General features: G+C 66.8%; 102 protein-coding genes, 12 tRNA genes and 3 rRNA genes (2 of these 117 only partly in view). 51 read left to right on the forward strand and 66 right to left on the reverse strand.

Translation table 11 applies throughout. The features are described from left to right. Both pepN and CGUA_RS10660 read left to right on the forward strand, forming a co-directional pair. On the forward strand, positions 1-1483 hold the 3' portion of the coding sequence (gene pepN, locus CGUA_RS10655; protein WP_290195518.1) for an aminopeptidase N. 1058 nt of this gene lie to the left of the window's left edge; only the last 1483 of its 2541 coding nucleotides appear in the window; the start codon falls outside the window, past its left edge; its stop codon occupies positions 1481-1483. 62 nt (positions 1484-1545) lie between these two features. Then, the gene (locus tag CGUA_RS10660; RefSeq protein ID WP_290195520.1) at positions 1546-2838 is read left to right on the forward strand and encodes an HNH endonuclease; all 1293 of its coding nucleotides are present in this window, start codon (positions 1546-1548) and stop codon (positions 2836-2838) included. 26 nt (positions 2839-2864) lie between these two features. Here CGUA_RS10660 and CGUA_RS10665 read toward each other — a convergent pair whose 3' ends face one another. Beyond that, positions 2865-4013: an acyl-CoA dehydrogenase family protein gene (locus CGUA_RS10665; protein ID WP_290195522.1), complete on the reverse strand. Its 1149-nt coding sequence runs from the start codon at positions 4011-4013 to the stop codon at positions 2865-2867. A gap of 104 nt (positions 4014-4117) precedes the next feature. Between CGUA_RS10665 and CGUA_RS10670 the strand changes: the two genes are divergently transcribed. The 4 genes from CGUA_RS10670 to CGUA_RS10685 are packed head-to-tail and all read left to right on the forward strand — an operon-like array spanning position 4118 to position 7606. Continuing rightward, positions 4118-4549 carry a hypothetical protein gene (locus CGUA_RS10670; protein WP_290195524.1) on the forward strand — a complete coding sequence of 144 codons (432 nt, stop codon included), beginning with the start codon at positions 4118-4120 and terminating at the stop codon, positions 4547-4549. Between the two features lie 11 nt (positions 4550-4560). Further along, positions 4561-6003, forward strand: coding sequence for a sensor histidine kinase (locus tag CGUA_RS10675; RefSeq protein WP_290195526.1), 1443 nt, complete (start codon positions 4561-4563; stop codon positions 6001-6003). After that, positions 6000-6671, forward strand: coding sequence for a response regulator transcription factor (locus tag CGUA_RS10680; RefSeq protein WP_290195528.1), 672 nt, complete (start codon positions 6000-6002; stop codon positions 6669-6671). The genes CGUA_RS10675 and CGUA_RS10680 overlap by 4 nt, the downstream gene beginning before the upstream one ends. 20 nt (positions 6672-6691) lie before the next feature. Then, positions 6692-7606 carry a DMT family transporter gene (locus CGUA_RS10685; protein WP_290195530.1) on the forward strand — a complete coding sequence of 305 codons (915 nt, stop codon included), beginning with the start codon at positions 6692-6694 and terminating at the stop codon, positions 7604-7606. A gap of 10 nt (positions 7607-7616) precedes the next feature. Here the strand turns inward: CGUA_RS10685 and CGUA_RS10690 are convergent, their stop codons facing one another. Together CGUA_RS10690 and CGUA_RS10695 are read right to left on the reverse strand one after the other, a co-directional pair. Then, on the reverse strand, positions 7617-8330 hold the full coding sequence (locus tag CGUA_RS10690) for a GntR family transcriptional regulator (RefSeq protein ID WP_290195532.1): 714 nt from the start codon (positions 8328-8330) through the stop codon (positions 7617-7619). A gap of 87 nt (positions 8331-8417) precedes the next feature. Next, entirely contained in the window at positions 8418-9572 is a 1155-nt protein-coding gene (locus CGUA_RS10695) for a cystathionine gamma-synthase (RefSeq protein ID WP_290195534.1), read from the reverse strand. A 128-nt stretch (positions 9573-9700) separates the two neighbouring features. Here CGUA_RS10695 and CGUA_RS10700 point away from each other — a divergent pair, with 128 nt between their 5' ends. The 4 genes from CGUA_RS10700 to CGUA_RS10715 are packed head-to-tail and all read left to right on the forward strand — an operon-like array spanning position 9701 to position 13545. Continuing rightward, complete coding sequence (locus tag CGUA_RS10700; RefSeq protein WP_290195535.1) at positions 9701-10735, forward strand: mechanosensitive ion channel family protein; 1035 nt, start codon at positions 9701-9703, stop codon at positions 10733-10735. 10 nt (positions 10736-10745) lie between these two features. Beyond that, positions 10746-11144 carry a globin gene (locus CGUA_RS10705; RefSeq protein ID WP_290195538.1) on the forward strand — a complete coding sequence of 133 codons (399 nt, stop codon included), beginning with the start codon at positions 10746-10748 and terminating at the stop codon, positions 11142-11144. 46 nt (positions 11145-11190) lie between these two features. Next, positions 11191-12384, forward strand: a complete 1194-nt coding sequence (gene chrA, locus CGUA_RS10710) for a chromate efflux transporter (RefSeq protein WP_290195540.1) — start codon at positions 11191-11193, stop codon at positions 12382-12384. Positions 12385-12411: 27 nt separating this feature from the next. Beyond that, a complete protein-coding gene (locus tag CGUA_RS10715; RefSeq protein WP_290195542.1) occupies positions 12412-13545 on the forward strand; it encodes an MFS transporter in 1134 nt (377 codons plus the stop codon). Here the strand turns inward: CGUA_RS10715 and CGUA_RS10720 are convergent. The 5 genes from CGUA_RS10720 to CGUA_RS10740 all read right to left on the reverse strand — a co-directional run bounded on the left by CGUA_RS10720 (position 13542) and on the right by CGUA_RS10740 (position 19417). Beyond that, positions 13542-14183 carry a DUF8185 domain-containing protein gene (locus CGUA_RS10720; protein WP_290195543.1) on the reverse strand — a complete coding sequence of 214 codons (642 nt, stop codon included), beginning with the start codon at positions 14181-14183 and terminating at the stop codon, positions 13542-13544. The genes CGUA_RS10715 and CGUA_RS10720 overlap by 4 nt on opposite strands. Then, positions 14183-14638 carry an acyl-CoA thioesterase gene (locus CGUA_RS10725; protein ID WP_290195545.1) on the reverse strand — a complete coding sequence of 152 codons (456 nt, stop codon included), beginning with the start codon at positions 14636-14638 and terminating at the stop codon, positions 14183-14185. Before CGUA_RS10725 ends, CGUA_RS10720 begins: the two co-directional genes overlap by 1 nt. A gap of 172 nt (positions 14639-14810) precedes the next feature. After that, positions 14811-16481, reverse strand: a complete 1671-nt coding sequence (gene ettA, locus CGUA_RS10730) for an energy-dependent translational throttle protein EttA (protein ID WP_290195547.1) — start codon at positions 16479-16481, stop codon at positions 14811-14813. 93 nt (positions 16482-16574) lie between these two features. Continuing rightward, positions 16575-17087 (reverse strand): single-stranded DNA-binding protein, encoded by a 513-nt coding sequence (locus CGUA_RS10735; RefSeq protein ID WP_290195549.1) that lies wholly within the window; start codon positions 17085-17087, stop codon positions 16575-16577. 140 nt (positions 17088-17227) lie between these two features. Further along, positions 17228-19417, reverse strand: coding sequence for a bifunctional copper resistance protein CopD/cytochrome c oxidase assembly protein (locus CGUA_RS10740; RefSeq protein WP_290195551.1), 2190 nt, complete (start codon positions 19415-19417; stop codon positions 17228-17230). A gap of 105 nt (positions 19418-19522) precedes the next feature. Between CGUA_RS10740 and CGUA_RS10745 the strand changes: the two genes are divergently transcribed. The 4 genes from CGUA_RS10745 (at position 19523) to larB (ending at position 23106) form a co-directional block, all read left to right on the forward strand. Further along, positions 19523-19596: transfer RNA gene (locus CGUA_RS10745), tRNA-Arg, on the forward strand. A 580-nt stretch (positions 19597-20176) separates the two neighbouring features. After that, complete coding sequence (locus CGUA_RS10750; RefSeq protein ID WP_290195553.1) at positions 20177-21493, forward strand: lactate racemase domain-containing protein; 1317 nt, start codon at positions 20177-20179, stop codon at positions 21491-21493. A gap of 82 nt (positions 21494-21575) precedes the next feature. Then, positions 21576-22466, forward strand: a complete 891-nt coding sequence (larE, locus tag CGUA_RS10755; RefSeq protein WP_290195555.1) for an ATP-dependent sacrificial sulfur transferase LarE — start codon at positions 21576-21578, stop codon at positions 22464-22466. Continuing rightward, positions 22432-23106 carry a nickel pincer cofactor biosynthesis protein LarB gene (larB, locus tag CGUA_RS10760; protein WP_290195557.1) on the forward strand — a complete coding sequence of 225 codons (675 nt, stop codon included), beginning with the start codon at positions 22432-22434 and terminating at the stop codon, positions 23104-23106. Before larE ends, larB begins: the two co-directional genes overlap by 35 nt. Here larB and CGUA_RS10765 read toward each other — a convergent pair. Next, a complete protein-coding gene (locus tag CGUA_RS10765; protein ID WP_290195559.1) occupies positions 23048-23920 on the reverse strand; it encodes a DUF1206 domain-containing protein in 873 nt (290 codons plus the stop codon). The genes larB and CGUA_RS10765 overlap by 59 nt on opposite strands. Further along, the gene (gene larC, locus CGUA_RS10770; RefSeq protein ID WP_290195561.1) at positions 23913-25076 is read right to left on the reverse strand and encodes a nickel pincer cofactor biosynthesis protein LarC; all 1164 of its coding nucleotides are present in this window, start codon (positions 25074-25076) and stop codon (positions 23913-23915) included. Before larC ends, CGUA_RS10765 begins: the two co-directional genes overlap by 8 nt. A gap of 116 nt (positions 25077-25192) precedes the next feature. On the opposite strand from larC, the gene cmrA reads away from it, so the two are divergent. The 3 genes from cmrA to CGUA_RS10785 all read left to right on the forward strand — a co-directional run bounded on the left by cmrA (position 25193) and on the right by CGUA_RS10785 (position 27343). Then, a complete protein-coding gene (cmrA, locus tag CGUA_RS10775) occupies positions 25193-25993 on the forward strand; it encodes a mycolate reductase (RefSeq protein WP_290195563.1) in 801 nt (266 codons plus the stop codon). A 60-nt stretch (positions 25994-26053) separates the two neighbouring features. Then, complete coding sequence (locus CGUA_RS10780; RefSeq protein WP_290195566.1) at positions 26054-26260, forward strand: hypothetical protein; 207 nt, start codon at positions 26054-26056, stop codon at positions 26258-26260. Positions 26261-26455: 195 nt separating this feature from the next. Continuing rightward, positions 26456-27343 carry a putative endonuclease domain-containing protein gene (locus tag CGUA_RS10785; protein ID WP_290195569.1) on the forward strand — a complete coding sequence of 296 codons (888 nt, stop codon included), beginning with the start codon at positions 26456-26458 and terminating at the stop codon, positions 27341-27343. Positions 27344-27348: 5 nt separating this feature from the next. Here CGUA_RS10785 and nrdG read toward each other — a convergent pair whose 3' ends face one another. Both nrdG and nrdD read right to left on the reverse strand, forming a co-directional pair. After that, positions 27349-27948, reverse strand: a complete 600-nt coding sequence (nrdG, locus tag CGUA_RS10790) for an anaerobic ribonucleoside-triphosphate reductase activating protein (protein WP_290195571.1) — start codon at positions 27946-27948, stop codon at positions 27349-27351. Continuing rightward, positions 27941-30118: an anaerobic ribonucleoside-triphosphate reductase gene (gene nrdD / locus CGUA_RS10795; protein WP_290195573.1), complete on the reverse strand. Its 2178-nt coding sequence runs from the start codon at positions 30116-30118 to the stop codon at positions 27941-27943. Before nrdD ends, nrdG begins: the two co-directional genes overlap by 8 nt. Before the next feature lie 262 nt (positions 30119-30380). On the opposite strand from nrdD, the gene orn reads away from it, so the two are divergent. Both orn and CGUA_RS10805 read left to right on the forward strand, forming a co-directional pair. Beyond that, on the forward strand, positions 30381-31016 hold the full coding sequence (gene orn / locus CGUA_RS10800) for an oligoribonuclease (protein WP_290195575.1): 636 nt from the start codon (positions 30381-30383) through the stop codon (positions 31014-31016). Positions 31017-31087: 71 nt separating this feature from the next. Continuing rightward, positions 31088-31160, forward strand: a tRNA-His gene (locus CGUA_RS10805). Between the two features lie 76 nt (positions 31161-31236). Here the strand turns inward: CGUA_RS10805 and CGUA_RS10810 are convergent. Beyond that, a complete protein-coding gene (locus CGUA_RS10810; RefSeq protein ID WP_290195577.1) occupies positions 31237-32220 on the reverse strand; it encodes an MsnO8 family LLM class oxidoreductase in 984 nt (327 codons plus the stop codon). Positions 32221-32348: 128 nt separating this feature from the next. Here CGUA_RS10810 and CGUA_RS10815 point away from each other — a divergent pair. Both CGUA_RS10815 and CGUA_RS10820 read left to right on the forward strand, forming a co-directional pair. After that, a tRNA-Lys gene (locus tag CGUA_RS10815) sits at positions 32349-32421 on the forward strand. A gap of 155 nt (positions 32422-32576) precedes the next feature. Next, a tRNA-Lys gene (locus tag CGUA_RS10820) sits at positions 32577-32649 on the forward strand. A gap of 59 nt (positions 32650-32708) precedes the next feature. On the opposite strand, the gene CGUA_RS10825 is transcribed toward CGUA_RS10820, so the two are convergent. Next, positions 32709-33371, reverse strand: coding sequence for a hypothetical protein (locus CGUA_RS10825; protein ID WP_290195579.1), 663 nt, complete (start codon positions 33369-33371; stop codon positions 32709-32711). A gap of 146 nt (positions 33372-33517) precedes the next feature. Between CGUA_RS10825 and CGUA_RS10830 the strand changes: the two genes are divergently transcribed. Beyond that, complete coding sequence (locus CGUA_RS10830; RefSeq protein ID WP_290195581.1) at positions 33518-34621, forward strand: LacI family DNA-binding transcriptional regulator; 1104 nt, start codon at positions 33518-33520, stop codon at positions 34619-34621. Positions 34622-34642: 21 nt separating this feature from the next. On the opposite strand, the gene CGUA_RS10835 is transcribed toward CGUA_RS10830, so the two are convergent. Continuing rightward, on the reverse strand, positions 34643-35896 hold the full coding sequence (locus tag CGUA_RS10835; protein ID WP_290195583.1) for a glutaminase: 1254 nt from the start codon (positions 35894-35896) through the stop codon (positions 34643-34645). Positions 35897-36040: 144 nt separating this feature from the next. On the opposite strand from CGUA_RS10835, the gene uxaC reads away from it, so the two are divergent. The 5 genes from uxaC to CGUA_RS10860 all read left to right on the forward strand — a co-directional run bounded on the left by uxaC (position 36041) and on the right by CGUA_RS10860 (position 42355). Beyond that, positions 36041-37447, forward strand: coding sequence for a glucuronate isomerase (gene uxaC / locus CGUA_RS10840; RefSeq protein WP_290195584.1), 1407 nt, complete (start codon positions 36041-36043; stop codon positions 37445-37447). Beyond that, the gene (locus CGUA_RS10845; protein ID WP_290195586.1) at positions 37444-38832 is read left to right on the forward strand and encodes a mannitol dehydrogenase family protein; all 1389 of its coding nucleotides are present in this window, start codon (positions 37444-37446) and stop codon (positions 38830-38832) included. The genes uxaC and CGUA_RS10845 overlap by 4 nt, the downstream gene beginning before the upstream one ends. 186 nt (positions 38833-39018) lie before the next feature. Beyond that, the gene (locus CGUA_RS10850; RefSeq protein ID WP_310169424.1) at positions 39019-41100 is read left to right on the forward strand and encodes a cytidylate kinase family protein; all 2082 of its coding nucleotides are present in this window, start codon (positions 39019-39021) and stop codon (positions 41098-41100) included. Between the two features lie 122 nt (positions 41101-41222). Beyond that, positions 41223-41729: a gluconokinase gene (locus CGUA_RS10855; protein WP_290195591.1), complete on the forward strand. Its 507-nt coding sequence runs from the start codon at positions 41223-41225 to the stop codon at positions 41727-41729. A gap of 68 nt (positions 41730-41797) precedes the next feature. After that, on the forward strand, positions 41798-42355 hold the full coding sequence (locus tag CGUA_RS10860; protein ID WP_290195593.1) for an isochorismatase family protein: 558 nt from the start codon (positions 41798-41800) through the stop codon (positions 42353-42355). A gap of 51 nt (positions 42356-42406) precedes the next feature. Here the strand turns inward: CGUA_RS10860 and CGUA_RS10865 are convergent, their stop codons facing one another. Beyond that, on the reverse strand, positions 42407-42763 hold the full coding sequence (locus tag CGUA_RS10865) for an ArsR/SmtB family transcription factor (protein WP_290195596.1): 357 nt from the start codon (positions 42761-42763) through the stop codon (positions 42407-42409). Positions 42764-42819: 56 nt separating this feature from the next. Here CGUA_RS10865 and CGUA_RS10870 point away from each other — a divergent pair, with 56 nt between their 5' ends. Next, positions 42820-43899 (forward strand): cation diffusion facilitator family transporter, encoded by a 1080-nt coding sequence (locus CGUA_RS10870; protein WP_290195598.1) that lies wholly within the window; start codon positions 42820-42822, stop codon positions 43897-43899. 1 nt (position 43900) lies between these two features. On the opposite strand, the gene CGUA_RS10875 is transcribed toward CGUA_RS10870, so the two are convergent. After that, positions 43901-44185 (reverse strand): DUF3618 domain-containing protein, encoded by a 285-nt coding sequence (locus CGUA_RS10875; protein WP_290195600.1) that lies wholly within the window; start codon positions 44183-44185, stop codon positions 43901-43903. A gap of 114 nt (positions 44186-44299) precedes the next feature. Here CGUA_RS10875 and bcp point away from each other — a divergent pair, with 114 nt between their 5' ends. Next, entirely contained in the window at positions 44300-44770 is a 471-nt protein-coding gene (gene bcp, locus CGUA_RS10880; protein WP_290195602.1) for a thioredoxin-dependent thiol peroxidase, read from the forward strand. A gap of 110 nt (positions 44771-44880) precedes the next feature. Here the strand turns inward: bcp and acpS are convergent, their stop codons facing one another. Together acpS and CGUA_RS10890 are read right to left on the reverse strand one after the other, a co-directional pair. Continuing rightward, positions 44881-45261 carry a holo-ACP synthase AcpS gene (gene acpS / locus CGUA_RS10885; protein WP_290195604.1) on the reverse strand — a complete coding sequence of 127 codons (381 nt, stop codon included), beginning with the start codon at positions 45259-45261 and terminating at the stop codon, positions 44881-44883. A gap of 1 nt (position 45262) precedes the next feature. Beyond that, a tRNA-Leu gene (locus tag CGUA_RS10890) sits at positions 45263-45344 on the reverse strand. Positions 45345-45494: 150 nt separating this feature from the next. Between CGUA_RS10890 and CGUA_RS10895 the strand changes: the two genes are divergently transcribed. Both CGUA_RS10895 and CGUA_RS10900 read left to right on the forward strand, forming a co-directional pair. Then, a complete protein-coding gene (locus CGUA_RS10895; protein ID WP_290198377.1) occupies positions 45495-45983 on the forward strand; it encodes a hypothetical protein in 489 nt (162 codons plus the stop codon). Then, positions 45980-46384, forward strand: coding sequence for a DUF3817 domain-containing protein (locus CGUA_RS10900; protein WP_290195605.1), 405 nt, complete (start codon positions 45980-45982; stop codon positions 46382-46384). The genes CGUA_RS10895 and CGUA_RS10900 overlap by 4 nt, the downstream gene beginning before the upstream one ends. Here CGUA_RS10900 and CGUA_RS10905 read toward each other — a convergent pair whose 3' ends face one another. Genes CGUA_RS10905 through CGUA_RS10920 form a run of 4 tightly spaced genes read right to left on the reverse strand, consistent with a single transcriptional unit; the run spans position 46385 to position 50144 of the window. After that, on the reverse strand, positions 46385-47017 hold the full coding sequence (locus tag CGUA_RS10905; protein ID WP_290195607.1) for a MusI family membrane protein: 633 nt from the start codon (positions 47015-47017) through the stop codon (positions 46385-46387). Between the two features lie 11 nt (positions 47018-47028). Further along, a complete protein-coding gene (locus CGUA_RS10910; protein ID WP_290195610.1) occupies positions 47029-47907 on the reverse strand; it encodes a carbohydrate ABC transporter permease in 879 nt (292 codons plus the stop codon). Next, positions 47904-48749 carry a carbohydrate ABC transporter permease gene (locus tag CGUA_RS10915; RefSeq protein ID WP_290195612.1) on the reverse strand — a complete coding sequence of 282 codons (846 nt, stop codon included), beginning with the start codon at positions 48747-48749 and terminating at the stop codon, positions 47904-47906. The genes CGUA_RS10910 and CGUA_RS10915 overlap by 4 nt, the downstream gene beginning before the upstream one ends. 54 nt (positions 48750-48803) lie before the next feature. Further along, positions 48804-50144, reverse strand: coding sequence for an ABC transporter substrate-binding protein (locus CGUA_RS10920; protein ID WP_290195614.1), 1341 nt, complete (start codon positions 50142-50144; stop codon positions 48804-48806). Positions 50145-50497: 353 nt separating this feature from the next. Here CGUA_RS10920 and CGUA_RS10925 point away from each other — a divergent pair, with 353 nt between their 5' ends. Further along, positions 50498-51640: an ABC transporter ATP-binding protein gene (locus CGUA_RS10925; RefSeq protein WP_290195616.1), complete on the forward strand. Its 1143-nt coding sequence runs from the start codon at positions 50498-50500 to the stop codon at positions 51638-51640. Here the strand turns inward: CGUA_RS10925 and rdgB are convergent. The 9 genes from rdgB to clpS form a co-directional block, all read right to left on the reverse strand. Continuing rightward, positions 51637-52245 (reverse strand): RdgB/HAM1 family non-canonical purine NTP pyrophosphatase, encoded by a 609-nt coding sequence (gene rdgB, locus CGUA_RS10930; RefSeq protein ID WP_290195618.1) that lies wholly within the window; start codon positions 52243-52245, stop codon positions 51637-51639. The two genes, CGUA_RS10925 and rdgB, sit on opposite strands and share 4 nt — an antisense overlap. Beyond that, positions 52242-52985 carry a ribonuclease PH gene (gene rph, locus CGUA_RS10935; RefSeq protein WP_290195620.1) on the reverse strand — a complete coding sequence of 248 codons (744 nt, stop codon included), beginning with the start codon at positions 52983-52985 and terminating at the stop codon, positions 52242-52244. Before rph ends, rdgB begins: the two co-directional genes overlap by 4 nt. A gap of 10 nt (positions 52986-52995) precedes the next feature. Beyond that, a complete protein-coding gene (locus CGUA_RS10940; RefSeq protein WP_290195623.1) occupies positions 52996-53763 on the reverse strand; it encodes an MBL fold metallo-hydrolase in 768 nt (255 codons plus the stop codon). 50 nt (positions 53764-53813) lie between these two features. Continuing rightward, complete coding sequence (murI, locus tag CGUA_RS10945; RefSeq protein ID WP_290195625.1) at positions 53814-54653, reverse strand: glutamate racemase; 840 nt, start codon at positions 54651-54653, stop codon at positions 53814-53816. A 29-nt stretch (positions 54654-54682) separates the two neighbouring features. Further along, complete coding sequence (locus CGUA_RS10950; protein ID WP_290195627.1) at positions 54683-55198, reverse strand: MarR family winged helix-turn-helix transcriptional regulator; 516 nt, start codon at positions 55196-55198, stop codon at positions 54683-54685. 92 nt (positions 55199-55290) lie between these two features. Beyond that, positions 55291-56037 carry a rhomboid family intramembrane serine protease gene (locus CGUA_RS10955; RefSeq protein ID WP_374725045.1) on the reverse strand — a complete coding sequence of 249 codons (747 nt, stop codon included), beginning with the start codon at positions 56035-56037 and terminating at the stop codon, positions 55291-55293. Positions 56038-56082: 45 nt separating this feature from the next. After that, entirely contained in the window at positions 56083-57033 is a 951-nt protein-coding gene (locus tag CGUA_RS10960; RefSeq protein ID WP_290195630.1) for a P1 family peptidase, read from the reverse strand. After that, positions 57033-57572, reverse strand: a complete 540-nt coding sequence (locus tag CGUA_RS10965) for a DUF2017 domain-containing protein (RefSeq protein ID WP_290195631.1) — start codon at positions 57570-57572, stop codon at positions 57033-57035. Before CGUA_RS10965 ends, CGUA_RS10960 begins: the two co-directional genes overlap by 1 nt. A gap of 49 nt (positions 57573-57621) precedes the next feature. Further along, positions 57622-57957, reverse strand: coding sequence for an ATP-dependent Clp protease adapter ClpS (gene clpS, locus CGUA_RS10970; RefSeq protein WP_290195634.1), 336 nt, complete (start codon positions 57955-57957; stop codon positions 57622-57624). A gap of 142 nt (positions 57958-58099) precedes the next feature. Here clpS and CGUA_RS10975 point away from each other — a divergent pair, with 142 nt between their 5' ends. Genes CGUA_RS10975 through CGUA_RS10990 form a run of 4 tightly spaced genes read left to right on the forward strand, consistent with a single transcriptional unit; the run spans position 58100 to position 62871 of the window. Further along, a complete protein-coding gene (locus CGUA_RS10975) occupies positions 58100-58699 on the forward strand; it encodes a CAP domain-containing protein (protein ID WP_290195636.1) in 600 nt (199 codons plus the stop codon). Between the two features lie 40 nt (positions 58700-58739). Continuing rightward, positions 58740-60095 carry a nicotinate phosphoribosyltransferase gene (locus CGUA_RS10980; protein ID WP_374725046.1) on the forward strand — a complete coding sequence of 452 codons (1356 nt, stop codon included), beginning with the start codon at positions 58740-58742 and terminating at the stop codon, positions 60093-60095. 19 nt (positions 60096-60114) lie between these two features. Then, the gene (locus tag CGUA_RS10985; protein ID WP_290195638.1) at positions 60115-62091 is read left to right on the forward strand and encodes an ATP-dependent DNA helicase; all 1977 of its coding nucleotides are present in this window, start codon (positions 60115-60117) and stop codon (positions 62089-62091) included. Between the two features lie 33 nt (positions 62092-62124). After that, entirely contained in the window at positions 62125-62871 is a 747-nt protein-coding gene (locus tag CGUA_RS10990) for a Crp/Fnr family transcriptional regulator (protein ID WP_290195641.1), read from the forward strand. Here the strand turns inward: CGUA_RS10990 and CGUA_RS10995 are convergent. The 4 genes from CGUA_RS10995 to ctaD all read right to left on the reverse strand — a co-directional run bounded on the left by CGUA_RS10995 (position 62868) and on the right by ctaD (position 68027). Next, on the reverse strand, positions 62868-63974 hold the full coding sequence (locus CGUA_RS10995; RefSeq protein ID WP_290195644.1) for an MBL fold metallo-hydrolase: 1107 nt from the start codon (positions 63972-63974) through the stop codon (positions 62868-62870). The two genes, CGUA_RS10990 and CGUA_RS10995, sit on opposite strands and share 4 nt — an antisense overlap. A gap of 167 nt (positions 63975-64141) precedes the next feature. After that, positions 64142-64891: a peptidyl-tRNA hydrolase gene (locus tag CGUA_RS11000; protein WP_290195646.1), complete on the reverse strand. Its 750-nt coding sequence runs from the start codon at positions 64889-64891 to the stop codon at positions 64142-64144. Then, positions 64891-66180, reverse strand: a complete 1290-nt coding sequence (gene serB, locus CGUA_RS11005) for a phosphoserine phosphatase SerB (protein ID WP_290195648.1) — start codon at positions 66178-66180, stop codon at positions 64891-64893. Before serB ends, CGUA_RS11000 begins: the two co-directional genes overlap by 1 nt. Positions 66181-66275: 95 nt before the next feature. After that, positions 66276-68027 (reverse strand): aa3-type cytochrome oxidase subunit I, encoded by a 1752-nt coding sequence (ctaD, locus tag CGUA_RS11010; protein ID WP_290195650.1) that lies wholly within the window; start codon positions 68025-68027, stop codon positions 66276-66278. A 1119-nt stretch (positions 68028-69146) separates the two neighbouring features. On the opposite strand from ctaD, the gene CGUA_RS11015 reads away from it, so the two are divergent. Beyond that, on the forward strand, positions 69147-69869 hold the full coding sequence (locus CGUA_RS11015; RefSeq protein ID WP_290195652.1) for a FadR/GntR family transcriptional regulator: 723 nt from the start codon (positions 69147-69149) through the stop codon (positions 69867-69869). Between the two features lie 18 nt (positions 69870-69887). Here CGUA_RS11015 and CGUA_RS11020 read toward each other — a convergent pair whose 3' ends face one another. The 6 genes from CGUA_RS11020 to CGUA_RS11045 form a co-directional block, all read right to left on the reverse strand. Continuing rightward, positions 69888-70133, reverse strand: coding sequence for a hypothetical protein (locus tag CGUA_RS11020; protein ID WP_290195654.1), 246 nt, complete (start codon positions 70131-70133; stop codon positions 69888-69890). A gap of 168 nt (positions 70134-70301) precedes the next feature. Further along, on the reverse strand, positions 70302-72476 hold the full coding sequence (gene nrdE, locus CGUA_RS11025; protein WP_374725047.1) for a class 1b ribonucleoside-diphosphate reductase subunit alpha: 2175 nt from the start codon (positions 72474-72476) through the stop codon (positions 70302-70304). A 113-nt stretch (positions 72477-72589) separates the two neighbouring features. Beyond that, positions 72590-73033: a class Ib ribonucleoside-diphosphate reductase assembly flavoprotein NrdI gene (gene nrdI / locus CGUA_RS11030; RefSeq protein WP_290195656.1), complete on the reverse strand. Its 444-nt coding sequence runs from the start codon at positions 73031-73033 to the stop codon at positions 72590-72592. Between the two features lie 189 nt (positions 73034-73222). Then, positions 73223-73456 (reverse strand): glutaredoxin-like protein NrdH, encoded by a 234-nt coding sequence (nrdH, locus tag CGUA_RS11035; protein WP_290195657.1) that lies wholly within the window; start codon positions 73454-73456, stop codon positions 73223-73225. A gap of 451 nt (positions 73457-73907) precedes the next feature. Further along, positions 73908-74030 carry a type B 50S ribosomal protein L36 gene (gene ykgO / locus CGUA_RS11040; RefSeq protein ID WP_005511141.1) on the reverse strand — a complete coding sequence of 41 codons (123 nt, stop codon included), beginning with the start codon at positions 74028-74030 and terminating at the stop codon, positions 73908-73910. 116 nt (positions 74031-74146) lie between these two features. Continuing rightward, on the reverse strand, positions 74147-75538 hold the full coding sequence (locus CGUA_RS11045) for a sugar porter family MFS transporter (RefSeq protein ID WP_290195658.1): 1392 nt from the start codon (positions 75536-75538) through the stop codon (positions 74147-74149). Between the two features lie 36 nt (positions 75539-75574). On the opposite strand from CGUA_RS11045, the gene nadE reads away from it, so the two are divergent. Next, entirely contained in the window at positions 75575-76411 is an 837-nt protein-coding gene (nadE, locus tag CGUA_RS11050) for an NAD(+) synthase (protein ID WP_290195659.1), read from the forward strand. Here nadE and CGUA_RS11055 read toward each other — a convergent pair. The 7 genes from CGUA_RS11055 to pgm form a co-directional block, all read right to left on the reverse strand. Then, a complete protein-coding gene (locus CGUA_RS11055; protein WP_290195660.1) occupies positions 76408-77163 on the reverse strand; it encodes a fructosamine kinase family protein in 756 nt (251 codons plus the stop codon). The two genes, nadE and CGUA_RS11055, sit on opposite strands and share 4 nt — an antisense overlap. A 65-nt stretch (positions 77164-77228) precedes the next feature. Beyond that, positions 77229-77304, reverse strand: a tRNA-Ala gene (locus CGUA_RS11060). A gap of 34 nt (positions 77305-77338) precedes the next feature. Continuing rightward, positions 77339-77411, reverse strand: a tRNA-Ala gene (locus tag CGUA_RS11065). Between the two features lie 151 nt (positions 77412-77562). Beyond that, positions 77563-78285 (reverse strand): DsbA family protein, encoded by a 723-nt coding sequence (locus tag CGUA_RS11070; RefSeq protein WP_290195661.1) that lies wholly within the window; start codon positions 78283-78285, stop codon positions 77563-77565. Between the two features lie 49 nt (positions 78286-78334). After that, positions 78335-78844: a DoxX family protein gene (locus CGUA_RS11075; protein WP_290195662.1), complete on the reverse strand. Its 510-nt coding sequence runs from the start codon at positions 78842-78844 to the stop codon at positions 78335-78337. Between the two features lie 102 nt (positions 78845-78946). Next, the gene (locus CGUA_RS11080) at positions 78947-80215 is read right to left on the reverse strand and encodes an MFS transporter (RefSeq protein ID WP_290195664.1); all 1269 of its coding nucleotides are present in this window, start codon (positions 80213-80215) and stop codon (positions 78947-78949) included. 396 nt (positions 80216-80611) lie between these two features. Then, complete coding sequence (gene pgm / locus CGUA_RS11085) at positions 80612-82270, reverse strand: phosphoglucomutase (alpha-D-glucose-1,6-bisphosphate-dependent) (RefSeq protein WP_290195666.1); 1659 nt, start codon at positions 82268-82270, stop codon at positions 80612-80614. Positions 82271-82443: 173 nt separating this feature from the next. Between pgm and CGUA_RS11090 the strand changes: the two genes are divergently transcribed. The 3 genes from CGUA_RS11090 to CGUA_RS11100 all read left to right on the forward strand — a co-directional run bounded on the left by CGUA_RS11090 (position 82444) and on the right by CGUA_RS11100 (position 84637). Continuing rightward, a complete protein-coding gene (locus CGUA_RS11090; RefSeq protein ID WP_290195668.1) occupies positions 82444-83883 on the forward strand; it encodes an alanine/glycine:cation symporter family protein in 1440 nt (479 codons plus the stop codon). Between the two features lie 62 nt (positions 83884-83945). After that, positions 83946-84275: a CrcB family protein gene (locus CGUA_RS11095; RefSeq protein WP_290195670.1), complete on the forward strand. Its 330-nt coding sequence runs from the start codon at positions 83946-83948 to the stop codon at positions 84273-84275. After that, the gene (locus CGUA_RS11100) at positions 84275-84637 is read left to right on the forward strand and encodes a fluoride efflux transporter FluC (RefSeq protein WP_290195672.1); all 363 of its coding nucleotides are present in this window, start codon (positions 84275-84277) and stop codon (positions 84635-84637) included. The genes CGUA_RS11095 and CGUA_RS11100 overlap by 1 nt, the downstream gene beginning before the upstream one ends. A gap of 70 nt (positions 84638-84707) precedes the next feature. Here CGUA_RS11100 and CGUA_RS11105 read toward each other — a convergent pair whose 3' ends face one another. Both CGUA_RS11105 and CGUA_RS11110 read right to left on the reverse strand, forming a co-directional pair. Continuing rightward, positions 84708-87263 (reverse strand): ABC transporter permease, encoded by a 2556-nt coding sequence (locus tag CGUA_RS11105; protein ID WP_290195675.1) that lies wholly within the window; start codon positions 87261-87263, stop codon positions 84708-84710. A gap of 20 nt (positions 87264-87283) precedes the next feature. Further along, positions 87284-88117 (reverse strand): ABC transporter ATP-binding protein, encoded by an 834-nt coding sequence (locus CGUA_RS11110; protein WP_290195676.1) that lies wholly within the window; start codon positions 88115-88117, stop codon positions 87284-87286. Positions 88118-88364: 247 nt separating this feature from the next. Between CGUA_RS11110 and ilvD the strand changes: the two genes are divergently transcribed. Then, entirely contained in the window at positions 88365-90065 is a 1701-nt protein-coding gene (gene ilvD / locus CGUA_RS11115; RefSeq protein WP_290195677.1) for a dihydroxy-acid dehydratase, read from the forward strand. Positions 90066-90145: 80 nt separating this feature from the next. On the opposite strand, the gene CGUA_RS11120 is transcribed toward ilvD, so the two are convergent. The 6 genes from CGUA_RS11120 to ramA form a co-directional block, all read right to left on the reverse strand. Beyond that, on the reverse strand, positions 90146-90967 hold the full coding sequence (locus tag CGUA_RS11120) for a hypothetical protein (RefSeq protein ID WP_290195678.1): 822 nt from the start codon (positions 90965-90967) through the stop codon (positions 90146-90148). A 199-nt stretch (positions 90968-91166) separates the two neighbouring features. Beyond that, positions 91167-91284: ribosomal RNA gene (gene rrf / locus CGUA_RS11125) — 5S ribosomal RNA — on the reverse strand. A 126-nt stretch (positions 91285-91410) separates the two neighbouring features. Beyond that, positions 91411-94474: ribosomal RNA gene (locus CGUA_RS11130) — 23S ribosomal RNA — on the reverse strand. Positions 94475-94917: 443 nt separating this feature from the next. After that, a 16S ribosomal RNA gene (locus CGUA_RS11135) occupies positions 94918-96438 on the reverse strand. The 16S, 23S and 5S rRNA genes sit together here, the layout of an rRNA operon. Before the next feature lie 672 nt (positions 96439-97110). Next, positions 97111-98370, reverse strand: coding sequence for a UDP-N-acetylglucosamine 1-carboxyvinyltransferase (gene murA / locus CGUA_RS11140; protein WP_290195679.1), 1260 nt, complete (start codon positions 98368-98370; stop codon positions 97111-97113). Positions 98371-98390: 20 nt separating this feature from the next. Then, on the reverse strand, positions 98391-99230 hold the full coding sequence (ramA, locus tag CGUA_RS11145; RefSeq protein WP_290195680.1) for an acetate metabolism transcriptional regulator RamA: 840 nt from the start codon (positions 99228-99230) through the stop codon (positions 98391-98393). Between the two features lie 412 nt (positions 99231-99642). Here ramA and cysK point away from each other — a divergent pair, with 412 nt between their 5' ends. Together cysK and epsC are read left to right on the forward strand one after the other, a co-directional pair. Beyond that, positions 99643-100578 (forward strand): cysteine synthase A, encoded by a 936-nt coding sequence (gene cysK / locus CGUA_RS11150; protein WP_290195681.1) that lies wholly within the window; start codon positions 99643-99645, stop codon positions 100576-100578. 178 nt (positions 100579-100756) lie between these two features. Continuing rightward, entirely contained in the window at positions 100757-101329 is a 573-nt protein-coding gene (gene epsC, locus CGUA_RS11155; RefSeq protein WP_290195682.1) for a serine O-acetyltransferase EpsC, read from the forward strand. A 78-nt stretch (positions 101330-101407) separates the two neighbouring features. On the opposite strand, the gene CGUA_RS11160 is transcribed toward epsC, so the two are convergent. From CGUA_RS11160 to CGUA_RS11180, 5 genes are all read right to left on the reverse strand, one after another. Next, the gene (locus CGUA_RS11160) at positions 101408-101698 is read right to left on the reverse strand and encodes a GNAT family N-acetyltransferase (protein WP_374725048.1); all 291 of its coding nucleotides are present in this window, start codon (positions 101696-101698) and stop codon (positions 101408-101410) included. A gap of 115 nt (positions 101699-101813) precedes the next feature. Then, positions 101814-101886 (reverse strand) — tRNA-Phe (locus tag CGUA_RS11165). 27 nt (positions 101887-101913) lie between these two features. Beyond that, a tRNA-Asp gene (locus tag CGUA_RS11170) sits at positions 101914-101987 on the reverse strand. Positions 101988-102195: 208 nt separating this feature from the next. Further along, positions 102196-102272: transfer RNA gene (locus CGUA_RS11175), tRNA-Asp, on the reverse strand. A gap of 41 nt (positions 102273-102313) precedes the next feature. After that, positions 102314-102386 (reverse strand) — tRNA-Glu (locus tag CGUA_RS11180). Positions 102387-102570: 184 nt separating this feature from the next. Here CGUA_RS11180 and CGUA_RS11185 point away from each other — a divergent pair. Further along, positions 102571-102900: a metal-sensitive transcriptional regulator gene (locus CGUA_RS11185; RefSeq protein WP_290198381.1), complete on the forward strand. Its 330-nt coding sequence runs from the start codon at positions 102571-102573 to the stop codon at positions 102898-102900. A gap of 83 nt (positions 102901-102983) precedes the next feature. On the opposite strand, the gene CGUA_RS11190 is transcribed toward CGUA_RS11185, so the two are convergent. Both CGUA_RS11190 and CGUA_RS11195 read right to left on the reverse strand, forming a co-directional pair. Next, a complete protein-coding gene (locus tag CGUA_RS11190; protein ID WP_290195684.1) occupies positions 102984-103235 on the reverse strand; it encodes a hypothetical protein in 252 nt (83 codons plus the stop codon). A 183-nt stretch (positions 103236-103418) separates the two neighbouring features. After that, a tRNA-Lys gene (locus tag CGUA_RS11195) sits at positions 103419-103491 on the reverse strand. A 247-nt stretch (positions 103492-103738) separates the two neighbouring features. On the opposite strand from CGUA_RS11195, the gene CGUA_RS11200 reads away from it, so the two are divergent. The 4 genes from CGUA_RS11200 to cydC all read left to right on the forward strand — a co-directional run bounded on the left by CGUA_RS11200 (position 103739) and on the right by cydC (position 109595). Then, entirely contained in the window at positions 103739-105283 is a 1545-nt protein-coding gene (locus CGUA_RS11200; protein WP_290195685.1) for a cytochrome ubiquinol oxidase subunit I, read from the forward strand. Then, the gene (gene cydB, locus CGUA_RS11205) at positions 105283-106314 is read left to right on the forward strand and encodes a cytochrome d ubiquinol oxidase subunit II (RefSeq protein ID WP_290195686.1); all 1032 of its coding nucleotides are present in this window, start codon (positions 105283-105285) and stop codon (positions 106312-106314) included. Before CGUA_RS11200 ends, cydB begins: the two co-directional genes overlap by 1 nt. Positions 106315-106377: 63 nt before the next feature. Next, positions 106378-107937: an ABC transporter ATP-binding protein/permease gene (locus CGUA_RS11210; protein ID WP_310169318.1), complete on the forward strand. Its 1560-nt coding sequence runs from the start codon at positions 106378-106380 to the stop codon at positions 107935-107937. Beyond that, positions 107934-109595 carry a thiol reductant ABC exporter subunit CydC gene (gene cydC, locus CGUA_RS11215; protein ID WP_290195688.1) on the forward strand — a complete coding sequence of 554 codons (1662 nt, stop codon included), beginning with the start codon at positions 107934-107936 and terminating at the stop codon, positions 109593-109595. Before CGUA_RS11210 ends, cydC begins: the two co-directional genes overlap by 4 nt. A gap of 54 nt (positions 109596-109649) precedes the next feature. On the opposite strand, the gene scpC is transcribed toward cydC, so the two are convergent. Continuing rightward, positions 109650-111173, reverse strand: a complete 1524-nt coding sequence (scpC, locus tag CGUA_RS11220; protein ID WP_290195689.1) for a succinyl-CoA:acetate CoA-transferase ScpC — start codon at positions 111171-111173, stop codon at positions 109650-109652. A 280-nt stretch (positions 111174-111453) separates the two neighbouring features. On the opposite strand from scpC, the gene dusB reads away from it, so the two are divergent. Together dusB and phoU are read left to right on the forward strand one after the other, a co-directional pair. Then, a complete protein-coding gene (dusB, locus tag CGUA_RS11225; protein WP_290198382.1) occupies positions 111454-112596 on the forward strand; it encodes a tRNA dihydrouridine synthase DusB in 1143 nt (380 codons plus the stop codon). A 109-nt stretch (positions 112597-112705) separates the two neighbouring features. Continuing rightward, the gene (phoU, locus tag CGUA_RS11230) at positions 112706-113428 is read left to right on the forward strand and encodes a phosphate signaling complex protein PhoU (protein ID WP_290195690.1); all 723 of its coding nucleotides are present in this window, start codon (positions 112706-112708) and stop codon (positions 113426-113428) included. Positions 113429-113445: 17 nt separating this feature from the next. Here phoU and CGUA_RS11235 read toward each other — a convergent pair whose 3' ends face one another. Beyond that, positions 113446-113928 carry the final stretch of a cytochrome P450 gene (locus CGUA_RS11235; RefSeq protein ID WP_290195691.1) on the reverse strand. Its footprint extends 669 nt past the window's final position, so 483 of the gene's 1152 nt are visible here — the last part of the coding sequence; the start codon falls outside the window, past its right edge — the gene reads right to left on this strand; its stop codon occupies positions 113446-113448.

A 113928-nucleotide genomic window follows, 5' to 3' on the forward strand; every position in this document is an offset into this window, starting at 1 on the left:
ACAGTACGACACCGCGTGGGTGACCTTCGCCAACGTCGAGAAGGCGTGGGCCTACGCGCAGGATCAGCTGCCGACCACCCACCCGATCTCGACCGATGCCTCCGACATCGAGACCGTCGAGCAGAATTTCGACGGCATCACCTACGCCAAAGGCGCCTCGGTGCTCAAGCAGCTGCAGGCCTACGTCGGCCGCGAGAACTTCTTCGCCGGTGTGCGCCGCCACTTCGCCGCCCACGCCTGGTCCAACGCCACTTTCGAGGATCTGCTCGCCTCCCTGGAGCAGGCCAGCGGCCGGGACCTCAGCTTCTGGGCGGACCAGTGGCTCAAGACCACCGGCGTCAACGTCCTCTCCCCCGCCTTCGAGATCACCGACGGCGCGTACAGCGAGTTCGCCGTCCGCCAGTCGGGCGAGACGCTGCGCACGCACCGCATCGCCGTGGGCGTCTACAAGCTGATTGACGACGTCGTGCGCCGCACCCACCGGGTCGAGATCGACGTCGACGGCGACACCACCGCCGTCCCCTCACTGGTGGGCGTCGAGGCCGGCGACTTCGTCCTGGTCAACGACGATGACCTCACCTACGCCCTGCTCGATCTGGACGACGCCTCCCTCGACTTCATCGTCGCCAACATCGACAAGATCACCGACCCGATGGCGCGGACCCTCTGCTGGTCCGCGGCCTGGGAGATGACCCGCGACAGCTTCATGCCCGCCCGCGAATTCATCGCGCTGGTCATCCGCGGCGCCCGCGCCGAAACCGAAATGGCCGTCCTCGAACGCATCCTCGGGCAGGCCGTCCAGGCCCTCGACTCCTTCGCCGATCCCGCCTGGGCGAAAGCCGACACCACGCTGGCCACGATGCTTCTCGACGGCGCCGAGAACGCCGCCCCCGAGCGCGCGCTCGTCTACCAGAAGGCCCTCGCCCAGATCCGCCTCACCGAGGAGGCCGCGGAGTACTTCTCCTCGCTCCTCGAATCCAGCGAGGACGCCGACACCCGCTGGCGAGCCCTGACCGCGCTGGTCGCCAGGGGCGACATGGACACCGCCGCCGTCGACAAGCAGCTCGAGCTCGACCCCTCCTCCTCCGGCGCCCTCTCGGCCAAGAAGGCGCTGGCCGCGCGGCCCTCCCCTGAGGTCAAGGCTGCGCTTGTCGACGCCCTCGTGGCCGGCGACATGTCCAACGTCGAGGCCCGCCACCAGCTGGCCGGCCTGACTTTCGGCGACGCCGCCGAGCTGCTCGCCCCCTTCAACTCCACCTACTTCGAGGTCGCGGTGGACGTGTGGGAGCGCCTGTCGACGGAGATGTCCTCCTCCATCCTCACGGGGATCTACCCGTCGTGGGATGTCACGGACGAGGGCATCGCCCGCGCCGATGAGTTCCTCGCCCGTCAGGACCTGACGCCGGGGCTGCGCCGCCAGACCATGGAGCTGCGTGACCGGCAGGCACGGGCACTCCGCAACCGGAAGGCGGACGCCGCTTAACCTGCGGTTTTCCCGGCCCGGGGGGCGTGTCGGGGCGGTGCGATAAGGTTCATGTCGAACGCATGATCGACTACCGGTTCGGGGGAACCACGCTCATGAACGAACCCTATTTCACCGTCTGCGCACCCGATGATCCGCTGGCCCAGGTGACCCGTCTCGCCCGCCAGGCCGACTACGACGCCTGGCAGGCGTGCTACCGCACCGCCGGGCCCATCGACGCCGCCGAGCGCGACTGGGACGAACACGCCGCCACCCTGGCGGTCTCCATCGGCTCGACGAAACGTCGCATTGAGCAGCACCTCATCGCCTTCGACTACCTCGAACGGCTTCCCCTCCTCAGGGCGCTGATCGAGGACATGATGCACCTGGATACCTACGTCCTGGTCCGGATGGCCGAGGTGCTTCTCAAACTCCACCCCTCACTCGACGCCAACCCTGAGGTCTGGGTGTTCATCGACGAGGAACTGACCGCCTATCTCACACCGACGGCGCCCGCCCAGATTCTGCCCGGCGCTAACAACATCGTCCGCAAGCTCCAGCGGGTCCTCCTCGTCCTGCAGGAGGAGCTGCCGAAGCCGCCGCCGGCGGACCCGGGGGACGACCCGGACGCGGGGTTCCAGAGCTATCCCGACGGGACCGACACCACCGCCCTGTCCTTCAGCCACGAGACCGGCCTCGCGGCCATTCTCGAACAGGCCATTCGCACGCACGCGACCGCCCAAGGGCTGTCGATGACGCAGGCCCACGCCGACATCCTCCTCAACAAGGTGCAGGTAAAGATGCACCTGAACCTTTACCAGGCGCACGACGTCGAGAATGCCCCGATGTTCCTCGCCGACAACACGATGATTTCGGGGGAAGGCCGGCGCCAGCTGGCCCCGTACATCACCGCCACCCGGGACATCGACGCCGTCGACGGGTTCGTGGCCGAGGGCTACCAGCCGACCGCGGCGCAACGCGCCTTCATCGAGGGCCGCGACGGGTACTGCCGCTGGGTCGGCTGCGGCAAGCTGGCCAAGGACTGCGACAAGGACCATCGGATCAACCACTCCGAGGGCGGTGAGACCAGCACCGACCAGATGGTCTCGGCGTGCCGGCCGCACCACAACCGCAAGACCGAGGGATTGGTCTACTACGCCTTCGACAAGCACACGGGCAACGTCTACTGGCTGTACCAGGACGGCACCTGGGCGGTCGACGAGCCCAAGGGGCCGCTGGCCCCGGTTAACCGGCGGTGGCTGGCCACGTTGGCGGAGCGCCTGAAGAAGCGTCGGCAGCGACTGTGGCAGGAGCACCCGGCCACGGAGGCGCCCGCCGCCGTCCCGGATGAGGAAGGGGGCGAGCCCCCGTTCTGATGACGGAAAAATCCGTCATCGGTGGATTATTCGACTGGGCCGAGCAGCGACTTGGTGTAGGCGGCGTGCAGCGACTCGTTGTCGCTGGGCTGGTACAGCCCAGCGAGGACGTCGCGGTAGAGGCGTTGCAGCTCCGACGATCGGTAGTACTGCGATCCTCCCGTCGTGCGGATGGCCAGTTCCACGGCCTCCTTCGCCGCCTCTGTGGCGCGTCCCTTGACTCCCGAGAAATGCAGGAACCACTTCGCCCCGTGGTCGACGATGGCGAGGTTGTCGACGTCGTCAGTGAGCTTCTCCAGCTGAAGAATGACGCCGTCCATGATGATGCCTGCCTCGGCGATCTGCCAGCGGATGTCCGGGTCCTGGGAATATGGGGCCTGCCTGACGTGGGACCTACGCTTCTTGGTCGACTCCACCGCGAAGTCCACGGCCCGCTCGCCGAGGCCGGTGTAGACGCTGGCCAGCAGCAGCTCGAAGGGTCCGAAAATGCCCCAGACCAGGGGATCAGGGTTCGGGCCAAGCGGGGTGTGGGTGGCGACGTGCTCAGGCGCCATCCGCACCCCGTGCAGCCTGGTGGTGTTGGACTGCGAGGCGCGCATGCCGAGGGTGTTCCAGTCGTCGAGGATTTCGATGCCTTCGGCGCCGCGCTCCAGGAAGCCGAAGACCAGCCGGTCATCCGGGGTCCGGGCGTGGACCAGCAGCTTCGTCCACACCGGGGACAGTGAGGTGAAGATCTTGGTGCCGGTGATCGAGTAACCGCCGTCCTCGAGCGGCTCAGCGGTGGTCAGGGAGTCAAAGAGGACGGCGTCGTTGCCCGCCTCCGAGATACCGAATGCGAAGATCTCCCCGTTGACGGCTGCGTCAAAGACCCAGTCGAGGCGGTCATCGCCGCGCAACCACAGGGTGTAGGCGACCGTGACGATGATCTGGTGCATGTTGATCCCCAGTGCGGTCGCCGGGGCGGCCTGGGCCAGCAGACGCTGGGCGCGCGACCCCTCCACCAGTGTGAAACCTTTTCCCCCGAACTCCTCCGGCACCATCATCGCCAGGTAACCGGCGGCGCGGAGATCGGCCAGGTCCTCGTGGAAGAAATCATTGCGATCGTCATAACCGGCGGCGCGATCGTGGATGCGGGCGCGCAGATCGGGAGCAAGCAGCTCGGAAACTCGTGTCATTGTTCATCCTCCAGTTGTCTCGGGCAGAAACCCCAGACTAATGATGAAGAAACCTTCATCGGCGGTTCACGCCCCTTTCATGGCCGCCACGGATACTCGGGGTCATGTCATCCGTGAAACGTTTCGCCCCGGTCATCGTGATTGCCGTGCTCCTGGCGCTCGTCGCACTTGGAGGCACCGCCCTGGCGAACAACAACAGACCCCCGCAAATCGGCCCGGCCAGCCTGACCATCACCGCCACGACCTCCACCCCGGACGCCGCGGACGCCGCAGACGCCACCGGCACCCCCGACGCCACCGGCACCCCCGACGCCACCGGCACCCCCGAGCCCGCCCCGTCGCCGGTCGCCGAAGCACCCGCACCGGCGCCCGCACCCGCACCGGCGCCCGCACCGGCTCAGGCTCCGGCTACGGCACCCGCCAGCATCCAGCCGCCCCTGCAGTACCAGCACTACGAGGGCTGGGGCGACGATGACGGGGACGATGGGGACGATGCGGATGACTGGGATGATGACGACGACTGGGACGACGACTAACTTCGAATCCCATGGCCGAGACTTCCCTGACGCTGCGCCGCAACTCGCTGCGCTGGCGCATCATGCTCTGGATCCTCGTGGTCACCGCGGTCGCGCTGGCCAGCGTCATTCTGCTGACCAGGGCGACGCTGGTGTCCCAGGTACGGGAGGACTCGAACTCGGACGTCGCGCAGGAACTCGAGGAGTTCCGTCAGTTCGCGACCACCGAACCCTACGACACCGCGGACGGGCTGATCCGGGAGTACATGCAGCGCCAGATTCCGGACGACGAGGAGCTCTTCGTCGGGAGAACCGATCACGGTCTGGTGCAGCACGACTTCGCCAGCATCGACAGTCGGTTCCGCGCGCCGCTGCCGGCCAACGATCCGCTCATCTTCGAGATCTTCCACTCAGAGCAGAACTCCGGGGTATTCCTGCACCCGGAGCAGGGTCGTTCCCACTGGGGCCGGATCGACGTCGTGCTGCCCTCAGGTGACGGCGCGGAATTTGCGGTCATCAATTTCGCCGCCGAGGACCTCGCCGAGGCGGAGGCCCAGGTGCGGTGGCTATCGCTCTTCGCGCTGGTCGGCCTCCTGACGGCGGGCCTGATCGCCTGGCTCATCGCCGGGCAGATCATCGCCCCCATCAGGAAGCTGAAGTCCGTGGCTCGCTCGATCTCCGATTCCGACCTCACCCGGCGCGTGCCGGTGGAGTCCGAGAACGAGATCGGCCAGCTGGCCAGAACCTTCAACGCCATGCTCGACCGCATCGAGACCGCCTACCGGAACCAGCGGCAGTTCATCGACGACGCCGGCCACGAGCTGCGCACCCCCATCACCGTCGTCCGGGGCCAGCTCGAGTTGCTGGAGGACTCCACCGACGAGCAGCGCCGGCGCTCCGTGGAGCTGTCGACCGCAGAGCTCGACCGCATGTCCCGGATGGTCAACGACATGCTCACCCTCGCCGTCGCCGATTCGGGCAACTTCATCACGAAGGAGCCCGTGGACGTGGCGGAGCTGGCCATTGACGTCGAGGACAAGGCGTCGACGATCTCCGACCGCGCCCAGCTGCTGGAGGTCGCGGAGGGCACCGTCGACCTCGACGAACAGCGGGTCACGGAGGCTGTCCTGGAGCTCTTCGGCAACGCCCTGCGCTACAGCGAGGACGTCGTGGAGATCGGGACGGATTTCCGTGGTTCGGGGCCCGAACGCACCTTCCGGGTCTGGGTCCGCGACCGCGGAATGGGCATCCCGGCGGACCAGGTCGACTCCGTCTTCAGCCGCTTCAGCCGCGGCGAGCAACACGGCACCTCCCGGCCCGGCGGCGCGGGGCTCGGTCTGTCCATCGTGCAGGCCATCGCCCATGCCCACGGAGGCCGTGCCTTCGTGGACTCCACCGTCGGATTAGGCTCGGTCTTCGGCATGGAACTGCCCGCCCCCGAACCCACCGAAGTAGAAGTGAAGGAACAACAGTGAGCAGGATCCTGATCGCGGAGGATGACCGCGGTATCGCGGACTTCATCGAACGCGGCCTCACCGCCGCCGGCTACGCCTGCGACGTCATTGATTCGGGCCCGGCGGCCTTCGCCATGGCCCGCTCCGGGGACTTCAACCTCATGATCCTCGACCTCGGCCTGCCGCACATGGACGGAGTCGACGTGCTCGAGCAGCTTCGCGCGTTGCGGGTCACCCTGCCGATCATCGTCCTCACCGCCCGCATCAAGGTCGCGGACCGGGTCCAGGCCCTCGAGGGCGGGGCCGACGACTACATGCCCAAACCCTTTCAATTCGCGGAGCTGCTCGCCCGCGTGCGCCTGAGGCTTGCCGACGCCACCACCTCCGAATCCGCCGCCGACTCGGCCTTCCGCCTCACCCGTCATGACCTGGTCCTGGACCTGCGCACCCAGCGGGTGCGCGTCGCGGAGAAGTGGAAGGACCTGTCGCGCCGCGAGATGGGGCTGCTGGAGACCTTCCTGCGCCACCCCGGCCAGATCCTCTCCCGGGTGCAGCTGTTGAGCATGGTGTGGGGCATGGACTTCGATCCCGGCTCCAACGTCGTCGACGTCTACATCCGGACCCTGCGCAAGAAGATCGGCGCCGAGCGCATCGAGACGGTCCGCGGCTCCGGTTACCGGCTGGTGTAGCCCCGGCTACCCTGGTCGGGGTGTTCGTATTCCTCGCCGTCTTCGCCGGTTTCCTCCTCCCGGTCCAGACTTCGGTCAACTCACGCCTGCGCGCCACGGTCGGCACGCCGCTCGCCGCCTCGACGATTTCTTTCGCGGTCGGCACCGCCTCGCTGGCCTCGCTGGCGCTGGCCGTCGACGGCACCCTTCGGCCCGACGTCGGCGGGCTGCCCTGGTGGATGTTCCTGGGCGGCGCGTTCGGCGTGGTCGTCCTGACGGCGAACATCATCCTGCTGCCGCGGCTCGGCGCCCTGGCCACGGCCATCCTGCCCATCGTCGGCCAGGTGACGATGGGCCTGCTCATCGACGCCTTCGGCTGGTTCCGCTCACCCGTGGTCGAATTGAGCGTCATCCGGGTCACCGGCGCGGTGCTGGTGCTCGCGGGTGCCCTGGCCGCGGCCGGGGTGCTCGACCGGGTCCGTTCGGGCGATCTCGGGGAGGCTGACGCGGGCGCCTCTCTGTGGTTCTGGCGGCTGTTCGCCGTGGCCTGCGGCATGCTCGCGTCCTCCCAGACCGCGGTCAACGGTCAGCTCGGCGTCAACGTCGGCTCGCCGGTGCTGGCCGCGTTCATTTCCTTCTCGGTGGGCTTGACGACGCTGATCGCGCTGCTGCTCATCACCCGCACCCCGATCCGGTGGAACGCCGAGGTCGGGGGCACCTGGTGGATGTGGGTCGGCGGTGTGCTCGGCGCGACGCTGGTATTCCTCAACGCGGCGCTGGCCCCGATTCTGGGGACCGGGCTGACGGTGATGGGCGTGCTGGTGGGCATGATGGCCGCCTCGCTGATGATCGATTCGCTGGGGTTGATGGGCACGCGGCGTCGACAAGCGAGCGCGCCGCAGATGGGCGGCGTACTCGTCATGCTCGCGGGCGTGGCGATGATCCGGCTGCTGTAGGCGGTCCCCGCTACTCCGCGCGGGAGACGATCTCGACCTTGACGACGTCGGTGCGCAGGATGTCGCGGGAGTACTCCACCACGCGGCCGGAAGCGTCGCTGGCGCGGCGTTCCAGGCGCAGCAGCGGGGTGGTCCGGGAGACCCCGAGCCGGCGCTGCTCCTCGGCGTCGGCGATGGCCGGCTGCAGGGTCTCGCGTTTGGTCACGGGGCGGTGGTCGAGCTCCGCCAACAAGTCATAAAGGCCGTGGGTGAGGTCACGCACCGTGAAATCCGGGAAGAGATCCGCCGGGAAGTAGGAGTCCTCGATGGCGAAGGGGACGTCGTCGATGCGGCGCAGACGCAGCACCCGATGGACCAGCCCGTCCCCCAGCACGCCGGCGACGACGGGATCCGGCGACTCGGTGGCCACGAGGAGGATCTCGGAGTCGACGGTCGTACCCGACTCCTGCAGCTGCCGGAAGAGGCCGTGCATGTCGGTGAGTTCGATCAGCGGCGGCTCGACCCGCACGAAAGTGCCGCCGGTGCGCCCACGGCGGCGGTCGATGAGTCCCTCCAGCTGCAGGATGTCGAGGGCGTGGCGCACGGTCATGCGGGCCACGCCGAACTCGTCGACGAGATCACGTTCCGTCGGCAGCCGGTCGCCGGGAAGCAGTTCCTGGGAATCGATGCGTTCCCGCAGCGACGCCGCGATCGACAGATACGCAGGTGTGCGATCCTCTTCCACGTCCTTGACCTCCGTCCCGTGGTCAATCTCGGGATAACACTACAAGTGCGGCGGGGAAAAACCCAGAGGTCGGTGACATGACAACAATTACAGGCGGGCGACGGCCTCGAGGGCGGCCTCGACGTCGGCGAGCAGGTCAGCCTCGTCCTCGATGCCGACGGAGATGCGGACCAGGTCCCGCGGGACCTCGATCTGGGACCCCTCGGCGGAGACGTGGGTCATGGTGGCCGGGTGCTCCACCAGGGACTCGACGCCACCCAGGGACTCCGCCAGACAGATCAGCCTGGTCGACAGGCAGAAGGTGCGGGCAGCCTCCTCGGAGGCGAAACGGACCGACACCATGCCGCCGAAACGCGTCATCTGCTTCTTGGCGACCTCGTGGTTCGGATGGGACTCCAGGCCCGGGTAGAGCACCTGGCTGACCAGGTTGGACTCCTCGAGCAGGCGGGCGACGGCCTCCGCGTTGTCGCAGTGGCGATCCATGCGCACGGCCAGGGTCTTGGCGCCACGGGCGGTGAGGTAGGCGTCGAAGGGGCTCGGGATCGGGCCGACCCAGCCGAAGAAGAAACGCAGTTCCTCCTCGAGCTCGTCGTCGTCGGTGACGACCAGGCCGCCGATGACGTCGGAGTGGCCGCCGATGTACTTGGTCGTCGAGTGCAGGACGACGTCGGCGCCCAGGGCCAGCGGGTTCTGCAGGTAAGGGGAGGCGAAGGTGTTGTCGACGATGAGCTTCGCGTCGCCCTTGACGGCGGCGACGGCGGCGATGTCGGACACCGACAGCAGCGGGTTGGTGGGGGTCTCCAGCCAGATCAGCCTGGTGTTGTCCTTGATGGCGGCGGCCAGCGCGTCCACGTCGGTGGTGTCGACGACGGAGTACTCCACGCCCCACCTGGTGAAGACCTTGTCGATCAGGCGCCAGGTGCCGCCGTAGGCGTCGTGGCCCATGACCAGGTGGTCACCCGGCTTGAGGTGGATGCGCAGCAGAACGTCGGTGGCGGCCATGCCGGACGCGTAGGCGACGCCGTGCTTGCCGCCCTCCAGGGCCGCGACGGTCTTCTCCAGCGCGGTGATGGTCGGGTTGGCGACACGGGTGTACTCGTAACCGCCGCGCAGCTTCGCCAGGCCGTCCTGGGCGAAGGTGGTGGAGGCGTAGATCGGGGTGTTGATCGGGCCGTACAGGGAGTCCGGCTCATAGCCGGCATGGATGGCGTCGGTAGTGAAGCCAGGCTTGTCGGTGGTCATGCGCGTGGTCTCTCCTTGGTCTGCTGCGATAGAAGTGGTACGTCCGGCCATGATAGACCAAGCTGTCCGCTTTCCCCCAACAATCAGTTCACGGAGGGGGGACGGACTTTGACTACCGTGTTGAGGTGATGACTTCGTACACTCATTCACTGACCCAAGCCAGCACAACCGAACAGCTCACCGAGAGCGCCGAGGAGGCCGCGGGCGCGGTCAACGACTTCTGGCGCAACGACCTGGTCCAGGAATGGCTGGTCCAGGCGCCGTTGAAAATCGCCGTCATCCTCATCGTCGCGAGCATCCTCCACTGGGCCCTGCGACGCACCGTCAACCGTCTGGCCAGGCGCAACATCGCCAGCGGCGGTCGAGGCACCCGCCGGCTCCTCCCCGGCCGCCTCGCCCGGCAGGACACCGAGGTCACCCGCCAGATGGAGTTGCTCTCCGTGACGCAGGAGAAACGCCGCCAGTCCCGCGTCAAGACCATCTCCGGCGTCTTCAACTCCGCCATCGCCATCGTCATCTGGACCTGGGCGGTCATGGCGATCCTCTCCGCCGTCGGCGTCAACGTCGCCCCGCTCATCGCCTCCGCAGGCGTGGTCGGCGTGGCCATCGGCTTCGGCGCGCAGTCCCTGGTCAAGGACTTCCTCTCCGGCATCTTCATGCTCATCGAGGACCAGTACGGCATCGGCGACACCATCGACGTGGGCGACGGCATCGTCGGCGACGTCGAGGAGATCTCCCTGCGCGTGACGACGCTGCGCGACATCGACGGCGGCCTCTGGTACGTGCGCAACGGGGAAATCCTGCGCATCGGCAACCTCTCCGACGGTTACGCCATCGCGCGTCTGCAGATCCCGGTCGGACTCGACAATGACACCGAGACGACCCTCCAGATCATCGGGGACGCCGCCCGGGAGGCCGTGCGCGATCCCCGCATCGCCGACCTCGTCATCGAGGAACCCGTCATCAACGGCGTCACCGACATCCAGCCCGACCACGTCTCCTACCGAGTGTCCGTCAAGACGCTGCCCGGTGACCAGTGGACCGTCCAGCGGCTGGCGCAGGCCAAGGTGGTCAACGCCCTGCGCGTCCACGGCGTGAGCATGCCCTACCTGGCCACCCTCAGCCGTCCGGGCGTCGAGAAGCCCGACGCGCTGGGCGACTAGGGTGAGGCCCATGGCAGATCCTCAGGAGAATTCGCTTTACGACGCCGTCGGCGGCGCGGAGACCTTCGCCCGCCTGGCCAAGGGTTTCTACGACCAGGTCAAAACCGACGACATCCTCGGGCCGATGTACCCCGACGATGACTGGGAGGGCGCCGAGAACCGCCTGCGCTGGTTCCTCGCCCAGTACTGGGGCGGGCCCCGTGACTACCAGGAGAACCGCGGCAACCCCATGCTGCGCCGCCGCCACTTCCCCTTCGAGATCGACCCGCCCGCCGCCGAGCGCTGGCTGGAACTGATGAAGGTCTCGCTCGACGACATCGACGGCGAGACCATCAACGAGGAACAGCGCGCCGCGATCTGGAACCACATGGAACGCGTCGCCTACATGATGATCAACAAGCCCTACTAGGGGCTTGCGCTGCGGATCCCGGCCGCCCGTCTTAGGGTCAGGTGTCATGCAGATCAAACCTGGCGAGGTCGCCCAGCGCTTCGGCGTGCTGGGGCTGACCTCCTTCGGCGGCCCCACCGCGCACCTGGGCTACTTTCGGGAGGAATTCGTCACCCGCCGCGCGTGGCTCACCGACCGCTCCTACGCCGACGTCGTCGCCGTGTCGCAGTTCCTCCCCGGCGCCGGCTCCTCCCAGGTCGGCATGGCGCTGGGCTACCACCGCGGCGGTTGGGCCGGGATGGCCGCCGCCTGGCTGACCTTCACGCTGCCCTCGGCCCTGGTGCTGGCGGTCTTCGGACTCTGGCTCGCCGACGCCGATCCCGCCACCGTCGCCGACGCCGGCTGGATCCGCGGTCTGCTGGCCACCGCCGTCGCCGTCGTCTTCCACGCCGTCGCGGGCATGGCCAAGAACCTCGCCGCCGGCCCCGTCCGCGCCAGCGTCGCGGTGGCGGCCGCGCTGACGGTGCTGCTGGCCCCGTCGACGTTCACGCACCTGCTCATCATCGCCGCCGCAGGTGTGCTCGGGACGGTGCTGCTTCGCGCCGCCGAGGACTCCCCCGCCGGCGGCGGCGACATCGATGACGACCCGGGCATCCGGCAGGTGTCCGCCCGCGCCGCGGGCGTCGCGTTGCTCCTCTTCTTCCTCCTCCTCATCGGCCTGTGGCTCGGCGCCCAGGTCGTCGGCGGGCGGTTCTTGACCCGCTCCTCAGCGTTCTTCGAGACCGGCGCACTGGTCTTCGGCGGCGGCCACGTCGTCATGCCGCTGCTGCAGGCCCACGCCGTCGACGGCGGCTGGATGAGCCAGGAGACCTTCCTCGCCGGCTACTCCGCCGCCCAGGCCGTCCCCGGCCCGCTGTTCACCTTCGCCACCTACGTCGGCGCCGTCGACGGGGGCGCCTGGGGAGCGGTCTGGGCCACCGTGATGATCTTCCTGCCCTCGGCGCTGCTCATGATCGCCGGCCTCCACTTCTGGGGACGCTGGCGCCACACCCCCTGGCTGCGCGCCGCGTTCACGGGCATCAACGCCGCCGTCGTCGGCCTGCTCCTGGCCGCGTTCTGGGATCCCGTGCTGACCCACGGCGTCACCGACGCCACGTCCCTGGCCGTCGCGGCGATCTGCTGGCTCATGCTCGCCCAATGGAAGCTGCCGCCCTGGTCGGTGGCGGCCTTCGGCGCCGTCGCGGGCCTGCTCATTCTCTAGCCCGTCCACGGTGTAGATTGACCACACATGTCCGAGTTCACTGCCAACCGCGCCCAGTACGTCGCCATCCTCGCCGGTGGATTCGTCGGTCCCTACACCGGCCAGGCGTTGACGGTCGTGCTCCCGGAGTTCGCCGACTCCTTCGACATCCCCCTGTCCCTGGCGGCCCTGACCGTCACCTCCTACCTGGTCCCCTTCGCCGCGGCGATGATCTTCTCCGGCCGCCTCGTCCGCGGCTTCCCACCGCGCCGGGTGATCACGGCCGCCTACGCCGTCATCGCCCCGCTGGCCCTGTGGCTGCTCTTCGCGCCCACCTGGTGGAGCTTCGTCATCGCCTTCGCGACGCTGGGCGTGGCCAACGCCTTCACCACCCCGGTGCTGCAGATGATCCTGCGCTCCATCAGCCCTCCGAACAGGCTCGGTCAGACGCTCGGCACCTACGCCGCGATGCAGTCGCTGGGCATGCTTTCCAGCCCCTTCGTCGCCGGCATGGTCGCCGGGGTGAACTGGCGCCTGACCTTCCTGGTCACCATGGCCATCGCGGTGTTCATCCTGCTGGTCCGGGTGCCGGACGTGCCGACCCCGGTCTCCACAGACTCGCGGACCGGGGAGCCCGTCCCGGTCCTGCGCACCCTCGTCTCCACCCTGACCAGCTTCGTCGCCGGTTTCGGCGTGGTCGGCGTCGGTGTCCTCACCGCGCTCTACGTCGGCGACGCCTTCGGCCTGGGGCCCGAAGGCCGCGGCCTCGTCGTGATGTGCGGCGGCCTGGCCGCCTTCCTGGTCACCCGGCTCATCGGCGCCATGGCGGACCGGCACGGCCCCTCGAAGGTCCTGGTGGCCAGCGCCGTCGTCGCGGCCGTCGCACTGCTGCTGCTCCCGCTGGTGCCGAAGGTCGCCCTGGTCGCTCTGTGCTGGGCCATCGCCATCGCCGCCGCCCAGGGCATGCAGGCCACGGTCAACCTGGTGGTGCTCCGCGGCCCGGCCGGCTCCTCGCTGCTGTCGACGGTCCAGGCCTTCCGCTTCGGCGGGGCCGGGGTCAGCCCCCTGGTGTACCTGCCCGTCTACACCGCCATCGGCGGACGCGCCTTCCTCCTGTCCACCGCCGCGCTGCTCGTCGTCGGCCTAGCCCAGTGGGCCATCCGCCCGCGGGCCGGCGCCTAAAAGACCAGGACGTTGCCCAGACCGGTCGAGCGGTAGACCGTGCCGAAGGGGGCGTCGAGGCGCACCCAACGCCCGGCCGCGGAGACGCGGATGTGGCGCGGGATGTCCATCGGCGCGGAGAAGCCCGGAATCAGCCCGAGCGAGGTGCAGGTGAAGATCATCCGCATCGGGATCTCCACCGTCGTGCCGGTCTGCTCGTGCTCGACGGTGATCACCGTCTGGTTGAGCAGGCTGGCGGGCGGGCCCATCGGTCCGGAGAACTGCCGGGCCAGGGCCTGGCCCTCGTCGGCGAGGGAACGCACGACCGACACCGGGAGCGTGTCCAGCTCCTCGTAGTTCTTCAGCGGGGGCAGCGAACCCGGCCAGTTCGGATCCCGGGCGGGCCCGGTCTCCGCGGCACCGGACTGGAGCGCGTCGAAAAGATCGGTCGCCGCCACCACGGCGCCGTCACGGGAGACCTCTCCCAGCACACGCCGGGACGCGACGACGTCGAAGGGAGTGGTGACGAAGACGTCGATGGACCCGTCCCCACGGTCACGGAAGCGTGCCGACGCCGACGCATCCAGATCGGCGGCCCGGCCGACCAGTGCCCGTAGGCCGGCGGCGCCGTCGGTGACGCGGAGCGACTCAACAGGCATTACTTGCCGGCCTCAAGCTCCCCGACCGGCTCGGTGCGGGTCAGAATCTTGATTTCCTTCTCCGTCAGCGAACGCGGCAGGGTCTTCTCCATGTCGATCGCCACCTGCACGCATTCGATGGCGCAGGCGATGCGCCCCTGACGGTCCTTGATCTCCTGGCGGGTGACGAAGGAGGTGTTGCCGGTCTCGACGACCTGGGATTCGACGGTCACCTCGGTGGTGTCGGGCAGGATCGGGCGCAGGTAGTCGGCCTCGATGCGGCGGACGAACACCTTGAAGTCCAGGCCCCGCGACGTGAAGTAGTCGTTGGCGAACTGGAAGCGTGCCTCCTGGGCCAGCTCAATGTAGTTCGCGTTCATGAGGTGGCCGTAACGGTCGAAGTCGGACCAGCGGACCGGAACCTTGTGGACATGCACCCCGCTGGTTCCCTGGGTGGAGTTCTGTGCATCAGACATTGAGCGGTAAATCCTCTTCTACAGTTTCTTAACCGTGCCCGGATGAAGGCGCAATCGACAATTCCATCCCAATCTATACGTCGACGTCCCCCGCCGCCCGCATCGGGATAGCTCTCTGGGCCACAATGACGAGGCACCCGACCCTGGCGGGATCGGGTGCTTCAGCGCCTGGCTAGCGGGTCAGGCGACGGTGGGTGGAGGCCTTGGGCTTGGCGGCCTCCTCGCCGTAACGGGCGATCTTGTTCTTCTCGTAGTCGCCGAAGTTACCCTCGAACCAGTACCACGTGGCCTCCTCCTGATCGCCCTCCCAGGCCAGGATGTGGGTGCAGACGCGATCCAGGAACCAGCGGTCGTGGGAAATGACCACGGCACAGCCCGGGAAGTTCTCCAGGGCGTTCTCCAGGGAACCGAGCGTCTCGACGTCGAGGTCGTTGGTCGGCTCGTCGAGCAGGATCAGGTTGCCGCCCTGCTTGAGCGTCAGCGCCAGGTTGAGGCGGTTGAGCTCGCCACCGGAGAGGACCTTGGCCGGCTTCTGCTGGTCAGCGCCCTTGAAACCGAAGGCGGAGAGGTAAGCACGCGACGGCATCTCGTTCTGGCCGACGACGATGTAGTCCAGTCCGTCCGAGACGACCTCCCAGACGGTGGCCTCCGGGTCGATGTTCTCACGGTTCTGATCGACATAGCTCAGCTTGACGGTATCGCCGACCTCGACGGTGCCGGCGTCCGGCTGCTCGAGACCGACGATGGTCTTGAACAGGGTGGACTTGCCGACGCCGTTCGGGCCGATGACGCCGACGATGCCGTTGCGCGGCAGGGTGAAAGACAGGTCCTTGATCAGGACGCGCCCGTCGAAGCCCTTCTCCAGGTCCTTGACCTCGACGACCTTGTTGCCCAGGCGCGGCGGGGTCGGGATCTGGATTTCCTCGAAGTCGAGCTTCTTGTACTTCTCGGCCTCGGCGGCCATCTCCTCGTAGCGCTCGAGGCGCGCCTTGTTCTTGGACTGGCGGGCCTTCGGCGAGGAGCGGACCCAGGCGAGCTCGTCCTTGAGACGCTTCTGCAGCTTCTGGTCCTTCTTGCCGGCGACCTCCAGGCGCTTGGCCTTGGTCTCCAGGTAGGTGGAGTAGTTGCCCTCGTAGGCGTGCAGCTGGCCGCGGTCGACCTCCGCGATCCACTCGGCCACGTTGTCCAGGAAGTAGCGGTCGTGGGTGACTGCCAGGACAGCGCCCTCGTAGTCCTTGAGGAACTTCTCCAGCCACAGGACGGACTCGGCGTCCAGGTGGTTGGTGGGCTCATCGAGCAGCAGCAGGTCCGGGGCGGTCAGCAGCAGCTTCGCCAGGGCGACGCGACGTCGCTCGCCACCGGAGAGGTGGGTGACCGGCTCGTCGGCCGGCGGGCACCGCAGCGCGTCCATGGCCTGGTCGATCTTGGAATCGACCTCCCAGGCGTCGGCGGCGTCAAGCTGTTCCTGGAGCTTGCCCATCTCGTCCATGAGCTCGTCGGTGTAGTTTGTCGCCATTTCCTCGGCGATCTCTTCGAAGCGCTTCTTCTTGTCCATGATGTCGCCGAGGCCCTCCTCGACGTTCTCGCGGACGGTCTTCTCCTCGTTCAGCGGCGGGTCCTGGAGCAGGATGCCGACGGTGGCACCCGGGTCCAGGAATGCCTCGCCGTTGTTCGGCTCGTCGATGCCGGCCATGATCTTCAGGATCGACGACTTGCCGGCGCCGTTCGGGCCGACGACGCCGATCTTGGCGCCGGGGTAGAAGGCCATGGTGACATTGTCGAGAATGACCTTGTCACCGATGGCCCTGCGTACGTTCTTCATCGTGTAGATGAACTCAGCCAATGTGTCCCCTTGGGTAATGAAAGGTGGTTTTCGTCTTTCCAAAGGGTACATCAGCGCCCCCTAGAACGGCGGTTCGGCTGGTTCCTCATCCCTTCATGCGTTGGCGTATTCGTCCTCCCTGGTCATGGGCTCCTCCGCGGTTGTGCCCATGGTGCCGTCGGCCAGGTCGGCGGCTTCGGCCGGCTCCGGGCTCTCCATCCCCTCCGGGGTGTGGGCGGCGACGTCGGTGCGCCGGCTCGAGATGATGTAGCGGTTGAGATCCAGCCCGATCTGGAAGACCCGGAGGCGGACCTGCTGACGCTGGAGGACGTTGCCCTCCACGTCGCGGAAGCGGTCGTCCGGCCACTCGTCGGTGACCAGGTATCCGGTCACGATGACCGGCATCCCCTTGCGCAAGGACTTCTTGACGTTCTTCGCCAGCTCGCCCCACATCTCGCCGTTGATGTAGAGCTGGTCAAAGTTCTGCCAGTTGTTGCTCTCCTTGTCGCGGACCGACCGCGAGGCGGCGATGCGGATCTTGGTGACCTGGTTGTCCTTGGTGACGTTGTGACGCATGAACGGGTCGTCGATGAGGTTGCCGGTAACGGTGACAGTCTGCTGGGCCATGTGATTCCCCCTGAAGTGTGGCCTGCTCCCCCGCCGGTTGGCGGTTGCCCCTGAGACTGCCACGGGGCGGCGGGGTCGGGCGTCGAGAAGCAGAAAACCTGTGGACAACTCGCGTTATCCACAGGCAGGTGCACGTCAGGCTACTTCCGCTTGAATTCGCGGCCGTAATAGTCTCCGAGGGCGTCCCCCTCACCGGAGCTGTACCGGCGCAGCATCTGGTTGTAGGCGTCGAGCTCGTCGACCGGCTCCTCCCCGGAGTCCTCCTCCGGCGCGGCCTGCCAGGGCGCGAGACCGACGTGCTTCTTCTCCACCGGGGCCGCCTGACGGGCTTCCCGACGCCTCGAGGCGGCGTCCAGCTCCGCGTCGACGCGCTCCTCGTCCTCCTTGTCCTTGGCCCGCCAGGCCAGGAACATGAGAATCATGACGTAGGTCAACGGGAAGGAGCCGAAGGCCCACGCCACGCCACCGCCGACCTTCTGGTCCGCGAGCAGATCCGGGCGCCAGGGCAACTCCAGCGAGTTGTAGAACTCCTCGCCCATGACGACGTTGAGCTGCATGAGGTAGACGCCCATGAACAGGTGCACCGGCATGGACACGACCAGCCAGGCCAGACGCACCTGGATCGGCCGGCGCCCCGGGATCGGATCCGGCCCGACCAGTTCCCAGAAGTAGAAGTAACCGGAGAGCAGGAAGACGGTGTTCATGATGACGTGGCCGGCGTGCTCGCTGATCGCCAGCTCATAGAGCGGGATGTGCACGTACAGCACGTAGAAGAAGAAGATGAACTGGAGCAGGTTCAGCCACGGGACGGTGATGACGCGCAGCCACCCGGCCCGGGTGAAGGCGTGGGCCCAGTCGTGGATGCTGGGCCGGCCCGGCGCACCCGAGTCCCAGGCGGTCATCAGCAGGCTGAGCGGGGCACCGAGCACGAGCAGCAGCGGAATCACCATGCTCAGCAGCATGTGGCCGACCATGTGCATGGAGTAGCTGGCCGGCATGTTCATGCCGATCCCCGAGCTCATCGTCAGCAGCAGTGAGGCACACCCCAGCAGCCAGTGGACGGTGCGCCTCGCCTCCCAGGATTTGCCGGCCCGGCGGATGCGGCGCACACCCCACAGGTAGACCACGGCAAGCAGGATGGCGAGGACGCCCCAGAGGATATCGAAGCGCCACATCGTCCAGACGTTGAAGAACGTCGGCGCCTGGGTCAGCTCATAGCCCATCTGGATGTCCATGGACGAGAGGTTCGGATCCGCCGGCGGGGGCGGCGGGGTGCGGCCCATCGTGATGGCCACGCCCACCACGCCGGCCATGACCATGACCTCGCCGACAGCCAGGCGCAGGAACGCCCTCGGCTTCTTCCCCAGGGAGGGGATGGTCGCCCGGCGGTGGGCGAAACCGAGCAGACCCAGGATGATCGTGCCGACGATCTTCGCGACGATGATCCACCCGTAGCGGGTGGTGAACAGGTGTTCCAGCTGGATGCGGATGAGCGCGCTGACGACGCCGGACAGGGCCACCGTGACGATCGCGACGAGGGCGACCGCACTGTAGCGACTGACCGCCAGCCGCATGTCCGGGCCGAGGCGACGCCCGTGCGCGATCAGCGCCATGAGGCCGCCGATCCAGATCGCCATGAAGATCAGGTGCCACAGGTAGGCGTTGGTGCCGTAGTCGTGCGCGCCGCCGGAGGCCGCGTGGCCCTCCATCCCCAGCGGGATGATCATGCCGATCGCGCCGAGCAGCAGAATGGGCTGGGAGGACCAGGAGCGCAGGAACAGCCCCGCGACGCCGACGACGAGGGCGATGCCCGCGGAGATCGCCCACACCTTGCTGGTGGCCACCTGCTCGACCGCCACCGAGAAGGAGGAGGGGTTGAGTACACCGTTCAGCGGGGTGCCCGACACGTCCGACAGCACCAGCGGAACCATGAGCAGGCCGACCATCCCGAAGAGGACCGCGGACACGGCCCCGGTCCGGCCGGCCAGATGACCGTCGACGGTGAGGCTGGCGTCGTTGAGCCGGGAGTTGTCGTTGTCCGGCACGTTCGGCGAAATGTAGAAGGCCGAGAACATGAAGGAGCCGATCGACAGCGCGGCGAGCATCCAGCCGACGGCCCGGAAGAAGGGCAGGCCGTAGGTCGTGGCCGGCCCCGGATCCGGGATGCCGAGTACAGCGAGCGAGTCCGCGATGAAGGAGTATGCGATGGTGCCACCGACCAGACCTGCGACGACGACCGCAAGCAGATAGATCGGCCAGGCGGATCTCGCCTTTCGACCGCCCGGGGAGGGTTCTGGCTCGGTGACCGCGACAGCTGAAGTGGTGGACATGGCCCTAAGACTAATGGTTGACGGCGATTGCGCCGGAATCCGTTTTCGCGCGGAGGTGCCGACCGGACTAGGATCATGACCCGCACCGGCTTCACGCCGGTGTATGCCTCCATAGCTCAGTGGATTAGAGCAACCGGCTTCTACCCGGTGGGTCGCGGGTTCGAATCCTGCTGGGGGCGCGTTTGCCCCACCGAACCCCGCGGCCTCGACGTCGCGGGGTCTTCGCATTTCCCGACTCCCACGCCCAATCCTGAGAAGACGGGCCCCGGCGCGCGGGGTTGTCGACGGGCGGCCCGGCCACCGTGGACACCCCTGACCGACTGACCGAATATGTCCGAATAGCAGGGGAATTGATCGAACGGATCAGTGCTGGGGGCAGACTTTCCGACGATTTCACCCCCACCACGTCAATAGAGGATAACTCGTGACTGTATGCCACCTGTGACGGCAAATTCTGTGCTTACACTTATGTACAGCTTCACTCTTTAACGAAGCACTTTAAATCGAAATCACCCCACTAAAGGAGAACCATCATGCGCGGAAGCGGCCTCATCTGGACCATCGTCGGAGTTCTGCTGATCATCGTTCTGGTGATCTGGCTCATGGGTGCCCTCTAACCGTCACCTTTAGCCACAACGTCGGGTGCCGTCGGCCTCCCCTGTGAGGGGAGGCCGACGGCGTTCCTCATTTTCCGGGACAGTTTCCGTGCCGGTGGCCCGGCTGCTTGAAAACACGGGGGCGGCGGGGAAAGCTGTAGGTATGACCACAGAGAACCTCACCCTCCCCGTCCCCGCCGGCCTGGCCGAGCGGGCCGCGCTGCTGGGCTCCCCCACCGACACGCTGACCGAGGAGCAGGCCCGCGAGTTCATCCTGGCGCAGCTCGCCGAGACCGACGTCGACGGCAAGAACGTCGTTATCGTCATCCCGGACGGCACCCGCTCGGGCCCGCACGGCCTGATGATCCAGGCCGCCTATGACGCCATCGCCGACCGCGTGGCCTCGCTGCACATTCTCATCGCACTGGGCACCCACGCCGCGATGGAGGGCCCGGCGATCGCGAAGCTGCTGGGCGTACCCGCCGGTGGCGTCGAGAAGCGTTTCCCGAAGGCCAAGGTCGTCAACCACGACTGGCACAACCCGGACGCCATCGTCTCCCTCGGCACCGTCCCGGCGGAGGAGATCGAGCGACTGACCTCCGGCCTGCTCACGGACCGGGCCATGGACGTGCAGATCAACAGGCTGGTCGCCGAGGCCGACGTCAACCTCGTCGTCGGCCCGATCTTCCCGCATGAGGTCGTCGGCATGTCCGGCGGCAACAAGTACTTCTTCCCGGGCTGTTCGGTACACGACGTCATCGACATCTCCCACTGGGTCGGCGCGCTGATCACCGCCTCCGACATCATCGGCACCCTGGGCATCACCCCGGTCCGACAGCTCGTGGACACCGCCTCCGACATGATTGCGGGCGAGAAGCTGGCGGTCACCTACGTCGCGACCACCGGGGACGACGACTCCGTCAACCTGCACTCCGTGGCCTTCGGCGACACCAAGGCGGCCTGGGCCGCCAACGCGGAGATCGCCCACCAGACCCACATCAAGTGGCTGGACGCCCCGTACCAGCGCATCGTCTCCAAGGTCCCGACCATGTACGAGGACCTGTGGACCGGCGCCAAGGGCGTCTACAAGATGGAGCCGGTCTGCGCCGACGGCGGCGAGATCATCGTCTACGCGCCGCACATCACCGAGATCTCCGAAATGCACCCCGGCATCGGCGACATCGGCTACCACTGCATCGACTACTTCATCAAGCAGTGGGACAAGTTCAAGGACCACCCCTGGGGCGAGATCGCGCACTCCACCCACGTCCGTGGCCTGGGCGAGTACGACGCGGAGACGGGCGTCGAGAAGCTGCGCATCTCCATCACGCTCGCCTCCCAGGTGCCGCGGGAGGTGTGCGAGGCCTACAACCTCGGCTACGCCGACCCGGACGCGCTGGACTGGGAGGAGTTCGCGAAGGATCCGGACACCCTCGTCGTCGAGCACGCCGGTGAGATCCTGCACCGCCTGAAGAAGTAACCCCTCCCTGCCCCGGCCGCCCCCGCTTAACTCCGGAAAAACCATTAGGTATTTCCGGGGTTCGGGGGTTTAAGGTAGGACCATGTCACTCCCCCAGCCCGACTCCGCCGCCCGGGTCCTCATCGACCGCGTGGCCGAGCACCTGCCGCGCGAGGGCCGCCTAGGCGTCGCGTACTCCGGCGGCGTCGACTCGGCGACGCTGCTGGCCATCGCCGAACACGTCCTGGGCCATGAGCGCGTCCTCGGTATCACGGCGATCTCCGCCTCCTTCGCCGCCCGCGAGCGCGCGATGGCCCGCGACACGGCCGCGCTGATCGGGGCCGCCGTCATCGAGGTCGAGACCCACGAGGAGGAGAACGAGGGCTACATCGCCAACGACGTCGACCGCTGCTACTTCTGCAAGGACGAGATGTTCGAGGTCATCGATTCCTCGGTCATCGAGGAGTACGGCCTGGCCGCCGTCGCCTACGGCGAAAACGCCGACGACGCCGAGCGCGTGGACCGGCCGGGGGCGCGCGCCGCCACCGAGCACGGGGTGCTGCGCCCGCTTGCCGACGCCGGCCTCACCAAGTCCGACGTCCGCCAGATCGCCCGCGCTTTCGGGCTGCCGGTGGCCGACAAGCCGGCCGCCCCGTGCCTGGCCTCCCGCGTCCCGCACGGCCTGGAGGTCAACCGCGAGAAACTCGCCCAGATTGAGGCGCTCGAGCTGACCCTCTACGAACTGGGTTTCTCCACCTCCCGCGTCCGTCACCACGAGCGCATCGCGCGCATCGAGCTGCCGGTCGAGGAGATGGCGCGTGCCATGGAACCGGAGATCGCGGCTAGGATTCTTGAGTCCGCACTCGCCGCGGGGTTCACCTACGCGACGATCGATCTCAAGGGAATCCAGTCGGGCGCGATGACGCTGGCCGCACTGAACGCAAAGGGGAAGCTGAACTATGTCGGAGCAGGAACGGACCAAGCAGGTCGGTGATTTCGCCCGCCTCGACCTCGACCGGGTCCGGCGGCGCGGCTACCCGGAGGCCATCTACTGCGAGTCCAAGACGCTCGAACAGATCAGCGCCATCGCCGCCGCGGTGAAGGACTCGGCGCAGACGACGCTGTTCACGAGGCTTCTCGACGGCCACGCGGAGGCGGCGCTCAAGGTCCTGCCCGGCGCCTTCCACGATCCGGGGGCCCGTTTCCTCGCCTGGCCGCCTGAGGCGCCGGAACCCAGCGGGGTCGACATCCTCGTCGTCTGCGCCGGCACCTCGGATCTGCCGGTGGCCCGGGAGGCGATGCACACCGCCCGCTACCTGGGCCGCAGCGTCGACCTGCTCGCCGACGTCGGCGTGGCCGGCATCCACCGGCTGCTCGCGCACGAGCAGCGGCTCAAGGCCGCCGGCGTCGTCGTGGTCGTGGCCGGCATGGACGGGGCGCTGCCCAGCGTCGTCGGCGGGCTGGTCTCCGCGCCGGTGGTCGCGGTGCCGACCTCGGTCGGCTACGGCGCCGGCTCCGGGGGCGTGGCCCCGCTGCTGACGATGCTCAACTCCTGCGCCCCGGGCGTCGGGGTGGTCAACATCGACAACGGCTACGGGGCGGGTCACCTGGCCGCGCAGATCGCGGCGCGGTGAGTTTCTTGGCGTGGAGCGGCTGAGTCGACCACGCCATGCAGAAGATCGCGAAGGCGATGAACCCGGCCGCCACCACGGTCAGCAGCCAGCTGCCCAGGGGCTGGTTGAGCAGGAAATGGATGGCGTGATTCATCGTGCCCGCGTACTGCGGCACGGCCGCGATCGCCGACCACGCGAACAGGCCGCCGATGATGCTCAGCGACGTCCCCAGGGCCATGTAGCCGAACGTCCCCAGCGCCACCACCCAGGTCTTGACGGGTCCCACGAACTCGTCGACGAAGATCCGGCCGATCCCGCGCCCGATCTGGCCGACGCCGATCGAGATGACGACCACCCCGCCGAGGAGCACCGCCAGGCGCCCGCCCGGCCGGGACATGAGGCCGGCGACCACGTCCGACCAGGACGGCCCGCCGCCGACGCCACGGATGTTGAGCGCGACGAGCAGCGCCAGCACGCCCACCGCGAGGTAGATCAGCGCCCGGCCCAGCGAGGCGATTCGCCGGTTGAAGCGGCGCAGCCCCCCGAGGTGGACGTAGCCGAACATCGCCTCGATGAGCTGCCAGATCACCAGGAAGAACAGGCCCGTCGCGGCGACGATCAGCAGTCCATTGCCGAAGGGGCGGGACGCGACGTAGTCGAGCACGCTGCGGAAGGAGGCGTTGCGGTCGACGTTGTAGTCCCCCCAGGCGATGCGCAGCACGATAGCGCCCAGCAGCCCGTAGACCAGCCCGAACACCACCAGTCCCACGCGGACGAGCGCCAGGTAGAGGCGGTTGTTCTGGACCCGGGCGCTCAGCCGCTCGATCTCACCCATGTGACGCCCGGCGGAGGACGTCCGTCACCGGCACAGCCAGCTGCCCGGCGACCCGCCGCACGTCCTCGTACTCCGGTTGGCGGGTGAGGTCGCGCCCGCCCCGGCTGCCGACCTTCACAGCGATCTCGTGACCGTCGACGGTGACCGTCTCGAAACGGCGGTCCAGCCCCTCGCGCTCGACCTCCCAGTGCCGCACGCCGAAGGTGCTCGTCTGCGTGAACAGGACCTCCTTGAGGGCGGCGAGGGCAGGCTTGTCGACGAGCGCGTGGACCGTGTGCGCCGGGCGCCCCTTCTTCATGTGGATCGGGCTGGTCCAGGCGTCCCTCGCTCCGGCGGCCAGCAGGGCGTCGATGACGTCCGGCCACAGACGCGGGTCCAGGTCGTCGACGTTCGCCTCGACCTGGACCAGGATTCCGGTGTCCGAGTTGGCGGCCTGCCCGGTCTGCGCCCCTGCCAGGACGAAGACGCGGACGACGTTCGGACGGCCCGGGACGTCCCTCGTGCCGGCGCCGACGCCGACGCGGGTGACCGTTCCCCCGGGCAGCGGGCCGGCGGCGCCGGCGAAGTGCCGGATGAGCGCGACTCCGGTCGGGGTGGCCAGCTCCCCGGCCCCTCCCACCGTCGTCGGCCAGCCGGTGATGAGCTCCGCGACCGCCGGCACCGGCACCGGAATGTCACCGTGGGCGACCCGGACGCGACCAGAGCCCAGGGCGATCGACGTGGCGGTGACGCCGCCCGCGTCGAGCTGCCGCAGCCCCTCGCAGACGCCCACCACGTCGGCGATCGAGTCCAGCGCACCGACCTCGTGGAAGTGGATGGTCTCCGGATCGACGCCGTGGACGCGCCCCTCCGCTTCGGCGATGAGGGCGAAGACCGCCTGCGCATGGGTGCGGGTGCTTTCGGCGAGGTCGGCGTCGGCGAGCATGCTGCGGATGTCGGCCCAGTGGCGGTGCGGCGGATCCGCCACGAGCATCTCCACGTTCACCTTGGTGGCCCGCATCCCCGCCCGTGTGACCTGCTCCGAGGTCAGGCGCACGGAATCGGCGACCACCGCGTCGACGGCGCGCTGGATGTCCGGGAGGTTCGCGCCGGCGTCGACGAGCGCGCCCAGCAGCATGTCACCGGCGACGCCGGCACTGGTGTCGATCCAGAGCATCTTCGAAAAGCCTCCACTGTGCACGGGATAATTGCTCTGCCCAGGATAGGCCACCCGGGCGAGCGTCCATTAGCGTGGGAGGGCAGTCAACCGTCCCCGCACACAGGAGCTCCCCCATGGCACTGCCCACCCCGACCCCCACCAGCTACGCACTGGTCACCGGCGCGTCCCAGGGCATCGGCGAAGCCATCGCCCGGCGCCTCGGCGCGCTGGGCCACAACGTCCTGCTCGTCGCCCGGCGCGAGGACGTGCTCAAGCGCATCGCCGGCGAGATCGCCGCCGACCACGGCGTCGACGCCCGCGTCTTCGCCGCCGACCTGTCCACGGAGGCGGACGTCACCGCGCTCATCGAGGAGATGAGCCGCACCCACGTCCACATCCTCGTCAACTCCGCCGGCATCGCCTCCTTCGGCGCCTTCATCGAGCAGGACTGGGACTACGAGGTCAACCAGTTCAACCTCAACGCCACCGCCGTCTTCCGCCTGACCAAGGCCGCGATCGACCAGATGGTCCCCCGCGGCGAGGGCGCCATCTGCAACGTGGGCTCCGTCGCCGGCAACGTGCCCATCCCCAACAACGCCACCTACGTCTTCACCAAGGCCGGGGTCAACGCCTTCACCGAGGCCCTCCACTACGAGCTGAAGAAGAAGGGCGTCGGCGTCACCCTGCTGGCCCCCGGTCCGGTCCGCGAGGCCGTGATCCCGGATGAGGAGAAGTCCATCGTCGACCGCGTCGTCCCGGATTTCCTCTGGACCACCTACGACTCCTGCGCCGAGGACACGCTCGACGCCCTGGCCGCGAACCGACGACGCGTCGTCCCGGGCCCCCTGTCCAAGGCCATGGATTTCCTCTCCACCTACGCCCCGCACGGTCTGCTCGCCCCCATCATGGGCAAGTTCTACGCCAGGATGGGGTAATGCCCAGATTCCGGGGGTCGCTGCCCCCCAAATTTAGGGCGTACCAATAGGCTGTCGGGAATGAACGCATCGTCTTTGAACCCGAGACTTGTCGACGAGTTTCTGACGACCCTCGACTCAATCAACGAGTACGCCGCGCCGCTTCGTCAGCAGCGTGACGCCGGCTCCCGGCAGATCAGCCATGACCTGGAGCATTCCGACGTCAACGACCTCTGGGTAAAGGTCACGCGCCTCGATTCGCTGCGGGAGCAGCTGTTTGCGCGCTAGCGCCGACGTGCGCGGCCAAGACCCAGGGTGACAACCCCCGGGTGAGTACTGACCCTGGGTTTTGCGGGTGAGAAAGCGACTCACCCGGGGGTTGTCACCCTGGGTCTTGTGGATATCCATGCCGCCGGGGCGAGTTATCCACACGATTGCCGGAGGCCGCAGCTCAGGCGGGCGGAACCCGAGACGATCAGAGGCGTGACACTTCCGGAACTCATTGAGCTACGACGCGCTCCTCTCGGGGATCGTCGCCTCCGCGATCAGCTCGCCAGCGACTCACTGGTCCTCCTGACGCCTGAAATCGCCGTCGACCGCGACGCCTACCGGCAGCTGCCGCCCTGGGATCGCACGCTTCTGCGCGCCCGGGCCGTCGGGACGGCCGCCAGCTCGGCGGTGCTCACCGGCAAAGCGGCGGCCCGGCTGTCGGGAGTGGCGGTGCGGGGCTGGGACGAACCGATCGCCCTGGCCTATCCCTCGGGCAGCCCGCCCCCGGCGAAGGATCGCCGAGCGGGAATCGCCTATCTGAACACCGCCATCCCCGAGCACGAGATTCGCCTGGTCGCCGGCGTCCGGGTCGCCGTCCTGTCACGGTTCCTGCGCGACATCGCCCGGATTGACGGCCTGGTGGACACGGTGGTCGCCATCGATTCCATTCGGCGGCGTTACCCGGACACGGACGAGGCATGGTTCTACCGCCGGTGCACCGACAACCGTCGTTTCCCCGGCGTCGCCACGCTCCGCGAGGTCATCCGCCTGTCCAGCGCGCTGGCGGAGAGCCCGCTGGAGTCCGAGGCGCGGGTGCGGCTGCTTCAGGCGGACCTCGGCCCGGTGCGGGAGCAGGTGCAGATCGGCGACCACCGGGTGGACTTCCTCGTCGGCGACGACGTCATCACCGAGGTCGACGGCGAGGTGAAGTACGACGGGGTGACCTTCAACCAGCCGGTCGACGCGGTGATCCGGGCCGAGCGACGCCGGGAGAAGGCCCTCCAGAACGCCGGCTACGTCGTTCTCCGGGTCGGTGCGGAGCATCTTCGGGAGGAGGGCGCCGGCCTGATTCAGCTGCTCCGGCAGGCGCGGCGCCGGTGAAGGCCTCAGACGAGGGTGGCCACCTCGTATTTCACCGGCGCGCCGGCCACCAGCGAGACGGGAACGTCGATGAGGCGCTGGTTGGCGGAGCCGGCGAAGGGCTTGAGGTTGCCTTCGTCGCGCTCCTCCTGGATGAACTGCCCGTCGATGAGGACGTCGAGGGATTCGAGCAAGGAGCGGCGCTCGTCGCCGAAGAGGCGCAGAATCTCCCAGGTGTAGCCGGAGTACGACCAGACCGTCTTGCCGGGCAGTTCCTCACGGATGCGGCGAACCAGCGGCAGCAGCCACCTGGCGGACAGGAAGGGTTCGCCGCCGACGAGGGTCAGGCCCGCGACGTGGGGGTTGGCCAGGTCGCGCAGGATGCGCTCCTCCAGCTCGGCCGTGTACGGGTTTCCGTAACCCTTCTTCTGGGCGGCCTTGTTGTAGCAGCCCAGGCAGTTGAAGGGGCAGTAGCTGACGTAGAGCGAGCAGCGCAGCCCCTCCCCGTCCAGGGCCTGGAAGGGTTTGTAGTCGGCGACGCGGAACTCGTCGGTCTGCTCCCACGTCCGGGAGCGCTCATCCATGGCCTCGATGCGGGAACGTCGGGCGTCGGAAAGCTCAGACATGCTTCACCCGGGAAGCGATCTCGGTCTGCTTGCCTGCGACGACCGGGCGCTTCATCGGGGCGCCGAGGTAGCCGCAGAGGCGCCGGGTGACGGAGGCCTTGTCCTCGTCGCGGTTGCCGCAGGAGGGGCAGACGTAGCCCTCGGCGTCACAGGAGAACTCGCCCTCGAAATCGCAGACGAAGCAGGAATCGACCGGGGAGTTGATGCCGAAGTAGCCGACGTGCTCGTAGGCCTCGTCCCAGATCGCCTCGAAGGCGACCGGGTTGGCCAGCAGGTTCGGGGCCTCGACGTAGTACATGAAGCCGCCCGGGGTCAGGCGCATGTACTCGGCCTCGAAGTGGATCTTCGCCAGCGGGTTGGTGTCCAGGTAGCTCGGGAAGTGGAAGGAGTTCTCGTAGTACTCGCGGTCGTTGACGCCTTCGATGGTGCCGAAGCGGGCGCGGTCGAGCTCGGCGAAACGGTCGCAGAGGCTTTCCGACGGCGTCGAGTACACCGACATGCGGGCGTTGAAGCCCTCCTGGGCGGCGTCAACGCGGCGGTTCATGTGTTCGAGGAATTCCTGCGACAGGGCGCGCAGCCGCTCGTCCTCGTGCCAGTCGACGTTGCCGGTCAGGGCCACCATCGCGTTGTGGATGCCGATGTAGCCGAGGCTGATCGAGGAGCGCTTGTAGTTGTCGCCGGTGTAGAAGTCACGGACGCTCTTCTTGCCGGTGGGGTCGCCCATGCCGCCCTGCGTGTACATGACCGGCGCGTTCTCCAGGTCGGCGGAGAGGATGACCTCCTCGCGGAGCTTCAGTGCCTTGAGGGCGAGGTCGATGGCCTCGTCGAGGCCGGCGAAGAAGTCCTCGACGGAGCCCTCGGCGGCGGTGGCGATGCGCGGCAGGTTCAGGGAGACGACGCCGAGGTTGTTCCGGCCGAGCAGCTCGTACTCGCCCTCGGCGTTCTTCCACGGGTGCAGGAAGGAGCGGCAGCCCATCGGGGTGATCAGCTGGCCGTCCTTGGATTCACGGATGCGCGGGACGGAGATCAGATCCGGGTAGATGCGCTTCATGGAGCAACGCATGGCGGCCTGCTTGATGTCGTAGTTCGGATCCCCCGGGGCGTGGTTGACCCCCTCGTCGACGAAGAAGAGGATCTTCGGGAAGATCGCGGTCTCGCCGCTCATGCCCCTCTCGCGCACGGCGAGGATCGCCTTCTGGATCTCGCGGGCGCACCAGGAGGTGCCCATGCCCAGGGACACGGAGGTGAAGGGGGTCTGGGCGGCGGCCGTGGTCAGGGTGTTGACCTGGTACTCAAAGGCCTGCATCGCGTCGTAGATGTCCTTGACGGTCTTCTTCCTCGCGTGGTGGGCGACGGCCTCGACGTCGTCGAGGACCTCGGCGTAGAGTTTCCGGTTCTTCTCCAGCGTCATCTCGGCGTAGGGCTCGAGCAGCCTGTCGATCTCATGGATGGAGATGCCGCCGTACTGCTCCCCGGAGATGGCGCCGAGGAGCTGGACGAGCAGGGTCGCGGCGACGCCGATGGAGCGCGGCGGTTCGATGCGGGCGTTGCCGAGGATGAAGCCGTTGGCCAGCATGTACCCGAAGTTGGGCAGGGAGCAGTTCGGCATCGCCTCGAACGGGGAACGGTCCAGGTCGTGGACGTGGATGAGGCCCTTGATGTGGGCGCGGCGCACGTCGGTCGGCAGCAGCTGCAGGCCCTTGGCCTTGACGATGGCGCCGGCCATGATCTCGCGCTGGGTGGTGAAGGTGCGGGAGTCCTTGTTGCCGTTTTCGGCGAGGACCTTGGGGTCCTTGTCGGTGACGCGGGACAGCGCGTGGGCGGGATCCACGGAGCGGGCGATCAGCGCGTCCTGGACGCCCTTGTACTCGCGGAAGGCCGCGAGGACGGCCGGCGACTCGGCCAGTGCGTCCTGGACCAGGTCGAAGAGTTCGTGGGAGTGGATGCGGCCCAGCGCGGCCGCCCGCTCGGTGATGCCATGGACGAGGTCGGCCTTGGGGGCATGGAAGTCGACGTTGAAGACGCGCTCGGCGGAGTTCAGGTCGTTGAGGAGCTTGCGCGGCCGGTAGGCGACCTCGCGGCCGTCCTTCTTGACCACCCGGACGGTGGCTGCGAGGACGTCGGTCTCGGGGTGCAGGGCGACGAGGTGGCCGGTGGTTGCTGCGGTCATGCGAGAAACTCCTTAGGGCTGAAGACTTAAGACGCGAGAATTACACTGCTGTTATCTCACTAATTCACGAAGCCTATCTGATTTGCCAACACGGCACCCTGGTGACGACCGCCACAAAACACTACATGTAGTGCCAATGGAAGAAATTGACTACCCGATGTCGTGCCGCGAGCCATCCCCCACAGCCGGCGATGTAGCCGTGTCTACCGGCTCCGATAGGGTTACTTTCATCAATCCCCGCCTACCCAGAAGGACCCACAAAATGAGTTCCCCGATTCCCGCCAAGGACGACCGCCTGGTCTGGGTCGACCTGGAAATGACCGGCCTGGACACCGACCGGCACGTCATCGTCGAGGTCGCCGCGCTCGTCACCGACGCCGAACTCAACATCCTCGGCGACGGCGTGGACATGGTCGTCCACGCCACCGAGGAACAGCTCGCCGAGATGGATGACGTCGTCGTCAAGATGCACGCCGACAGCGGCCTCGACACGGAAATCCGCGCCTCCGCCACCACCATCGAGGAGGCCGAGGACGCCGTGCTCGCACTCATCGAGGAGCACTGCAGCCCGGAGCACCCGGCCCCGCTGGCCGGCAACTCCATCGCCACCGACCGCGCCTTCATCCACAAGTACATGCCCCGGCTCGACGCCGCCCTCCACTACCGCATGGTCGACGTCTCCTCCGTCAAGGAGCTGGCCCGCCGCTGGTTCCCGAGGGCCTACTACCAGCAGCCGGCCAAGGGCATGTCCCACCGCGCGCTGGCCGACATCGTCGAATCCATCCGCGAGCTGGAGTACTACCGCCGCTCCGTGTTCGTCGGGATGCCCGGCCCCACCACTGAGGAGGCGCGGCAGGCCGCCGCCGACGCCATCGCCTCCTACGAGCGCCACCTCTAGCCCCATGAGCAGCGGTTTTTGCGTTTTAAGTCGCCTGGGCTAATGTTAATCCCGCTGCGCAAGCGGCAATGGTGGCTGTAGTTCAGCTGGTAGAGCACCAGGTTGTGATCCTGGGTGTCGCGGGTTCGAGTCCCGTCAGCCACCCCCAAGAAGACGAGGTCCGGGTTTACCCCGGACCTCGTCACTTTTCCCGGTCGGCCACGCTCTGGACGGCCATTGCCTAGTCGGCCAGGCCCGCCAGCAGCTCCTCCGAACGCGCCCGCCCGGCAGGATCGCTCATGCCGGCGGTGATGAGGACGTCGTCGGAACCCGTGTATGCGACGATGCGTTTGAGCTCCTCCCGAACCTGGGCGGGCGTTCCGTGGACCGTCGCCTCCAGCCCCTCCCGGATCCGCTGCCGCTCCCGGCCGCTCAGGGGGCCATGGTCAATGTCCGCCACCCGGGCGAGGTGCTCGAAGGAACCGGTGCGCCGGGAGATCACCGTCGAGTGGATCTGCGGCAGGAGCAGATCCCGGGCGGCCTCCTCGGTGTCGGCGACCGCGAGGTCGAGCGAGACGATGACCTCCGGTTCGGGGGCGTTCGCGCTCGGGATGAAGCGTCGGCGGTACTGCTCGAGCCCCTCGTGCGTCCGCCCCTCCCCCGCCACCAGGGAGGGGCCGCCGACGATCACCCGCAGGCCCAGCTCGGCCGCGACGGAGAGCGAGCGGAACCCGGCCAGCACCCAGAGGGGCGTCGCGCCGTCGTTCGCCGGGCGCGCGGTCACCGGCCCCTCCCCGCTGAGGAAGGCCATCAGCTCGGCGAGGTCGTCCGCGTAGCGCTTCTTCAGTTCCACGGGTTCCCCCTGCCTCAGGGCCCCGCGCACCGGACCGGTGAAACCGACGGAGTTGCCGACCCCGGCATCGACCCGTCCCGGAAACAGCGCCTCCAGGACCGCGATCTGCTCGGCCACGATCAGCGGCGGGTGGCTCGGCAGCATGATGCCGGCCGTGCCCACGCGGATGGTCTCCGTCGCCGCGCCCACCGCCGCGGCCAACAGCGCCGGCTGGGAACCGGCGATACCGGGCACGGCGTGGTGTTCGGCGGTGAAGAAGCGGCCGAACCCGAGCTTCTCGACGTCCCGAGCGTGGGCCACCACCGACCTGAGGGTCTCGGACTCACTCTCACCGGCGAGGGAATGGGCACGATCAAGGACGGAGAAGCGCATGCCCCCAGCCTACGTCCACCGACGGAAAGCAGCCATGACCTCACGATTTTACGTTTCTGTCACCTGTGGGTAATATTTTTACTCGTTGGAGCGGAGAGCACGGACTCCCCGTCGACAACATGAGGTACGCGCCATTAGCTCAATTGGTAGAGCATCTGACTCTTAATCAGAGGGTTCGGGGTTCGATTCCCTGATGGCGCACAGCGCGACCCCTCGCCGGATGATTCTGGCGAGGGGTCTTCTCTTTCCCGGATACCCGCCGGAACCAGCGTATTTTCTTTTTCTCCGGGCCATAGGTTAATGTTTCCTCCCGTTGCAACGGAGAGCACGGACTCCCCGTCGACAACATGAGGTACGCGCCATTAGCTCAATTGGTAGAGCATCTGACTCTTAATCAGAGGGTTCGGGGTTCGATTCCCTGATGGCGCACAGCATGCGAGCACCCCGCTACTCCGGTAGCGGGGTGCTTCGCTTTCGGGCGGTCGCCCCTACCCCAGCTCCGCCGCCAGCTTGTCCGCCTGGTGGAGGAAAGCGTCCACGACGGCGTCTTCGTCTATCCCGGTGGCGCCGAGGTACACCCCGTGAGCGCCGAGGGGCAGGTGCGCGACGTAGCTGCGCGTCGGCCCCTCGGCGAGCGGGGCGTGGACGGTCACGACGTAGCCCTCCGCGCCCCGCTCACGTAAGGCCTCGGGCAGCTGCGCGAAGGCGTACTTGGTGAGAAGCTGCCGGTCGGTGACGGCCATCGGGCAGCTGGCCAGCACCTCCGAGTAGAGCGTCGCCGTGTCAATGGTGCGTTCCCCCCGCAGGGAGTAGAGCCCGAGGGCCAGCGTGTCGCCGGTTCCCTCGTAGAGGACGACGCTGGAGGCCTCCGGGGTGAAGGTCGTGTTCAGCACCGCGGCGATCGCGTCGCCGCAGGCGCCCGTGTCGGACAGCGGCACAAGGCCGACGCCGAGGGCGGTCTCCTGGCCGGTCGCCTCCAGCGGCCGTTCCGAGCTTTCCGGGGTGAAGGTGAGTTCTTCGGCGGTGAGCAGCAGCGGCGTCAGCTCCGGCGCCGAGAGCGGGTCCGCGGGCTGAGCCGCGGCGCACCCGGCCAGCAGCACGGACGCCGCCGCCAGCGTGAGCCGCGCCCGACAGCCACCCGCTCCACCCATCGTCCCACCTTCACCCGGGCGCGGACGGCGGCGGTTCCGCCGGCCCGCCCCGGGACTCGATCTACCGCTGACCCTATCAGCCGTGACCCCCGCCACGTGACGGTTCCCCGCGGCCCCTCCGGGACCCACCCGCTAGAATTGGTGCCATGACCGCCCCCGACAACCCCGCCACGGCCGTTCCGGGGTCCGACGGGGAGCACGTGACGATCTACGACGTTGCCGAGGAGGCCGGGGTCTCCGCGTCCACCGTCTCCCGCGCGTTCTCCCGCCCCGACCGCGTGTCCTCCCGCACGGCCGAGCGGGTCCGGCAGGCCGCGGAGAGGCTCGGCTACCGCCGCGACCTGGACACCCGCCCCAAGCCCGCCACCCGCACGAAGGCCCTGGGCATGATCATGGCCGACGTCACCAACCCCTTCTTCCAGGACGTGCTCCGGGGTGCGGAGCACGCCGCGCGCGTCCAGGACTACGTCGTCCTCTCCGTCGACACCGCCGAGTCCGTGCCCCGCGCCCAGCGCGCGGCGGAGCGCCTGGTTCCGCTCGTCGACGCCCTGCTGCTCGTGTCCTCCCGGCTGTCCAACGGCGAGATCCAGAAGATCGCGCGCCAGTTGCCGACGGTGTCCATCAACCGTCCCGTGCACGGCGTGCCGAGCGTGCTGGTCGACAACTACGCCGGCGCGATCAACGCCGCCGTCCACCTCCACGAGCAGGGCGCGCGCTCGGTGACCTACCTCGCCGGGCCGAACGACTCCTGGGCGGACGGCGTGCGCTGGCGCGGGCTTCTCGACGCGGTGGGCACCACCGACCCCCGTGAGGGTGACGCCGTGCTCACCCGGACGACGACGCTGCCGACGGGGACCCTGCGCAAGCTCGCCCGCATGCAGATGCGCCAGCTCCGGGTCGACGAACCCACGGTCCGTGGCGGCCGACGCGCCTTCGAGATCTGGCGGACGCATCCCACCGACGCCGTCCTCTGCTTCAACAACATGGTGGCGATCGGGTTCATGAACCAGGCGGAGACGGCCGGCGCCCACATCCCGGACGACATCCTCGTCGTGGCCTTCGACAACACCGAACTCTCGGGCCTGGTCACCCCCGGCCTGACGACGGTCGCCGGGCCCTCCCGCTCCGTCGGGCGCGTGGCGGCGGCCAACGCGCTGGCGCTGGCCGAGGGGCTGCGCTCCCCGCTCACCAAACCTCGCGTGCTGCCGACGCGTCTGGTCCTGCGCGGCTCCTCCGTCCGCAGGGACTGACCCGGCCTCAGGCTGCCGGCATCAGGCGTCCAGGTCCATCACGTCCGGTACGAGGGTGCCGTCGTCGAGCTCGTTGTCGAGGAGGAATCCCCGCGGATCGTGGCTGGCGATCTCCCGACCGCCCTCGCGCAGGCGGCGCAGCCCCTCCCCCAGCATCGCGATGCCCATCGGCTGGGTGTGGGTGACGCGTTCCAGATCCAGCACGACTCGCTCGCCGGTGAGTTTCCTGCCCGAGATCGCGTGCAGCGCGGCCTCGGCCGCGGAGAAGTCGACCGGCCCCTGCAGGACGACCACGCTGTCGCCGCCGCGATGTTCGATGGTGCGCACGGTCTCCGAGCCGCTCATGCCGACGCCGTTCATGAGGTGCAGGCCCATCTGATCGGAGAGCTCCTCGAAGGCCTTCACGCCGCGGACGGAGTTGCCGGAGCCGTCCAGGCGGGGCGAAAGCGCGGCGATGCCCAGCTGGCTCGGCAGCGTGCCGATGATGCCGCCGGAGACGCCCGACTTCGCGGGGATGCCCACCCGCGCCTGCCATCGGCCGGCCGCGTCGTACATCCCGGAGGAGTTCATCACGGAGAGGGTGAGCCGGGCGACGCGGGCGTCGACAAGCTTTTCCCCGGAGCGCGGATGAACGCCGCCGTTGGCCAGCGTCCCGGCCATGACGGCGAGGTCCTTGACGGTGACCTTCACCGAGCACTGGCGGATGTAGCTGAGCACGGCGTCCTGCGCGGAATCGGTGATGATGTCGTAGCTGCGCAACATGTGCGCCAGGGAGAGGTTACGGTCGGCGCCCGCGAGCTCGCTTTCGGCGGACTTCTCGTCGATCTCGAGTTCGCGGCCGGCCAACCGGGAGAAATAGTCGCGGATCATCTCGACGCGCTCGTCGACGCCCGAGTCCGGCCCGTTGATGAGCTGGTTGACGGTGATGGCGCCGGCGTTGATCATCGCGTTGACGGGGCGACCGTCCTCGCCCAGCGAGAGCTCGTTGAAGGCCTCGCCGGAGGGTTCCAGCCCGACGGCGTCGACGACCGCGTCCATGCCGGCGGACTCGATGGCCAGCGCGTAGGCGAAGGGCTTAGACAGGGACTGAATGGTGAACTCCACGTCGTCGTCGCCCGCGGAATAGAGGTGGCCGCTGGTCGTGCACAGGGCCAGCCCCAGCCACTCCGGATCGGCCTGGGCCAGCTCGGGGATGTAGGTGGGGATCTCCCCGCTGGAATCGTCGCGAACCGAATCGAGGATGTCACCGAGGTAATCGGGGATCGGATTCTCCATGCCCCCAGGCTATCGATTGGCGGGACGCCGGGGGCAGGTTCCCGCCCCACCGGAGCCCACCCCGGCAGGCGCCCCGGGCGCCAATTCACGACAACTTCGTGCAACTTCTTGAATGTGATGACCAACCCAAAGTTGGATGGGGATATGAGTACATCACATGCCGCACACCCGGACCGGCTCCTGCCCGCCGATCCCGGTACCCGTGACATCGCCCGCCGCCTGCTGGCCAACGTCGAGGACCTCCCGATCATCTCCCCGCACGGTCACCTGGACCCGGCGATGTTCACCCGGGACGAGGCCTTCGAGAACCCGACCGCGCTGCTGATCTCCCCGGATCACTACCTGACCCGCGTCCTCCACACCGCGGGCTACGAGCTCTCCGAACTCGGCGTCGGCGGCCACGAGGCCGACCCGCGCGAGGCCTGGCGCATCTTCGCCGCCAACTGGCACCTCTACGCCGGCACCGCCACCGGCTACTGGGTGGAGCAGGAGTTCGAGCACGTCTTCAGGATTGACCCGGACACCATCTCCGCCGGGAACGCCGACGCGATTTACGACGAGCTCTCCGCCATCCTGGCCCGCCCGGACTTCCGCCCGCGCGCCCTGGCCGAGGAGTTCAACCTCGAGGTGCTGGCCACCACCGACGACCCGCTGGACACCCTCGAGCACCACAAGGCGCTCGCCGAGGACCCGACCTTCTCCCCGCGCGTGCTGCCGACCTTCCGCCCGGACGCGTACACCAAGATGTACAAGCCGGAATTCGCGGCCAACGTCGAGAAGCTCATCCAGACCGCCGGCGAGGGCAAGTCCGGCTGGGAGGGCTACCTCACCGCGATGCGCAACCGCCGCCAGTACTTCATCGAGCACGGCGCCACCTCCTCCGACCACGGCACCCACAACGCCGACACCACCCCGCTCAGCGACGCCGAGGCCCAGGCCCTGCTGGACAAGGGCATGCGCGGCGAGGCCACCTTCGAGGAGGCCCTGGCCTTCGAGGCGAACACCACCTTCCGTTTCGCGGAGATGGCCCAGGACGACGGCTTGGTCATGACCCTGCACCCGGGCTCCCACCGCAACCACTCCACCTCCGCCTTCCAGAAGTACGGCGCGGACGTCGGCCACGACATCCCCTTCCAGATGGAGTACACCAACGCCCTGCAGCCGATGCTGTCGACCTTCGGCGAGAACAAGGACTTCCACTTCGTCATCTTCACCATGGACGAGACCACCTTCTCCCGCGAGATCGCCCCGCTGGCCGGCTACTACCCGTCCGTCTACGCCGGCGCCCCCTGGTGGTTCATCGACGAGATCGACGCGATGAACCGGTTCCGTCAGTACACCACCGGCACCACGGGCTTCTCCCGCTACTCCGGCTTCATCGACGACACCCGCGCCTACTGCTCCATCCCGGCGCGCCACAACACCTCCCGTCGCGTGGAGGCGAACTACCTGGCCCGTCTCGTCGCTGAGCACCGTCTCACCGAGGACCGCGCCGCCGACATCATCGTCGATCTCATCGACGCTTCCCCGAGGAGGGTTTTCAAGCTGTGAGCACTCTGAACCGCACCGCCGACACCGCCACCCCGCCGGTCCGTCTGGTCCACCTGGGCCTGGGCGCCTTCCACCGCGCCCACCAGGTCTGGTACACCCAGCAGGCCGAGGCCGATCCGGCCACCCCGCAGTGGGGCTACGCCTCCTTCACCGGGCGCTCCCGCGGGGCCGCCGACCTGCTCAAGTCCCAGGACGGGCTGTTCACGCTGGTCACCCGGTCCGGTGCCGGCGACGACTTCGAGGTCATCTCCTCGCTGGTCGATCCCGCCTACGCCGACGACACCGCCCACATGGTGGAGCTGCTGGCCCGGCCGGAGGTCGCCGTCGTCACGCTGACCGTCACCGAGGCGGGTTACCACCTCGCCGAGGACGGCACCCTGCTTCACGACGCCGACGTGACCGCCGATCTCGCCGCCCTCAAGGACGCCGTGGCCGACCCCACCGGCTTCACCGGAACCCTCCGGACCGCGGCCGGCAAGATCGTGCTCGGCCTGGCCGCCCGCCGCGCGGCCGGCGCCGGCGGGCTGGCCGTCATGAGCTGCGACAACGTCGCCGACAACGGCCCGCTGACCCGCGGCTCCGTCTGCGGCTTCGCCCGTGAGCTCGACGCCGACCTCGCCGACTGGATCGAGCAGGAGGTCACCTTCCCGTCGACGTCCATCGACCGCATCACCCCGGCCACCGACGACTCCCTCATCGCCGACGTCAAAGCCGCGACCGGCGTCGACGACTCCTCCCCCGTCGTCACCGAACCCTTCGCCTCCTGGGTCATCGAGGGCGAGTTCCCCGCCGGACGCCCGGACTGGGAGAAGGCCGGCGTCGAGTTCGTCGACGAGATCGAGGAGTTCGAGCGTCGCAAGCTCTGGCTGCTCAACGGCTCGCATTCCCTGATGGCCTACTACGCGCAGCTGCGCGGCCACGCCACCGTCGCCGAGGCCATCGGTGACGCCGAGGTCCGTGCCCGGGTCGAGGCTCTGTGGGACGAGGCCGCCAACCACCTGCAGGCCCCGGAACTCAAGGTCCCGGAGTACCGTGCCAGCCTGACCGAACGCTTCGAGAACCCGCGCATCCGTCACAACCTGGTGCAGATCGCCACCGACGGCGGCACCAAGCAGCGCATGCGCGCCGTACCGATCATGAAGGCCGAGCTGGCCGAGGGCCGCGACGGCGCCGCCGCGGCCTTCTCGATCGCCGCCTGGATCGCCTACCTGCTTCGCGAGGGCGCCACCCAGGAAATCAAGGACACCCGCGCCGAGGAGCTGGCCCGCGCCCGCTCCGCCGCCGATCCGGTCCGCTCGCTGATCGCCGCTCTCGACGAAGAGCTGGCGGGCACCGAGTCCGCGGTCGCCCTGATCCGATCCCAGGTCGAATCCATCCAGCGGTAGGTCGACGCTCCGGCGTCGCCACGCACCGGCGGGGAGACCGGACCGCCCGACGGGCAGGTGGACTCCGACCGGCGCGACCACGCGCTACGACTGAACACACCTTCCCATTCATGGTTTCCTAAAGGAGCAGCCGTGTCCACCACCACAACAGCACCGCCCGCGGGCGGCGCCTCCCGGCAGGGGCAGATGCCCAGCCACCGGGTCCTGACGTATTCGCTCGGCGACGTCGCCAACAACATGTCCTTCATGATGACCTCCATGTTCCTCATGGTCTACATGACGGACATCGTCGGCCTCTCCGCCGGCGTGGCCGGTACCATCTACGGCATCACCAAGATCTGGGCCGGTTTCGCCGACCTGATCGCCGGCAACGTCGTCGACCGGACCAACACCAGGTGGGGCCGCCTGCGGCCCTATCTGCTGTTCGGTCCTGCGCCGCTGGCCCTCGTCTTCATCGCCCTGTTCTCCACCCCGGCGGGTCTGAATCCGACGATGGCCATCGCCTGGATCTTCCTCTTCGACGCGCTGTACCAGCTGGCCTACTCCTTCATCAACATCCCGTACGGTTCGCTGGCCTCGGCCATGACCCAGGATCCGGTGGACCGCTCCAAGCTCTCGGGCTCGCGCTCGATCGCCGCCTCCCTGGCCGCGGTCGCCCTGGCCTACGTCGTCGCCCCGCAGTTCGGTGACACCGCCGCCGACGGCATCCGCCAGCAGTTCATGATCACCTGCATCATCCTGGCGGTCATCGCCATCGTGCTCTACCTGGTCTGCTTCGCGAACTCCCGGGAGGTCGTCCCGCGCGCCAGCGGCCGAATCTCCTTCAAGCAGACCTTCAAGATGCTGGGCCAGAACGGCCCACTGAAGGTCCTCCTGCTGATGGCGGTTCTCTTCCTGACGTCCAACTTCGTGTTCAACGCGGTGGCCCTGTACTACGTGCGCGCGATCACCGGCAACGCCGCCTACTTCGCCGCCCTGCAGCTCTCGCAGACCGTCGGCACCATCCTGGTCGCCTCCTTCGCGCCGACGATCACCCGCCATCTGGGCAAGCGCAACGGCTACCTGATGGGCGCGGTGTTCGCGATCGCCGGTTATTCGATGATCTTCCTCATCCCCGGCGGCAGCCTGACTCCGGCGCTGATCGCCTGGTTCGTCGTCGGCCTCGGCGTCGGCGGCACGAACTCCATGATGTTCTCCATGCAGGCCGACACCGTCGACTACGGCGAGCACGTCTCCGGCATCCGCTCCGAGGGCGGCTCCTACTCCATCCTCTCCTTCACCCGGAAGATCGGCCAGGGCATCGGCGGTTGGCTGGGCGGCCTCGTCATCGGGGCCTTCGGCTACACCGCCGGGGTCGAGGTTCTCGAGGGTTCGGACGTCGCTCTGGGCCTGCGCATCGCCGCGGGCGCCGTCCCGGCGGCGCTGGCGCTCGGCGCCATGCTCGTCGCCTTCTTCTACCGTCTGGACGCCGACACCCACGCCAAGGTCGTCGACGACCTGACCCAGCGTCGAACCCAGACCTCCATCGCCGAGGCCAAGGGCGTCGACGCGGAGCTCACCCTGGTCGGCGCGGCCGGCGTCGGCGACGGGCGCACCACCCTGATGCGCAAGCCGGGGCTGCCCAACCCGCCGATCGTCACCCTCTTCGGTCAGCGCGGTTCCGGCGCCACAGACATCGGCCCGCTGGTGGCGCAGAGGCTGGGCGTGCCCTACATCGACCAGAAGTTCTCCTCCCGGGAGCTGGCCCAGGTCGACCAGACCACCCTGCTGTCCGACTCCGCCTTCAACCGCTTCCTGCGCAGCCTCTCCGGCGCCGGCGGCCAGGGCACCGAACTCGGGGCAGCCACGGAGGCCGCGTCCAACCACCGGATGGCCACCCAGAACACCCAGGACGTCCTCGCCGACGTCGAAAACGGCGGCGTCATGCTGGGCCGCAACGGCGCGCTCGTCCTCGGCCCGGTCGTGGGCACCCTGCACGTCCGGCTGGTCGCGCCCATGGACCGGCGGATCGAACGCGTCATGTACAAGACCGGCATGAGCGCGTCCGACGCCGCGGAGCAGTGCGAGATCGAGGATCGCCTCCGATCCGAAATGAGCCTGCGTCTGTACAAGTGGGATCCGAACGCGGATGAGGAGTACGACCTGACGATCAACACCGCCTCGACCACCTACGAGCAGGTCGCGGATCTCATTGTCAACATGTACCACTCCAAGTACCCGGAGAATGTCGCCCCCGTTCGTGGGGAGTCCGAGGACGGCAACAAGTAGCAACCGCTGGCCAACGCCCCGACTGTCGCGCTATGATATCACCATTATGGCGCGCTGGCGGGGCTCCCCTTTCCATGTTCCCCACCCCATACCGCCGCCACCCCGAGAAGAAAGCAGGAGCAATGACCACCGAGAACAAACCCCTCCACGTCGTCGTGATGGGGGTCTCCGGCTCAGGCAAGACCACCGTCGGAGAGATGCTCGCCGAACAGCTGGGACTGCCCTACTACGACGGGGACGACCTCCACCCGCAGGCAAACATCGACAAGATGGCCCAGGGCATCCCGCTCACCGACGAGGACCGCTGGCCCTGGCTCACGCTCGTCGGCGAGTGGCTCGCCGAGCGTCCCGCGGGCGGCGTCATCGGCTGCAGCGCACTCAAGCGCTCCTACCGCGACGCCATCCGCGCCGCCTCCCCGGGAGTCTCCTTCGTCCACGTCCACGGCGCCAAGGAGCTGCTGCGCGAACGCATGGAGCACCGACCGGGCCACTTCATGCCGGCCAGCCTGCTCGACTCCCAGTTCGCCACCCTGGAGGAGCTCGACGAGGACGAGGTCGGCCAGGTCTTCGACGTGGCCGACACCCCGGACCGCATCGTCGAGGCGGCCGCCCTCTGGCTCAAGCGCTAGCCTCCCGCCCCGCGCAACCCCGCTAGAATCGGGACCATCGTTAGCCAACCTAAGGATGGTCCTTTTCCATGCGTGCACTAGTCATCGTCGACGTTCAGAACGACTTCACCACCGGCTCACTGGCCACGCGGCGCGGCCCCGAGGTGGCGGGCACCATCGGCCAGTACATCGGCGATGACCTCGCCGAACTGAACCACTACTCCACCATCGTCGCCACCCAGGACTGGCACGTCGATCCGGGCGCGCACTTCTCCGAGGAACCCGACTTCGTGGACTCCTGGCCGCGCCACTGCGTCGCCGGCACCGAGGGGGCCGAGATGCACCCCGCGCTGGCCGACGCCCCCATCGAGGCCTACTTCCGCAAGGGCGAGTACGAGGCCGCCTACTCCGGTTTCGAGGGCAGCGCCGACGGGGTGGGACTGGCCGACTGGCTCCGTGCGCGCGGCGTCACCGACCTCGACGTGGTCGGCATCGCCACCGACCACTGCGTCCGCGCCACCGTCCGCGACGCCCTCCGGGCCGGCTTCGGCGTCCGCGTACTCACTGGCATGTGCGCCGCCGTGGACAACGCCCGCGGTGACGCCGCCCTCCTTGAGATGGAGAAGGCCGGGGCCGAGCTCCTCTGAGCCTTCCCGGCCCCTGCTTGTCGACGCCCGCTCCGGGCGGCGACAAGCCCCCTACTCCACGCGGTACCCGTGCCCGGACGCATCCGCCACCGCACCGGAAAGGTGCTCCGCGTGGGAGAGCGCCTCCGCGAGCAGCCGTCTCACGTGGGACTCAGTGGCCCGGTAGTGGACGAACGTGCCCTCCCGCCGGCCGCTCACCAGGCCGGCAAGCCTGAGCTTCGCCAGGTGCTGGCTGACCGTAGAGGGCGTCGCCTCCACCAACTCTGCGAGTGCGTTGACGCTGGACTCGTCCTGGAACAGCGCCCAGAGGATCCGGACCCGGGTCGGATCGGCGAGCAGGCGGAAAGTGTCGGCCGCGATGCGGGCGTGGTCGGCGTCCGGAACCGGGTACTTCAACGCGTCGTGCATGTGATCATGGTAGCAACAACTGTCTATCTGCATAACTACGAAGATACGATGGCAGCATGGAGACCTCCCACCGCCACGACCATGGGCACGACCATGGGCACGACCATCACCACGACCACGATCACAGCGCTGGCCCGCTCGCCCGACTCAAACACGCACTCATCCCGCACAGCCACGACCACGCCGCCGCCGTCCCCGATTCCGGCCCCGATTCCAGCACAGCCACCGAGATCGGCATCCGGGCGGCCTGGATCAGTCTCCTGGGAATGGGCGTCACCGCCGCCCTGCAGATCATCATCGTCGCGCTCAGCGGCTCGGTCGGGCTCCTGGCGGACACCGTGCACAATCTCGGCCACCTGGTGACCACGATCCCGCTGATCATCGCCTTCCGGCTCGGGCGTCGGGCGGCCACCCGCCGCTACAACCACGGCTTCGGCCGCGCCGAGGACGTCGCCGGCCTGTTCATCGGCGGTGTGGTCGCCTTTTCCGCGGCGCTCATCATCTGGGAGTCCGTCGCCGCCCTCTCCGAGAGCCGGGAAATGACTAACCTGGGCTGGGTCATGGCGGCCGCGCTCATCGGCGCCGCCGGCAACGAGATCGTGGCGATCTACCGCATCCGCGCCGGCAGGAGAATCGGCTCCGCGGCTCTGATCGCTGAAGGCCAGCACGCCCGGACCGACGCGTTGACCTCGCTGGCGGTCGCCGTCGGCGTGATCGGCGCCTGGGCGGGACTGCCCTGGTTGGACCCGCTGGTGGGGCTGATCATCGCCGCGGTCATCCTGGGTGTTCTCGTGCAGACCATGCGCACCGTCTTCCAGCGCCTCATGGACGGCGTGGACCCGGCGGTGATCGACCGGACCGAGCACCTGGCCGGGGAGGTCCCCGGCGTACGCTCGGTGGCGTCGGCCCGGGCCCGCTGGAGCGGACACCGGCTGCTGCTCGAGGTGGAGGTCGGCGTCGATCCCGGGCTGAGCGTCTCCGAAGCCGACGCCATCGCGGGTCGCGTGAGGGAGTGCCTGCTCAGGGGCATCGGCCACGTGGGGCGCGCCACGGTTGGGGTGGTTCCCGCGACACGCGGCGACGGGCAGGAAAAAGGCCGCCGCCGTGAGTTCGGGGGCGGCCGGTCACTTGCCTGAATCAGGCCCAGGAACGCTCCGCCAGCAGCTTCTGGATCTCCTTGATGTCGTTGGCCTTGCGTCGGTTGCGGGCCACCGTCAGCCCCACGACGCCGATGACCGCGGCAGCGACGCCGGCGATGACCTTCTGGACCGTCGGATCCTGGAGCTTGTTGGAGACACCGGTCTTGGCATCCTCGACCAGCGTGGCCGGCTTGGTGCGGTGGGCCAGCTCGTCCAGAGTGCCGGCCAGCTGCGCGCGGGTACGCTCGATGTCGCGCTGGATGTCGTCGATGTTACGTGCCACGAGGAATCTCCCTTGTCGTGCTTGTCTGTGAATGTTCTCAACTCCGGTTCCCGGACCAGTGTAGTCACAGACAATGCCTCCGGCGCGAGCGACTATCCCGGTAGTCTCGGTGACATGACTGAAGCAATCCGACTCGAAGTGGGCGACACCGCCCCGGCATTCACCCTGACCGACGACACCGGCGCCGAGGTGTCCCTCAGCGACTACGCGGGCAGGAAGGTCCTCGTGTACTTCTACCCCAAGGCGGCCACCCCGGGCTGCACCACCGAAGCCTGCGACTTCCGTGACAACCTGGGCGAGCTCAATGAGCTGGGCATCGAGGTCCTCGGCATTTCCCCGGATTCGGTGGCGAGCCTGACGAAGTTCAAGGCCGACGAGGGCCTCAACTTCCCGCTGCTCTCCGACGCCGACAAGTCCGTCATGACGGCCTGGGGCGCCTTCGGCGAGAAGAACAACTACGGCAAGATCGTCCAGGGCGTGATCCGCTCCACCTTCCTCGTCGACGAGGAGGGCACGATCGCCCTGGCCCGGTACAACGTGAAGGCGACCGGCCACGTCGGCCGCATCCTCAAGGACGTCGCCTAATCCTCACTCACTCGTCGACACCCGGGAACCCGCACCGCTGTGCGGGTTCCCGCCTTTTCCGGCAGCCCCTCACTCCCCCGCAGGAAACCGGGTCCGAAAACGCCGCCCGCTCACTGCTGGAACTGACAGATCGCCACGGCGTAGTCGCCGTCATGGCTGATGCTCAGACTGGTGAGCGGGTTTCCCGCCTTTTCCTTCACCCGGCCGTGGAGAACGATGGCCACCCGGCCCCACCGGTCGGGACGAATCTCGATCTCGGCGAAGTCCACGTCGTCGCCGCCGATGAAGGGAGGGCGCCCGTAGATCGATTGCGACCACGCCTTGATGAAGGCCTCCTTCGCGGCCCACCTGCCCGCCAGGTGCGCGTCGCGGTCCGGCTTCGTCGCCGCCACACGGATTTCCGCGGCCGTGAACACCGCCTCAAACGTCGATCCCGGGGTGGCCAACTGCTGGGCAAACCCCGGGACATGGACGATGTCGATGCCGATCACGTGCGCCCGGAGAGACTTGAACTCTCACGTCCTAGGACACTGGAACCTAAATCCAGCGCGTCTGCCAATTCCGCCACGGGCGCGTCGTCGCTCATCCTAACGCGAGCGGTGTACCACACGGAAAACAACCCGCAGGGAATCCAACTTTCGACGCACAGTGGTTAAGATGGCCCAGTGTGAGTAGCAACAATGGCGAGGACGTCGAGATCGAGTGGGTCTGGGACCCCGACGACCTGGACGCCACGCACGATGACGACGCCACCGCAGAAGCCACCGCGGCGGCCGGCGAAGACCGCTTCCGCGTCCGCGCCTGGCACATCGTCTTTCTGCTTGTGCTGGTCATGGCGACGATCGGCCTGGCCTGGTGGCAGTGGTCCCGGTTCCAGTCCGGTTCGGGAAGCTTCCAGAACCTCGGTTACGCGTTCCAGTGGCCGCTGTTCGGGGTCTTCTTCGTCTACGCGTACCGGATGATCGTCAAATACGAGAACAAGGCGCGCGCGGCGAAAAGCCAGGCCGCGGACCCGGACTTCGTCTACCAGGCGGACACCGCCGAGCTCGACGACAACGGCCGGCCCCTGGTCACCGAGATCGACGAGGATTTTCTGCCCTCCCGGCCCCGGCTGGACGTCGACGAGTTCAACGAACTCAACCGGCAGCGCCGCGGCCCCGACTCCGGCCCGGGCCACCCCGAAGCACCGACCACCCCTAGGGAGAATTCATGACCACCGACCAGACCCGCAAGATCCGCCGAGTCCACCCCGAGCGCAAGCGCCGGGTCCGCGGCGCCCTGAAGTTCTTCTCCGTCTCCGCCTGGGTGACGGGAATCTTCCTGCTCCTGCTGGTGGTGCGCATGGTGATGCAGTACATCCTCAGGATGGACATTCCGGAGTGGGCCACCTGGGTCGCCATCCTGCACGGCTGGGCCTACATCATCTTCGTCATCGCCACCTTCAACCTCGGCCTCAAGGCCCGCTGGGAGCCGAAGTGGTGGGTGACCACCGTGCTTGGCGGAGTGGTCCCCTTCCTGTCCTTCTGGGTCGAGAACAACCGCCGCCACGAGGTGGTCAACAAGTTCCAGCTTGATCTTCCGGATCATCCGGAGGGCACCCGGTCGGCCGCCTGACTAGTCCCCGTCGACGGCGCCGTGGAGAACCTCAGCCGTCAACAGCGCCAGGAGGTACTGGGTCAGGCCCAGCCCGATAATCAGGTAGAAGCCGAGCAGCACCGACCATTGCCCCGGGGCGACACCCAGCACCACCCAGGGGGCCGCGTAGAGCGCCACCCCGCCCAGGGTCCGGAAGGGGTAGCGCACTGAATGCAGGGCCGCGGCGGTCAGCGTCGGGGCGACCCCGGCCGGGCGGGCGTCGAGAAGCGGATAGAACCAGACAGATATCCCGCCGACCAGCCCCATCCCCATGAGCACCAGCGCCGAGAGCACCACCGACGTGACGCCGTCGACGGCGCGCCCGATGACGATCAGCTCATAGAGTGCCAGCAGCCCACACCCCAGCGACACCAGCCACCAGACGGTCGCCGCCGCCCAGCCCCGGGGAAGCAGCCCGAGGAAGGACCGGACCGGGCGGGAACCCTCGCCGCGGACCAGTCCCCGGGTGACACCCGCGGCCGCCCGCTGGGCCGGCCCGAAAGTGAGCAGCGGCAGCGCCCCCACGACCATCGCGAGGTTGACCAGCACAAGGTCGGCGAAGAGCGCCAGGGCCCGGTAGAAGGGCGTGTCGATTCCAAAGATGCGGGACATTCTTCAGCAGGCTAGCCCTTCACCGCACCCGCCGCGACTCCCTCGATGATGTACTTCTGGGCGGAGACGTAGAAGATGATGATGGGCACGATCGCCAGGACGAGCATCGCCATCATCGCCCCCATGTCGCGATTTCCCTGGGAGCCGACGAAGCTCTGGATGACGACCGGGATCGTCTTGTAGGGCGTCGACAGGCCGATGACCAGGTACGGCAGCAGGTAGTCATTCCACACCCACATCGCGTTGAGGATCGCGACCGTGATCGCGGTGGGTTTGAGCATGGGGAAGACCACCCGGAAATAGGACTGCAGCGGTCCACAGCCGTCCATGATCGCCGCCTCCTCGATCTCGAGCGGGATGGACTTCACGAACCCGGAGAACATGAACACCGACAAACCCGCGCCGAAACCGACGTAGAGCACGACGATTCCGAGCGGGTTGTTGAGGTTGAGCATGTCCGCGATCTGCACCGTCGGAAACATCACCATCTGAAACGGAATGACCATGGAGAAGACGAGGACGTAGTAGATCGCGCTGGTCCACCACGTCTTGACGCGGGTGATGTAGTACGCGGTCATCGCCGAGAGGAACACGATGGCGATCACCGAGAGGATGGTGATGACGAAGGACCACAGCACCGCCCAGTGGAACCCCTGCTTGGTCAGGCCGACGACGTAGTTGTCGATTCCGGCCCACAGGTCGCCGAGGGGCAGCGCGAAGGGCGAATTCGCGATCGCGAACTTCTGCTTGAAGGAGTTGACGAGGATGAAGACGATCGGGCCGACGAACGCGATCGTCAGCAGGATGAGAATGGCGTAGAGGACGACCTTCGCGGGGCCGCTGACGCCGGTCGAGTCCGTCCCGCGCCGGGACTGGGTGAGGGTACTCATGCTTCCACCTCCCTGGATCGGGTGATTTTCAGCTGGAACATGGCGATCACGACGACCACCACCACGAAGATCACGGCCTTCGCCTGGCCGACGCCTTCGACGCCGATCCTGGTGAACATCGTGTTGACGATGTTCAGGGCGACCATCTCCGTCGCGCCGCCCGGGGCACCGTTGGTCAGCGCGAGGTTCTGGTCGAAGAGCTTGAAGGTGTTCGACAGGGTGAGGAAGACGCAGATCGTGATGGCGGGCATGACCATCGGGATGGTCACGCTGCGCAGCGTCTGCCAGCGGTCCGCGCCGTCAATCTCCGCCGCCTCCAGCAGTTCCTGCGGGACGTTCTGCAGCCCGGCGATGTAGATGATCATCATGTAGCCGACCATCTGCCAGTTGATGAGCATGACCAGGCCGAGGTAGCCGTACTTCCAGTCCGCGACGATGGTGGTCCCGTACTGGGCCAGCACGGCGTTGATCATCGATTGCCAGGTGTAGCCGAGCACGATGCCGCCGATGAGGTTCGGCATGAAGAACACCGTGCGGAAGAAATTGGTGCCCCGCAGTTTGCGGGTCAGGAGCCAGGCGATGGCGAAGGCGGCGACGTTGACGGTGATGACCGAGACCACGACGACCAGCAGCGTAAAACCGAAGGCCGCGACGAACCCCTCCCGCTCGGAGAACGCCCGGGCATAGTTGTCGAGGCCGACGAACTCGGCGTTCTGGAGGGTGGTGAAGTCAGCGAAGGAGAGAGCGAAGCCGATGACGAACGGGACCAGGAAAGCGATCAGGAAGGCCAGCAGCGTCGGCAGGACGAACACGGGGAAATACTTCTTCAGAGAGGCTTGCATTGCGGGCGCCTTCCGGGGTCGGGTGGCGCCCCCGCGGGGAACGCCACCGGGGAATTACTGCAGGGCCGCCGTCTCGGCCTCCCAGTTCGCCCGGAAGTTCTCGACGACCTGATCCCACTCCATGTTCCCGGAGGCGTACTGGGCAAGATCCTGACCGAAGTCGTTCTTGAACTGCTGGGAGGGGAAGTACTGGAAGTCCCAAGGGATGGCCGTGCTGTCCGGGTTCGCCAGTGACTCCGCCACCTGGCGGGCCAGCGGGTCGGCCGGGGTGTCATCCTCGGTGAAACCCTCGAAGGGGGCGATGAAACCGAGGTCCTCGACGACGCGCGTCTTGCCGGCGTCGCTGGTGAACAACCAGTTGAGGAAGTCGATGGAGGCCTGCTGGTCAGCCTCGCTGGCGTCCGAGTTCACCGCCAGGTAGTTCTCGGTGCCGATGGCCAGGCCCTGCTCGGGGTCCTGGGGCATGCCGGTGTACATGGGCATGAATTTGATGTCATCTTCGGCGACGACGTTTCCGGAGACATCGGCGATCTGGCTCCAGGCCCAGTTGCCGTTCTGGACCATGGCCGCCTGGCCGAGCGCGAATTCCGCCATTGAGTCGGTGACGGACTTCGACGGCGCCAGCGACGGTTCCACCGTGGAATCGGTGAGATAGAGGTCGAAGAGGTTCTTGAAGTTCTCGTTGTACGTGAACTCCAGGGTGGGGGCGTCGGTGGTGCCGAGATCCTCGAACTCGTAGTGGACCGGGATATTGGCCAGGTGGGTCTGCCAGCGCCAGTCCTCGCCGGAGGCCAGGGAGGTGGAGGCGAACACGCCGTCGATGCCGAGTTCGGCCTTCTTGGCCTGCATGTCGTCCGCGACGGCCTTGAGCGTGTCAAAGTCGGTGATTTCCTCGACCGAGCCGACGGCCGCGCCCGGCAGCGCAAAATACCGGTCCATGATGGCCTGGTTGTAGATGATTCCGTAGCCTTCGACGGCGAAGGGAACGCCGACGATGGCGTCCTCATCGTCCTTGAGCGGGGAGGTGTCTTCCTTGAGCGCTTTGGCGAAGTCCGCCTCGGAGAGATCCGCCATGTAGTCACCCCAGGTCTGCTGCCCGACCGGACCGTTGACCTGGAAGATCGTCGGGGCCTCCTGCTTGCCGATCTCCGCCTTGAGCGTCTGCTCATAGTTTCCGGAGGCCGCGGTGACGACCTTGACGTCGACGCCGGTTTCCTCGGTGTAGGCGGCGGCGATTTCCTGGTATGCGGCGTCCTGCTCCGGCTTGAAGTTGAGGAAGTAGACGTTGGCCTCGTCACCGCCGCCGGAGGAGCAGGCCGCCAGACCGGCGACGGACAGGGCGGAAACGAGGGTCACGGCGACGACGCGGGAAAGGCGACGGGTGGGGTGGGACACAGGGACCTCCTGAAGGATGTGCGTGGAAGCGAACCGAGTTCGGTGACTCGTCCGGCGCCCCTGCGGATGAAGCCCGCACGACCAGTGACGCCTGACACGTTCATATTCAATTATTACACAGTTCACTGCTATGCCTCCGAGAGTAGGCCAGCTTTTCACACCAAGTAAAGGAACCGGTCATACCCACCGGGCCCCGGCACCCCCGCCCCCACGAAATGGGCAGCACACAGGCCATTTCTTGGTCACGGCCGGGCCCCACCCTTGGCCCGACCCACACCTGGAGGGATACTGGTTATCACCTAACCTCGCACCCGGATCGTTCAGCACGTACCTGCTGATGGAGGAGAATTCATATGTCAGTCGTCGTTTTCGACAACGCCACCAGAACCTACCCGGGCAATCCCCACCCCTCCGTCGACAGACTGAACCTGCGCATCGGCGACGGCGAGTTCCTCGTCCTCGTCGGCCCCTCCGGCTCCGGGAAATCCACCGCGCTGCGCATGCTCGCCGGCCTGGAGGACATCAACGACGGGCGCATCCTCATCGGCGAGAACGACGTCACCCACGTCCCCCCGCGGGAGCGCGACATCGCCATGGTGTTCCAGAACTACGCCCTGTACCCGCACATGACCGTGCGGGAGAACATGGGCTTCGCGCTCAAGATCGCGGGGATGGACCGCGCGGCCATCGACGAGCGGGTGGAGGAGGCGGCGACGGCGCTCGACCTGCTCCCCTACCTGGAGCGCAAGCCGAAGGCCCTGTCGGGCGGACAGCGTCAACGCGTGGCGATGGGCCGGGCGATCGTCCGCCGCCCGCGGGTGTTTCTCATGGACGAGCCGCTGTCCAACCTCGACGCGAAACTGCGTGTGCAGACCCGCACGCAGATCGCCCGGCTCCAGCGCGAGCTCGGCGTGACGACTCTCTACGTCACCCACGACCAGACCGAGGCCCTGACGATGGGTGACCGCATCGCGGTCCTCAAGGACGGGGTACTCCAGCAGGTGGCCACCCCCAAGGAGATGTACCAGCGCCCCACCAATGAATTCGTCGCCGGATTCATCGGCTCACCCGCCATGAACCTCGGCACCTTCACCCTCGACGGCCGGACCGCTCACCTGGGGGCGGCCCATCTCAGGGTCCCGGAGTCCTTCCTCGCCGGGCTCGGCGCCTCCGACAACGGGACCGTCATCCTCGGCTTCCGGCCGGAGGCCCTGGAACTTGTCCCGGACGCCGACGTCGGCACGATCCCCATCCTCGTCGACTTCATCGAGCAGCTCGGCTCGGACGCCTATCTCTACGGCACCCTCCACGGTGGGGGCGCGTTGGGATCAGGGTCCGACTCCAACCCGGACAAGGCCGCCGTCGACAGCATCATCGTCCGCATTCCCCCGCTGAACACTCCCGAGCCCGGCGACGTCGTGCAGGCGCGGGTCCGCGAGGGGCAGCTGCACGGATTTGCGCCGTCAACGGGTCTGCGGTTGCCCGATCCCGTCTAACCGGCCAGGCCGGCGATGACCTCGACCAGCCCGGTCAGCGCCTTCCCGCGGTGCGAGAGCGCGTCCTTTTCTGCCGGGGCGAGCTGCGCGGAGGATCGGCCCAGGGTCTCGGCGGGCTCGAACAACGGGTCGTAGCCGAAGCCGTTCTCCCCGGCCTCCTCGTGCAGGAGACGGCCCTCCCAGCGCCCCTCGGACACGTGCTCCTGGCCGTCCGGGGTGACCAGTGCGCACACGGAGACGAACGCCGCGTGGCGACGCTCCTCCGGGACGTCCCGCATCTGCGCCAGCAGCAGGTCGTTGTTCGCCCGATCATCGCCATGGGCGCCGGACCAGCGTGCGGAGAGCACGCCGGGCATGCCGTTCAGCTCCTCGACGGCGAGACCGGAATCGTCGGCGATGGTGACCAGGCCAGTTTCCCGGGCCCCGGCGCGCGCCTTGATCAGCGCGTTGTCCGCGAAGGTGCGCCCGTTCTCGACCGGATCCTCGTACTGGACGGGGGCGTCGGCGAGCGCGACGAGATCCACGCCGCTGATGGCGTGGGCGTCGAGGATGCGCTGCAGCTCGGCGAGCTTCTTGGCGTTGTTGGATGCGACCAGGAGCTTCACGGAAGGACCGCTTCCAGCGCGGTCTTCTGCACCTGGTGAAGCTCACGGATGCCCTTCTCCGCCAGATCGAGCAGCGCACCCAGTTCCTCGCGGCCGAAGTCGCCCTCCTCGCCGGTGCCCTGGATCTCGACGAAACGGCCGGACTCGGTCATGACGACGTTCATGTCGACCTCGGCGCGCACGTCCTCCTCGTACGGCAGATCCAGCATCGGCACACCGTCGACGATCCCCACGGAGACGGCGGCGACCGGCGGCAGCAGCGGGTTGCCGGGGACGACGCCGGCCTCCTGCAGGACCGCGACGGCGTCGGCGAGCGCGACGTAGGCGCCCGTGATGGCGGCGGTGCGGGTGCCGCCGTCGGCCTGCAGCACGTCGCAGTCGATGTTGATGGTGTTCTCGCCCAACTGGGTCAGGTCGACGGCCGCCCGGAGGCTGCGGCCGATGAGGCGGGAAATCTCGTGGGTGCGGCCCTTGACCTTGCCGGACATGGATTCACGGCGGTTGCGCTCGTGGGTGGCAGCCGGGAGCATGGCGTACTCGGCGGTGAGCCAGCCCTCGCCGGAGTCCTTCTTGAAACGCGGCACGCCCAGTTCGATGGAGGCGGTGCACATGACGCGGGTGTCGCCGAACTCGACGAGCACGGAGCCGGCCGGGTTGGTGGTGAAGCCGCGGGTGATGCGGATGGAGCGCAGCTGGTCGGTCGAGCGGCCGTCTGCGCGGGTGTTCTGGGTGTCAGTCATGCACACCAGGCTACAACGCGTAGACCTGGCCGGGCTCGCCGACGCTGATCTGGCCGTCGAACTCGCTGCGCGCCGCGGCAAGGGTGGCCTCGACGTCGGCCCACGGCTGAATGTGGATGAGCACCAGGTGCCCGACGCCGGCTTCGCGGGCGACACGACCGGCGTCCGCGCCCGACATGTGCATGCCCGGCGCCATGCCCTCGCCGCTCGGCCCCCAGCAGGCCTCGGCGAAAAGGAGGTCGGCGCCGCGCGCCGCCGTGACCAGGTTCGGGGTGTAGGCGGAATCGCCCGAGTAGGTGATCACCTTGCCGGTGGCGGGCTCACGCACGCGCAGGGCGTAGGCCTCGATCGGGTGCAGGACACGGTAGGGGGTGATGGTCACCCGGCCGAGGATTTCCGTCTGCCCGTCCACCCACGGGGCGAAGGCGAAGGTGTCGGACATGTCATCGACGCCGCCCGGCTCGTTCGAGCTGAGCCGCCCGAGGTGGATCGGGGTGTCCACCGGCCCGAAGCAGAGATCGCGGCCGTAGGACGCGGCGTCCGGATGGAAACGGCGCCAGACCATGAGCGAGGGGAAGTCGGTGCAGTGGTCTGCGTGGAGATGGGAGAAGACGACGTGGGCGTCGGCAGGGTTCTGAATCGCCTGCAGGGCGGCCAGGGTGCCGGGGCCGAGGTCCATGACCACCGACTCGTCATTGTCGACGGTGATGAGATATCCGGAGGCGGGCTTGCCTGGTGCGGGCACGCTGCCGGAGCACCCGAGGATGGTCAGCTTCATAGCCCAACTGTGCCACGAACCTCCTGATTTTTCGACTGAAACCACGCGGTTCAGCCGAAGGAGTGCTGGTGAACCCCGGAAATGCCGGGGCCGAGGAAACGCTGCGCCAGGGCCGTGAATTTCTCGGGATCACCGGTCGACTCGAAGATCCGCGTCGGCGGGCCGTGGACCTCCGGATCGGCGAGCATGTCCCTCTCGGTCAGGATGCGCAGCACGTCCTTCGCCGTCTCCTCGGCGGAGGAGACGAGGGTGACTCCGTCGCCGACCGCGAGCTGGATGATCCCCGACAGCAGCGGATAGTGGGTGCACCCGAGCACGAGCGTGTCGACGCCCGCCGCCTGGACAGGTTCCAGGTAGCCCTCCGCGACACCGAGGATCTGGCGGCCGGAGGTGATGCCGCGCTCGACGAACTCCACGAAGGCCGGGCAGGCGGCTGCGGTGACCTCGACGTTCGGGTTGAGGCGGAAGAGATCCTGGTAGGCGCCGGACTTGATGGTGCCAGCGGTGCCGATCACCCCGACCCGGCCGTTGCGCGTCGAGGCCATGGCACGCCGCACCGCCGGGTGGATGACCTCGACGATGGGGATGTCGTAGCGCTCGCGCGCGTCGTGCAGGAAGGCGGCGGTGGCCGTGTTACAGGCGATGACCAGCATCTTGCAGCCGCGTTCGACGAGGTCGTCGGCGATGACGCGGGCGTGCTCGCGGACCTGGGCGATGGGCAGCGGTCCGTAGGGGCCGTTGGCGGTGTCGCCGACGTAGATCAGCGACTCGTTCGGCAGCTGATCCATGACGGTGCGGGCCACGGTCAGGCCGCCGACGCCGGAATCGAACATCCCGATCGGGGCGCCGGGCCCGGGGGTGGACGCAGGGGAAGATGCTGAGGTGTTCATCACCGGCCCATCCTAGGCCCTGCGTCCGCTCAGACGGCTTCCGCGGTGTCCCCGGCGCACTCATGTGCTCCGTCGGCATCACGCACCGAGGCGGCCATCTTGCGCAGGGCGGAGCCCAGCGCCCGGGACTCCTCCGGGGTCAGGTTGTCGAACACCAGTCGGCGGATCTCGGCGATGTGCGCCGGGACGTTCTCCTCGTAGAGGGACCACCCGGTGCGGGTGAGGTCCACCAGCGTCGTCCGCCCGTCATGCGGGTCCGGCAGGCGTCGGGCCAGGCCGCGCTTCTCCAGGCGCGTGACGACTCGGGAGAGGTGGGACAGGGACATGTCTGCGGTGGTGGCCAGCTCACTCATGCGGACCGGTCGCCGCTCAGCGGTGGCGACGTGGTGGAGGGCGCAGAAATCATGATGGGAGATCCCGGCACGGCGCCGGAGACGCGTGTCGAGCTGGGCGGGCAGCCCCAGCCGGAAGGACGAGAGGTTACGCCAGGTCTCGGTCTCCTCGCCGCTCAACCGGTGGGCGGGGTTGATGTTCGTCGTCGTCATGACTGCACACTTTAAGCCAGAACCTGAGAACCTTTCACATCTAGAGTCAGAATTTCATATACTCCGTCCGCGTAACCTCCCCACACCGGTGGTCACCTGCCGTTCCGGACGTCCTTCTTCGCGCTGCGGTAGGCCACCAGGTGCGGCGGGTCGTCCGAGGTGATGAACATTCCGGCCAGTACGCCGCCGACGGCGCCGAAGAGGTGCGCCTGCCACGACAGGCCGGGGGTGCCGGGCAAGAGCCCGAAGATGAGGCCGGAGTAAATGAAACCGAGGGTCACCCCCAGCCCGATCTCCGCCAGCGAGCGGTTGAAGAAACCGCGGATCAGCAGGTAGGCGAGCCAGCCGTAGACCAGGCCGGAGGCCCCGATGTGGTTGGTGCCGATGCCGCCGAACAGCCACACGCCGGCGCCTCCGACGATCACCACGATGGCGGTCACCTCCCAGAACACCCGCGGGCCCGAATGCCCGATGAGGAAGGCGAAAATCGCCCCCGGCAGCGTGTTCGACATCAGGTGGGAGAAGTCGGCGTGCAGGAGCGGCGAGGTGAAGATTCCCCAGATGGAGCTCAGGTCGAGGGGGTGGATGCCGAAGACGATCAGCTGGCCGCCGAAGAGGAGGCCGTTGACGATGTGGACCGTCCAGATCAGGATGACGAAACCGGTCGCGTAGGACAGTCCCGCCCGCCACCCGCCACGCCGTGGCGCCGGGCGACGCCCGGGGCCGCGCGCCCCCAGGGGCATCGGCCGGCGCCCCGGCTGGTGGGGGTAGCCCTGGCCGCCGAAGGGGTTCTGGCCCCGACCGTAGCCCGGCCGCTGGTTCGGATTCTGGAAACTCATAGTCCTTTCAGGCTACCTGTCCCGCCCTCCCCCGGCGCGGCGCATTCAGGAGACCAGGTCGCTCCACACAGGCAGTCCGTAACCGGGCTCGGCGGTGACCACGGCGTCGACGATGGCCGCTTCTACCGCCTCGGCGGCGGCCACCGACAGCGCAGCCATGGTCTCCAACTCAACGCCCAGGTCCTCCTCCGAGGTGCCGAGGGCGAAGAGGGTGTCGCCGTCCAGCGGGGAATGCGCGGGACGCACCGCCCGGGCAATGCCGTCGTGCCCGGTCATGGCGAGTCGCGTGGCCTGCGCCTTGGTCACGGGCGCGTCGGTCGCGACGACGCCAATGGTGGTGTTCAGCGCCGGGGTGGGGCGCTCGAGTTCGCCGAAGGCGCGCACGTCCACCGCCGGCCGGGTGGGGTCCCCGTGGAGGCGCCCCGTCACCGGGTCGACCACGGAGCCGACCGGGTTGGCGACGACGCCCGCGGCCAGGGTGTACTCCCCCACTCGCACGCTCGCCTGACCGAAGCCTCCGCGCAGCACGCCGGCGGTGGCGCCGCTGCCCGCGCCGACGCTGCCGGAGCCCGCCGCCTCTCCGGACAGGGCGGCACGCACCGCGGTCGCCCCGTCCGCGGCCGTGGGCCGGTGATCGGGGGAACCGACGAGCAGGTCGAAGATGACGGCCGCGGGGACGATCGGCACCCGGGGACCAGGCACGCCCTCCCCGAACACGGGGAAACCGTGGCCTCGAGACTCCAGTTCCCTCACCGCACCGTCGGCGGCGGCCAGCCCGAAGGCGGAACCGCCGGTGAGGATGACCGCTTGCACGCGCTGGACGGTGTTGTGCGGGGCCAGCAGGTCGGTCTCGCGCGTCCCGGGTCCGCCGCCCCGGACGTCGACGCCGCCGGTCATGCCCAGGGGGGATTGGGCGACCACCGCGGTGACGCCGGTGTCGCCGAGGCTGGCGTGGCCGAGCCGGAGTCCGGGGACGTCGCCGAGGCGGCCCGCCATTATTCCCCCATCAGCGCAGACAGGAGGCTGTCCTGGTTGTAGGCCAACCATTCGACCAGGTCGTCGCGGTCCTGCGCCTGCGTCTCGTTGTGTCCTTCGCCCGCAGCCAGATACAGGCGCAGGTCGTTGAGGCCGGCGAGGAACTGCTGCGCCTCCCGTTCGTCGAGGCTGACCTCCACCCCACCGTCCGGGCCCACGGCAGAGGTGATCGCCTGCAGGTTCCCCAGCTTTCCGGAGATTATGTCCGTCTCGTGGAGGGAGCGCAGGAGCGCGTTGTCCCCGTCGAATTCCTCGTCGCCGTCGCGCTCGAAGTCCGGCAACAGCCGCGCCAGCGAGGGATCCTCCGGGGCGTCCTTGTGCCCGGCGGGCAGGCCCATCATCTGCGCGAGTTCATCGCGGGGGGCGGTGCGGGCGCGCTCCATGAGCGCCTCCGCCACGGTGGCGGCGAGGTTGCCGAGCACCTCGCGCTCCATCGGGTCGAATGTGGTGCTGAACTTGGCGGCCCGCATGAGGCCTTTCTTCCTGCGCCAGGGCTTCACTGTGCTCCCTGTTCCTTTCTTTCCGTCACCGGGACGGGCCGGCCGGCCCTTAACCCGCCTGCTGCATGGTGGCCCAGAGCCCGGCGGTGTGCAGCTTCTTGACGTCCGCCTCCACCTTGTCGCGCTCCCCGGAGGAGACCACGGCCCTGCCTTCAGTGTGGACCTGCATCATCAGCTCGGTGGCCTTCTTCTTGCTGTAGCCGAGCACGGTCTGAAAAACGTAGGTCACGTAGCTCATGAGGTTGACCGGGTCGTCCCAGACGATGCACATCCAGGGCAGATTCTCGGCAGTCGCCACATCGACCTGGATGTCCTCGTCCAGTTCGGGAGTGGCCATCGGCGAGGCCATCCTCGGACCGTCGGCGGTTCCGGCTGAGATAATCATGGTCTCCACACTAGTCAACGCCGGTGCCGGGTGCGCAGGATGGCCCGGCGGCAGGTCTGCCGCGCGCCGTGCCTGACGACGCCGGCGGAGCGTTAGACTGTGACGCTGTTACCGCAACCCCGACAGATGACGAAAGTGCGCCATGAATGAGATGTCCTCCCGGCTTGCCGTCCTCGGTTCGGAGCTCATCAATGACCCGCTGAACCTTGTCCGTGAGCCGAACAGGGTTTTTGCGACGCTGCTGAGCGCCGCGACGCTGGCCGCCTCCACCGTCCTCGGGGTCACCGCCGGAGAGGGCGGGGCCGGCTACTTCGGCGGCAGCTCGGGCGACTACGGGGACTTCGCGGACTTCGAGGACCCCGCTCTCCAGGAGCAGCAACGCCTGACCGCGATTGAGCAGGATCTGCAACGTGGACTCCTGGAGCTGCGCGCCCGTGAGGCGGTCGATTATCTCAGCGGCTCCGGCCCGCTCCTTCCCGATCCCGCACTCCAGCTCCAGGCCCAGGACGCGGCCCGCGACAACGCCGCCAACGGCCGGGAGCAGGCCTTCCTGGACAGCAACGTGAGCATGATTCAGGCGAGCCTGCCCGCCGAGTCCGCGTCGGGCGAGGCCTTCCTCGACCTCTGGTTGCGCTCCGCACCGCACACGGAAATCATCCTCGACCCGGCCTACGCCTTCTACGGGGTGTCCACCGCCCAGGGCCACGGAAAGGTGTGGGCCGTCATCCTCTTCAGCCGATAACGCGACACGGGCGGTTCACCGACTAAGTACAGTGGTCTCCGTGAACGACATCGCCCCCCGCACCGATCCCTTCCCGCCGCGCTCCACCGCTCTGCTGACGGACAAGTACGAGCTGACGATGCTGCAGGCCGCGCTCCGCGACGGTACCGCCCACAAGGCATGCGGCTTCGAGGTGTTCTCCCGCCGGCTGCCCAACGAGCGTCGCTACGGCGTCGTCGCCGGCACCGCTCGCGTGCTCCAGGCGATCGAGGCTTTCCGCTTCAGCGAGGAGCAGCTCGCCGAGATGGATTTCCTTGACGAGGCCACCCTGGATTACCTGCGCAACTACCGTTTCACGGGCCAGGTCGACGGTTACCGCGAGGGCGAACTCTACTTCCCCTACTCCCCCATCCTCACGGTGCGCGGCACCTTCGCGGAATGCGTCATCCTGGAGACGGTCATCCTCTCCATCATGAACGCGGACTCCGCCGTGGCCTCCGCCGCCGCCCGGATGGTCACCGCCGCCGACGGCCGCCCCATCATCGAGATGGGGTCGCGTCGCACGCACGAATACGCGGCCGTCACCGCCGCCCGGGCCGCCTACCTCGCCGGTTTCGTCGCCACCTCCAACCTGGAGGCCGCCCAGCGCTACGGCATCCCGGCCTCGGGCACCGCGGCCCACGCCTGGACTCTGCTGCACGTCAACGAGGACGGTTCCCCGAATGAGGCGGCCGCCTTCCGGGCGCAGATCGACGCCCACGGGGTGGACACCACGCTGCTGGTGGACACCTACGACATCACCCAGGGCGTGGCCACCGCCATCGGGGTCGCCGGCACCGAGCTCGGCGGCGTGCGCATCGATTCCGGTGATCTGGGGCCGCTGACCCGGCGGGTGCGCAGGCAGCTCGACGACCTGGGCGCGTACAACACCAAGATCGTCGTCTCCTCCGACCTCGACGAGTTCGCGATCGCCGGCCTGCGCGGCGATCCGGTCGACTCCTACGGTGTCGGCACCTCCGTGGTCACCGGTTCCGGCGCGCCGACCGCCGGCATGGTCTACAAGCTGGTGGAGGTGGAGGGCCATCCCGTCGTCAAGCGCTCCTCCGGCAAGGCCATGACCGGCGGCACCAAGACCGCGATGCGGGTGCACCGCAAGTCCGGCGTCGCGGTGGAGGAGATCGTCTACCCTTACGGCACGCCGACGCCGGACTGCGGTCAGCTCACCGGCGAGGAGCTGGTGAGCCCGATGTTCCGTGACGGGCGGCGCCTCGAGGGACTGCCGGATCTGGAGACCTCCCGCGCGCACCTTGCTCAGCAGCTGAAGATTCTGCCCTGGGAGGGCCTCGCCCTGTCCCGCGATGAGCCGGCCATCCCGACCCGTTTCGTCGGTTTCGCCGAATCCGGGCAGGAGCACTAGCCGGGTTAGACTGCTCGGCATGTCAGATTCTGCCGACCAGCCGTTGTCCGCCTCCACTGGGGAGCTGCTCAGCGCTGCCGTCACCGCGATCGGCGGCGCCCCCCGGCCGGGGCAGGTCGCGATGGCCGAGGCCGTGACCGCCGCCCTCGAGAAGGAGCGCCATCTCGCGGTCCAGGCCGGCACGGGCACCGGTAAATCCCTGGCCTACCTCGTCCCCGCCATCCGCCACGCGATGGCCACCGACTCAACCGTGATCGTCTCCACGGCGACGCTGGCCCTGCAGCGCCAGCTCGTCGACCGGGACCTGCCCCGCCTGGTCAAGGCGCTCGCCCCGCAGCTGCAGCGCGAGCCGACCTTCGCCATCATGAAGGGGCGAAACAACTATCTGTGCCTCAACAAGGTCGGCCAGGCCTCGCTGGAGCCGGACGCGCTCATCGACGAATCCGAGGTCTCCTGGCTGGGCCGGCAGGTCACCCGCCTGCACGACTGGGCCAACGACACGGACACCGGTGACCGCGACGAACTCGATCCCGGCGTTTCCGACCTGGCCTGGCGCCAGGTCTCGGTCAGCTCCTCGGAGTGCCTGGGCGCGTCCCGCTGCCCGCATGGCGCGGAGTGCTTCGCCGAGCTGGCCAAGGCGAAGGCCCAGGACGTCGACGTCGTCGTCACCAACCATGCGCTGCTGGCCATCGACGCGCTCTCCGACGCAATGATTCTGCCCGAGCACGACGTGGTCATCATCGATGAGGCCCACGAGCTCGACGGCCGCATCACCTCCGTGGCCACCAACGAGATCTCCGCCCGGTCCCTGCGACTGGCCGCCAAGCGCGCCGGCAAGCTCGGGGCCGAGGGCCGCGACGAGACCCTCGATTCCCTCGCCGACGACTTCGCAGTCCACACCAGCCTCATGGAGCCCGGCCGCTGGACCAACATCGACGAGCCGACCCGGGGAATGCTCGTCGGGCTTCGCGACGCCCTCTGGTCCCTCAAAAACACCATCGCCGCCCCGCCCGAGGGCGAGTCCACCAACGACCCGGAACGCTTCGCCGAGCGCCAGAACCTCAACAACCACCTCGGCGACCTCCACGACGCGCTGGTGCGCATCCTCGACGTCTTCGGCACCGAGGATCCCGCCTCCCACGACGACGTCGTCTGGATCGAGCGCTCCTCCCGCGACGCGGACACCCTGGCCGTCGCGCCGCTCTCGGTCGCCGAGATGCTGCACAACAAGCTCTTCGCGGAGCAGACCGTCGTGCTCGCCTCGGCGACGCTGACCGTGGGCGGCAACTTCGACGCCATGGCAGCGTCCTGGGGCCTGCCCAAGGGCGGCTGGGACTCCCTCAACGCGGGCACCCCCTTCGACCCGAAGAAGTCCGGCATCCTCTACACCGCCAAGCACCTGCCGACGCCCGGACGCGACGGACTCTCCGACGCCACCCTCGCTGAGATCGCCGGGCTCGTCACCGCCGCCGGCGGCCGCACCCTCGGTCTCTTCTCCTCCCGCCGCGCCGCCGAGCAGGCGGCCGAGGCCATGCGCCCCCGTCTCCCCTTCGACGTCATGGTTCAGGGCGAGGAAACCCTCGGCGTCCTCGTCGACAAGTTCAGCAAGAACGAGAACTCCTGCCTCTTCGGCACGCTCAGCCTGTGGCAGGGCGTCGACGTCCCCGGCAGTGCCCTGTCGCTGGTGATCATCGACCGCATCCCCTTCCCCCGCCCGGATGATCCGCTGCTGCAGGCCCGTTCCCAGGCCGCCGACGCCGCCGGCCGCTCCGGATTCATGGAGGTCTCCGCCACCCACGCGGCGCTGCTGATGGCCCAGGGCGCCGGCCGCCTGCTGCGCCACGTGGGCGACCGCGGCGTCGTCGCAGTCCTGGACAACCGGCTGGTGACCAAGCGCTACGGCTCCTTCCTGCGCGCCTCGATGCCGGACTTCTGGCAGACCACCGACCCCCAGGTGGTGCGGGGCGCACTGAAGCGGCTGGTGGAGTCACCCTAGCCGGTTTTTCACCGGACTCGATAGGATAAAACCATGGCTTCGAATCCGGTCCGCAGCTCCTGCGCGCACGCGCATTCCTGTTCCGCCGCCGTCCGCCTGCGGGCGATGGCGAACAGTCCGCTCCTCGGTGGCCTGACACCGGAGCAGCACCGGAAGCTCGACACCACGCTCAGCGCCTGGGCCTGGAACGAGGGCGACCCGCTTGTCATGGCAGGTGACATGGTCGAAGGCTCCTACCTCATCGTCGCAGGGCGAGCCCGGGTCACCAGGGACACGGTCGACGGCAAGGAAGTCACCGTGGACATCGCCGCCCCCGGCGACGTCGTCGGCCCCCTGTCGACCGTCACCGCCGAAGCGGCGGATTCCGTCTGGGCGATGGAGACCACCTGCGCGCTCTACCTGCCTGCAGACGCGCTCGCCGACGTGGTCCGGAACTACCCGGAAATCGCCCTGTCGATACTGGAGATGCAGAACGAGAAGCTCGCCCACTCACGCACCCGCAAGGTGGCGCAATCGACCCGGACCGTCGAGCAGCGGGTCGCCGAGGTGATTCTCCACCTCGATGAGAAACTCGGCCAGGTGCGCCCCGACGGTTCCCACCTGATTCAGGTGCGTGTCCGCCGCGACGACGTCGCCGGCATGGCGGGGACCACCATCGAGTCCGCCTCCCGGGCGATGAGCAGGATGAAGCGCGACGGTCTCATCGACTCCGGGCGCGAGTGGATCGTCGTCCTCGACGTCGACACGCTCCACGACCTGGCGGAGGGCCCCACGGACTAGCGCTCGCTCAGCGCCTGCTGATCAAGGACCTCGACCCCGTCGTCGCCGATGGTGAACACCATCAGATCCTCACCCAGGACGACCTCACCGTCGAAATTCTCCTTGGTGCGCGAGATCATCTCCTCGTCGGAGACGCCCTCGACCTTGCCCGGGATACCGTTGACGAAGTGGGTGTACACCGCCATACCCGGGTTGGCGTCCCGGAAGATCTCGCCGGCCTGCTCCGGGGTGGTGTGGTGCGAGATCACCTGCGGCAGAACGTCCGGATCCTGGAACGCGGCCACCTCGTGGATGAGCAGGTCGACGTTCTTGCCGTGCTCGACGACGTTGGGGTGCGGGATGGTGTCGCCGCTGATGAGCACGGAGTGCTCCCCGTAGTCGATGCGGTAGCCCTGCGAGGGAAGGATCACGTTGGCGGGATCGTGCTGGACGTCGAACATGGTGACTGTGAGGCCGTCCCTGTCCAGGACCACGCCTTCCTCGGTGAACTCCTCCCAGGCGATGCCGGTGGTCTCGAGGTCGAGCTCCCCGTCGGCGGCGCGAACCTGACGATCGTTCTCGAAGGCCGCGTAGAGATTGTCGACGATCGTGCCCACGCCCTCCGGCCCGTAGACCATGAAGTCACCGCCATCGCGTCCGCCGAACGCCGGGACGTATCCGGTCATCCACAGGTCGTCGACGCTCAGGACGTGGTCCGAGTGATAGTGCGTGAGGATCAGCCCGTCCAGCTCGCCCGCCTCAACACCCGCCTGGGTCAGGCGGATGACGGCGCCGCGCCCGGCGTCCACGAGGTAGTTCATGTCGCCGGCCTGGACGAGGATGGAGAACCCGAACCTTTCGGTGCTGGGCACCGGGCTGCCGGTGCCCAGCAGGGTGACGCGGAGCTCCCCCTCAGCCGGGGCGTCCTTGGCCGGGTGGGTGGATTCCACGACATCCACCGGAAAGTCGTTGGCGTTGATCTCGGCCGAGACCGAGGCGGCCGGGGTAACTTCCGCCGCCGTCGTGGCGCCGTCCGTCGTGGCGCAGGCGCTCAGCGCCAGCGCCGAAGAGACACCGAGGGAGAGAAGAATCGTGCTGAATCGTCGGGATCGGACCATGGACATGTCCACACCGCCTTTGATGATCTGGACTACATAAGGACAGAATATGCATCCTACGCAAATGCATCGCCATCAAAGGAATTACGTTTGCGCTCAGCGCCACATATTCTCCCCTGGCCCACCCCCGTCACGGACTGACGCGAACAGACTCCCTGGGTTGGGGCGGGATGCTATCCCCGCCCCGGCACCGCCACCACCGTCAGCGAATCGGGCTCGACCTCCGTGAAGCCCGCATCCCGCACCACAACGGCACCCTCGCGTTGCGCAAGCTCGAGAAGGTGGTCGCGGCTGACCTCCCGGACCTGGACGGAATAGCCCTGCCGGGCCCAGTCCTCCACCCAGCCGAACGGCTGCTGGGCGGCCAGGAGCATTGATCCGTGCCCGACCTGCGCGGCGGCCTTGCCCAGAGACATGTCCAGGGCAGCGTCGATCGCGATCGCGGGCAGACTCCGGTCGATCTCCCCCGGCTGGTCGGCAGGCAGCTCGGTGCCGCGAATCTGCAGCTTCCGGATCAGCGGGTCCACCTCCGACACCGCCGACGGAACAAACGCCCGGACCTGGGCGCCGTCGACCTCGACGGTGACCCCGGGTACCTTCTGGACGTCCTCCCACGACTTGTTCCGGGCACGCCGGGCGACCTTGCGGATCAGATGGTCGTACCAGGTCGTGACGCCGCGGTTCCATGCCTCATCGGTGATGACGCGGCCATCCAGGCAGACCCGGACCACCGCCTGGGCGGCGGCCTCCAGGAGCGCTGTCCTGGTCGGCGGCTCCTGCTTCGGAATGTTCAGCGCGATCTGCATGGCCTGCACGGTGCCAGGATCATCGGGATCCTCGGTGTGCGCACGTCGATCGTCTGTGACGCGCGCCGCCAGCAGGGCGTGCGCCTGCCGCAGCAGATCGGTGTCGGACTCACCCACTAGGCCAGCGCCACCTTGCGCGCGCTGCCGTCCAATTCATCGGAGTGGTCGATCTCGTGGCGTGGAATACCGAGGATGTAGAGGACCTCGTCCAGGAACGGGTGGTTGACCGAGGTGTCGGCGACCTCCTTCAGGGCCGGTTTCGCGTTGAAGGCGATGCCCAGGCCGGCGGCGGAGATCATGTCGATGTCGTTGGCGCCGTCGCCGACGGCCACGGTCTGATCCATGCGGATGCCGGACTCCTCGGCAAACTCCCGCAGGAGACGTGCCTTGGCGGCGCGGTCGACGACGTCGCCGATGACCCGTCCGGTGAGCTTGCCGTCGACGATCTCGAGGGTGTTCGCGCGCATGTAGTCGAGCTCGAGTTCCTCCGCCAGGCCATCCAGGACCTGATTGAAGCCGCCCGACACCACGGCGGTGCGGTAGCCCAGCTTGTTCAGCGTACGGATGGTGGTTCGGGCGCCCGGGGTCAGCTCGATGTCGGCGGCGACCTGGTCGATGACCGAGGCATCCAGACCGGCCAGGGCCTTCACGCGCTCGCGGAGGGAGGCCTCGAAGTCGAGTTCACCGCGCATGGCGCGCTCGGTGACCGCCGCGACCTCCGCCTCGCGCCCGGCGTGCGCGGCGAGCATCTCGATGACCTCGCCGGTGATCAGCGTCGAGTCGCAGTCGAAGCACACCAGCCGCTTCGAGCGCCGCGACAGGCCGGCGCGCTCGATGGCGATGTCGACGTTGAGCTGGGTGGTCAGCTCGGCGAGGGCCTTGCGCAGGGAGACTCCCCCGCCCGGGGCCGGGTTATCCACCGTGATCGACAGCTCCAGGCCGGTGAGCGGATAATCCGCGATCCCCCGGATGCGGTCGATGTTCGCGTTGTAGTTCGTCAGGGTCTGGGCGACAGAAGTGACGTCCTCCGCGGTCACCGGGTTGCCGAGAACGACGACCACGTGCGTGGAACGGGGGCGTGCCATGGTCTTGGTCCCCTCCCCTGTCTCGACGGTGACGGACTGCCCGTGGACACGCAGGGTGTCCTCGAGTCCGGTGCGCAGCGCCACGAGGCGAGAGGGTTCGACTCCGACGAAGGCGGCCAGCGAGAGGTGGCCGCGGAACTGGGCCTGCTCGACGTCGAGCAGCTGGACCTTCTGGGCGGTCAGCACCCGGAAGAAGGCGGCGGAGACACCCGGGTGGTCCTTGCCGGTGGTGGTGAGAATCGCGGGTTCGAGGCCGGGCTGGAGTTCAACCTGGAGTGCCGCGGTGGATGGGGACGCTGGTGATTCAGTCACGGGTCTCATTCTGTCATGACGGGTGAATATATGAATCTCGCCCCTTCGCGGGGAGCGAGGGGGCGAGAAAACCATCTCAGGAGGGAGATGTCAGTTGCTGACGGCTAGCGCGCCGCAACGCTGTCCTTGGACGGGGACTGCACCTTTGCGGTGCGCTCGTCGTCGTGGCCACCGGTGTGTGCCTCGCGACGCATGCGCTCCACCATGTGCGGGTAGTGCAGCTCGAAGGCGGGACGCTCGGAGCGGATACGCGGCAGGGAGACGAAGTTGTGGCGCGGCGGCGGGCAGGAGGTGGCCCACTCCAGGGAGTTGCCGTAGCCCCACGGGTCGTCGACGGTGACGACCTCGCCGTAGCGCCAGGACTTGAAGACGTTCCAGACGAACGGGATGACGGAGGCGCCCAGCACGAAGGAGAAGATCGTGGAGATCTGGTTGAACAGGGTGAAGCCGTCGGAGTCCAGGTAGTCGGCGTAGCGGCGCGGCATGCCCATGTTGCCCAGCCAGTGCTGGATGAGGAAGGTGCCGTGGAAGCCGACGAAGGTCAGCCAGAAGTGGATCTTGCCCAGGCGCTCGTCGAGCATGCGCCCGGTCATCTTCGGGAACCAGAAGTAGACGCCCGCGAAGGAGGCGAAGACGACGGTGCCGAAGAGGGTGTAGTGGAAGTGGGCGATCAGGAAGTAGGAATCAGCCAGGTGGAAGTCCAGCGGCGGGGAGGCCAGCATGATGCCGGTCATGCCGCCGAAGAGGAAGGTCGCCAGGAAGCCGACGGCGAAGATCATCGGAGTGTTCCAGGTGATGTGGCCGTTCCACATGGTGCCGGTCCAGTTGAAGAACTTCACGCCGGTGGGCACCGCGATCAGGAAGGTCATGAACGAGAAGAACGGCAGCAGCACAGCGCCGGTGACGAACATGTGGTGCGCCCAGACCGCCATGGAGAGGGAGCCGATGGCCAGGGTGGCGAAGACCAGTCCGATGTAGCCGAAGATGGGCTTGCGGGAGAAGACCGGGATGACCTCGGAGATGACGCCGAAGAACGGCAGGGCGAGGACGTAGACCTCGGGGTGGCCGAAGAACCAGAACAGGTGCTGCCACAGGATGGCGCCGCCGTTGGCGGTGTCGTAGATGTGGCCGCCGAGCTTGCGGTCGTAGAGGACGCCGAGCGCGGCCGCCAGCAGCAGCGGGAAGACCATCAGCGCGATGACGGAGGTGGTGAAGATCGACCAGGTGAAGACCGACATACGGAACATGGTCATGCCGGGAGCGCGCAGCGTCAGGATGGTGGTGATCATGTTGATCGCGGAGGCGACGGTGCCGACGCCGGTCGCGCCGACGCCGATGATCCACATGTCGGCTCCGATGCCCGGGGTATGGACCGAGTCAGCCAGTGGCATGTACATGGTCCAGCCGAAGTCGGCCGCGCCGCCCGGGGTCAGGAAGCCGGACAGCATGACGATGCCGCCGACGGTGGTGATCCAGAAGCCGAAGGCGTTGAGACGCGGGAAGGCCACGTCCGGGGCGCCGATCTGCAGCGGGATGACGTAGTTGGCGAAGCCCCAGACGATCGGAGTACCGAAGAGCAGCAGCATGACGGTGCCGTGCATGGTGAACAGCTGGTTGAACTGCTCGTTGGAGAGGAACTGCAGACCCGGGGAGAAGAGCTCCGCACGGATCAGCAGCGCCATGAGACCACCTAGGAAGAAGAAGCTGAAGCTCATGATGATGTACATGATGCCGAGCTGCTTGTGGTCGGTGGTGATGAAAGAGTTCCAGAGTTTCGAGCCCAGACGGCTACTGCCGGTCGGCTCTGGACGTACCGGAGCGACGTAGTCGTCGATCCTCGGCGCCACAGCGGTCATTCGATCCTCCTGATGTCATAACGCGTCCGCAGGTTCACGGGCGCGCCACTTGTCGTGCCGCTTCATCCTAGGAGATGTCACGGAGTTACTTCCAGCCACTACAGGCCGGGGACAAGAAAGAGTGTAGTCGCAGGGAATGCAGAGGAAATTTGTATTTGACAGGCACTTTCGCCAGCTACCTGCGGTTGACGACATGCGTCACACCAATACAGGTGACCGACGACACTTTCGGTGCCAGCTTTCCTCCAGCCCAGGTGACCGGAACCCCTTTCCACCCACCCCCGCTTGGTGTCCATCCAAAGGTTGAACCGTGCCCCTCAGAGGCGATTGGCGGGGAGGGCCGGGGGATGGAAATGCCTGGCCAGAAAGTCACCGGGGGGGCCGCAGGACCGGCAGGGGCCCGGAAGGTTCGCGTCGGCGCGGACGGGAGCAGCCACGGGCGAACGGGCCGGCCGAAAGCCTCACCCGCAATGTAGCGGAAGAAGTGCCCCCGTCCGCCCGACCCCTCGCACATATTCACGACGTGACCGACCCCGACGCCGGAGATGAATCAGGCACTGAGCGTAAGCCGGATGGCCCGGCAAGCACAGGGATGACCGGAGCCCTAAGAGATAAGGAAAGGATCGGGACGACCCTCTCCTTCCACCCATCGACGCCGTCCCCCGCAACCCAGGGTCCTATTGGGCCCCACGGGGACGCCCGCCCCCTCGTCCTTGCCCACCGGGGACCCCGCGCGCCCCCACTTTCAGGGGCAGAGACGACGCGGGCGTCCCCTCTGACGGGGGTGGCGAGTCGGACTCGAGGTCAGCACACCACGGAGTGGCCACCCCGGAAGCAGTCTGGTGGACGCCCGCCCCCGGACATCGAAGGCCACCCTCAGCATGTTCGGCCCGGGACCGTTGCCCACCCGGGCGGCACGGCAGTCTCGGGGGAGATTCCGGCCGCGCCCCCATAGGCTTTTCTTTATCGATACACGCGATCACCGAGAGGCCACACCTCGGCCAGGTTTCGTGTCCGGTTGGGGGTGGCTTTACGATTGAGGTGAGACCAAATACTATAGGATTGACTAAAGGTAATCTGTATCTCTAGAAATCCAGTCGCACCCTAGGAGCCCACTCCATGTCACCCAGCATTCCTGGATCCACCGGAGCAGCCACTCCCCTGCTCGCCTCAGTACTGGAGGAGCTCGGCCGCCAGATCGTTGCCGGTGACCTGCCCGAAGGACGCACCTTCACCCTCCAGGACATTTCCGACCGTTTCGGGATTTCCCGCACCGTCGCCCGCGAGACCATGCGCGCGCTCGAACAGATGGGGCTGGTGTCCTCCTCCCGTCGGGTCGGCATCACCGTCCTGCCCCGCACCCACTGGGCGGTGTTCGACCCGACCATCATCGAGTGGCGTCTCGGCAGCGAGCGCGAGCGCGACCTTCAGCTGCGCTCCTTGACGGAGCTGCGCATCTCGGTTGAGCCGATCGCGGCCGCCAACGCCGCCCGCAACGCCACCGAGGTGCAGCGCCGGGAGCTGGTGGAACTGGCGGCCACTCTGCGTGAGCTCGGCACCGGCGGGCAAGGCACCGCCGACGAGTTCCTCACCGCGGACATCCGCTTCCACCAGCTTCTCCTCGAGGCCTCCGGCAACGAGATGTTCATCGCCCTGGCCCCGACCCTGGTTCCCGCACTGGAAGGCCGCACCCACGCCGGGCTGATGCCGCAGGCTCCGGAGGAGGTGGCTCTGCAGGCCCACGAGCGTCTGGCCGCCTGCATCCGCGATTCCGACTTCGACGGTGCGGAGGAGGCCTCCCGCGAGCTGCTCACCGAGGTCCGCACCGCCCTGCACGCGTAATTTTCTCCGCCCCGGGGCTTATCGACGCCCGCGACCCGGCTTCCCCGTCGGGACCCGGAATCCGGCGCCGAAGTCCTGGGGCGTCCGCATCCTGCCGAAGGCCGCGCCCAGCGTGAGGTGGACGCCGACGAGGAGTCCGACGATCAGCAGGATTACGCCGAGAATCTGGGCGGTGCCGGTGTAGTTGCTGATCATGAGGATTCCCCCCACCGCAGCCACCGTCGCGATGAGGAGCTCCACCAGGATCTGTATCAGCAACTTCACGACTTTCCGCTCCTTCTGGTTCTTAGCTGTTTTCCCAGGCCACGACGGCCATTGTCCCTACGCTAGCAGAGCGGTCCCCCACCCTGGCGAGCCCGCCTCCTCGCGTCGGCACCCGGAAAAGGGCGGAAGCCCCCACCGTCTGGTGGGGACTTCCGCCCTTTCAGCCGATTAGAGCATGCAGGAAACGCAGCCCTCGATCTCAGTGCCGGCCAGCGCCATCTGGCGCAGGCGGATGTAGTACAGGGACTTGATGCCCTTGGTCCAGGCGTAGATCTGGGCCTTGTTGATGTCGCGGGTGGTGACGGTGTCCTTGAAGAACAGCGTCAGGGACAGACCCTGGTCGACGTACTTGGTGGCCTCAGCGTAGGTGTCGATGATCTTCTCGTAGCCGATCTCGTACGCGTCCTCGAAGAACTCGAGGTTCTCGTTGTCCATGTGCGGCGCCGGGTAGTAGACGCGACCGATCTTGCCTTCCTTGCGGATCTCAATCTTGGAGGCGATCGGATGGATCGAGGATGTCGAGTTGTTGATGTAGGAGATGGATCCGGTCGGCGGGACGGCCTGGAGGTAGGCGTTGTAGATGCCGTGCTCCATCACGTCGGCCTTGAGCTGGGCCCAGTCCTCGGCGGTCGGGGTGTGGATGGAGGAGCCGGCGAAAAGTTCCTTGACCTTGTCCGTCTTCGGGGCGAAGTCGGCCGGGTCGTAGCGGTCGAAGAAGGATCCGTCGGCGTAGTCGGAGTCCCTGAACATCGCGAAGGTCTCGCCGCGCTCGCGGGCGATCTTGTTGGACGCCTTGATCGCGGCGAACATGACGGCGGCGAAGTAGGCGTTGGTGAAGTCCAGGCCCTCCTCGGAGCCGTAGTGGACGTGCTCGCGGCCGAGGTAGCCGTGCAGGTTCATCTGGCCCAGCCCGATGGCGTGGGACTTGTCGTTGCCCTCACGGATGGAGGGCACGGAGTCGATGGCGGTGTTGTCCGCGACGGAGGTCAGGGCGCGGATGGAGGTCTCGACGGTCTTGGCGAAATCCGGGGAGTCCATGGTCAGCGCGATGTTGAGGGAGCCCAGGTTGCAGGAGATGTCGTCGCCGATCTCGGCGTAGGTGAGGTCCTCGTTGAACTCGGACGGGGAGTTGACCTGCAGGATCTCCGAGCACAGGTTGGACATGTTGATCCGGCCGACCTTCTTGAGCGGGTTGGCGGCGTTGGCGGTGTCCTCGTACATGATGTACGGGTAGCCGGACTCGAACTGGATCTCGGCCAACGTCTGGAAGAACTGACGGGCGTCGATCTTGGTCTTGCGGATGCGTGCGTCCTCGACCATCTCGTGGTACTTCTCGGTCACCGAGATGTCCCCGAAAGGCTTGCCGTAGACGCGCTCGACGTCGTACGGGCTGAAGAGATACATCGGCTGCTTCTTCTTGGCCAGCTCGAAGGTGATGTCCGGGATGACCACGCCCAGGGAGAGGGTCTTGATGCGGATCTTCTCGTCCGCGTTCTCACGCTTGGTGTCGAGGAAGGAGAGAATGTCCGGGTGGTGCGCGTTGAGGTAGACGGCACCGGCGCCCTGGCGCGCGCCCAGCTGGTTGGCGTAGGAGAAGGAATCCTCGAGCAGCTTCATGACCGGGATGACGCCCGAGGACTGGTTCTCGATGTGCTTGATCGGCGCCCCGGACTCGCGGATGTTGCTCAGCAGCAGGGCGACGCCACCACCGCGCTTGGACAGCTGCAGGGAGGAGTTGATGGCACGGCCGATGGACTCCATGTTGTCCTCGATGCGCAGCAGGAAGCAGGAGACGAGCTCGCCGCGCTGGGCCTTGCCGGCGTTGAGGAAGGTCGGGGTGGCCGGCTGGAAACGACCGGACATGATCTCGTCGACCAGGTTCTCCGCCAGGCGGGGGTCGCCCTCGGCGAGGAAGAGCGCGGTCATGGAGACGCGGTCCTCGAAACGCTCCAGGTAGCGCTTACCGTCGAAGGTCTTGAGCGTGTAGGAGGTGTAGTACTTGTACGCGCCCAGGAAGGACCGGAAGCGGAACTTGTAGGCGTAGGCGCGCTTGTACAGGTCCTTGATGAACTGGAAGTCGTACTGCGCGAGCACCTCCGGCTCGTAGTACTTGTTCTCGACCAGGTACTTCATCTTCTCTTCCAGGTCATGGAAGTAGACGGTGTTCTGGTTGACGTGCTGCAGGAAGAACTGGTTCGCAGCCTCGCGGTCCATGTCGAACTGGATGTTGCCGGACTCGTCGTAGAGGTTCAGCAGTGCGTTGAGGGCATGGTAGTCGAGCTGAGCGTGGGGGTTAGCCGGCTCGGCGACGGACTTGCCGTAGGACTCCGTGGTGATGCTCACGTTCGCAGTGGCCTTTCTGAAGCGGTGCATGTCGTTGCCATGTATATCAGGGATATCTCCGGCCCGGCATGTCGGGTTGAAGCGGTCGGGTTGAGGGGGACGGTGGTGGAAACTCAGGCGTCGGTGGCGGTCAGCGGCTCCAGGCCGAGCTGCTCCGCATTCTCGAGGAGGCCGGCGCGCAGGGTGCGGACGTCCTCCTCGGTGCCGAGCAGCTCGTAGCGGTAGACGTAGGGCACCCCGCATTTGGCCGAGATGACCTCGCCGGCTCTGCCGTAGTCGACGCCGAAGTTGGTGTTGCCGCCCGAGACTACGCAACGGATGAGCCTGCGGTTGTGCTCGTCATTGAGGAAGCGGATGACCTGGGGCGGGACCGGCCGGCTGTTCTGGTGGCTCATCGAGGCGCCGCCCCCGTAGGTCGGCACGATCAGGCAGTACGGCTCGTCGACGCTCAGCGGCTCATCCTGCCTGTGCAGCGGGATGCGCACGTTGGGCAGCCCCAGCTTGTCGACGAACTTCTTCGTGTTCTCGGTCGCGGAGGAGAAATACACGATCAACACGAGCGATTCACTTCCCTTCTCACGTTCCGGCGGGGCGGGGCGCCGGTGCCTGGCGCAGAAAAAGCCGCCCTGTCCGTTCAGCCGGGCCAAAGACAAGACGGCGGTGCGGGGATAAGGGGCCGGAGTTCCGACTCCCGTGGAGAGCTCTTGCTCCCTTGTCCCCGCGGGACCTGCGGGGTGGCCGGGCGTCTAGGCGGCCTGGGCGACGAGGTTCTTGATGCGGTCCGGGCGGAAGCCGGACCAGTGCTCGCCGTCGACCTCGACGACCGGGGCCTGGAGGTAGCCGAGGGCGAGGACGTAGTCGCGCGCCTCGTCGTCGACGGAGACGTCGACGGTCGTGTAGTCGAGTCCGGCGCGGTCGAGGGCCTTCTTGGTGGCGTTGCACTGGACGCAGGCTGGCTTGGTGTAGAGGGTGATGGCCATGGGAGTCACTTCCTTCGGTGGGTGGCCCGGCCCTTGGTCGACCTGTGGGGGATGGTCACGCCAGGAGGCGCCGAGCTTCTTATATGGTTCTACGTCCGGTCGTTTCCGGAAGCTGGTCTTATCCCCGGCTTCCGTTCCCGGCGACATGAAATGACACTATCCGTTGTGGGAATATTTCGCAAAGAGCACTACATGTAGTAGTTACAGCCATGAAACTCGCAGGATGCCGCCCACCCCGAGCCCACATGTGGTCCTCTGCCTCGAGGGGGTCACCAGGGCACGTAACTACCCGGATGTAATTCCCCCAGCTGGCGCCGAAAATAGTTATCTTTTTGTAACATTTCCCGATCCGGGGCGGCGCCGGGGACGCCCGTCCGGAAAATGAAATCGGGCACCACACGTGGTGTGGTGCCCGATTCCGGGAATCGTCTCAGAAACGAGACGCGACCTCTTAGCCCTGGCGAGCCTTGAAGCGCGGCTCCTTCTTGTTGATGACGTAGACCTTGCCGCGACGACGCACGACCTGGGCGCCCGGCTTGTTTTTCAGCGACCGAAGCGACTTGCGGACCTTCATCGGGCGCTCCTTTCTCTCTGCGCTCTAAATAGCGGATGGTGACTAGTTTGTAGCTAGCACGGTCCCGGCAGAAAACCGGGCCATGACACGAGGGTAAAGAGTACCGGAGCAGGCCCCTAAGAACCAAACCGTCCCCGGAATGCCTCTCCCACCTCTTCCAGGCTGCGCCCGCGCGTCTCCGGAACCGCGGCCCGGACGAAACCGAGCGCGGCGAGGCCGAGGCCGGCGAAGATGAGGAACGTCGTGGTCGCGGACACGGCGTCGACCAGCGGCAGGAAGAACTGCGCGACCGCCCAGTTGGCCGTCCAGAGGGCGAGACCCGCCAGGCCCATGCCCAGGCCGCGCACCTGGACCGGGACAATCTCGGAGATGAGCAGCCACGTCGTCGGCGAGACGGCGGCCTGCTGGGAGGCAATGAAGATCGCCATGACGGCGAGGGCCACGAAGGCCAGAGCTGCGTTGCCCTCCGCCGCCCGATAGGTGAAGGCCAGGACGACCAGCGCGACGACGTTGACCGTCAGTCCGAGGGTCAGCAGAGTGCGCCGACCAATGCGGTCAATGATCTGCAGCCCGACCAGGCACGCGAGGACGGAGACGGCGCCGATGATGATCGACGTGTAGATGGAGTTTTCGACGCTCATACCCAGCTGACTCATCAACGTGGGGGCGAAGTAGACGATGGCGTTGACACCGGTGATCTGCTGGATGACGCCGATGAAGGCGGCCACCCCGACGGCAATCCGGAGCCAGCCGACCGACCGCAGGGCCTGCCACTCCCCTGCTGTGGCCCGCTTCTCGGCCCCGTCGCGGGTGAGCACGGAGAGCTCCCCCAGGCTCATACCGGCCCGTCGGGCGGTCTCGCGGGCCTCGTCCATGCGGCCCTTGCCCGCCAACCAAACCGGGGTGTCCGGCAGGAACCACATGCCGACGGCGAGGACCGCGCCGGGGACGGCGGCCATGCCCAGCATCGCCTCCCAGGAACCGGTGCCGGCCAGGAGGGAGTTGACGAGGTAGGCGAGCAACTGACCGACCACGATCATGAAGGTGTTCAGCGACACCATCCTGCCCCGGACCCGGGCCGGGGACTTCTCCGAGATGTACATCGGTACGACGACGGAGACCGCGCCGACGGCCACGCCCAGGAAGGTTCGGGCGGCGGCGAGCATCTCCGTCGAGGTGGCGAAGGAGCACCACAGGGAACCGGCGACGAAGATGAGCCCGCCGATGATGAGCGTCAGCCGACGGCCCAGCCAGTCGGCGACCCGGCCGCCGGAGAGCGCGCCGACCGCTGCGCCCACGAGCAGCATGGAGGTCACCCACCCCTCTTCGGCGGAGGTCATGGCGAACTCCGGGGCGACGAAGAGGAGGGCGCCGGACATGACGCCGGTGTCGTAGCCGAAGAGGAGGCCGCCGAACGCGGCGACGAGGGCGACGGTGCGAACATAACGGCGCGTCTGCGGGGTCGAGACGTCCGGGTTCGTCGGATCTTTTCCGGTGCTGCTGGTCATGGACGAAGATTCTGCCCCACCACTAGGATGGGGCGCATGCGTACCGAGGACCGAAAACTCCAGGAACATATCATCAATTCCCTGCATACCAAGCCCTTGATCGATCCAGAGACTGAGGTTGCGGAGCGCGTGTCTTTCCTCGCCGAGTATCTCGCGGCCTCCGGCGCGAAGGGCTTCGTTCTCGGGATCTCCGGCGGCCAGGACTCGACCCTGGCGGGGCGTCTGGGCCAGCTCGCCGTCGAGAAGCGTCGCGCCGACGGACACGAGTCCGAGTTCCAGGCGGTGCGCCTGCCCTACGGCGTCCAGTCCGACATGGGCGACGTCGACGTCGCGATGAACTTCATCAACCCGGACCATGACATTCAGGTCAACATCAGGGACGCCTCCGACGTCATGAACAGCGACGTCGCCACGGCATTGGGCCTGCTGGAACTCGGTGACTTCAACAAGGGCAACCTCAAGGCACGCATGCGCATGATCGCCCAGTACGCCATCGCCGGCGAGCGCGGGCTGCTCGTCCTCGGCTCCGACCACGCCGCCGAGAACATCACCGGCTTCTTCACCAAGCACGGCGACGGGGCGGCCGACCTGCTCCCGCTGGCCGGCCTCACCAAGCGCCAGGGCGCCCAGTTGCTCGAACACCTCGGCGCGCCCGAGTCAACCTGGACGAAGGTCCCCACCGCCGACCTGGAGGAGGACCGCCCGGCACTGCCCGACGAGACCGCACTCGGCGTCAGCTACCAGCACATCGACGACTACCTCGAGGGCAGGGACGTCCCCGACGCCGCCCGGGAGCGCATCGAGCACCTGTGGCGAGCGGGTCAGCACAAGCGCCACATGCCGCCGGGGCCGCACGAGGCGTGGTGGCGCTAGAGCAGCGACATCGTCACCCGGGCCGCCGCCACCAGCGCACGCCCGTACGAGGGGCCGTGGCTGGCCGCATGCACGGCCAGGGGATGCAGCTGGTGTATCTCCGTGAGCTCGAGCCACCGGGGCGGCAGCGGATGAACCTCCTCGTAGCCCGCCCGAATCTCGTCGAGATGGGGTGCGCCGAAAAGAGCCAGCATCGCCAGGTCGGTCTGTCGGTGCCCGCCGTGCGCCGCCGGGTCGATCAGGACGGGACCGTCCGGTCCGAAGAGGAGGTTGCCCGCCCACAGATCCCCGTGCAACCGCGCCGGGGCCGGCTCAAAACCCGCCGCCGCCACCGCAGCCAGGGCCTTGTCGACGATCGCGATGCCGGCTGCGTCCAGATTTCCCGCCCGGACGGCCTTCTCGGCGAAGGGGCGCACGCGCTGGCGGGCATAGAATCCGGCCCAATCATCGGTGGGGGTGCACTCCTGCTCCTGCCGGCCGATGTAGTTGGGCCCGTCCCAGCCGGGCGGCGGACTGCCGAAGGCTTCCGCCCCGGCGTCGTGGATGCGCGCCAGCTCCCGCCCGGCGACCCGGGCCGCCTCCGGGGTGGGGCGGACCGCCTGGACGCGCCGGAGGGTGAGCATGTCGTCATCCGCCCCGAGCACCTCGACGACGACGTCGGAAGCCTGCCGCAGCCACCGCAGACCGGCGGCCTCGGCCGCGGCGGCGCGGTATTCATTCGGACGCTTGGTGAAGGTTCCGCTCGTGTCCATGCCCGCCAGGTTAGCGAAAGCACAAATCCGCGTCCCCTCAGATGAGAGAACGCGGATTGCCCTACTGGTGGAGCCTACGGGATTCGAACCCGTGACCCCCACACTGCCAGTGTGGTGCGCTACCAGCTGCGCCAAGGCCCCAGTGAAATATTCAGTTGACCGGAACTAGTCCGAGTGGAGCCTACGGGATTCGAACCCGTGACCCCCACACTGCCAGTGTGGTGCGCTACCAGCTGCGCCAAGGCCCCTGTTGGTTGTTGATTTCAACTTTTCCCAATGTACAGTCGAACCGCCTCAAGGACCAAATCCGCTGGTGGGTGCCATATCTCTGGAAAAGAAACGCCGGCCCCAACTGGTGCGGGGCCGGCGCCGACAAGCGAGGTTGACCTCGCCGCCCGCCTAGTTGGCGAGCACGTAATCAATCCACTCGGTGTTGTCCTGGATCGGCAGGTCCTGGCCGTCCTGGAGGATGCGCGGGGAAGAAACGGAACCGGTCTGCTCCTGCAGGGTGGTTGCGTTGGCCTCGGCGGTGGCCTTGGCCTCATCGAGGAACTCACCGTTCCTGATGGCCTCGGCGGACTCCTCGGAGGCGCCGACGGCCGTGGCCGCGGTGGCGAAATCCTCGTTGTCCCACTGGTTGTAGACCTGCTGCTGCTCGAGCATCAGCATGCTGCGCAGGGACCAGTAGGCGTCGGTTTCGCCGTTGGCGGCCAGGGCCAGGGCCGCGGCCAGGGCCTGCGTCGAGTGTCCCTCGTTGCCGTTGTCGAGGAAGTTCAGCGGGTTGATGTGGACGGTCAGGTTGCCCTTCTCGATCTCGTCCTTCATCTGCTCGTCCGTGTCCTCGGCCAGCTGGGCGCAGTAGGAGCAGGAGAAGTCCTCGTAGAGGCTGGCCTCCTTGGCGTCCGCGGCGTCGGGGGCGGAGAGGGTGATCGTGTTGTCGGAGAACTCCATCTCCGCGTTGATCTCCGACTTGTACTGGGCCAGCTCCTCTCCCTGGCTGCTACGCCCGCTGATGACGATGTAGCCGACGATCACGGCGCCGATGACGAGGAGGGCAATAATCGCCCAGAGGAACCCGGCGTTCGACTTCTTGTTCGGGTTCGTCACTTTCTTGCTGGTCACAGTTTCTCTCTCCGGTGAGGTTGGTGCCCGCTACGGAACAGGCGGGCAACTACGGGGTGTAGATGGCCCACTTCTTGAACGGACGATGGACGGTCCACGCGCTCAGTGCGATGTAGAACAGGTCGCGCCCAATGGTAGTCGCGTACTCGAGCTGGTAGTTGGTTGTGGTGGCCGTCGGGTCGAAACAGCCGCAGTCCAGCTCGAGCCCACGGAGCCAGGCCTGCGCGACGCCGATGATGAACAGCGTGAGCACGCCGATCGAGACCTTGGCGGAGGTCCGCAGGAAGATGCCCAGAAGCAGCAGCACGCCGCCGGCGATTTCCAGCGGACCGATCAGGCGCGCGAGGAAATCCGACCATTGCGGCGTGAAGATCTCGTAGGCGGTGATGTTCTGGGTCACGGCCATGTGCGCGTCGAGCTTCGAGATTCCGGCCTTGATCCAGGTGTAGGCCATCCAGAACCGGGCGAAGAAGCTGATCGCATCCAGGACCAGGGTCTTGTTCAACCGCTTCCCGGTTTCCGGGGAGTCGGTGCGCGGTGTTTCGCTAAGTGTGGACACGGAACGTGACAATAGTCCACCAAAGGATTGAGTGACAGCCCCACCGCGCTTTCAATTTCCTGACAATTCTCCAGAAGGTCCGCACACCTGACCGTCGCGGACCTATCGGGCCGACGAGGGGGTGGCCGTCTCCGCGGCAGCTGACTCAACGATGCGCACGGACGTGCCGCCCCTCGGGCCGCGCGGCTCGGTGGCGAAGAAGAAGCCGAACCAGGCGACGGCGGAGATGACGCCGAGCACCATCCAGCCCCACCGCGGGCCGACGTAGCCCACGCTGACGGAGTAGATGTACGGGAAGAGGAACGCCCCGACGTTGCCCAGCGAGAGCACCAGGCCGAACGCGGTGGAGTAGTTCTGCGGGGAGATCTCCCCCGGGTACTCCGCGTGGGCGACGGTAGCCGGGGAGAAGTACATCGAGCCGAGGATGCCGATCAGCGGCAGCGCCACCCACAGCAGGCTGCCCTCAATGAACGGCAGCACGAGGAGCATCACCACGAGCAGGCCGGCGGGGATCCACAGGGTCGGCAGGAAGGAGCTGGCACGATCCGCGATGACGCCGCTGATCAGCGCCGCCGGGATGCCCAGCAGCAGCATCAGGGCGCCGAGCAGGCCGGCCGAGGAGGCGGAGAAGCCGAACTGCGCCTCGACGTAGCCCGGGCCCAGCTGGGACACGGTGAACAACGCGCCGTAACCGCAGATGCTGCCGATGCCGATCGCCCAGATGGAGCGCGATCGGAAGACCTCTCCGGTCGACTTCCAGGTGAAATGCCCACCGTCCAGACCGCCCAGGAAATCAGGGGTACTGACGAAGAACACGGCCGCGACGGCGATGACCAGGCTGACCACGGCGGCGACCAGCGTCGCCTGGCGCCAGCCGTAGGAATCGATGAGGATCGTCCACAGGTAGAGGCCCAGGGCCGAACCACCGGTGAACCCGACGCCGTTGACCAGGCCACCAACGACCAGCCTCGCGTGCTTGGGCGGGGCCCAGGCGGTGGCCAGCGGGAAGGCCGCGCCGGCCATGAAGGACATGGCCAGGCCACCGAGGAGCCGGGAGATCACCATCATCGGATATCCGTCCGCGACGACGAAAAGGAAGGTGGACACGGCCAGGGCGAACGCGCCCCAGACGGCGACCCTCTTGATCCCCCACGCCGCCGCCGCGAAACCGGCGGGCACGTGGGCCACGGCGTAGCCGAGGAACCAGATGGACACGAGCAGCCCGATCTGGGTCAGGTCGAGGGAGAATTCCTCCTGCAGGATCCCGAACGCAGGCACGGTCGCGTACATCTGCAGCCCGTAGGCGAAGGAGAGCAGAACCGCCATGGCGATCGCCGCATAACCACGGAAATCCAGGGGTGGACGTTGCATATGGGTAACACCGACAGAACTCACAAATAGGCTCCTGGTTTAAATGGTTAAATTAGGAACGCCAAAAGAGTATCAATAGTAACTTCAAAGTAAAGTCGATTAATCGCTTTATCCGCGACATTCATGCGAGGAAAGTGTTGATGGGGCTTCGTTCCCCGGGCCACCCTCACCCCCGGGGTCGATTCCGCCCTCCCCCGGCTAGACGCCCTCACATGCGCATATGCACATGCCCTGGGGTCCCCGCCGGAGCGCCCCGACCCCCGGGAGCCTCCCGCACCCCGGCACCGGGAATGGATCTCCCGGACAGCCCCCCGGGCATGAATACAAATGGGCGCGGCCGGTGGCGCCTGCGCCGGGACCAGCCGATCGCGCCCACCCCCATGGGGCGCCCTGCGGCTAGCCGCCGAGCACCTCGGAAACCACCTGCTGGGCCTCCTCCTGCACCTGCCTGAGGTGCTCCTGCCCCTTGAAGGACTCGGCGTAGATCTTGTACTTGTCCTCGGTGCCGGACGGGCGGGCGGCGAACCACGCATTCTCGGTGGTCACTTTGAGTCCGCCGATGGCGGCGCCGTTGCCGGGGGCCTCGGTCATTTTGGCCGTGATCCTCTCCCCCGCCAGGGTGTCCGCGGCGACCTGCTCCGGGGACAGCGCCTTGAGCACCGCCTTCTGCTCACGGTTGGCGGGGGCATCGGTGCGGGCGTAGGCCGGTGCACCGAACTGCCCGGCCAGCTCCGCGTAACGCTGCGACGGGGTCCGGCCGGTGACCGCGAGAATTTCCGCGGCCAGCAGATCGAGGATGAGGCCGTCCTTGTCGGTGGACCAGACGCTGCCGTCCGTGCGCAGGAAGGAGGCGCCCGCCGACTCTTCGCCGCCGAAGCCGATCGTGCCGTCGATGAGCCCCGGCACGAACCACTTGAAACCGACCGGGACCTCCACCAGCCGACGGCCGATGGAGTCGACGACGCGGTCGATCATGGAGGAGGAGACCAGGGTTTTGCCGACGGCGGTGTCCTTCGCCCAGTTCTCCCGGTTGCTGAACAGGTACTCGATGGCGACCGCCAGGTAGTGGTTGGGGTTCATCAGGCCATGGTCCGGGGTGACGATGCCGTGGCGGTCGGCGTCGGCGTCGTTGCCGGTGGAGATGTCGAACCTGTCACGGTTGCCGATGAGACCGGCCATGGCGCTCGGGGAGGAGCAGTCCATGCGGATCTGGCCGTCGGTGTCCAGGGTCATGAAACGGAAGGTGCCGTCGACCAGCGGGTTGACCACGGTGAGATCCAGCCCGTGGGTGTCGGCGATGGCGCCCCAGTAGTCCACGGATGCGCCGCCCATCGGGTCGGCGCCGATGCGGACGCCGGCGTCCCGGATCGCCGCGAGGTTGATGACGTTGGGCAGGTCCTCGACGTACATGGAGACGTAGTCGAATTTCCGCGCGCGAGCGTCCAGCACTCCGCTGACACAGGTGCGCTTGACGCCTTCGAGACCCGCGCGCAGGTAGTCGTTGGCCCGGTCGGCAATCCAGCCGGTGGCGTCGGTGTCGGCCGGGCCACCGTTAGGCGGGTTGTACTTGAAGCCGCCGTCGCGGGGCGGGTTGTGGGACGGCGTGATGACGATGCCGTCCGCCCGCTTCGGGTCGGCGCCGGTGACGCCGCCCGCCAGCTGGGCGTTGTGGCGCAGGATGGCCACGGAGACGGCCGGGGTCGGGGTGTAGCGACCCCGGTCGTCGACCAGGACCTCGACGTCGTTGGCGAGGAGGACCTCGAGCGCGGAAATCATCGCCGGCTCGGAGAGTGCGTGGGTGTCACGGCCGACGTAGACCGGCCCACCGATGGCGTTCTCGCGACGGTAGTCGACGATCGCCTGGGTGGTGGCGAGGATGTGCTGCTCGTTGAACGCGTTATCCAACGAGGACCCGCGGTGGCCGGAGGTTCCGAAGGCGACCTGCTGGGCGACGTCCGAGGGATCGACGTCCCTGGTGTAGTACGCCGAGACGAGCTCGGCGATGTCGATCAGGTCTTCCGGCTGGGCAAGCTGCCCGGCGCGCTCATGGGCCATGATGTCTCCTTCAAAAGGCGGATGCGGGTTTCTCGCCCCCAATGTTAGGCATTTCCACAGCGTCCGCACGTGATACGGGACTCACCCCCGGGCGGGGGCAGCAATAATCACACCTACCCCTCTGTTGCGCAGGACCCGAGGACATGACCTTTGTCACACGATAGTTTCCCAGCATGGAGAACTATCCGGCGCTCGCGGCGCTCAACGACATTCTCGGAGTCATTTCCTCATTCGTCTGGGGGCCGTGGCTGCTCATCCCGCTGCTCCTCGGCACCGGCATCTACCTGACCATCCGTCTCCGTGGCATCCAGTTCCGCGCCCTCGGCCGCGCGCTGCGCCACACCTTCGTGGACGGAGACGACTCGGAGACGTCCCAGGGAGACATCTCCAACTACCAGGCGCTGACCACCGCCCTGGCCGCCACCGTGGGCACCGGCAACATCGTCGGCGTCGCCACGGCCATCTCCATCGGCGGTCCGGGCGCCCTGTTCTGGATCTGGTTCACCGGCCTGGTCGGCATGGCGTCCAAGTACACCGAGGCCTACCTGGGCGTCCGCTTCCGCGTCACCGACCACAGGGGCAACCAGATGGGTGGCCCGCAGGTGTACCTCAACCGCGGCATCCCGGGCGCACTGGGCAAGACGCTCGCGTTCCTCTTCGCGCTGTTCGCCGCCATCGCCTCCTTCGGCATCGGCAACCTCACCCAGGCCAACTCCGTCGCCGCGGGCATGGAGGACACCTTTGGCGTCGATCCGTGGGTCTCCGGAATTCTCATTTTCGTGGCGACCGGCGCCACCCTCCTCGGCGGCATCAAAGCCATCGGCCGGGTCACCGCGGGCTTCGTCCCCCTGATGGTCACCGTCTACGTCATCGGCGGCCTGGTCGCCCTGGCCCTGATGATCGAGGAGATCCCGGCCGCGCTCGGCCTCATCTTCAGCGACGCCTTCAGCGGCACCTCCGCGGCCGGCGGTTTTCTCGGCGCCACCATCATGATGGCCGTCCGTTACGGCGTGGCCCGCGGCATCTTCTCCAACGAGTCCGGCATGGGTTCCGCCGCCATCGCCGCCGCCGCCGCGAAGACCTCCCACCCGACCCGTCAGGGCCTGGTCTCGATGACCCAGACCTTCATCGACACGATGATCGTCGTCTCCATCACCGGCCTGGTCATCGTCACCTCCGGTGTGTGGGACATGGGTCCCGACCAGGCGGCGGTCATGACCGCGGCAGGCTTCTCCGAGGTCCTCCCCGGGCAGTGGGGCGGCACGATCGTCTCGGTCTCCCTGGTGTTTTTCGCCTTCTCCACCATCATCGGCTGGTCCTACTACGGTGAGCGTTCGGCCGCCTCGCTGGTCGGCGGCTGGATCACCGTCCCCTACCGCATCCTGTTCACCATCGTCGCCTTCTTCGGCGCGATCACCGAGCTGGAGCTGGTCTGGACCTTCTCCGACATCGCCAACGGTCTGATGGCGCTGCCCAACCTCATCGGCCTGCTCATCCTCTCCGGCCTCGTCGCCCGCGAGACCCGGGAGTACCTGAAGTTCGACCCGCAGCTGAGCAAGCCGTCGACGGAAGTCATGAGCTTCACCAGCGCCCAGATGCCGGGCTGGCGGTAGACCGCGCGGCGGCCCGGACTCCGTCACGGGGGCATGCCGCGGCACCGTCTACACTGCTGATCGTGATTCGCGAAGGACTTGCCGTCGGTGCGGGCGCCGCCCTCGGGGCGGTCGCCCGATTCCTGCTGCTGGAGGGGCTCGGCGACTCCGCCTGGGTCGTCCTCGGCGTCAACGCCCTGGCCTGCCTGCTGATGGGGCTCTTCCTGCCGGGTGTGTTCTGGGGAAAGGGTGTGCTGGGGGGCTTCTCCACCTTCTCCACCTTCGCCGCCTTCCTGGCCGGCTCCACCGCACCGGTGGCCCTGTTCCACGCGCTGACCACCATGCTCATGTGCGTCGGCGCCTACCTGGTCGGACTCTTTGCCCGTGAGCGACGCCGGGAGGCGTTCCGATGATGGCGGGGGTGGCGGCCGTCGCCCTCGGCGGATTCCTGGGCGGGCTCGCCCGCTGGGGCCTGGGCCGGGCCGTGCCGGCCCGGGAGGGGCGGGTGGGCACCTTCGCCGCCAACATGACCGCCAGCGCGGTGCTGGGCTTGTCGACGGCGATGCCGGGCCTCTGGCAGGTCATGGTGGCCGTGGGGTTCGCGGCGGGCATGTCCACGATGTCCACTTTCGCGCGCGAGCTCGGTAACCTGCTGCGGCAACGAAGATGGTGGGAGTTCACGAGGTATCTGCTGGCGACGGTCGTCCTTGGCCTCCTGGCCGCCTGGCGGGGCGCGATCTGGGGTCAGCGCATCCTCGAGAATCTGGGCTCGTGACGGCGAACCGCGGCCCGGCCCCTCCGATGGAGGTGGCCGGGCCGCGGCGTGGCGCGCGTCGGCAAGCGGGCTAGTCGGCGATCGCGTCCAGCGGTGGCGTCTTCGCCGCGCGGTTGGCCGGGAAGATCGCGGCGAGCACGCCGACCACCAGGGAACCGGCCAGCACGATGCCCAGCAGGGACCAGGGGATGGCCACCGATTCCAGACCGGTGCCGGCCAGCGCCTTGAGGAACGCCCAGCCCAGGAACAGGCCCATGGCGATGCCCGCGACCGCGCCGAAGACCGCGATCTGGACGGATTCGAGGATGATCATCGTGCGGATCTGGCGGCGCTGGGAGCCGACGGCGCGCAGCATGCCCAGCTCCTGGCGACGCTCGATGACCGAGAGCGTCAGCGTGTTGACGATGCCGAGGATGGCGATGATGATCGCCAGCGCCAGCAGCGCGTAGAGGATGTTGAGCATCTGGGTCACGGCGTCACCGGCCACGCCCGCCATCTCCCCGGCGCTGAGCACCTGGACGACGATGTACTGGTTCATGGCCTCGGTGAGATTCTGTCGCAGCTGCTCCTGGTCGACCGTGCCGTCTCCGTTGACGCCCACCATGGCGACCGAGGAGACCGCGGCCGGCAGCCCGAGCTTGTCGACGGCGGACCGGGAGATGACGTCGTTCGCGAAGATCGCGTTCTCGTCGTAGATGCCGACGATCTCGACCTCGGTGGTTGCGGGGCTCAGGCCCGGCGCCGAGAGTTCGTAGGTGTCGCCGACGTTCCAGCCGTGCTCCTCGGCGAAGGCCTGGGAGGCGATGACGCCGTCGTCACCGAGGTCGCTGGTGCCCTCGATCATGTCGAGCACGACCATGTCCGCCGGATCACCGGAGATGACGTCGCTGGCTCCCTGGCCGGGCCCGTAATCGTAGGTGTAGAGGCCGTCGACGGCGACCGGGACGGAGGAGTAGGTCAGGACCGTGCCCACGCCCTCGACGTCGAGCGCGGTCTGCGGGACCTCCGCCGGGATGGGGAAGCCGCCGCGCTGCGGGGGCATGAGGACGAACTCGGCGGAGACGCCGGTCTCCACGAGGTCGTCGATCGAGTTCTTCATCGTCTGGCCGAGCATGCCGATCACAGTCACCAGGGCAATGCCCAGCGCCAGGGCGAAGGCGGTCGCGGAGGTGCGGCGCGGGTTGCGGCGGGAGTTGGTCGAGGCCAGCTTGCCGATGGAGCCGAAGGGCAGTCCGATGAGACGGCCGAAGGTCGGGACGATCGGCAGGGACAGGGCCGGGCCGGCGAGGAAGAAACCGACGATGACGCCGATGGCTCCGCCGCCGACCGCCCACGCGCGGTCCGCCGTGCCCCAGTCGTCCATGTAGGCGCCGACCAGCCCGGCGATGACGCCGGCGAGCAGCAGAACCAGACCGAGAATGGTGCGCACCGTCAGCGGCTGCGGCGTGGCGGACTCGGAGGAGCGCATCGCCTCGACCGGTTCCACCTGGCCCGCGCGACGGGCCGGGGCCCACGCGGAGATGACCGTGACGACGGTGCCGATGATCAGCGGGACGACGACGGCCATGGGTGACAGTCCCAGTCCGGAGCCCGGCAGGGCGGCGCCCTGCGCGGCCATGATCGCCTTGATGGCGGCGACCAGGCCGACGCCGACGAGAATGCCGATGGCCGAGCCGAGGAAGCCGACGACGGCGGCCTCGAGCACGACGGAGTTGGTGATCTGGCGGCGCGAGGCCCCGAGGGCACGCAGCAGGGCGAATTCCTTGGTTCGCTGGGCGACGATCATCGAGAAGGTGTTGGCGATGAGGAAGGTGCCCACCAGCAGAGCCACCAGACCGAAGGCGACGAGGAAATAGTTGACGAACGACAGGGCGTCCTGGATGGTCTTGGACACCTCGTCAGCCAGCTGCTGACCGGTCTCGAAGGTGAGGTCCGGGTGCGCGGCGGCCAGGTCGTCGACGACTGACTGGGCCTCGCCTTCTCCGTCGATGAGCAGCTCCCCTACCGTCGGGTTGTCCGCGTGGTAGCGGTCCAGGAAGTCGGACTCGGGCATGAGGAGGTTGATGGCGGTGCCCTGATCCAGATCCCGCTCGTAAAGGCCGGTGACGGTGACTTGGAAGCGGGCGGCGGGGTCCACGACGGTGAGCTCCTCGCCGACGGAGATCCCGAACTGCTCGGCGGCCTGCGCGTTGACCGCGACTTCCTCACCGTTGACCGGTGCGCTCCCCTCCACCAGCTCGCGGGGGTTGCCGACGACGTCCTCCGGCGCGTACCAGACGCCGAGATCGGCCGAACCGCTGCCGGTCTGAATCGGCTCCGGGCTCTCCGCCGTGCCCCGGGCGAGCACGACGGTGGTCTTCTCGGTCAGGTTGACCTTGGTCACGGCGGGATCGTCGGCGAGGGCCTGGCGCTGCTCCGGGGTGATGCCCGCGCTACCCTCCGCCGGCTGGGCCACGGCGTCGACATCCTGGTAGGCGTTGTTCACCGCGGCGTCGAAGGAGTTCGACAGCGAGTTGGTGAACATGAACGCACCAGAGATGAACGCCGTGCCCAGCACGACGGCCAGGACGGTGAGGGCGAGCCGGAGTTTGTGGGCCGCGATGTTGCGCAGGGAGACCGTGCGCATGGTTCTGTTTCGGGCCGCCACTAGTTCTCGATTCCCGTCATGGTCGCCAGGATGGTCTCCGGGGTCGGGTCCATGAGCTCGTTGACGATCTGACCGTCCGCGAGGAAAATCACGCGGTCGGCGTAGCTGGCCGCGCGGGCGTCGTGGGTGACGATGACGACGGTCTGGTTGTCCTTGTCCACGGCGGTGCGCAGGATGCTGAGCACCTCGGCGGAGGAGTTGGAGTCCAGGTTGCCGGTCGGCTCGTCGCCGAAGATGATCTCCGGGCGCGAGACCAGGGCGCGGGCGCAGGCGACGCGCTGCTGCTGGCCGCCGGAGAGCTCCGCCGGGCGGTGAGTGAGTCGGTCAGTCAGGCCCAGACGGGTGGTGACCTCCTCGAACCAGGCCTCGTCGACCGGATGACCGGCGATGTCGCTCGGCAGGGTGATGTTCTCCTTGGCGGTCAGCGTCGGCACCAGGTTGAAGGACTGGAAGATGAAGCCCAGGCGGTCACGTCGCAGGGCCGTGATCTCCTTGTCCTTGAGCCCGGAGAGGTTGGTGTCGCCGATGTAGGCGGAGCCGGAGGTGGCGGAGTCCAGGCCCGCCATGGTGTGCATCAGCGTCGACTTTCCGGAACCGGAGGGGCCCATGATGGCGGTGAACTGGTTCTTCGCGAATTCCACGGACACGTGGTCGAGGGCGGTGACGGCGGTGTCCCCGGATCCGTACTGCTTGAACAGGTCAATTGCCCGGGCGGCCGGCTCGCGGACCCCGCCAACAGGGTCGGGGCGGTTCGTCTGGGCGGCGGAGCCTTCGGCACGTTCAGTGCGCTCGCCGTGTCCGGACTGGTCGTCGGGGCTGCTCGGGGTGCTCATGTGGGCGGTCAACCTTCTTCGTTGTCTACTGGGTGACGTGACGTCTGGCGGGTTCAGGGTCGCCGGGACACATCCCGGCGACTACCGCTCCAACGGTAATGGGTGGGACTACCCGGAGGCATCGGGGGACCCCCTGATTTCCTTCCCGGAACCGCCGCCGCCCCGCATTTTTCCCTGGGGTGAAAATGACATCCTACCGAATGAACTTGTCCCCCATTACCCGCGCCGAGACGAATACACTGTGGGCATGACCGAGAAGAACGTTGACATCAAGCCACGCTCACGCGCGGTCACGGACGGCATCGAGGCCACCGCGTCCCGCGGCATGCTTCGGGCGGTGGGCATGACCGATGATGACTGGGACAAGCCGCAGATCGGTGTGGCCTCCTCGTGGAACGAGATCACCCCCTGCAATCTGACCCTGAAGAAGCTCGCCGGGTTCGCCAAGGAAGGCGTGTTCGAGGCGCAGGGCTACCCGCTGGAGTTCGGCACCATCTCCGTCTCCGACGGCATTTCCATGGGCCATACCGGGATGCACTACTCGCTGGTGTCACGCGAGATTATCGCTGATTCGGTCGAGACCGTCATGTCCGCCGAGCGTCTGGACGGTTCGGTTCTTCTGGCCGGCTGCGACAAGTCCATCCCGGGCATGCTCATCGCCGCGGTCCGCCTGAACCTCTCCTCCGTGTTCCTCTATAACGGTTCCACCATGCCGGGCACCGCGAAGTTCGCCGACGGCACCGAGAAGGAGGTCACGCTCATCGACGCCTTCGAGGGCGTCGGCGCCTGCCGGGCGGGGAAGTTGAGCGGGGAGGACCTCGGCGCCATCGAGCGTGCCGTCTGCCCGGGCGAGGGCGCCTGCGGCGGCATGTACACCGCCAACACCATGGCCTCGGCCGCCGAGGCGATGGGCATGTCGCTGCCGGGTTCCGCCGCCCCGCCCGCCATCCACCGCAACCGCACCGAGTACGCGCGCAAGTCGGGCAAGGCCGTCGTCAACCTGCTGGGTCAGGGCATCACCGCCCGCGACATCGTCACCCGCGAGTCCCTGCTCAACGCCCTAGCGGTGGTCATGGCCCTGGGCGGCTCCACCAACGCCGTCCTGCACCTGCTGGCCATCGCCAGGGAGGCCGAGGTCGATCTCACCCTCGACGACTTCAACATGATGAGCGACCGGGTCCCGCATCTGGGCAATCTCAAGCCCTTCGGCGAGTACGTCATGAATGACGTCTTCAAGATCGGCGGCATCCCCGTCGTGATGAAGGCGCTTCTCGACGCCGGCCTCATCAACGGCGACTGCCTCACCGTCACCGGCAGGACCGTCGCCGAAAACCTGGCGGGCATCAATCCTCCGGATCCGGACGGCAAGATTCTGCGTGCCCTGGACGACCCGATCCACCCCACCGGCGGCCTGTCCGTCCTCAAGGGCACCCTGGCCCCGGAGGGTGCGGTGGTCAAGACCGCCGGCTTCGACGCGGAACGCTTCGAGGGCACCGCCCGCGTCTTTGACACCGAGGAGCCGGCCATGAGAGCCGTCCTCAACGGTGAACTGAAGAAGGGCGACGTCGTCATCATTCGCTATGAGGGGCCGAAGGGTGGCCCGGGGATGCGCGAGATGCTCGCCATCACCGGAGCGATCAAGGGTGCGGGCATCGGCAGGGACGTGCTGCTCATCACCGACGGCCGTTTCTCCGGCGGATCCACCGGGCTGTGCATCGGCCACGTCGCCCCGGAGGCCGTCGACGGTGGCCCGATCGCCTTTGTGCAAGACGGCGACAGGATTACGGTCGACATCCCGACCCGCACCATCGACGTCGACGTCTCCGCTGCGGAGATGGACCGGCGCCGGCAGGACTGGGAGCCGCGTCAGAGCCCGCATCTGACGGGCGTGCTGGCAAAGTACGCCAAGCTCGTCCACTCCGCCGCCGAAGGTGCGGTGCTCTACTAGCACTCTCACCGGCCGCAGCCCTGAAACACTCAGACCCCGTCCCCCTGTCGCAGCGGGGACGGGGTCTCTTCCTGGCGCCCCTAGACCGCCCGCTGGCGAGTCTCGCCGACGACCTCAGTGACGGCCTCGTTCGCCTGCTCCCGCGTGAACCCCTCCTCCAACAGGTCCTGCAGCAGGGTGTCCGGGGTGGACAGGCCCTCGGCCAGGTTGAATCGGGCTGCCTTAACCGCCTCATCAGACCAGTCGACCCGGATGTCCCGCACCCCCGCGGTGGCCTCCTCCGGGGTAAAGCCGCCCATCTCCTCCCCCACCAGGAACTCATAGAGGGAGCTGGGCGAGAACCCCATCTCGCCCTCGATGAGTTCCTGCCCGGAACGCTGGGCCTGCTCGACCCAGTTGACGCCCAGCGAATCGACCGCTTCGGTGGCGGCCGCCTCCGTGTAGAAGGACTGCCCCACTTCCTTGGTGGTCAACACCCCGATGAGCGCCACGCGGGAGAAACCGGCGTGGCTCAGGAGCGCCTCTGCCTCGGAGCGGGCGGCGTCCACGTCCGTGGAAGCCTCCTCCACCGGGGCCAGTTGAGGAGCCTGTATCACGTTCGGGGCGCCCTCGGCGTCGCCCCAGGGCGAGGGCACGGAGGTCACCGAGGGCGGGGTGGGCGCAAGCCCGCTCGTCGAGGCAGAGCGCTCCGACAGGAACCAGAGGAAGGCTACGAGCACCGCGATAATCGCCAGAATGCCCACCGCAGCGATGATCAGGGATCCCCGGAGGCTCCGGCCACCGGCGAGAGCGGGATCACCGACACGGTAGGCGTTGTCGTAGCCGTGGAGGAAGGTGTCCGCCGGCGGATACGTATAGGCGAAGGGAGTCCGTCCCTGGCGGTCATCGTGCGGGGATGACACAGTGGACTCCTTTCCGACCTCTCCGGGTCCGCGACGGGTGGGGATTAAACAGGTATTACCTGAACCTTATCACTCTGTGATAAGCCTGGGTAATCCATGGAGGATCGTTTGTGTAACAGTCAGGAAAACCAGAGGAGACCCCGCGCCACCGGTAGGGGGCGCGGGGTCTGCTCTGGTATTCAGTTGTGTTTATGTTGAATGTCGGCGGTGTCTTACTCTCCCACACCCTCCCAGGTGCAGTACCATCAGCGCGGGTAGGCTTAGCTTCCGGGTTCGGAATGGGACCGGGCGTTTCCCTACCGCTATCAACCACCGACACACCCACAGAGGCACCCCAGCCGGCTACGGCGGGGACCTGTGACACGGGTGTGCTGTGTCAAACACTGCATAGTGGACGCGAGCAAACTTCATCTGCTCTGTGTTTCGCTTGCGTTAACAACAATAGTGTTGTTTAGTCGGTGCATTAGTACCAGTCACCTCCGATGGTTACCCACCTTCCAGATCTGGCCTATCAACCCCATCGTCTCTGGGGGACCTCAACAGAAACCTCATCTCAAAACAGGCTTCCCGCTTAGATGCTTTCAGCGGTTATCCCTCCCGTACGTAGCCAACCAGCCCTGCTCCTGGCGGAACAACTGGCACACCAGAGGTACGTCCAACCCGGTCCTCTCGTACTAGGGTCAGCCTTCTTCAAGTTTCAACGCGCGCGGCGGATAGAGACCGAACTGTCTCACGACGTTCTGAACCCAGCTCGCGTGCCGCTTTAATGGGCGAACAGCCCAACCCTTGGGACCTACTCCAGCCCCAGGATGCGACGAGCCGACATCGAGGTGCCAAACCATCCCGTCGATATGGACTCTTGGGGAAGATCAGCCTGTTATCCCCGGGGTACCTTTTATCCGTTGAGCGACACCACATCCACAAGTAGGTGCCGGATCACTAGTCCCGACTTTCGTCCCTGCTCGAGCTGTCACTCTCACAGTCAAGCTCCCTTGTGCACTTACACTCACCACCTGATTACCAACCAGGCTGAGGGAACCTTTGGGCGCCTCCGTTACATTTTAGGAGGCAACCGCCCCAGTTAAACTACCCACCAGGCACTGTCCCCAACCCAGATCATGGGCCAAGGTTCAGGTATCCAATCCGGTCAGAGTGGTATTTCAACAACGACTCCACCGCCACTGGCGTGACGGCCTCACAGTCTCCCACCTATCCTACACAAACCGAACCGAACACCAATACCAAGCTATAGTGAAGGTCCCGGGGTCTTTTCGTCCTGCCGCGCGAAACGAGCATCTTTACTCGTACTGCAATTTCACCGGGTCTGTGGTTGAGACAGCAGGGAAGTCGTTACGCCATTCGTGCAGGTCGGAACTTACCCGACAAGGAATTTCGCTACCTTAGGATGGTTATAGTTACCACCGCCGTTTACTGGGGCTTAAATTCTCAGCTTCGCGACGTAAACGTCGCTAACCGGTCCTCTTAACCTTCCAGCACCGGGCAGGCGTCAGTCCGTATACATCAACTTCACGTTTTCGCACGGACCTGTGTTTTTGATAAACAGTCGCTTCCCTCTATTCTCTGCGACCCACACCAGCTCACGGAGAAAATCCGGTCACCAGCACGGGCCCCCCTTCTCCCGAAGTTACGGGGGCATTTTGCCGAGTTCCTTAACCACAGTTCACCCGACCGCCTTAGTATTCTCTACCTGACTACCTGTGTCGGTTTAGGGTACGGGCCATGTATGCACTCGCTAGAGGCTTTTCTCGACAGCACGGGATCACCGACATCGGACCACGTCCTACGCATCACGTCTCAGCCATCACGGGACACGGATTTACCTATGCCCCGGCCTACACGCTTACACCACAATCCAATAAGTGGCACGGCTACCCCACTGCGTCACCCCATCACTTAGCTACTACCAGTTCAGGCCCCACGCACGCACACCAACACCACCCGAAGGCGGACGTCGGCGATTGTGGGTGGTTAGTATCACTGATTCACCATGGGCGCACATACACGGGTACGGGAATATCAACCCGTTATCCATCGACTACGCCTGTCGGCCTCGCCTTAGGCCCCGACTCACCCTGGGAAGACGAACTTGACCCAGGAACCCTTAGTCATCCAGCGGTAAGGATTCTCACCTTACTCTCGTTACTCATGCCTGCATTCTCACTCGCACACAGTCCACAGCCCCTCACGGTACTGCTTCACCCCATGCACGACGCTCCCCTACCCATGAGACAAAATCTCATGCCGCGGCTTCGGCGGTGTACTTGAGCCCCACTACATTGTCGGCGCACAACCACTCGACCAGTGAGCTATTACGCACTCTTTCAAGGGTGGCTGCTTCTAAGCCAACCTCCTGGCTGTCTTCGCGATCGCACATCCTTTTCCACTTAGTACACACTTAGGGGCCTTAACCGGCGATCTGGGCTGTTTCCCTCTCGACTATGAAGCTTATCCCCCACAGTCTCACTACCACGCTAAACTTGACCGGCATTCGGAGTTTGGCTGACGTCACTAAGATTGTAGTCCCGCTCAACCAACCAGTAGCTCTACCTCCGGCAAGAAACACGCGGCGCTGCACCTAAATGCATTTCGGGGAGAACCAGCTATCACGGAGTTTGATTGGCCTTTCACCCCTACCCACAACTCATCCCCTCAGTTTTCAACCTAAGTGGGTTCGCGCCTCCACAACCTCTTACAGCTGCTTCACACTGGCCATGGGTAGATCACCCCGCTTCGGGTCCAGAACATGCCACTAAACACACTAGTTAGTATTCGCTTTCGCTACGGCTACCCCACACGGGTTAACCTCGCGACATGCCGCTGACTCGCAGGCTCATTCTTCAAAAGGCACGCCATCACACACAAGAGGTGCTCTGACGGATTGTAAGCGCATGGTTTCAGGAACTATTTCACTCCCCTCCCGGGGTACTTTTCACCATTCCCTCACGGTACTATCCGCTATCGGTCACACTGAGTATTTAGGCTTACCGGGTGGTCCCGGCAGATTCACAACAGATTCCACGAGCCCGTTGCTACTCGGGAATACGACAACGCCCGACGCCTGGTCTTCATGTACGGGACTCTCACCCACTACGGTCGGTCATCCCAAACCAGTTCCACTAACCACACGCCGCACGCGACCAGCCGGCAGCCTGGTCACATCGCATCCCACAACACCGCATGCACAACCCCTGCCAGGTATCACACACACACGGTTTAGCCTGATCCACGTTCGCTCGCCACTACTAGCGGAATCATTATTATTTTCTCTTCCTGCGGGTACTGAGATGTTTCACTTCCCCGCGTCACCCCCACCACACTATGAATTCACATGATGGTGACCGCCCATAACGACGGCCGGGTTTCCCCATTCGGACATCCTCGGATCAACGCTCAGTTGTCAACTCCCCGAGGCTTAACGCAGACTCACACGTCCTTCATCGGCTCAGCATGCCAAGGCATCCACCATACGCCCTTAACAAAACAACACTAAGAACGATCACCAACCCACCACCACAGTGACGGGCCGGCGAACAAACAAAACACACACGGACACACACCACCCGAAGGTGACCTGCGCCCATTTCAAATAAAGATGCTCGCGTCCACTATACAGTTCTCACACAACACACCCACCCACCACAACCACCGGGACTTCAGCATCCAGACAGTCATGCACGGGAAGGTCACAGAACAACCAGTGTTGCCCCAGACACCCAACAGTGCGCCAACATACCAAACCGTTCATACACCATGCGACCATGCCGCGGCGCGCGCATCCACCGGACATCGACGTCCGGGGGCACTGGCGCATCCACCCCAACAGATACGTGGCAGCCACACAACCGGTGACTCAACCACAACACCCGCAACTGCGGGCACGCACACCGGGCATTCCTGCCTCCGGCGTGACTGACAAAAAATCTCCTTAGAAAGGAGGTGATCCAGCCGCACCTTCCGGTACGGCTACCTTGTTACGACTTCGTCCCAATCGCCGATCCCACCTTCGACAGCTCCCTCCACAAGGGTTGGGCCGCTGGCTTCGGGTGTTACCAACTTTCATGACGTGACGGGCGGTGTGTACAAGGCCCGGGAACGTATTCACCGCAGCGTTGCTGATCTACGATTACTAGCGACTCCGACTTCATGGGGTCGAGTTGCAGACCCCAATCCGAACTAAGGCCGGCTTTAGGGGATTAGCTCCACTTCACAGTATCGCGACCCGTTGTACCGACCATTGTAGCATGTGTGAAGCCCTGGACATAAGGGGCATGATGATTTGACGTCATCCCCACCTTCCTCCGAGTTAACCCCGGCAGTCTCTCATGAGTCCCCACCATCACGTGCTGGCAACATAAGACAAGGGTTGCGCTCGTTGCGGGACTTAACCCAACATCTCACGACACGAGCTGACGACAACCATGCACCACCTGTACACCAGCCACAAAGGGAAGGACCATCTCTGGCCCGGTCCGGTGTATGTCAAGCCCAGGTAAGGTTCTTCGCGTTGCATCGAATTAATCCACATGCTCCGCCGCTTGTGCGGGCCCCCGTCAATTCCTTTGAGTTTTAGCCTTGCGGCCGTACTCCCCAGGCGGGGCGCTTAATGCGTTAGCTACGGCACAGAAACCGTGGAAGGTCCCTACACCTAGCGCCCACCGTTTACAGCATGGACTACCAGGGTATCTAATCCTGTTCGATACCCATGCTTTCGCTCCTCAGCGTCAGTAACTGCCCAGAGACCTGCCTTCGCCATTGGTGTTCCTCCTGATATCTGCGCATTTCACCGCTACACCAGGAATTCCAGTCTCCCCTACAGCACTCAAGTAAGCCCGTATCACCTGCCCGACCGGAGTTAAGCCCCGGTTTTCCACAAGTGACGTGACAAACCACCTACGAGCTCTTTACGCCCAGTAATTCCGGACAACGCTCGCACCCTACGTATTACCGCGGCTGCTGGCACGTAGTTAGCCGGTGCTTCTTCTACAGGTACCGTCAATTCCTCTTCGTCCCTGTCGAAAGGAGTTTACAACCCGAAGGCCGTCATCCCCCACGCGGCGTCGCTGCATCAGGCTTGCGCCCATTGTGCAATATTCCCCACTGCTGCCTCCCGTAGGAGTCTGGGCCGTATCTCAGTCCCAATGTGTCCGTACACCCTCTCAGGCCGGATACCCGTCGACGCCTTGGTAGGCCATTACCCCACCAACAAGCTGATAGGCCGCAGGCTCATCCCACACCGATAAATCTTTCCACCACCCACCGAAGGATGGTCCTATCCGGTATTAGACCCAGTTTCCCAGGCTTATCCCGAAGTGCGGGGCAGATCACCCACGTGTTACTCACCCGTTCGCCACTCGAGCACCCCCAGCAAGCTGGGGGCCTTTCCGTTCGACTTGCATGTGTTAAGCACGCCGCCAGCGTTCATCCTGAGCCAGGATCAAACTCTCCACAAAAACTGCAAAAATGCAGGCGAAAAGCCTGACACCAGGCAAAAAAGAACAACTGACAAAAATCACTGATGTTTGCCATCGTCCAAAAACCACAACATAAAACTCATACCGCCGACCCCCACCGACGAGGTGGAACGGGGCCGACGCAACCACAACCGTGCCCCCCAACAGGGGACACGACCGCGCATACCATGAGCAATGCCGCACCACACTAGGAACCACAGGCCATCAAGACCCGGATCCCGTGCATCTCAGGCGGGCCCATATGGAAGGACACCACCCCAGGTACGCCACCCGACCGGACCGACCCACAAACCGGGACCAGACCAGCCAGAACACCCACGCCACACACGATCACACGATCATGTATAAACAAAAGTACATTGGCACACTATTGAGTTCTCACACAACAACCGCACACAGCTCACCACCCCGACCCACGGTCGGCGTCTTCCCTGCGGCGTGGAACCATCACCCTACCGGATGAGGCCCAGAAGTTTAAATCTCGCTCATCAGCGACTCGTTTTCCTTCCGCCGCACACTCACACACTCGGTGCTCCGCGGGGCGTTGTCGGTCGCGCTGACCTGATTAAAGTTACACACCACCCCACACAAACCACAAATTCCCTGCGAGACACGGGTTTCGCTCACAGGGAATTCACGGGGCCAGCTGCGTCAGGGGACGGAGACCCGTTCGACCCCGGCGCCGAGGTTGCGGAGGTTCTCCACGAAGTTCGGGTAACCGCGGTCAATGTGGAAGACGTCGTGGACCGTGGTGGTCCCGTCGGCAACCAGGCCGGCCAGGACGAGTCCCGCACCCGCACGGATGTCAGAGCTCCACACGTCGGTCGAGGAGAGCCGGTCAATGCCGCGGACCACCACATGGTGTCCGTCGACGCGGGCATCCGCTCCGAGACGGAGCAGTTCGTCGACGAAACGGAAGCGCGATTCGAAGACGTTCTCGGTAATGATGCTGACCCCCTCGGCGATGGTGGAGATACCGATGGCCATCGGCTGGAGGTCGGTCGGGAAGCCCGGGAAGGGAAGGGTCTGATAGTCGACCGCGCCCGGACGCCCGGTGCCCCGCACCCGGAACCCGTTGGCGAATGTCTCCACCTCCACGCCGGCGCTCTTTATCTTCTCCAGCGCCAGGTGCAGGTGTCGGGGCGCAATTCCTCCGACAGTGATGTCGCCCTGGGTCATCGCGGCCGCGTAGGCCCACGTGCCGGCGACGATGCGATCCCCGACGACCTCGTGCTGGGTGGGCTCGAGCTTCTCGACGCCCTCGATGGTGATCGTCGAGGAGCCGGCGCCGGAAATCTTGGCGCCCATGGAGTTCAGCATTTCGCAGAGATCAGTGATTTCGGGCTCACGGGCGGCGTTGTCCAGCGTCGTCACGCCCTTAGCCAGCACGGCAGCCGCCAGGATGTTCTCCGTCGCTCCGACGGAGGGGAAGTCCAGCTTGATCTTCGCCCCGACCAGTTCCTCGGCCTCGGCCACGACGCACCCATGCTTAATCCTCGTGGTCGCACCCAGCTTCTCCAGGCCGGACTGGTGCATGTCCAGGGGCCGGGAGCCGATGGCGTCGCCGCCGGGCAAAGCCACGACCGCACGGCCGCACCGGGCGGTCAGCGGGCCGAGCACGGCGACGGAAGCACGGAACTGGCGCACCGCGTCGAAGTCCGCGTCGGACTTGACTTCGGCCGGGGTGGTGATGCGGACGGTCGAGCCCTCCAGCTCGACCTCGCAGCCGAGACCTTCCAGCACCTTCTGCATCAGGGGAACATCGAGAATTTGCGGACAGTTGGTCAGCGTGGTCGTTCCCTCTGCCAGCAGTGCCGCCGCCATGAGCTTGAGAACGCTGTTTTTGGCTCCGTCAACCCGAACGGAGCCGTGGAGCCGGGCTCCACCTTCTACTCGAAATGTATCCTTCACCCTTCCGAGGGTAGCGAGGATCAGGGCAAAGCGCCGATACGACGGGCCGCGTTAACCGCCTCGTATCGGGTGTGGGCGCCCAGCTTGCGCATCACAGAGCGCAGATAGGACTTCACCGTCTCCGCACCGATGCCCATTTCCTCAGCGGCTTCGACATTTGTGTGGCCGAGAGCGACACAGGAGAGGACATCCAGCTCACGGGCGGAAAGTTTGGTGGACTGCTTGACCCGCACCGGGCTGACCATCTGGTCGCAGAGGGCTTCGAGCTCCTTGCGCAGCCCCTCATCCTCCACGCGGTTCGCCAGCATGCGCAGCTTCGAATGGGTCGAGCGGACCTGCTCCCACTCCGCACCGTTCATCATGCGGCCGCTCTTGGCCGCGCCCTTACCGCCCTCGGTGCGGCGGAGGGCGGAGTTGACGGCCAAATCCTGCTCCAGGGAGCGGGCGGTCATGGTGACTTCCTCGATCACCTTGTCCCCGAGCCGGACCGGCGAGTGCACACCGGCGTAAAGCACGCCGCGAATCTCCCGCTGGACGATGACCGGCAGCGCCACGATGGAGTGCAGCCCCTCATCCTGGATGGCCCGGTCATGCTCATGGGAGATGACATTGGCACGCGTGTAGTCGGAGACACCGACCGCACGTCGCGTCGTGACGACGCGGCCGCCGACGCCCGCGCCCGGTTCCAGATACAGGTTCTGGAGCGCCGGCGTACGCAGCCCAATCCACTGGGAAATGTGAATTCGGTTATCCGCCAGCAGCGTTCCGTACATCGTCACCGGGATTCCGGTGGCGGTCTTCAGCGCCGTGAGCGCCGAGCGGATGGCTTCCTCGTCATCCTTGACCCGCTGTGCTTCCATCTGCGCACTCCTCCTCGGGGGTACCCGGCCAGGTGTCCCCGGAAGTGTTGTTTCCGGAGGACTGTGTGGTTTACATGGATATGTTAACCCAAAGTTAGGGGGTAGATACAAGTCGACCCCATCACATTTATGCACAGTCGACGGCCCACAATGGTCATCCGAAGTTCAGGTGATGGGGGTGAACGTGGAGAAGAACCAACGAGATGAGGCCCGCTTCCTCGACCCCGACAGGCGCCAAAAGGCAGGCCAGGGGGAATTTTAAGATACGGTACGGTCTACTTGCAATATACCGCTCGGTCTATTACGGTCCTGTAGCATGGTCGTCGTCACCTGGGTGCCAGCGGAACGCGCGGGCCCCGGCCAGACACGGACCGGCTAACGGAAATTACGCAGCAAGAGACAAGGAACCACCGTGGCAAAGATCTACGACAACATCCTCGACACCATCGGCAACACCCCCCTGGTCAAGATCAACGGCATGGCCGAGGGCCTGAAGGCCAACCTCTACGGCAAGCTGGAGTTCTTCAACCCGGCAAACTCCGTCAAGGACCGCATCGGCAAGGCCATCATTGACGCGGCAGAGGAGTCCGGCGAGCTGAAGCCGGGCGGCACCATCGTCGAGGGCACCTCCGGAAACACCGGCATCGCCCTGGCGCTGGTCGGTGCGGCCCGCGGCTACAAGGTCGTCCTGACTATGCCGGAGACCATGTCCAACGAGCGTCGTGTCCTGTTGCGCGCCTACGGAGCCGAGATTGTGCTCACCCCGGGCGCGGCCGGCATGCAGGGCGCCGTGGACAAGGCCAACGAAATCGTGGCTGAGCGCGAGAACGCCATCCTGGCTTCGCAGTTCGCCAACGAGGCCAACCCGCGCATCCACTACTCCACCACCGGCCCGGAGATCTGGAACGACACCGACGGCAAGGTCGACATCCTCGTCGCCGGCGTCGGCACCGGTGGCACCATCTCCGGCGCGGGCAAGTACCTGAAGGAACAGAACCCGGAGATCAAGGCAATCGCCGTGGAACCGGCGGCTTCCCCCCTGCTGTCCGAAGGCAAGGCCGGCTCCCACAAGATCCAGGGCCTGGGCGCCAACTTCATCCCGGAGACCTTCGACCGCACCGTCGTCGACGAGATCGTCACCGTGTCCAACGAGGACGCCATCGCCACCTCCCGTGCGCTGGCCGTCAAGGACGGCATCCTGGGCGGAATCTCCACCGGCGCCAACCTCAAGGCCGCCCTGGAGATCGCCTCCCGTCCGGAGAACGAGGGCAAGAACATCGTCTTCATCGTCTGCGACTTCGGTGAGCGCTACGTCTCCACCGTGCTCTACGAGGACATCCGCGACTAGTCCGACGCACTCGGCCTGACCGCCCTGGCGGGCGCCGATGAGTCTCACCCCGTGGCCGTGGCCCCGCACCTGCAGGAAGGTGCCGGGCCACGGCCATTTCGGTGCCCGGCGCACATGGTTGAATATTAAAAAAGACCCCGCTCCGGAGTACTCCCCCGCGCTGTTAGACTCGGGCTTCATGTTGCGCAAAGTGATCAGTACCGTCCGTGAGGACCTGCGAAACGCCAAGGACCACGATCCCGCGGCTCGTGGTGATATCGAGAACGCCATCGTCTATTCGGGACTGCACGCGATCTGGTCACATCGGGTGAGCCACTGGCTGTGGCAGCGCGGGGCGAAGGGGCCGGCACGAATACTCGCCCAGCTCAACCGCTTCTTCACCGGTATCGAGATTCACCCGGGCGCGACCATCGGCCGCCGCTTCTTCATCGACCACGGCATGGGCATCGTCATCGGTGAAACCTCGGAGATCGGCGACGACGTCATGCTCTACCACGGCGTCACGCTCGGCGGCCAGGTCCTCACCCAGACCAAGCGCCACCCCACCCTGGGCAACAATGTCACCGTCGGCGCCGGCGCCAAGATCCTCGGCCCCGTCGTCATCGGCGACGGCTCCGCAGTCGGCGCCAACGCGGTGGTGACCAAGGACGTCCCGCCCAACAGCATCGCCACCGGCGTGCCCGCCAAGAACCGTCAGCGCGGCCAGAACGAGACCAAGAAACTCGTCGACCCGGACTTCTACGTCATCTAACTCCACCCGGTCAGCGCAATGGCCCCGTACACGCCCTCCTGGGGTGCGTACGGGGCCATTGCCATGTCCGAGGGACCCCTACTTCGACAGCAGGTCCTTGTATTCCTCGTTCTTCTTGACGAAGTGGTCGACAGCCGAGCACGACGGGATGATCGAAAAGCCTCGCTCGCGGGTATCGTCCAGCGCCGTCTTGATCAGCGGGGAGGACAGGCCCTGGCCGCGGAACTTCGGATCGACGACCGTGTGGTTGAAGTCGCGGACTCCGTCGCGTTCCACGTACGTGGCGTAACCCGCCTCTTCACCGCCGACGGTGATGATGAAGCGTTTCCTGTCCTCCTGATGGGTGACGGTGCGTTCCTGCTCTGCCATGATGGTCTCCTTCGGTCTGCGGAACATGGTTGGCCTGCCCCCCACACTAGTGACGGAAGCCACGAGAGACGAGAAAATCCCCGCAGTTGAATTCAACTGCGGGGATTTTCTGATGTGGCCAGAAGCGGGGTCGAACCGCTGACCTTCCACTTTTCAGGCGGACGCTCTACCAACTGAGCTATCTGGCCAGAAACCGTCCGTGAGGACAATCTCTGCGACCCTGACGGGACTTGAACCCGCGACCTCCGCCGTGACAGGGCGGCGCGCTAACCAACTGCGCCACAGGGCCAAACTGTTTCCAGTTCGTTGTGTTCCGGACTTGTCCGTCGCACAGGGAATTACTTTACACAGCCCGCCGACAGGCGGGCAAATCGCCAGCACAATCACGCTTTTCGATGCCAGCCCCCGGCCCGCGGCAAGGCCAGGGCGTCCGGACGGGCACGAAACGGGCGGAAAACAAAAATACCGGGAACGCATGGCGTTCCCGGTATTTGATATGGCGACCCTGACGGGACTTGAACCCGCGACCTCCGCCGTGACAGGGCGGCGCGCTAACCAACTGCGCCACAGGGCCATATTCTTTTGTTCGAGTGCTCCACGAAGGTGGTACTCGCGTACCCCCAACGGGGTTCGAACCCGTGTCGCCGCCGTGAAAGGGCGGTGTCCTAGGCCACTAGACGATGGGGGCCTGTCGACCTCTGCCGGATTGCCCCGGCCTTAGCGACGTTTTAAAACTATACTGCGCCCGGCCCCAACGTCAAAACCGCGGGTGAACCGGCGAAAGTTCTGGCCAATGGATACCCCTATAGGGTATGCTCCTGCGCAGGATATTCAAGGAGAGGCGGGGAACCATGACTAACGTCGCAGACGAGATGAACCACCAGGGCGCCGAGCCGGACGTCGCCACCGAGCCTGGCCACACGCACGGCTACAACGGAGACAAGGCCAGGTACCTCGCCCGGCTCAAGCGCATTGAGGGCCAGGCCCGCGGAATTCACCGGATGATCGACGAGGACCAGTACTGCATCGACATCCTGACCCAGATTTCCGCCGTGAACTCCGCGTTGGAGAACGTCGCCCTGGCACTGCTGGAGGATCACGTCACCCACTGCGTTCGCGACGCCGCCGGCGCGGACGGCGAGGAACTGGACGCCAAGCTCGAAGAGGCGATGAAGGCGATCAGGCGGATGGTCAAGAGCTAGCCACCCTTCCGGCCGAATGGGGGCCCGTCACGCGGTGACGGGCCCCCATTCGTTCGCTTCGGCACGATCTCCCGGCCACGCGGCTACGCGGCCTCCGCGATGTCCTCCGCCGTGCGCCGAATGCGGTTGCGGCGGTTCATCTGCTTGCCCAGCTCCGTGGCCTCCCGGAGCTCCCTCTCCCGCTGCGCCTTGGTCTGCTTCGTCAGCGCGGCGGACAGGTCACTGAATCCGTCGCAGTTCTCGTGCGCGTACATCCGGAGCGTCCAGAGCATGCGGTCCACCTCGGCGGGATCCGTCGACTCAATCCAGTTGCGAACTGCGCGAACATCGAACAAAAATATCGCTCCCTAACTGCCATTGCCTGTGTCCAACCTTCATGGGCCCGCCGATGTTCCTCACGAGCAAGCCCAATAGAACTATATTATCATAATTTATGATAAATAGCCACGACATATCAATATCGCCCCTCGCAAAGACGGAACCCCGCACACCACCTGAGTGGCGTGCGGGGTCATATGTGGGCCCTGCGGGGCTCGAACCCGCGACCTGCGGATTAAAAGTCCGTAGCTCTACCAACTGAGCTAAAGGCCCGAGCCCGACCATTCGACCATGACAGCCAGCCGGGCACCGCCCCATTGTACTTGCCTCCCCCGCCAGCACCGAACCCGCTGCACCCGGGAGGGGGCCGGAACCCCCAATCCCGTGACGCGACCGGCCATACCCTCACCTTATGGAACTTTCGTTGGACGATATTCGACTACATAAGTATGGTCCGAAGTATATTCCAAAGTTTGATGGTCAAACTTTTCAGTGAGCTTCGCGGGAGAGGCGGGCTGCGTTGGATCTTGTAGATGTTTCGCGGTGGCAGTTCGGAATCACCACGGTTTACCACTATATTTTCGTTCCCCTGACCATCGGGCTGGCCCCGATGGTGGCCGGAATGCAGACGGCCTGGCTGCGCACCGGTAACGAGCACTGGTACCGGGCCACCCGGTTCTTCGGAACCCTGTTCCTGGTCAACTTCGCCATGGGGGTGGTCACCGGAATCGTCCAGGAGTTCCAGTTCGGCATGAACTGGTCCGAGTACTCCCGGTTCGTCGGCGACGTCTTCGGCGCCCCCCTGGCGTTGGAGGGCCTGGCGGCCTTCTTCATCGAGTCCATCTTCCTGGGCGCCTGGATTTTCGGCTGGGGCCGCATGCCGGCCTGGCTCCACAACCTGTCCATTTGGATGGTGGCCGTCGCCGTCAACCTCTCGGCGTACTTCATCATCGTGGCCAACTCCTTCATGCAGCATCCGGTCGGCGCGGTCTACAACCCGGACACCGGCCGCGCCGAGCTCGTCGACTTCCTCGCGCTGCTGACCAACCCCACCGCCCTGGCGGCGGTCCCGCACGCGATCTTCGCGTCGTGGATGGTCGCCGGCACCTTCGTCATGGGCGTCGCGGGCTGGTGGATGGTTCGCGCCGCCCGGCGCGGCGACGCCGTCGCCGGCGGGTGGTTCGAGGACGCCGACCAGATGTGGCGCTCCGCGCTGCGTCTGGGCGCCTGGGTGACCGTCATCGGGGTCATCGGCGTCTCCCTGACCGGGCACAGCCTGGCGCAGCTGATGTTCGTGCAGCAGCCGATGAAGATGGCTTCCGCGGAAGCCCTGTGCACGACCGAAACCGACCCGTTGTTCTCCGTGCTGTCGATCTCCTTCTCCAACAGCTGCGACGACACCCATCAGCTCATCGGCGTTCCCTTCCTGCTGTCGTTCCTGGCCGGCAACCGGTTCACCGGGGTCACGCTGGAGGGCGTCGCCGAGATTCAGGCGCAGTACGAGGCGCTCTACGGCGCGGGGGACTACTCCCCCAACATGTTCGTCACCTACTGGGCGTTCCGCATCATGATCGGCGCCATGATCCCCTCCGTCGTCATGGCGTTTCTGGCGCTGTGGGTCACCCGTCGGAAGCGGTCCTTCGACAAGCCCTGGTTCGGGTGGCTCTCGTTGGCCGCGATGCCCTTCCCCTTCGTCGCGAATTGGGCGGGCTGGGTGTTCACGGAGATGGGTCGTCAGCCGTGGATCGTGTACCCCAACCCGGAGTTCCAGGGCCAACTCCTGCCCGGCAATGAGCAGGAGATCCACATGCTCGTGGAGTTCGGCGTCTCCGACCATTCGGTGACCACCGTGTGGCTCTCGCTGATTTCCTTCACGCTGCTCTACGGCGTTCTCGCCGTGGTCTGGTTCTGGCTGATGCGGAAGAAGGTGCTCGAGGGGCCGCCGCCCCCGGGGTCCTCCGAGGATATCGCGCACAAGGAGTACGACCCGGACGAGGACGACGGCGTAGCCCCGCTGACCTTCAGCGAGGACGGCGCACCCAGCACCGGAAAGGCTGAGCACTAATGGATCTTCAGACGCTCTGGTTCATCATCATCGCGTTCTTCTTCGTCGGCTACTTCCTGCTCGAGGGCTTCGACTTCGGCGTCGGCATGCTGCTGCCGTTCCTCGGCGGCCGGGACGCGGAGGAGAGGGCCGCGCGCCGCTCGGCGGCGGTCAAGGCCATCGGTCCGATCTGGGACGGCAACGAGGTGTGGCTTATCACCGCCGGCGCGGCGCTGTTCGCCTCCTTCCCGGAGTGGTACGCCACCATGTTCTCCGGGTTCTACCTGCCGCTGCTGCTCATCCTGCTCTCGCTCATCCTGCGCGGCGTGGGCCTGGAGTGGCGCACCAAGGTCGACACCCAGAAGTGGCGTGACGTCAGCGACGTGTTCACCGCCGTCGGCTCCTGGGTTCCGGCGCTGCTGTGGGGCGTGGCCTTCGCCAACATCCTCCGGGGCGTCGCCATCGACGCTGACCGTCAGATCGAGTCGGGTTTGACCGGTCTGATCGCTCTGCTCAACCCGGTCGGCCTTCTCGGCGGGCTGACGTTCGTGGCGTTGTTCCTGCTGCACGGCGCCATGTTCCTCGGCTTCAAGACGGAGGAACCGCTGCGCTCCCGGGTCCACGACATCGGCCTGAAGTGGCTCACCGCCCCGGCGGTGGCGCTGACCCTGGGATTCGCCCTGTGGATCCAGTACGACAGCGGCAAGCCGGCCGGCTGGGCGATCATCGCGGCCATGGTGGTCTCCATCGCCGTCGGCGTCGTCTCGCTGATCGGGAAGCGGGACGGCTGGGCCTTCGCGTCCACCGCCGTGGCCGTGGTGGGGCTGGTCGTCCTCATCTTCGTCAGTCTCTTCCCCTACCTGATGCCGACCACGCTGGAGGGCGGCGTGTCCCTCGACATCTACAACTCTGCCAGCTCGGACTACACGCTGAAGATCATGGGGTGGGCCGCGCTGCTGTTCATTCCCGGAGTGCTCGTCTTCCAGGGGTGGACCTACTGGGTGTTCCGCAAGCGCGTGAAGGTCGTCGCGCACACCACGTCCACGATCTAGCCGGTTCGGAAGGATTCCATGGCGTCGCCCGTCGATAAGCGTCTGTTGTCTCTCGTCCCCCCTGTGTCGCGTCTGATCGCCCGGGCCGGGGTGATCCAGGCGCTGGACACCCTCCTCGTCCTCGCCCGCGGGGTTCTCCTGGGGTGGGTCGCCGCGCGCGCCATCATCGACGCCGCCGCGGACGGCCTCCCCGATTACCGGGACTACCGCTGGCCACTGCTGGCGCTGGTGGGCGTCGTCCTCGCGCACGGCGTCGTGTCCTGGGCCGGCCGGCGATCGGGCTCGAACGCCGTCGCCGACGTCGTCGACACGCTGCGCGTGCGCGCCCTGGCGGCTCTGCGACGCCGCGATCCCCGCCAGGTCCAGGAGGAGTCCGGGCACTGGCGCACGGTGCTGACCGACGGCGTCGGTGATTTCCGGCCCTATCTGTCGGAGTTCCTCCCCTCCCTGGTGTCGCTGGTGATCGCCACCCCCGCGGCACTCCTCGTGGTCTTCTGGTTCGATCCCCTCTCCGGCGTGCTGGCGCTGGTGACGCTGCCGCTGATTCCGGCGTTCATGGTGTTGATCGGCAAGCTGACCGCCGCGCACACCGAGCGTCGTCTGCAGGTCACCGGGGCGCTGGGCGGCCAGTTGGCGGATCTGCTCTCCGGTTCGGTGACGCTGCGCGCCCTCGGGGTGACCCGCCAGCCGGCGAAACAGCTGCTGTCCACCGGCCGCGCCCACGAAAAGGCCACGATGGGTGTGCTCCGGCTTGCCTTCCTCTCCTCCTTCGCGCTGGAGTTCCTGGCGACGCTGGCCGTCGCCCTGGTCGCGGTCAACATCGGCCTGCGCCTGGTCTACGGCGGGATGGACCTCACCGCCGGCCTCATCGTCCTCATCGTCGTGCCGGAGGTCTACAACCCAGTGCGCCAGGTCGGCCAGAACTACCACGCCGCGGCCGACGGCCTGGAGGCCGCCGAGGAGATCCTCACGCTGCTGGAGCAGGACTCGCGCCGCGCCCACGCCGTGGGCGGGTACCTCACCCACACCTCGGGCACGGAAATCCGGCTCAGCGACCTGTCCGTGACCGGCCGCGACGGCGTCCGCCCCGAACACCTCAGTTGCCTCGCCCGCCCAGGAGCGATCACGGTGCTCTACGGCCCCAACGGTTCCGGCAAGTCCACCGTCTTCCTCGCCGTCCTGGGCATGCTCCCCGACGAGGCCGTCACCGGCTCCGTCACCGCCCCGGCGCGCGAGCGGATCTCCTACCTGCCGGCTCGGGCCCTGCTCAGCGTCGGCACCGTGGAGGACAACCTCACCCTCTTCAGGGCGGACCGGGCCGCCGTCGCCCGCACCGCCGCCCAGGTCGGGCTCGACGTGCCGGGCGATCACGAGGTGGGCGCGGGCGGGCGCGGCGTCTCGGCCGGGCAGGGGCAGCGCATCGGGCTGGCCAGAACACTGGCGCACGGTGACGGGACGCCCCGGGTGCTGCTTCTTGACGAACCGAGCGCCCACCTCTCCCCCGGCCTCGTCGCGCGCCTGGCGGACACCCTCCGGGAGCGGGCGGGGCGCGGCGACACCGTCCTCCTCGCCTCCCACGACGAACGGATGGTCACCCTCGCGGATCAGGTGGTGCGCCTGTGAAGGACTGGGCCTACCTCCGCACGCTCCTGGCGCTGGCCGGGGTCAGACCGCGACAGCTGCTGCTCGCAGTCCTCGCCGGCGCCGTCACCCTGCTTTCGGCGCTGACCCTGACCGTCCTGTCGGGCTGGCTGATCACCCGCGCCTGGGAAATGCCCCCGGTGCTTGACCTGAGCGTGGCGATCACCGCCGTGCGCGCACTCGGCATCTCCCGCTCCGTGTTCCGCTACATTGACCGGCTGGTCAGCCACCGGTTGGCGCTGTCGGCGCTGACCACCCTGCGCTCGCGCCTGTTCAACGCCATCGTCTCCGGCGGCGGCACCGGCGGCGTGGCGCACCTGCGCTCCCGCGGTGAGGGCCTCTCCCGCCTGGTCTCCGACGCCGACCGCGTCACCGACCTCATCGTGCGCACGCTGGTCCCGGGCGGGGTGGCCCTGGTGCTCTCGCTGACCGCCGTCATTCTGGCGGGTGCGCTGCACCCGGGGGCCGCCGTGATCATGGTCGTCGGTTTCCTGTTCACCGGGGTCGTCACGCCCTGGCTGGCCGCCCGCGCCGCCCGCCACCGGCGCCACATCGACGCCCAGGACGAGCTGGCGGCCCGCATCGACGAATCCCTGCGCAACCGCGCCGAGGTCGAGGCCGCCGGCGTCGCCGGGGAGCACGCGGAGCGCACCCGGCGGGCGTCGGCACGCTTCTCGCGCGCCGAGGCGGAGGCCGAGCGTCCCGAGGCGCTCGGCGACGCCGTCCACTCCTGGGCCACCGGCCTGACCGCCGCGGGCGTGCTCGTCCTCGCCGTCCTGACCTACCCCGGTGAACCAGTGTGGCTGGGCATGCTCGTGATGCTCCCGCTGGCCGCCTTTGAGGCGCACGGCCAGCTGGCCAAGGCCGCCGTGCGCGCCGAGCTGGCGGCCATCTCCGCCCGCCGGCTCGTGGACCTGGTCGACGGGCACGACGGCGCCGCGCCAGAGCCCGTCGACGCCGCCCCGCTCCGGCTGGAGGACACGCACCTGCGGGCCTCCGGTCTGCGCTGCCGCTACGGGGAAATCCCCTGGGACCTCGACCTGGCCCCGGGTGAGCGCATGGTGGTGCGCGGCCCCTCCGGCTGCGGCAAGACCACGCTGCTGCAGACCCTCGGCGGGCTCCTGCCGCCCCGGGCGGGTGAGCTGACGCTGGGCGGCCGCGTCCTCACGGACGTCGGCCAGGACGTGCTGCGCTCAACCATCCGGGTCCACGCCGAGGACGAGTGGGTCTTCGCCACCACCATCCGGGAGAACGTCAAGGTGGGCAACTCCCGGGCGACCGGCGAACTCGTCGCGGAATGCCTGGCCGCGGTGGGCCTGGACGACTGGGTGAACGGGCTGTCCGAGGGGATGGACACCGTGCTCGCCGACGGCGCCGGCTCCCTGTCCTCAGGGCAGCGCCGCCGGCTGCTGCTGGCCCGCGCGCTGGTCTCCGAGTCGCCCGTCCTGCTCATCGACGAGCCGACCGAGCACATTGACGCCGATGGCGCCGCCGAGCTGCTGGACATGCTGCTCAACCGGCGCCTGCCCGGTGGGCGAGCCGATCGCAGCGTCATCCTCGTGACGCACCAGTCACCGGATGACGCCGGTGTCGAGGTCGACAAGGTCAGCGTCGACAAGCGTCCCGCGCCCGTGGCATGAGAACGGCGCCCGCCCCCTCGGAAGGGGTCGGGCGCCGTCGCCGTGTCTGCGGGACTAGTTCTCGACGAGGGCGTCCTGCTGCTTGAGCATGGAGCCGGTCTCAGCCAGACGGGTGTGGAACTCGAAGGCGGTCGGCAGGTGGACCGGGGTGTGGCCGCCGGCGGCCAGGCCGCGCTCGACGTACTCCTCGAGCTGTGCACGGTAGTCCGGGTGCGCGATGGCGATCATGCGCTCGGCGCGCTGGCGCGGGGCCAGGCCGCGCAGGTCGGCGTAGCCGTACTCGGAGACGAAGACCATTGCGTCGTGCTCGGTGTGGTCGATGTGGGAGGCGTGCGGGACGATCGCGGAGATCGCGCCGCCCTTGGCCACGGACGGGGTCACGAAGGAGGAGATGTAGGCGTTGCGGGTGAAGTCACCGGAGCCGCCGATGCCGTTCATGACCTTGCCGCCGGAGACGTTGGTGGAGTTGACGTTGCCGAAGACGTCAGCCTCGATCAGACCGTTGGAGGCGATCAGGCCCACGCGGCGGATGACCTCCGGGTGGTTGGAGATCGCCTGCGGGCGCAGGATGATGTGCTTGCGGTAGAAGTCGGCCTTCTCGTTCATGCGCTCCGCCGCCTCCGGGGAGAGGGCGAAGGAGGTGGCCGAGGCCATGGTCATCTTGCCGGCGTCGATGAGATCGAGCATGCCGTCCTGGATGACCTCGGTGTAGGCGGTGATGTTCTCGAACTTGGAGTTGAGCAGACCGGCCATGACCGCGTTCGGGACGTTGCCGACGCCGGACTGCATGACGTAGTTGTCGTAGGACAGACGGCCTGCGGCGACCTCGTCCTCGAGGAACTGCAGGAAGTTCTCGGCGATCTTCTTGGAGACCTCGTCCGGCTCCTTGAACGGCGAGTTGCGGTCGGCCTCGTTGGTCTCGATGACCGCGACCACCTTGGAGGTGTCGATGCGCTGGAAGGTCTCACCGATGCGGTCGCCGACGTTGGTGATCGGAATCGGGGTGCGGTCCCACAGCTGCTCCGGCTCGTAGATGTCGTGCATGCCCTCGAGCTCGGCGGACTGCCAGGAGTTGACCTCGAGGATGATCTTGTCGGCGTACTGGGCGTACTCGACGTTGTTGCCGACCGCCGAGGACGGGACCACGGTGCCGTCCTCGTTGATCTTGACGACCTCGAGGATCGCGACCTGCATGGGGCCGAAGAAGCCCTGGACGACCTGCTGGCCGAGGTGGGAGAGGTGGATGTCCGAGTACAGGGCCTCACCGGCGTTGAACTGGTTGCGCAGGGTGCGGTCCGAGTTGTACGGCGTACGGAAGTTGATGGCGTTGGCCTCGGCCAGGACGCCGTCGGCGTCGTCGCCCGTGGAGGCGCCGGTGAAGAGGTTGATCGTGAAGTCCTCGCCGCGGGAGTGGGCGACCTTGGCCTTCGCGGCGATGGCCTTCGGCATGGCCTTCGGGTAGCCCGCGCCGGTGAAGCCGGAGGTGCCGACGTTGTCACCGTTGTTGATGAAGTTCGCGGCCTCCTCCGCGGACATGATCTTGCCTGCGAGGTCAGCATTCAGAATGCGGTCAGACATCTGCTCTCCATTGTTGAGTCGTCCTACTACGTGAAGTGTTCAGGCGAACCCGGGTTCGCCGTCCGGCATTTACCTTATACAAGACCACAGACAACAACATGCACCGCTCACCCGCAACCTCCCCCCGAACCCCACCCTTTCACCGTCACATTCGCCCGGTTTGGGCGTATCGGGTAGAGGGAGGACAATGGGTGACGTGACAACCCACGTGACAACGCAGACAGACATCACCCAGCCCGCCGGCGGCGAGCGGGCCGCCGCCGGCGCGCCCGCCGGTCAGCTGCGCATCGGTTCGCTCACCGTGGACTCCCCGGTCGTGCTCGCCCCCATGGCCGGGGTGACCAACGTGGCCTTCCGCACGCTCTGCCGCGAGCAGGAGAAGGAACGCACGGGCACCGTCGCCGGCCTCTACGTCTGCGAAATGGTCACCGCCCGCGCGCTCGTCGAACGCAACGAGAAGACGCTGCACATGACCACCTTCGCCCCGGACGAGGATCCCCGGTCACTCCAGCTCTACACCGTGGACCCGAAGTACACCTACGAGGCCGCGAAAATGATCGTCGACGAGAACCTCGCCGACCACATCGACATGAATTTCGGTTGCCCGGTCCCCAAGATCACCCGCCGTGGCGGCGGCTCCGCGATCCCCTACAAGCGCAAGCTCTTCCGCAGCATCGTCGCCGCGGCCGTCAAGGCCACCGAGGGGACGGACATCCCGGTCACGGTGAAGTTCCGCGTCGGCATCGACGACGAGCACCACACCCACCTGGACTCCGGCCGCATCGCGGCCGACGAGGGGGCGGCCGCCGTCGCCCTGCACGCGCGCACCGCCGCCCAGCGCTACTCCGGCGAGGCCGACTGGGACGAGATCACCCGCCTGGTCGAGCACATGGACGGCACCGGCATTCCGGTGCTGGGTAACGGCGACATCTTCGCCGCCGCGGACGCCCAGCTCATGATGGATCAGACCGGCTGCGACGGCGTCGTCGTCGGCCGCGGCTGCCTGGGACGCCCGTGGCTCTTCGCCGAGCTCTCCGCACAGCTGCGCGGAGAGGAGATTCCGCAGGAGCCGACCTTCGGCGAGGTCACCAGGATCATCTACCGTCACGCCGAGCTGCTCGCCGCCCATGACGGGGAGGATCGGGCCACCCGCGACCTGCGCAAGCACATGGGCTGGTACCTGCGCGGCTTCCCGGTCGGCGGCGAGTTCCGCGCCTCGCTGGCGAAGATCACCTCCCTGGCGGATCTGCGCGAGAAGCTCGCCCCCTACGCGGACTCCACGGCCCGTGCCGAGGACGCCGACGGCGCCCGCGGCCGCAAGGGCTCCCCGGCGAAGGTCGCGCTTCCGGACGGCTGGCTCAACGACCCCGAGGACGACGCCGTCGCCGAGGCCGGCGCCGAGCTGATGAACTCCGGCGGCTAGGCGCGGCAGCGCACTCAATGCACCCCGGTTATATGTTGGGTCAGTACGTCGGGCAGAATGATTGGTACTAACCCAGCATAATCAAGGAGGTCGGCCTACGATGGTGCGCATGCGTATTGCCTACCGAGATCAGCTTGACGCCTTCGCCCGCGACCTCGTTGTCATGTGCGACATCGTCAACGAGATCATCACGAAGGCCTCCAGCGCGCTCATCCGCGGTTCGCTCGAGGAGGCCGAGGACGCCCTGTCCATGGCCGACGGCCTCGACGAGATTCGCCGCCGCTGTGAACAGCGGGCCATCGACCTGCTGCTGCTGGAAAGCCCGGTGGCCAGCGATCTCCGCCAGGTCATCTCCTCGATCTACATTGTCAACGACCTCCGCCGCATGGGCGCCCTCGGGATGCATATCGCGAACACGGCCCGTCGGCGCCACCCCGACATCGCCGTGGCCGATCCCGTCAAGGAGCAGTTCCAGGAGATCGCCGCGGCTGTGCTGACGATGATGGGGAAAACCCGCGAGGTCCTCATCACCCCGGACGAGAAGGTGGCCTACGACCTGGCCGCCGAGGATGACGCCGTCGACGAGATGAACCAGGCCATCCTCACCGAGGTCACCGGCGAGGAGTGGGCGCACACCAACCGCGAGGCCGTGGACGCGGCCATGCTCACCCGCTACTACGAACGTTTCGCCGACCACTGCGTCTCGGTCGCCGCCCGCGTCGTCTACCTCGTCACCGGCATGCCGCCGGAGGAGCGGTCCGACGCCTTCGACCACCCGGGCACCGACGCGGAGATCCTCCACCGGTTCACCCGGCTCAAGGATCCCCGCTAACGCCCGCGCGGCCCGGCTTATCGACGCGTGAGCGTGACCGGGAGGCTGGCCCAGCCGCCGACCGGGTGAGTCTCGCGCTCCCCCGCCGCGGTGTCGGCGGCGGTCACGGTGACCACGGCGAGAAGTTCGTCGATGAAGGCGCGCAGCTCGAGCATGGAGAGGTCCTTGCCCGGGCAGGCGTGCGGGCCGGCGCCCCACACCAGGTTCTGGGCGGCGTTGGCCTCCGGGTCGTACGCGTCCGGTTCCCCGAAGCGGCGCGGATCCCGGTTGGCGGCCGTCCAGTGGATCCGCACCGATTGCCCCGCCGGCAGCTCGGCGCCGCCGACGCTCACCGGCCCCGTGGTGATCCGGCGGTTGGAGACGAACGGGGAATCTCGGCGGAGGATCTCGTCCATGATCGCGACGAACTCCGCGTCCGAGACGTACTCCCACTCCCGCAGGCGGTCCTGCAGCGCCGGGATCTCCACCAACGCGGCCAGGATGACGCCGATGCAGTAGGC

The organism is Corynebacterium guangdongense, assembly GCF_030408915.1.
GTDB lineage: Bacteria > Actinomycetota > Actinomycetes > Mycobacteriales > Mycobacteriaceae > Corynebacterium > Corynebacterium guangdongense.

Bases quoted from the DNA above. Each gene is read 5' to 3' on its own strand.
- CGUA_RS10660 (WP_290195520.1), top strand. From the start codon at position 1,546: ATGATCGACTACCGGTTCGGGGGAACCACGCTCATGAACGAACCCTAT.
- CGUA_RS10665 (WP_290195522.1), bottom strand. From the start codon at position 4,013: ATGACACGAGTTTCCGAGCTGCTTGCTCCCGATCTGCGCGCCCGCATC.
- CGUA_RS10670 (WP_290195524.1), top strand. From the start codon at position 4,118: ATGTCATCCGTGAAACGTTTCGCCCCGGTCATCGTGATTGCCGTGCTC.
- CGUA_RS10675 (WP_290195526.1), top strand. From the start codon at position 4,561: ATGGCCGAGACTTCCCTGACGCTGCGCCGCAACTCGCTGCGCTGGCGC.
- CGUA_RS10695 (WP_290195534.1), bottom strand. From the start codon at position 9,572: ATGACCACCGACAAGCCTGGCTTCACTACCGACGCCATCCATGCCGGC.
- CGUA_RS10700 (WP_290195535.1), top strand. From the start codon at position 9,701: ATGACTTCGTACACTCATTCACTGACCCAAGCCAGCACAACCGAACAG.
- CGUA_RS10705 (WP_290195538.1), top strand. From the start codon at position 10,746: ATGGCAGATCCTCAGGAGAATTCGCTTTACGACGCCGTCGGCGGCGCG.
- chrA (WP_290195540.1), top strand. From the start codon at position 11,191: ATGCAGATCAAACCTGGCGAGGTCGCCCAGCGCTTCGGCGTGCTGGGG.
- CGUA_RS10715 (WP_290195542.1), top strand. From the start codon at position 12,412: ATGTCCGAGTTCACTGCCAACCGCGCCCAGTACGTCGCCATCCTCGCC.
- CGUA_RS10720 (WP_290195543.1), bottom strand. From the start codon at position 14,183: ATGCCTGTTGAGTCGCTCCGCGTCACCGACGGCGCCGCCGGCCTACGG.
- CGUA_RS10725 (WP_290195545.1), bottom strand. From the start codon at position 14,638: ATGTCTGATGCACAGAACTCCACCCAGGGAACCAGCGGGGTGCATGTC.
- CGUA_RS10735 (WP_290195549.1), bottom strand. From the start codon at position 17,087: ATGGCCCAGCAGACTGTCACCGTTACCGGCAACCTCATCGACGACCCG.
- CGUA_RS10740 (WP_290195551.1), bottom strand. From the start codon at position 19,417: ATGTCCACCACTTCAGCTGTCGCGGTCACCGAGCCAGAACCCTCCCCG.
- CGUA_RS10750 (WP_290195553.1), top strand. From the start codon at position 20,177: ATGACCACAGAGAACCTCACCCTCCCCGTCCCCGCCGGCCTGGCCGAG.
- larE (WP_290195555.1), top strand. From the start codon at position 21,576: ATGTCACTCCCCCAGCCCGACTCCGCCGCCCGGGTCCTCATCGACCGC.
- larB (WP_290195557.1), top strand. From the start codon at position 22,432: ATGTCGGAGCAGGAACGGACCAAGCAGGTCGGTGATTTCGCCCGCCTC.
- CGUA_RS10765 (WP_290195559.1), bottom strand. From the start codon at position 23,920: ATGGGTGAGATCGAGCGGCTGAGCGCCCGGGTCCAGAACAACCGCCTC.
- larC (WP_290195561.1), bottom strand. From the start codon at position 25,076: ATGCTCTGGATCGACACCAGTGCCGGCGTCGCCGGTGACATGCTGCTG.
- cmrA (WP_290195563.1), top strand. From the start codon at position 25,193: ATGGCACTGCCCACCCCGACCCCCACCAGCTACGCACTGGTCACCGGC.
- CGUA_RS10780 (WP_290195566.1), top strand. From the start codon at position 26,054: ATGAACGCATCGTCTTTGAACCCGAGACTTGTCGACGAGTTTCTGACG.
- nrdG (WP_290195571.1), bottom strand. From the start codon at position 27,948: ATGTCTGAGCTTTCCGACGCCCGACGTTCCCGCATCGAGGCCATGGAT.
- nrdD (WP_290195573.1), bottom strand. From the start codon at position 30,118: ATGACCGCAGCAACCACCGGCCACCTCGTCGCCCTGCACCCCGAGACC.
- orn (WP_290195575.1), top strand. From the start codon at position 30,381: ATGAGTTCCCCGATTCCCGCCAAGGACGACCGCCTGGTCTGGGTCGAC.
- CGUA_RS10810 (WP_290195577.1), bottom strand. From the start codon at position 32,220: ATGCGCTTCTCCGTCCTTGATCGTGCCCATTCCCTCGCCGGTGAGAGT.
- CGUA_RS10825 (WP_290195579.1), bottom strand. From the start codon at position 33,371: ATGGGTGGAGCGGGTGGCTGTCGGGCGCGGCTCACGCTGGCGGCGGCG.
- CGUA_RS10830 (WP_290195581.1), top strand. From the start codon at position 33,518: ATGACCGCCCCCGACAACCCCGCCACGGCCGTTCCGGGGTCCGACGGG.
- CGUA_RS10835 (WP_290195583.1), bottom strand. From the start codon at position 35,896: ATGGAGAATCCGATCCCCGATTACCTCGGTGACATCCTCGATTCGGTT.
- uxaC (WP_290195584.1), top strand. From the start codon at position 36,041: ATGAGTACATCACATGCCGCACACCCGGACCGGCTCCTGCCCGCCGAT.
- CGUA_RS10850 (WP_310169424.1), top strand. From the start codon at position 39,019: ATGCCCAGCCACCGGGTCCTGACGTATTCGCTCGGCGACGTCGCCAAC.
- CGUA_RS10855 (WP_290195591.1), top strand. From the start codon at position 41,223: ATGACCACCGAGAACAAACCCCTCCACGTCGTCGTGATGGGGGTCTCC.
- CGUA_RS10860 (WP_290195593.1), top strand. From the start codon at position 41,798: ATGCGTGCACTAGTCATCGTCGACGTTCAGAACGACTTCACCACCGGC.
- CGUA_RS10865 (WP_290195596.1), bottom strand. From the start codon at position 42,763: ATGCACGACGCGTTGAAGTACCCGGTTCCGGACGCCGACCACGCCCGC.
- CGUA_RS10870 (WP_290195598.1), top strand. From the start codon at position 42,820: ATGGAGACCTCCCACCGCCACGACCATGGGCACGACCATGGGCACGAC.
- bcp (WP_290195602.1), top strand. From the start codon at position 44,300: ATGACTGAAGCAATCCGACTCGAAGTGGGCGACACCGCCCCGGCATTC.
- CGUA_RS10900 (WP_290195605.1), top strand. From the start codon at position 45,980: ATGACCACCGACCAGACCCGCAAGATCCGCCGAGTCCACCCCGAGCGC.
- CGUA_RS10905 (WP_290195607.1), bottom strand. From the start codon at position 47,017: ATGTCCCGCATCTTTGGAATCGACACGCCCTTCTACCGGGCCCTGGCG.
- CGUA_RS10910 (WP_290195610.1), bottom strand. From the start codon at position 47,907: ATGAGTACCCTCACCCAGTCCCGGCGCGGGACGGACTCGACCGGCGTC.
- CGUA_RS10915 (WP_290195612.1), bottom strand. From the start codon at position 48,749: ATGCAAGCCTCTCTGAAGAAGTATTTCCCCGTGTTCGTCCTGCCGACG.
- CGUA_RS10925 (WP_290195616.1), top strand. From the start codon at position 50,498: ATGTCAGTCGTCGTTTTCGACAACGCCACCAGAACCTACCCGGGCAAT.
- rph (WP_290195620.1), bottom strand. From the start codon at position 52,985: ATGACTGACACCCAGAACACCCGCGCAGACGGCCGCTCGACCGACCAG.
- CGUA_RS10940 (WP_290195623.1), bottom strand. From the start codon at position 53,763: ATGAAGCTGACCATCCTCGGGTGCTCCGGCAGCGTGCCCGCACCAGGC.
- murI (WP_290195625.1), bottom strand. From the start codon at position 54,653: ATGAACACCTCAGCATCTTCCCCTGCGTCCACCCCCGGGCCCGGCGCC.
- CGUA_RS10950 (WP_290195627.1), bottom strand. From the start codon at position 55,198: ATGACGACGACGAACATCAACCCCGCCCACCGGTTGAGCGGCGAGGAG.
- CGUA_RS10955 (WP_374725045.1), bottom strand. From the start codon at position 56,037: ATGAGTTTCCAGAATCCGAACCAGCGGCCGGGCTACGGTCGGGGCCAG.
- CGUA_RS10960 (WP_290195630.1), bottom strand. From the start codon at position 57,033: ATGGCGGGCCGCCTCGGCGACGTCCCCGGACTCCGGCTCGGCCACGCC.
- clpS (WP_290195634.1), bottom strand. From the start codon at position 57,957: ATGATTATCTCAGCCGGAACCGCCGACGGTCCGAGGATGGCCTCGCCG.
- CGUA_RS10975 (WP_290195636.1), top strand. From the start codon at position 58,100: ATGAATGAGATGTCCTCCCGGCTTGCCGTCCTCGGTTCGGAGCTCATC.
- CGUA_RS10985 (WP_290195638.1), top strand. From the start codon at position 60,115: ATGTCAGATTCTGCCGACCAGCCGTTGTCCGCCTCCACTGGGGAGCTG.
- CGUA_RS10990 (WP_290195641.1), top strand. From the start codon at position 62,125: ATGGCTTCGAATCCGGTCCGCAGCTCCTGCGCGCACGCGCATTCCTGT.
- CGUA_RS10995 (WP_290195644.1), bottom strand. From the start codon at position 63,974: ATGTCCATGGTCCGATCCCGACGATTCAGCACGATTCTTCTCTCCCTC.
- serB (WP_290195648.1), bottom strand. From the start codon at position 66,180: ATGAGACCCGTGACTGAATCACCAGCGTCCCCATCCACCGCGGCACTC.
- ctaD (WP_290195650.1), bottom strand. From the start codon at position 68,027: ATGACCGCTGTGGCGCCGAGGATCGACGACTACGTCGCTCCGGTACGT.
- CGUA_RS11015 (WP_290195652.1), top strand. From the start codon at position 69,147: ATGTCACCCAGCATTCCTGGATCCACCGGAGCAGCCACTCCCCTGCTC.
- nrdH (WP_290195657.1), bottom strand. From the start codon at position 73,456: ATGGCCATCACCCTCTACACCAAGCCAGCCTGCGTCCAGTGCAACGCC.
- ykgO (WP_005511141.1), bottom strand. From the start codon at position 74,030: ATGAAGGTCCGCAAGTCGCTTCGGTCGCTGAAAAACAAGCCGGGCGCC.
- CGUA_RS11045 (WP_290195658.1), bottom strand. From the start codon at position 75,538: ATGACCAGCAGCACCGGAAAAGATCCGACGAACCCGGACGTCTCGACC.
- nadE (WP_290195659.1), top strand. From the start codon at position 75,575: ATGCGTACCGAGGACCGAAAACTCCAGGAACATATCATCAATTCCCTG.
- CGUA_RS11055 (WP_290195660.1), bottom strand. From the start codon at position 77,163: ATGGACACGAGCGGAACCTTCACCAAGCGTCCGAATGAATACCGCGCC.
- CGUA_RS11080 (WP_290195664.1), bottom strand. From the start codon at position 80,215: ATGCAACGTCCACCCCTGGATTTCCGTGGTTATGCGGCGATCGCCATG.
- pgm (WP_290195666.1), bottom strand. From the start codon at position 82,270: ATGGCCCATGAGCGCGCCGGGCAGCTTGCCCAGCCGGAAGACCTGATC.
- CGUA_RS11090 (WP_290195668.1), top strand. From the start codon at position 82,444: ATGGAGAACTATCCGGCGCTCGCGGCGCTCAACGACATTCTCGGAGTC.
- CGUA_RS11100 (WP_290195672.1), top strand. From the start codon at position 84,275: ATGGCGGGGGTGGCGGCCGTCGCCCTCGGCGGATTCCTGGGCGGGCTC.
- CGUA_RS11105 (WP_290195675.1), bottom strand. From the start codon at position 87,263: ATGCGCACGGTCTCCCTGCGCAACATCGCGGCCCACAAACTCCGGCTC.
- CGUA_RS11110 (WP_290195676.1), bottom strand. From the start codon at position 88,117: ATGAGCACCCCGAGCAGCCCCGACGACCAGTCCGGACACGGCGAGCGC.
- ilvD (WP_290195677.1), top strand. From the start codon at position 88,365: ATGACCGAGAAGAACGTTGACATCAAGCCACGCTCACGCGCGGTCACG.
- ramA (WP_290195680.1), bottom strand. From the start codon at position 99,230: ATGGAAGCACAGCGGGTCAAGGATGACGAGGAAGCCATCCGCTCGGCG.
- epsC (WP_290195682.1), top strand. From the start codon at position 100,757: ATGTTGCGCAAAGTGATCAGTACCGTCCGTGAGGACCTGCGAAACGCC.
- CGUA_RS11160 (WP_374725048.1), bottom strand. From the start codon at position 101,698: ATGGCAGAGCAGGAACGCACCGTCACCCATCAGGAGGACAGGAAACGC.
- CGUA_RS11185 (WP_290198381.1), top strand. From the start codon at position 102,571: ATGAACCACCAGGGCGCCGAGCCGGACGTCGCCACCGAGCCTGGCCAC.
- cydB (WP_290195686.1), top strand. From the start codon at position 105,283: ATGGATCTTCAGACGCTCTGGTTCATCATCATCGCGTTCTTCTTCGTC.
- scpC (WP_290195689.1), bottom strand. From the start codon at position 111,173: ATGTCTGACCGCATTCTGAATGCTGACCTCGCAGGCAAGATCATGTCC.
- phoU (WP_290195690.1), top strand. From the start codon at position 112,706: ATGCGTATTGCCTACCGAGATCAGCTTGACGCCTTCGCCCGCGACCTC.